Annotated in this window: 83 protein-coding genes, 1 tRNA gene, 1 pseudogene and 1 riboswitch; of the genes and pseudogenes, 47 read left to right on the top strand and 38 right to left on the bottom strand. The window is 63.7% G+C overall.

The annotated features are described in order from the left end of the window. Positions 1-572 precede the first annotated feature (572 nt). The 5 genes from AWB77_RS12775 to AWB77_RS12755 form a co-directional block, all read right to left on the bottom strand. The gene (locus AWB77_RS12775) at positions 573-3,911 is read right to left on the bottom strand and encodes an efflux RND transporter permease subunit (RefSeq protein WP_061134781.1); all 3,339 of its coding nucleotides are present in this window, start codon (positions 3,909-3,911) and stop codon (positions 573-575) included. Between the two features lie 3 nt (positions 3,912-3,914). Further along, positions 3,915-7,034: an MdtB/MuxB family multidrug efflux RND transporter permease subunit gene (locus AWB77_RS12770; RefSeq protein WP_061134780.1), complete on the bottom strand. Its 3,120-nt coding sequence runs from the start codon at positions 7,032-7,034 to the stop codon at positions 3,915-3,917. Positions 7,035-7,049: 15 nt separating this feature from the next. After that, on the bottom strand, positions 7,050-8,396 hold the full coding sequence (locus tag AWB77_RS12765; protein ID WP_061134779.1) for an MdtA/MuxA family multidrug efflux RND transporter periplasmic adaptor subunit: 1,347 nt from the start codon (positions 8,394-8,396) through the stop codon (positions 7,050-7,052). A gap of 322 nt (positions 8,397-8,718) precedes the next feature. After that, the gene (locus AWB77_RS12760) at positions 8,719-9,552 is read right to left on the bottom strand and encodes an IclR family transcriptional regulator (protein ID WP_096031123.1); all 834 of its coding nucleotides are present in this window, start codon (positions 9,550-9,552) and stop codon (positions 8,719-8,721) included. Between the two features lie 515 nt (positions 9,553-10,067). Beyond that, positions 10,068-10,376 (bottom strand): hypothetical protein, encoded by a 309-nt coding sequence (locus AWB77_RS12755; RefSeq protein WP_061134777.1) that lies wholly within the window; start codon positions 10,374-10,376, stop codon positions 10,068-10,070. Between the two features lie 243 nt (positions 10,377-10,619). Here AWB77_RS12755 and AWB77_RS12750 point away from each other — a divergent pair, with 243 nt between their 5' ends. Continuing rightward, complete coding sequence (locus AWB77_RS12750) at positions 10,620-11,093, top strand: BCAL1086 family glycoprotein (RefSeq protein WP_061134776.1); 474 nt, start codon at positions 10,620-10,622, stop codon at positions 11,091-11,093. A 143-nt stretch (positions 11,094-11,236) separates the two neighbouring features. Then, positions 11,237-13,951: a mechanosensitive ion channel family protein gene (locus AWB77_RS12745; RefSeq protein WP_061134775.1), complete on the top strand. Its 2,715-nt coding sequence runs from the start codon at positions 11,237-11,239 to the stop codon at positions 13,949-13,951. Between the two features lie 8 nt (positions 13,952-13,959). On the opposite strand, the gene AWB77_RS12740 is transcribed toward AWB77_RS12745, so the two are convergent. Further along, on the bottom strand, positions 13,960-14,529 hold the full coding sequence (locus tag AWB77_RS12740) for a cysteine dioxygenase family protein (protein WP_061134774.1): 570 nt from the start codon (positions 14,527-14,529) through the stop codon (positions 13,960-13,962). 128 nt (positions 14,530-14,657) lie between these two features. Between AWB77_RS12740 and AWB77_RS12735 the strand changes: the two genes are divergently transcribed. Both AWB77_RS12735 and AWB77_RS12730 read left to right on the top strand, forming a co-directional pair. Beyond that, positions 14,658-15,131 (top strand): Lrp/AsnC family transcriptional regulator, encoded by a 474-nt coding sequence (locus tag AWB77_RS12735; protein WP_061134773.1) that lies wholly within the window; start codon positions 14,658-14,660, stop codon positions 15,129-15,131. A 308-nt stretch (positions 15,132-15,439) separates the two neighbouring features. Continuing rightward, positions 15,440-15,661 carry a hypothetical protein gene (locus AWB77_RS12730; RefSeq protein WP_061134772.1) on the top strand — a complete coding sequence of 74 codons (222 nt, stop codon included), beginning with the start codon at positions 15,440-15,442 and terminating at the stop codon, positions 15,659-15,661. An 18-nt stretch (positions 15,662-15,679) separates the two neighbouring features. Here AWB77_RS12730 and AWB77_RS12725 read toward each other — a convergent pair whose 3' ends face one another. After that, entirely contained in the window at positions 15,680-18,208 is a 2,529-nt protein-coding gene (locus tag AWB77_RS12725; protein ID WP_061134771.1) for an FUSC family protein, read from the bottom strand. Positions 18,209-18,411: 203 nt separating this feature from the next. Here AWB77_RS12725 and recC point away from each other — a divergent pair, with 203 nt between their 5' ends. The 4 genes from recC to arfB are packed head-to-tail and all read left to right on the top strand — an operon-like array spanning position 18,412 to position 27,903. After that, on the top strand, positions 18,412-21,810 hold the full coding sequence (gene recC / locus AWB77_RS12720; protein ID WP_061134770.1) for an exodeoxyribonuclease V subunit gamma: 3,399 nt from the start codon (positions 18,412-18,414) through the stop codon (positions 21,808-21,810). Then, positions 21,807-25,526: an exodeoxyribonuclease V subunit beta gene (gene recB / locus AWB77_RS12715; RefSeq protein WP_096031122.1), complete on the top strand. Its 3,720-nt coding sequence runs from the start codon at positions 21,807-21,809 to the stop codon at positions 25,524-25,526. The genes recC and recB overlap by 4 nt, the downstream gene beginning before the upstream one ends. A gap of 2 nt (positions 25,527-25,528) precedes the next feature. Then, on the top strand, positions 25,529-27,493 hold the full coding sequence (gene recD / locus AWB77_RS12710; RefSeq protein WP_061134817.1) for an exodeoxyribonuclease V subunit alpha: 1,965 nt from the start codon (positions 25,529-25,531) through the stop codon (positions 27,491-27,493). Beyond that, positions 27,490-27,903 carry an alternative ribosome rescue aminoacyl-tRNA hydrolase ArfB gene (gene arfB / locus AWB77_RS12705; protein WP_061134769.1) on the top strand — a complete coding sequence of 138 codons (414 nt, stop codon included), beginning with the start codon at positions 27,490-27,492 and terminating at the stop codon, positions 27,901-27,903. Before recD ends, arfB begins: the two co-directional genes overlap by 4 nt. 1 nt (position 27,904) lies before the next feature. On the opposite strand, the gene AWB77_RS12700 is transcribed toward arfB, so the two are convergent. The 7 genes from AWB77_RS12700 to thiC all read right to left on the bottom strand — a co-directional run bounded on the left by AWB77_RS12700 (position 27,905) and on the right by thiC (position 34,869). Next, positions 27,905-28,432, bottom strand: coding sequence for a hypothetical protein (locus AWB77_RS12700; protein ID WP_061134768.1), 528 nt, complete (start codon positions 28,430-28,432; stop codon positions 27,905-27,907). 128 nt (positions 28,433-28,560) lie between these two features. Continuing rightward, positions 28,561-29,493 carry a DMT family transporter gene (locus AWB77_RS12695; RefSeq protein WP_061134767.1) on the bottom strand — a complete coding sequence of 311 codons (933 nt, stop codon included), beginning with the start codon at positions 29,491-29,493 and terminating at the stop codon, positions 28,561-28,563. Between the two features lie 109 nt (positions 29,494-29,602). Further along, positions 29,603-31,204: an L-lactate permease gene (locus AWB77_RS12690; RefSeq protein ID WP_061134766.1), complete on the bottom strand. Its 1,602-nt coding sequence runs from the start codon at positions 31,202-31,204 to the stop codon at positions 29,603-29,605. Between the two features lie 182 nt (positions 31,205-31,386). After that, on the bottom strand, positions 31,387-31,515 hold the full coding sequence (locus tag AWB77_RS37190) for a hypothetical protein (RefSeq protein ID WP_279616183.1): 129 nt from the start codon (positions 31,513-31,515) through the stop codon (positions 31,387-31,389). Between the two features lie 265 nt (positions 31,516-31,780). Beyond that, positions 31,781-32,293, bottom strand: coding sequence for a hypothetical protein (locus AWB77_RS36310; protein ID WP_061134765.1), 513 nt, complete (start codon positions 32,291-32,293; stop codon positions 31,781-31,783). 173 nt (positions 32,294-32,466) lie between these two features. Continuing rightward, a complete protein-coding gene (locus tag AWB77_RS12680) occupies positions 32,467-32,646 on the bottom strand; it encodes a YMGG-like glycine zipper-containing protein (RefSeq protein ID WP_374728691.1) in 180 nt (59 codons plus the stop codon). Positions 32,647-32,937: 291 nt separating this feature from the next. Then, the gene (thiC, locus tag AWB77_RS12675) at positions 32,938-34,869 is read right to left on the bottom strand and encodes a phosphomethylpyrimidine synthase ThiC (RefSeq protein ID WP_061134763.1); all 1,932 of its coding nucleotides are present in this window, start codon (positions 34,867-34,869) and stop codon (positions 32,938-32,940) included. A gap of 129 nt (positions 34,870-34,998) precedes the next feature. Further along, positions 34,999-35,140: riboswitch (TPP riboswitch) on the bottom strand. A gap of 217 nt (positions 35,141-35,357) precedes the next feature. Between thiC and AWB77_RS12670 the strand changes: the two genes are divergently transcribed. From AWB77_RS12670 to AWB77_RS12645, 5 genes are all read left to right on the top strand, one after another. Further along, positions 35,358-36,299 (top strand): EamA family transporter, encoded by a 942-nt coding sequence (locus tag AWB77_RS12670; RefSeq protein ID WP_061134762.1) that lies wholly within the window; start codon positions 35,358-35,360, stop codon positions 36,297-36,299. Between the two features lie 152 nt (positions 36,300-36,451). Further along, positions 36,452-37,789 carry a glycosyltransferase family protein gene (locus AWB77_RS12665; protein WP_061134761.1) on the top strand — a complete coding sequence of 446 codons (1,338 nt, stop codon included), beginning with the start codon at positions 36,452-36,454 and terminating at the stop codon, positions 37,787-37,789. Between the two features lie 76 nt (positions 37,790-37,865). Next, on the top strand, positions 37,866-39,014 hold the full coding sequence (locus tag AWB77_RS12660; protein WP_244158528.1) for a hypothetical protein: 1,149 nt from the start codon (positions 37,866-37,868) through the stop codon (positions 39,012-39,014). Between the two features lie 647 nt (positions 39,015-39,661). Further along, positions 39,662-41,530 carry a YadA family autotransporter adhesin gene (locus AWB77_RS35045; RefSeq protein ID WP_082852645.1) on the top strand — a complete coding sequence of 623 codons (1,869 nt, stop codon included), beginning with the start codon at positions 39,662-39,664 and terminating at the stop codon, positions 41,528-41,530. Positions 41,531-41,915: 385 nt separating this feature from the next. Beyond that, positions 41,916-42,698, top strand: coding sequence for a DUF4397 domain-containing protein (locus tag AWB77_RS12645; RefSeq protein WP_061134758.1), 783 nt, complete (start codon positions 41,916-41,918; stop codon positions 42,696-42,698). Positions 42,699-42,881: 183 nt separating this feature from the next. On the opposite strand, the gene AWB77_RS12640 is transcribed toward AWB77_RS12645, so the two are convergent. Both AWB77_RS12640 and AWB77_RS12635 read right to left on the bottom strand, forming a co-directional pair. After that, entirely contained in the window at positions 42,882-43,016 is a 135-nt protein-coding gene (locus AWB77_RS12640) for an entericidin A/B family lipoprotein (protein ID WP_016344885.1), read from the bottom strand. Between the two features lie 194 nt (positions 43,017-43,210). After that, positions 43,211-44,713, bottom strand: coding sequence for a sensor histidine kinase (locus AWB77_RS12635; protein WP_061134816.1), 1,503 nt, complete (start codon positions 44,711-44,713; stop codon positions 43,211-43,213). A gap of 149 nt (positions 44,714-44,862) precedes the next feature. Between AWB77_RS12635 and AWB77_RS34350 the strand changes: the two genes are divergently transcribed. The 5 genes from AWB77_RS34350 (at position 44,863) to AWB77_RS12620 (ending at position 47,225) form a co-directional block, all read left to right on the top strand. Continuing rightward, positions 44,863-45,039 (top strand): DUF1328 domain-containing protein, encoded by a 177-nt coding sequence (locus AWB77_RS34350; RefSeq protein ID WP_008350561.1) that lies wholly within the window; start codon positions 44,863-44,865, stop codon positions 45,037-45,039. Positions 45,040-45,092: 53 nt separating this feature from the next. Continuing rightward, complete coding sequence (locus tag AWB77_RS34075; RefSeq protein WP_064506477.1) at positions 45,093-45,254, top strand: DUF1328 domain-containing protein; 162 nt, start codon at positions 45,093-45,095, stop codon at positions 45,252-45,254. Between the two features lie 193 nt (positions 45,255-45,447). Continuing rightward, positions 45,448-46,023 (top strand): ferritin-like domain-containing protein, encoded by a 576-nt coding sequence (locus AWB77_RS12630; protein ID WP_061134757.1) that lies wholly within the window; start codon positions 45,448-45,450, stop codon positions 46,021-46,023. 94 nt (positions 46,024-46,117) lie between these two features. Continuing rightward, complete coding sequence (locus AWB77_RS12625) at positions 46,118-46,750, top strand: response regulator (RefSeq protein WP_061134756.1); 633 nt, start codon at positions 46,118-46,120, stop codon at positions 46,748-46,750. A 31-nt stretch (positions 46,751-46,781) separates the two neighbouring features. Further along, on the top strand, positions 46,782-47,225 hold the full coding sequence (locus AWB77_RS12620; protein ID WP_061134815.1) for a response regulator: 444 nt from the start codon (positions 46,782-46,784) through the stop codon (positions 47,223-47,225). On the opposite strand, the gene AWB77_RS12615 is transcribed toward AWB77_RS12620, so the two are convergent. Both AWB77_RS12615 and AWB77_RS12610 read right to left on the bottom strand, forming a co-directional pair. After that, positions 47,222-48,022: a phosphodiesterase gene (locus AWB77_RS12615; protein WP_061134755.1), complete on the bottom strand. Its 801-nt coding sequence runs from the start codon at positions 48,020-48,022 to the stop codon at positions 47,222-47,224. The genes AWB77_RS12620 and AWB77_RS12615 overlap by 4 nt on opposite strands. Before the next feature lie 34 nt (positions 48,023-48,056). Next, complete coding sequence (locus tag AWB77_RS12610) at positions 48,057-48,407, bottom strand: hypothetical protein (protein WP_061134754.1); 351 nt, start codon at positions 48,405-48,407, stop codon at positions 48,057-48,059. Positions 48,408-48,586: 179 nt separating this feature from the next. Between AWB77_RS12610 and AWB77_RS12605 the strand changes: the two genes are divergently transcribed. Together AWB77_RS12605 and AWB77_RS12600 are read left to right on the top strand one after the other, a co-directional pair. Next, a complete protein-coding gene (locus AWB77_RS12605) occupies positions 48,587-48,877 on the top strand; it encodes a hypothetical protein (RefSeq protein WP_061134753.1) in 291 nt (96 codons plus the stop codon). Positions 48,878-48,925: 48 nt separating this feature from the next. Then, positions 48,926-49,195 carry a hypothetical protein gene (locus tag AWB77_RS12600; protein WP_244158527.1) on the top strand — a complete coding sequence of 90 codons (270 nt, stop codon included), beginning with the start codon at positions 48,926-48,928 and terminating at the stop codon, positions 49,193-49,195. Positions 49,196-49,293: 98 nt separating this feature from the next. On the opposite strand, the gene AWB77_RS12595 is transcribed toward AWB77_RS12600, so the two are convergent. Continuing rightward, positions 49,294-49,378: transfer RNA gene (locus AWB77_RS12595), tRNA-Leu, on the bottom strand. Between the two features lie 159 nt (positions 49,379-49,537). Here AWB77_RS12595 and AWB77_RS12590 point away from each other — a divergent pair. After that, positions 49,538-49,990 (top strand): metallophosphoesterase family protein, encoded by a 453-nt coding sequence (locus AWB77_RS12590; protein WP_061134751.1) that lies wholly within the window; start codon positions 49,538-49,540, stop codon positions 49,988-49,990. A gap of 48 nt (positions 49,991-50,038) precedes the next feature. Here AWB77_RS12590 and proP read toward each other — a convergent pair whose 3' ends face one another. The 3 genes from proP to argA form a co-directional block, all read right to left on the bottom strand. Then, the gene (gene proP, locus AWB77_RS12585) at positions 50,039-51,514 is read right to left on the bottom strand and encodes a glycine betaine/L-proline transporter ProP (protein ID WP_061134750.1); all 1,476 of its coding nucleotides are present in this window, start codon (positions 51,512-51,514) and stop codon (positions 50,039-50,041) included. Positions 51,515-52,182: 668 nt separating this feature from the next. Next, entirely contained in the window at positions 52,183-52,455 is a 273-nt protein-coding gene (locus tag AWB77_RS12580) for an oxidative damage protection protein (RefSeq protein ID WP_061134749.1), read from the bottom strand. Positions 52,456-52,512: 57 nt separating this feature from the next. Beyond that, the gene (argA, locus tag AWB77_RS12575) at positions 52,513-53,883 is read right to left on the bottom strand and encodes an amino-acid N-acetyltransferase (RefSeq protein ID WP_061134748.1); all 1,371 of its coding nucleotides are present in this window, start codon (positions 53,881-53,883) and stop codon (positions 52,513-52,515) included. A 335-nt stretch (positions 53,884-54,218) separates the two neighbouring features. Between argA and AWB77_RS35770 the strand changes: the two genes are divergently transcribed. Then, the gene (locus AWB77_RS35770; RefSeq protein WP_157694804.1) at positions 54,219-54,593 is read left to right on the top strand and encodes a hypothetical protein; all 375 of its coding nucleotides are present in this window, start codon (positions 54,219-54,221) and stop codon (positions 54,591-54,593) included. A gap of 96 nt (positions 54,594-54,689) precedes the next feature. On the opposite strand, the gene AWB77_RS35765 is transcribed toward AWB77_RS35770, so the two are convergent. Then, positions 54,690-54,878 (bottom strand): hypothetical protein, encoded by a 189-nt coding sequence (locus AWB77_RS35765; protein ID WP_157694803.1) that lies wholly within the window; start codon positions 54,876-54,878, stop codon positions 54,690-54,692. Positions 54,879-54,952: 74 nt separating this feature from the next. Here AWB77_RS35765 and hrpA point away from each other — a divergent pair, with 74 nt between their 5' ends. From hrpA to AWB77_RS12545, 6 genes and pseudogenes are all read left to right on the top strand, one after another. Further along, positions 54,953-58,753, top strand: coding sequence for an ATP-dependent RNA helicase HrpA (gene hrpA / locus AWB77_RS12570; protein WP_096031120.1), 3,801 nt, complete (start codon positions 54,953-54,955; stop codon positions 58,751-58,753). A 116-nt stretch (positions 58,754-58,869) separates the two neighbouring features. After that, positions 58,870-59,883 carry a YVTN family beta-propeller repeat protein gene (locus AWB77_RS12565; RefSeq protein ID WP_061134746.1) on the top strand — a complete coding sequence of 338 codons (1,014 nt, stop codon included), beginning with the start codon at positions 58,870-58,872 and terminating at the stop codon, positions 59,881-59,883. Between the two features lie 81 nt (positions 59,884-59,964). Beyond that, complete coding sequence (locus tag AWB77_RS12560) at positions 59,965-60,984, top strand: sterol desaturase family protein (protein WP_061134745.1); 1,020 nt, start codon at positions 59,965-59,967, stop codon at positions 60,982-60,984. 76 nt (positions 60,985-61,060) lie between these two features. Beyond that, positions 61,061-61,912, top strand: coding sequence for an EI24 domain-containing protein (locus tag AWB77_RS12555; protein ID WP_061134744.1), 852 nt, complete (start codon positions 61,061-61,063; stop codon positions 61,910-61,912). A 16-nt stretch (positions 61,913-61,928) separates the two neighbouring features. Continuing rightward, positions 61,929-62,747, top strand: a complete 819-nt coding sequence (locus AWB77_RS12550; protein WP_061134743.1) for a competence/damage-inducible protein A — start codon at positions 61,929-61,931, stop codon at positions 62,745-62,747. Further along, positions 62,744-63,438: pseudogene (locus tag AWB77_RS12545) on the top strand (copper homeostasis protein CutC). The gene AWB77_RS12550 and the pseudogene AWB77_RS12545 overlap by 4 nt, the downstream one beginning before the upstream one ends. A gap of 9 nt (positions 63,439-63,447) precedes the next feature. Here AWB77_RS12545 and AWB77_RS12540 read toward each other — a convergent pair. Further along, positions 63,448-63,912, bottom strand: coding sequence for a rhodanese-like domain-containing protein (locus tag AWB77_RS12540; RefSeq protein WP_061134742.1), 465 nt, complete (start codon positions 63,910-63,912; stop codon positions 63,448-63,450). Positions 63,913-64,286: 374 nt separating this feature from the next. Here AWB77_RS12540 and glnA point away from each other — a divergent pair, with 374 nt between their 5' ends. The 3 genes from glnA to ntrC all read left to right on the top strand — a co-directional run bounded on the left by glnA (position 64,287) and on the right by ntrC (position 68,588). Then, entirely contained in the window at positions 64,287-65,702 is a 1,416-nt protein-coding gene (gene glnA, locus AWB77_RS12535) for a type I glutamate--ammonia ligase (RefSeq protein WP_061134741.1), read from the top strand. A gap of 164 nt (positions 65,703-65,866) precedes the next feature. Then, on the top strand, positions 65,867-67,009 hold the full coding sequence (gene glnL, locus AWB77_RS12530) for a nitrogen regulation protein NR(II) (protein WP_061134740.1): 1,143 nt from the start codon (positions 65,867-65,869) through the stop codon (positions 67,007-67,009). A 100-nt stretch (positions 67,010-67,109) separates the two neighbouring features. Beyond that, positions 67,110-68,588 (top strand): nitrogen regulation protein NR(I), encoded by a 1,479-nt coding sequence (gene ntrC, locus AWB77_RS12525; protein WP_061134739.1) that lies wholly within the window; start codon positions 67,110-67,112, stop codon positions 68,586-68,588. 16 nt (positions 68,589-68,604) lie between these two features. On the opposite strand, the gene xth is transcribed toward ntrC, so the two are convergent. Both xth and AWB77_RS12515 read right to left on the bottom strand, forming a co-directional pair. Continuing rightward, complete coding sequence (gene xth / locus AWB77_RS12520; RefSeq protein ID WP_061134738.1) at positions 68,605-69,387, bottom strand: exodeoxyribonuclease III; 783 nt, start codon at positions 69,385-69,387, stop codon at positions 68,605-68,607. Positions 69,388-69,716: 329 nt separating this feature from the next. Further along, complete coding sequence (locus AWB77_RS12515; RefSeq protein WP_061134737.1) at positions 69,717-72,257, bottom strand: hypothetical protein; 2,541 nt, start codon at positions 72,255-72,257, stop codon at positions 69,717-69,719. Positions 72,258-72,672: 415 nt separating this feature from the next. On the opposite strand from AWB77_RS12515, the gene AWB77_RS12510 reads away from it, so the two are divergent. After that, positions 72,673-73,257, top strand: a complete 585-nt coding sequence (locus AWB77_RS12510; RefSeq protein WP_061134736.1) for a GNAT family N-acetyltransferase — start codon at positions 72,673-72,675, stop codon at positions 73,255-73,257. On the opposite strand, the gene AWB77_RS12505 is transcribed toward AWB77_RS12510, so the two are convergent. Then, a complete protein-coding gene (locus tag AWB77_RS12505; protein WP_061134735.1) occupies positions 73,241-74,140 on the bottom strand; it encodes a LysR family transcriptional regulator in 900 nt (299 codons plus the stop codon). The genes AWB77_RS12510 and AWB77_RS12505 overlap by 17 nt on opposite strands. Positions 74,141-74,248: 108 nt before the next feature. Here AWB77_RS12505 and AWB77_RS12500 point away from each other — a divergent pair, with 108 nt between their 5' ends. After that, entirely contained in the window at positions 74,249-74,734 is a 486-nt protein-coding gene (locus AWB77_RS12500) for a carbon-nitrogen hydrolase family protein (protein ID WP_061134734.1), read from the top strand. 76 nt (positions 74,735-74,810) lie between these two features. Then, on the top strand, positions 74,811-76,085 hold the full coding sequence (locus AWB77_RS12495; RefSeq protein WP_061134733.1) for an amidohydrolase family protein: 1,275 nt from the start codon (positions 74,811-74,813) through the stop codon (positions 76,083-76,085). A 53-nt stretch (positions 76,086-76,138) separates the two neighbouring features. Here the strand turns inward: AWB77_RS12495 and AWB77_RS12490 are convergent, their stop codons facing one another. The 6 genes from AWB77_RS12490 to fixL all read right to left on the bottom strand — a co-directional run bounded on the left by AWB77_RS12490 (position 76,139) and on the right by fixL (position 85,217). Next, entirely contained in the window at positions 76,139-78,250 is a 2,112-nt protein-coding gene (locus tag AWB77_RS12490) for a M3 family metallopeptidase (protein WP_061134732.1), read from the bottom strand. Positions 78,251-78,395: 145 nt separating this feature from the next. Beyond that, complete coding sequence (gene folD, locus AWB77_RS12485; RefSeq protein WP_061134731.1) at positions 78,396-79,250, bottom strand: bifunctional methylenetetrahydrofolate dehydrogenase/methenyltetrahydrofolate cyclohydrolase FolD; 855 nt, start codon at positions 79,248-79,250, stop codon at positions 78,396-78,398. A 195-nt stretch (positions 79,251-79,445) separates the two neighbouring features. Continuing rightward, positions 79,446-80,348 carry a DUF2950 domain-containing protein gene (locus AWB77_RS12480; protein WP_244158526.1) on the bottom strand — a complete coding sequence of 301 codons (903 nt, stop codon included), beginning with the start codon at positions 80,346-80,348 and terminating at the stop codon, positions 79,446-79,448. 59 nt (positions 80,349-80,407) lie between these two features. Further along, positions 80,408-81,820: a DUF3300 domain-containing protein gene (locus AWB77_RS12475; protein WP_167354137.1), complete on the bottom strand. Its 1,413-nt coding sequence runs from the start codon at positions 81,818-81,820 to the stop codon at positions 80,408-80,410. Positions 81,821-82,050: 230 nt separating this feature from the next. Next, a complete protein-coding gene (gene fixJ / locus AWB77_RS12470; protein WP_008350478.1) occupies positions 82,051-82,686 on the bottom strand; it encodes an oxygen response regulator transcription factor FixJ in 636 nt (211 codons plus the stop codon). Beyond that, positions 82,683-85,217 carry an oxygen sensor histidine kinase FixL gene (fixL, locus tag AWB77_RS12465; protein WP_061134729.1) on the bottom strand — a complete coding sequence of 845 codons (2,535 nt, stop codon included), beginning with the start codon at positions 85,215-85,217 and terminating at the stop codon, positions 82,683-82,685. The genes fixJ and fixL overlap by 4 nt, the downstream gene beginning before the upstream one ends. A gap of 293 nt (positions 85,218-85,510) precedes the next feature. On the opposite strand from fixL, the gene aceE reads away from it, so the two are divergent. From aceE to lpdA, 3 genes are all read left to right on the top strand, one after another. Continuing rightward, positions 85,511-88,204 (top strand): pyruvate dehydrogenase (acetyl-transferring), homodimeric type, encoded by a 2,694-nt coding sequence (aceE, locus tag AWB77_RS12460; protein WP_061134728.1) that lies wholly within the window; start codon positions 85,511-85,513, stop codon positions 88,202-88,204. Between the two features lie 80 nt (positions 88,205-88,284). Beyond that, the gene (gene aceF / locus AWB77_RS12455; protein WP_061134727.1) at positions 88,285-89,940 is read left to right on the top strand and encodes a dihydrolipoyllysine-residue acetyltransferase; all 1,656 of its coding nucleotides are present in this window, start codon (positions 88,285-88,287) and stop codon (positions 89,938-89,940) included. 84 nt (positions 89,941-90,024) lie between these two features. Beyond that, on the top strand, positions 90,025-92,085 hold the full coding sequence (gene lpdA, locus AWB77_RS12450) for a dihydrolipoyl dehydrogenase (protein ID WP_074168880.1): 2,061 nt from the start codon (positions 90,025-90,027) through the stop codon (positions 92,083-92,085). Between the two features lie 152 nt (positions 92,086-92,237). On the opposite strand, the gene AWB77_RS12445 is transcribed toward lpdA, so the two are convergent. Beyond that, positions 92,238-92,813 (bottom strand): phasin family protein, encoded by a 576-nt coding sequence (locus AWB77_RS12445; RefSeq protein ID WP_014190976.1) that lies wholly within the window; start codon positions 92,811-92,813, stop codon positions 92,238-92,240. A gap of 770 nt (positions 92,814-93,583) precedes the next feature. Between AWB77_RS12445 and pbpG the strand changes: the two genes are divergently transcribed. Then, complete coding sequence (pbpG, locus tag AWB77_RS12440) at positions 93,584-94,768, top strand: D-alanyl-D-alanine endopeptidase (protein ID WP_061134726.1); 1,185 nt, start codon at positions 93,584-93,586, stop codon at positions 94,766-94,768. Between the two features lie 76 nt (positions 94,769-94,844). On the opposite strand, the gene AWB77_RS12435 is transcribed toward pbpG, so the two are convergent. Beyond that, positions 94,845-95,657, bottom strand: a complete 813-nt coding sequence (locus AWB77_RS12435) for an IclR family transcriptional regulator (protein ID WP_061134725.1) — start codon at positions 95,655-95,657, stop codon at positions 94,845-94,847. A 190-nt stretch (positions 95,658-95,847) separates the two neighbouring features. On the opposite strand from AWB77_RS12435, the gene AWB77_RS12430 reads away from it, so the two are divergent. Next, complete coding sequence (locus AWB77_RS12430) at positions 95,848-96,582, top strand: (Fe-S)-binding protein (RefSeq protein WP_061134724.1); 735 nt, start codon at positions 95,848-95,850, stop codon at positions 96,580-96,582. A gap of 13 nt (positions 96,583-96,595) precedes the next feature. Continuing rightward, positions 96,596-98,008 (top strand): LutB/LldF family L-lactate oxidation iron-sulfur protein, encoded by a 1,413-nt coding sequence (locus AWB77_RS12425; RefSeq protein ID WP_061134723.1) that lies wholly within the window; start codon positions 96,596-96,598, stop codon positions 98,006-98,008. Between the two features lie 58 nt (positions 98,009-98,066). On the opposite strand, the gene AWB77_RS12420 is transcribed toward AWB77_RS12425, so the two are convergent. After that, positions 98,067-98,606: a hypothetical protein gene (locus AWB77_RS12420; RefSeq protein ID WP_074168879.1), complete on the bottom strand. Its 540-nt coding sequence runs from the start codon at positions 98,604-98,606 to the stop codon at positions 98,067-98,069. Between the two features lie 272 nt (positions 98,607-98,878). Between AWB77_RS12420 and AWB77_RS12415 the strand changes: the two genes are divergently transcribed. Next, a complete protein-coding gene (locus AWB77_RS12415; RefSeq protein WP_061134721.1) occupies positions 98,879-99,097 on the top strand; it encodes a hypothetical protein in 219 nt (72 codons plus the stop codon). A gap of 73 nt (positions 99,098-99,170) precedes the next feature. On the opposite strand, the gene AWB77_RS12410 is transcribed toward AWB77_RS12415, so the two are convergent. After that, positions 99,171-100,370: an amino acid aminotransferase gene (locus AWB77_RS12410; RefSeq protein ID WP_061134720.1), complete on the bottom strand. Its 1,200-nt coding sequence runs from the start codon at positions 100,368-100,370 to the stop codon at positions 99,171-99,173. A gap of 329 nt (positions 100,371-100,699) precedes the next feature. Between AWB77_RS12410 and uvrB the strand changes: the two genes are divergently transcribed. From uvrB to AWB77_RS12380, 6 genes are all read left to right on the top strand, one after another. Further along, entirely contained in the window at positions 100,700-102,796 is a 2,097-nt protein-coding gene (uvrB, locus tag AWB77_RS12405) for an excinuclease ABC subunit UvrB (RefSeq protein ID WP_061134719.1), read from the top strand. 300 nt (positions 102,797-103,096) lie between these two features. Beyond that, entirely contained in the window at positions 103,097-103,642 is a 546-nt protein-coding gene (locus AWB77_RS12400) for an iron transporter (protein ID WP_061134812.1), read from the top strand. 92 nt (positions 103,643-103,734) lie between these two features. Continuing rightward, entirely contained in the window at positions 103,735-104,058 is a 324-nt protein-coding gene (locus AWB77_RS12395; protein ID WP_374728690.1) for a cupredoxin domain-containing protein, read from the top strand. Positions 104,059-104,122: 64 nt separating this feature from the next. Further along, entirely contained in the window at positions 104,123-104,974 is an 852-nt protein-coding gene (locus AWB77_RS12390) for an FTR1 family iron permease (RefSeq protein WP_061134717.1), read from the top strand. After that, the gene (locus AWB77_RS12385) at positions 104,971-106,374 is read left to right on the top strand and encodes a 4Fe-4S binding protein (RefSeq protein WP_208601513.1); all 1,404 of its coding nucleotides are present in this window, start codon (positions 104,971-104,973) and stop codon (positions 106,372-106,374) included. The genes AWB77_RS12390 and AWB77_RS12385 overlap by 4 nt, the downstream gene beginning before the upstream one ends. Before the next feature lie 38 nt (positions 106,375-106,412). After that, positions 106,413-106,826: a GlcG/HbpS family heme-binding protein gene (locus AWB77_RS12380; RefSeq protein WP_061134715.1), complete on the top strand. Its 414-nt coding sequence runs from the start codon at positions 106,413-106,415 to the stop codon at positions 106,824-106,826. A gap of 266 nt (positions 106,827-107,092) precedes the next feature. Here the strand turns inward: AWB77_RS12380 and hemP are convergent, their stop codons facing one another. Further along, entirely contained in the window at positions 107,093-107,341 is a 249-nt protein-coding gene (hemP, locus tag AWB77_RS12375) for a hemin uptake protein HemP (RefSeq protein WP_061134714.1), read from the bottom strand. Positions 107,342-107,387 lie beyond the last annotated feature (46 nt).

Below are 107,387 nucleotides of genomic sequence, written 5' to 3'. Positions count from 1 at the left end.
GCGCGCGCGTACCCGATTAACCCATCGGCCGCGTAGCGGGCCGGAGCTTGATCGTGCTGAACCAGCGCGCTAGTGCGGCGCGATGTGTCAGACCGTGCGCGAACCAAGTCGGGTAATTGTGATGAGGGCACTCTTTAGGCGGATGCCACCTTGGACGAGAGAACTACCCAACGTGCGTGTGACCGCGGGCTTGAAAAGCTGCTTTCTTTGGTTACTTTCTTTGCAGCAGCAAAGAAAGTGACTGCCGCCCCGCACAGGGGCAGTGCTAATAGACCACTAAGAAGCCGGGATCCGGCGAACAAAAAAGGCGAAATCCGCCCGCTGCGCAACGGAAATCAACGAGAAAAGAGCACACGCTTTCGCACACCTGATTAACTGATCGGCTGCGGAGCGGGACAAAGAACTAGCGCACCGAACGGCCTGGCGAGTCAGACCGCGGCTGATTGCGAGAAGGGCAGTCATTGGCCGAGTGCCACGGAGGACGGGAGAACTACCGAAACTGCGTGTGACCGCGGGCGTCACAGAAGCTGCTTTCTTTGCAGCAGCAAATAGAACCGGACGAACCAGAAACCTCACTCCGCCGCACCGGCAGGCCGCGCCCGATCCCGCGCTCTACGTGCCCGCCGCTCTTCTCCGCGAATCCGAAACCGATCCATATAAAGATAAACAACCGGCGTCGTATAAAGCGTCAGCATCTGACTCACGATCAACCCGCCGACAATCGCAATTCCAAGCGGCGCACGCATCTCCGAACCTTCGCCCGTGCCGAACGCAAGCGGCAATGCACCGAGCAGCGCCGCAGCGGTCGTCATCATGATCGGACGGAAGCGCAGCAGACACGCCTCGCGAATCGCATCCTGCGGCGTCTGCGCGCCATGACGCGTCGCCTCGATCGCGAAGTCGACCATCATGATCGCGTTCTTCTTCACGATGCCGATAAGCAGAATCACCGCGATCAGCGCAATGATGCTGAACTCCGTCTTGAACAGCAACAATGCGAGCAACGCGCCGATACCCGCCGACGGCAACGTCGAAAGAATCGTGATCGGATGGATATAGCTCTCGTACAAAATCCCGAGCACGATATAAACCGCCGCGAGCGCCGCCAGAATCAGAAGCGGCTGATCGTTGAGCGACTGCTGAAACGCCTGCGCCGTGCCCTGAAAGCTGCCATGAATGGTCTGCGGCACGCCGATCGTCGCCATCGTTTCGTAGATCGCGGCGGTCGCGTCGGACAGCGACTTGCCCGGCGGCAGGTTGAACGAAATGGTCGATGCGACGAACTGGCTCTGGTGATTCACCGACAACGGCGTGTTGCCCGGCCCGAACCTGGCGATAGTTGAGAGCGGCACCATCGTTTCCTTCGACGTCGATACGGCCGCGCCCGACGACGACCCGTTCTTGCCCGTCGCCGCAATCGCATTGGTCGCCGAGTTCTTCACGGCGGCAAGCGCGAGCGCGGCAGTGGTATCGGACGTGCTCGTCGACGCGCCGCCCGCGCCCGTCGATCCTGTGGCCGACGTCGATGCGGTCGACGTCGTGCTTGAAGTCGTCGTCGATTGCGTCGATGCCGAGCCGCTCGCCGTGCCGCCCGACGTGCTGATGTAGATCTGCTTGAGCATCTCCGGGTCTTGCCAGTATTTCGGCGCGAGCTCCATCACCACGTGATACTGCGACAGCGGGTTGTAGATGGTCGACACCTGCCGCTGGCCGAACGCATCGTAGAGCGTGTTGTCGATCTGTGCGGGCTTGATACCCAGGCGCGCGGCGGTCGCGCGGTCGAACGTGACCATTGCTTCCAGGCCGCCTTGCTGCTGGTCGGAATTTACGTCGGCGAGTTCGGGGCGCTTTTGCAACGCCTCGGTGAGTAGCGGTCCCCACTTGTACAGATCGGCGGTCGAATCCGACAGCAAGGTGAACTGATATTGCGCGTTCGATTGCCGCCCGCCTACGCGAATATCCTGCACCGCCTGAAGGAACGTGCGCGCGCCGGCGACATCCGCGAGCGGCTTGCGCAAGCCGTTGATGACCTGATCGGCCGAGACCTTGCGCACGCTCTTGGGCTTGAGCGAAATGAACATGAAGCCCGAGTTGGTCGAGCGCCCGCCGGTGAAACCCGCGACGCTGTCGACGGCAGGGTCCGCTTCGACGATCTTCATCATCTCCGCGAATTTGAGCTTCATCGCCTGGAAAGACGTACTCTGGTCCGCCTGAATGCCGCCGATGATGCGCCCCGTGTCCTGCTGCGGGAAAAAGCCCTTCGGCACGATGTAGTACAGGTAAACGTTCAGCCCGATGGTCGCGAACAGGAGCATCAGAAGCGTGCGCGGATGCGCGAGCGCCCAGCCGAGCGTGCGCGCATAGCCGCGCTGCATGCGGTCGAATTGGCGCTCCAGCCAGCGCGCGACGCGGCCTTCCTGCTTGCGCTCGTGCGGCTCGTCGAGCAGGCGCGAGCACATCATCGGCGTGACGGTCAGTGAAACGACGAGCGATACGCCGATAGCAAGCGACAACGTCAGCGCAAACTCGCGAAAAAGCCGCCCGACGATGCCGCCCATCAGCAGAATAGGCAGGAACACGGCGACGAGCGACACGCTGATCGACAGCACCGTGAAGCCGACTTCGCGCGCGCCGATGATCGCCGCCTGCATGCGCGGCACGCCTTTCTCCACATGCCGCGTGATGTTTTCCAGCACGACGATCGCATCGTCGACGACGAAGCCCGTCGCGATGGTCAGCGCCATCAGCGAAAGATTGTCGAGCGAGAAGCCGAGCAGATACATCGCCGCGAAAGTGCCGATGATCGATATCGGCACGGCGACGCTCGGTATCAGCGTCGCGCGCCAGTTGCGCAGGAACAGGAACACGACCATGACGACGAGCGCCACCGCAATGACCAGCGTGAGCTCGGTGTCGTGCAGCGAAGCGCGGATCGTCGTGGAGCGGTCGGCGGTCGGCGTGATCTGGACATCGGCGGGAAGGGCGGCCTGCAATTGCGGCAACATAGACTTCACGCGGTCGATCGTCTCGATGATGTTCGCGCCTGGCTGCCGATACAGAATCACGAGCACCGCGCGCTTGTTGTTGATGAGGCCGAGATTGCGCAGGTCTTCGACGGAATCGACCACTTCGCCGACATCCGAAAGCTTCACCGCCGAGCCGTTGCGGTACGCGACCACGAGGTCCTTGTACTGCGCGGCCTTGCTCGCCTGATCGTTGGTGTACAGCTGGACGCGCGTGCCCTTGAACTCGATCGCGCCCTTCGGACTGTTTGCGTTCGCTGAAGCGAGCGCGGCGCGCACGTCCTCCAGCCCGATGCCGTAGTGAAAGAGCGCGCCCGGCTCCAGCTCCACGCGCACCGCCGGGTTCGCGGAGCCGCTGACGTCGACTTCGCCGACGCCCGGCACGGTCGAGAGCGTCTGCTGCAGCACGGTCGCGGCGGAATCGTAGAGCGAGCCCGCCGTGCGCGTGGGCGAGGAGAGCGCGAGCACGAGAATCGGCGCGTCGGCGGGGTTGACCTTGTGATACGTCGGATTCTGGCGCAGCGCGGTCGGCAGGTCGGCGCGCGCGGCGTTGATCGCGGCTTGCACGTCGCGCGCGGCGCCGTCGATGTCGCGGTTCAGGCCGAATTGCAGCGTGATGCGCGTTGTGCCGACGGAACTCATCGACGTCATTTCGCTCACGTCCGCGATGGTGCCCAGATGCCTTTCGAGCGGGCTCGCGACGCTCGTCGCCACCGTTTCCGGGCTCGCGCCGGGCAAGGATGCCTGCACGGAGATCGTCGGGAAATCGACTTGCGGCAAGGGCGCGACCGGCAGGCGCACGAACGCGAACATGCCCGCGAGCGCGATGCCGATCGCGAGCAGCGTCGTGGCGACCGGCCGGGCGATGAAGATGCGCGACATGTTCATGAATCAGCGTCCTTCGCTGGCCGGCGCCGTCGGCCTGCCGCGATTGAAGCGAGCGCGCAGCTTGCGGGCGAGGGAGTCGAAGCCGAGATAGATGACGGGCGTCGTGAAGAGCGTGAGCAATTGCGACACGATCAGACCGCCGACGATCGCCACGCCGAGCGGACGCCGCAGCTCCGAGCCCGCGCCCCAGCCGAGCATCAGCGGCAGCGCGCCGAGCAACGCGGCCATCGTCGTCATGAGAATCGGGCGAAAGCGCAGCAGGCACGCCTGGAAAATCGCTTCGCGCGGCGGCTTGCCCTGGTCGCGCTCCGCTTCGAGCGCGAAGTCGATCATCATGATCGCGTTCTTCTTCACGATGCCGATCAGCAGCACGATGCCGATGATCCCGATGATGTCGAGATCGTGCCCGGTGATCATCAGCGAAAGCAGCGCGCCGACGCCCGCGGACGGCAGCGTCGAGAGAATCGTGATCGGATGGATGAAGCTCTCGTACAGCACGCCGAGCACGATATACATCGTCACGATGGCCGCGAGTATCAGGAACAGTTCGTTCGACAGCGACGCCTGGAACGCGAGCGCCGCGCCCTGATAGCGAATCTGGAACGATGCCGGCAAGCCGATGTCCTCCTTCGCCTGCTCGATCGCCTTCACCGCCGCGCCGAGCGATTCGCCCTTCGCGAGATTGAACGACACGGTCGTGGCCGGGAACTGCCCGAGGTGCGTGACGAGCAAGGGCGCGGCGCGCTCATGGAACTTCGCGATGGCCGAAAGCGGCACCTGCCCGTTGCTCGCGGTGGAAGAGGGCAGATAGATGCCGTTCAACGTTTCGCTGTAGTGCGCGTCGGACGGTTCGGCTTCGAGAATCACGCGGTACTGGTTCGACTGCGTGAAGATCGTCGAGATGATGCGCTGGCCGAATGCGTCGTAGAGCGCGTTGTCGACGGTCGCGGGCGTGATGCCGAAGCGCGCGGCCGTTTCCCGGTCGATCTCGATATACACCGACTGGCCATTCTGCTGCAAATCGGTCGCGACATCCGTCAGCACCGACGTATGTTGCAGCCGTTCGACGAGCTTCGGCACCCATTCCGCGAATTCGGCCGAGTTCGGGTCGGTCAGCATGAACTGATACTGCGTCGGGCTGACGGTCGAATCGATCGTCAAATCCTGCACCGGCTGCATGTACAGCTTGATGCCGGGAATATCGGCGACTTCGCTCTGAATCTCGCGGATGACATCGCTCGACGTATTGCTGCGGTCGTCGCGCGGCTTCAGGTTGATGAGCATGCGCCCGCTGTTCAGCGTGATGTTCGAGCCGTCCACGCCGACGAACGAGGTCAGGCTTTCGACGTCCGGGTTCTGCAGAATCTTCTTCGCGAGCGCCTGCTGCTGGTCCGCGACGGCCTGATACGACGCGGCCTGCGGCGCCTGCGTAATCGCCTGGATCACACCGGTGTCCTGCGTCGGAAAAAAGCCCTTCGGAATGTACACGTACAGCACGGCGGTAAGAATGAGCGTGAGCACGAAGACGAACAGCGTCGCGCGCTGCCGCGCCAGCACCCAGTTCAGCGCGACCGCATAACGCCCGATCACGTAATCGATGAACTGATGCGCGCGCGCCTCGAAGCGCTTGCTTTCCTTCGTCGGCGTATGACGCAGGAGCTTCGCGCACATCATCGGCACGAGCGTGAGCGAGACGATTGCCGAAATGACGATGGTCACCGCGAGCGTGATCGCGAACTCGTGAAAGAGGCGGCCGACCACATCGCCCATGAAGAGCAGTGGAATCAGCACGGCGATCAACGAAACCGTCAGCGAGATGATGGTGAAGCCGATCTGCTTCGAACCCTTCAACGCGGCTTCGAGCGGAGATTCGCCTTCCTCGACGTAACGCGCGATGTTTTCGATCATCACGATGGCGTCGTCGACGACGAAGCCCGTCGCGATGGTCAATGCCATCAGCGAGAGATTGTCGAGCGAGAAGCCGCACAGGTACATGATCGCGAGCGTGCCGACCAGCGACAGCGGCACCGACAAGCTCGGAATGATGGTTGCGTAGACATTCGCGAGGAACAGATAAATGACGAGCACGACCAGCACGACGGACAGCGCGAGCTCGAACTGCACGTCGCGCACCGATGCGCGGATGGTCGTGGTGCGGTCCGTGACGACGCGAACATCGAGCGCCGCCGGTAGCGATTGCTGCAATTGCGGCAGGATTTTCTTGATGCCGTCGACCACCGCAATCACGTTCGCGCCCGGCTGACGCTGCACGTTCAGGATGATCGCGGGCGTCGAATCGACCCATGCGCCGAGCTTCGTGTTCTCCGGCCCTTCGACGATAGTCGCGACATCCGTCAGCATCACCGGACGCCCGTTTCGATACGCGACGACCGCGCTCTTGTACGCGTTGGCATCGGTGAGCTGATCGTTCGCGTTGATCGTATAGGCGCGCGTCGGGCCGTCGAAGTTGCCCTTCGGCGTGTTGACGTTGAGGTTCGAGATCGTCGTGCGCAGATCGTCGATGTTCAGCCCGTACGAGGCGAGCGCGCGCGTGTTCGCGCGAATGCGCACGGCGGGGCGATTGCCGCCGCTCACCGACACGAGGCCCACGCCTGCCACTTGCGAGATTTTCTGGGCGAGACGCGTGTCGGCCAGATCCTGCACTTGCGTCAGCGGCAAGGTCCTGGAGCTGACAGCGAGCGTCATGATCGGCGCGTCGGCGGGGTTCACCTTTGCGTAGATCGGCGGCGCGGGCAGGTCGGACGGCAACAGATTGCCCGCCGCGTTGATCGCCGCCTGCACTTCCTGCTCGGCAATGTCGAGCGGCAAATCGAGGCTGAACTGCAGCGTGATGACCGATGCACCCGCCGAACTCTGCGAGGACATCTGATTCAGGCTCGCCATCTGCCCGAACTGCTTTTCGAGCGGCGCGGTGACGCTCGATGTCATCACGTCGGGCGATGCGCCCGGATAGAAGGTCTGGACCTGGATCGTCGGATAGTCGACGGCGGGCAGCGCGGAGAGCGGCAAAAAGCGCAGCGCGACGAGGCCGACCAGCATGATCGCCGCCATCAGGAGCGCCGTGCCGACCGGGCGCAGGATAAAAATGCGGGATGGATTCATGCTTTCGAATTGCGCTTACTGCTGCGATTGCTGACGCCGATGACCGCCGTGACGCGCACCCGATGCCGCCGAAGCGGGCGCGGCGGCCGATGCGCCCGAGGCACCCGATGCCGCTTTCGCCTTGTCGGCCGGAATCGTGATCTTCGCGCCTTCCTTCAGTCGGTCCGAACCGTCGATGACCACGCGCTCGCCCACTTGCAGACCGGACTTGATGCTCGTGCGCTCGCCATCGACCGGACCTGTTTTCACGTTGCGCACCGTGACGGTGTTGTCCGGCTTCACGACATACACGAACGCGCCCGACGAGCCGTTGAGCACCGCGGGCGTCGGCACGATGGTCGCGTTCTTGATGACGTCGACGAGCAGCTTCGTGTTCACGAACTGATTCGGGAAGAGCATGCCTTCCTTGTTGTCGAAGGTTGCGCGCAGCTTCACGGTGCCGGTAGTCGTGTCGATCTGGTTGTCGACGGTCTCGAGATGGCCCGCTTCGAGCGACGTGGTGTTCGCGCGGTCGTACGCCGTGACCGACATCTTCGTGCCCGCGCGCAGCGGCTTGAGAATCGCGGCGAGATTGTCTTCGGACGTGGTGAAGATCACGCTGATCGGCTGCAACTGCGTGATGACGACGACGCCGTTCGTGTCGCCCGTCGTCACGTAGTTGCCCGGATCGACCTGACGCAGGCCGACGCGTCCCGACACCGGCGCCGTGATGCGCGCGTAGGTCAGATCGAGCTTGTACGTATCGACGTTGGCCTGGTCCGATTTCACCGCGCCTTCGTACTGCTTCACGAGCGACGCCTGCGTATCGACCTGCTGTTTGGCGATGGAATCCTGCGACAGCAAGGTCTGATAGCGCTGCAGATCGAGGCGCGCGGTCTGCAGGAGCGCCTCGTCTTTCGCGAGCGCGCCTTGCGCGTTGCGCAGCGAGATTTCGTAGGGGCGTGGATCGATCTGCGCGAGCACGTCGCCCTTCTTGACCATCTGGCCTTCCTTGAACGCGACATCGACGAGCGTGCCGTTCAACTGCGTCTTGACGGTGACGTTCGCGAGCGGCGTGACGGTGCCGAGCGAATTGATGACGACGGGCATCTCGCCCTGCGTGACCGTCGCGACGTGTACCGGCTGCGGCTGATTCATCGCGTTCGGCGCGCCGCGCCGTCCGCCTTGACGCGCTTCCGGCGTTCCGCTCGCACCGTCGCCGCTGCCGCGATTCCACGGATGCCACCACACGAGCGCACCGGCGATGATCACGAGCGCGACGACGAGCGGCACGATCCGGCGGCGCCGTGGCGCGGGTTCGATGGCTGCAGGCGTTGGAGGCGTCGGGCGCGGCTGCGCGGGGGGATTCTTTTGGTCGTCCATCGGTTCGAAGGCTGGGTCTTTCAAATCTGTACGGAGCGCGGACGGGCGGCGGTCATGGTTCAGTCACGCAAAGGCGATGCGCCGCGCGCATGAACCGGACCGAAGCGGAAGCCGTGAAAAAGCGGGGCCGTTGAAAGCAGCTGGAAAGCTCGCCCGACACATCAGGCAAGAATCCGGCGCGGCCCCGGTGCGCGCGAAGCATGATGCTACGTCTCGCACCGGGGGCCGTCCACCGATCATTCTTTCTGTTGATTACGACTGTTACACGCGCATCGACGCATGCTTTCGATATGTTGAGAAGCGCGTTGGGCGCACGCGATGACTAGCCGGCGGCGCGCAGTGCGTTCGTCGCGTGCGTTCCGCCGATCTCGCGCGCGATCTGCCCGACGCATTCGAGCAGCGCGGGCGCGATATCGTCGATCAATATTTCTCGCGGGCACTGATGCGCCGCGCCGCCGCAGTTGACCGAGTAGCGTTCCTCGGACGGTCCGACGAAGCCCGCCGCGACAGCGTTCAGTCCGTGATGCCATTCGCCGACGGAAATCGCGAAGCCAAGCTGCAAGGCGTCGTCGATGCCGCGCTGCAAGCCGCCCGCAATGGCCGGCCAGTCGTCGCCCGATGCGGTCTGCAGACTGCCGATGAGCGCACGCCGATCCGCCTCCGACAGCACCGCGAGGTAAGCGCGGCCCACCGCCGTGCGGCTCAGGTCCATCCTGCCGCCGACTTCGAGCCGCGAGACCAGCACGGCGGACCGCGGCCGAATGGCATCGATTACAACCATCTCCAGACGATCGCGCACGGCGAGGTGAACGGACAGTCCGGTGCGTTCCGCAAGCCGGATCAGAAACGGGCGCGCGCGTGCACGAATGTCGAAATTGCGTAAGAATCCGTTGCTCAGTTCGAGCACTGACGCGGTGAGCACGAAGCGCTCGCTGTCGGGCAGACGATGCAGCAGCCCTGCGCCGACGAGCGTCGCGGTGATGCGGGACACCGTGGGTTTCGGAATCCCGGTCCAGTCGGTCAGTTCGCGATTGCTGACGGGCGCGTCTGCGGCGGCGATGCGGCGCAGCACATCGAGTCCGCGTGCGAGTGCGGTGACTTCCTCGCCGTCTTTCTCCCGGGCGCGTTCGCGGCCCGCCGACCGTTCAGTTTGCATAGGCATTTGTTTTGTGAAACATCGTTTTGTTTGATGACGTCGCGCAATTCTACAAGGCCGCGTCGAGAAACTTGCAAACGATGCAAGCCTTCGCAATAAGCTGCATCGGCGATGAACTTTTTTAACGAAAGAAGCGTGCTGAACGAAACTTGGGCAGTTGCCCGGACCGCGAGATTTTGCTTGACTTGAGCAGCGATCCCGGAAAAAATGGAATCGAATTTCGAAACCGGAAGTGATGTGCGCGTCAGCGCTTTCCGCTCCGCACTCGAAAGACTGGCTCTCAGGTTCTAGCACGGCCCTCGGAATGGCTAGAACTTTTAAGGCGCTACGGAAACGTAGCGCCTTTTTTTTCGTTCGCGCGTTCGCTAGACGCCGTGGGGCGAATATACCTGAAAGTGCCTGAGTCGCAGCCGATGGCGCGCGGCGGGGAGGTCGGAGGAAGAGCGATGGCGACGGGCACCGAAGTTATCGGCCAGTCGCGAGAAGCGGCGATAGAGCGCGCCGCATCGAAGGAATCAGTAAGCGTTCGTGAACACGCGCGGCTGACGGAGCAGGCGTTGGCCGCGGACGATCCAGTAGATGGTTGCGCCGATAAGCAAAAGGGCCACGCCGTACACGAACAGCGGAGAGACACGCTCGGGAGCGGGCGGACTCGTCGCGATGAGCAATGCTGCAAAGAACGCCGCGCCTGCCTGATAGAACGAACGGTTGGCGAGATTGCGGCGCATGCGACGGGTGGTGAAGCGGGAAACGGGGGCGCGGGCGAACGGCTCGAACAACATCAACGCTGCGACCAGAGCGACAGCGACATTCATGAAAAGCATGGTGCGAACTTTCGTGAGAGGCAGGGACGCGGCGAATATATGTCACCGCACATGCCGCTAAAACCAGAAGGCTCCGAAATGTAGAAGGAAACTTCTATTCGATCAATTTCGCGCGAAGGCGCGCGCGAGGTTCCCCTGCGATGCAAGGTTCGAATGTCCGATTCGCTCGTTCGGCGAGCGGGGAAAATAGGCGCTGCGTCGATACCGTATGATGTGCGCACGAATCAGGCACGAGGTAAGACCATGCAGATGACTCCCATGACCCGCATCGCCGTCGTAGTCGCGGCGCTCGGCGTGCTCGCCGCGTGCGAGAAGCACGACGCGACCGCAGGACAGGCCGCGAACGCATTCAACAACCTCGCGAGCCAGACAAATCAGAAGCTGGATCAGGCGGCGAGCTATGTCGGCCAGAAGGTCGATGCGGCGAAGCAGTCGGCGCAGCAGAACATCGGCAACGCCGGTTCGATGCCCGACGTATCCGCGAGCAGCGTCGCCGCCTCCGCGCGCGCGAACTTCGACGGCGCGGCGAGCGCGACGAATGCGGCGATCAACAACGCCGCGAGCGCGACCGGCGCCAGCCTGCAATCGGCGGGGCGCAAGCTGCAGGAATGGTCGGCGAAGGACGGCGGCGCGTCGAATCCGCAGGCGAGCGCGCAAGGTTCGGTCGCGGGGCCCGGCTCCGATGCGAGCGGCACGCGCACGGAGATGGACAAATAGCGCGGTAATCGCGGTAATCGCGGTAATTGCGGTGATTCGGCTCAGAAAACGATGCGAAACGACTTAACATTCGGTTACGTCCGGGTTGGACGGCGTTCGGCTCCCAGCCGCTAAACTGGCGGTCTTTCAGAATCGAGACCGTTATGAAGTCACGCAAGCTCGCGCCGGAACGCGCGGCGGCGTCTGTCGCGATGTCCTGGATGGCGGCGTTCATGCACATTCGCGCCGGCCTCGCGTATCTGCGTGCGCGGCACGCTTCACGTCACGCTTCACGCCACGCTTCGCGCGCTCGTTCGCCCGCAATGTCGTCGATGCTCGTCGCGCTGGCCGCGTCGATCGCATTCCTGGCGCCCGCCGCCGACGCCGCGCCCGCGCTCACGCTGCCGACCTTCCAGGAACTGATCGCGCCCGCCGCGCCCGCCTCCGCGCCGGATGCCGCGTCGGCACCCGCCATGTCCGACGCCGAGATGTTGCGCTCGCTCGACAACATCATTTCCACGCTCGATAGCGACAAGCAGCGCGCCGCGCTCGTCGCGCAACTCAAGCACCTGCGCGATGCGAAGCGCGCCGCCGACACAGCAGGCCCGGCGCCCGCATCCGGCGCGGCAGCCGCCGCATCGGCGACGGACGCCGCGGCGAGCGGCACGGCGGCGGGCGCGCCGCCGGCTTCGGGCGCAGGGACGTCATCGGTGGTGGCGACGATCGCGCAGAACGCGGGGCTGCTCGGCGCGATCGCGTCGGCGCTCACGAACGTCGAGGCCGACGTGAAGCGCGGCAAGACGCCGATCGCGTATTGGATCGGACGTTTCAACGCCGCCGGCAACGAACTCTTCACGATCGTCACGAGCCAGAGCCGCGAGCCGTTCGGCCGAACGCTGTTCAATTATTTCGCGACGCTCGCCGGCTGGGGCGCGTGCGCGATGGTGCTCGTCTATCTGCAGCGCCGCGTGCAGGCGCGTTATGGCATCGACACCGGCCTGCATTCGAATCCGACGACGCGCGAATTGCTGCTCTTTACACTGCGACGTGTCGCGCCGTATTTGTTCGCGTTCCTCGCGGCGCTGACGTTCACGCACTACATGCCGCTGTCGCTCGGGCGCACGCTCGCGATGGTCACCGCCTATGCGATCGTCGCGGGCGCGGTGTTTTCGGCGATCTGTCTCATCATGTTCTCGCTGTTCGGCTCGGCGCACCGGCGCGTCGCGGTGAACCTGCTCATCATCCGCGCGCGGCGGCTTCTGTTTCTGATCGGCACGCTCGGCGCGCTCGGCGATGCCGCCGCCAATTACGATGTCGCGCAGCAGCTCGGCACCAATCTCTCGGCGCTGATCTCGACGTGCGCGAACATGGGCGCGGCGGCGCTGACCGCGTATTTCGCGCTCACGTTCCAGCGGCCCGTTGCGCATCTGATCCGCAGCCGCACGTACGAACAGCGCAACACGCGCAAGGCTGCGACCGAGACGTTCGAAGTGGTCGCGTCGCTGTGGCAGTTGCCGCTTTTGCTGCTCGCGTCGGCGTCCGTGGTGGCGACGCTGATGGGCATCGGCACCTCGGAGAACGTGTTGCAGATGGCGATCGCGACCGCGGGCCTACTCGTCGTCGCGTTCTTTCTGTCGGCGGTCGTCATCCGCATCACGCGGCCGAAATCGCGCAAGCCGCGCCGGCAATCGGCGTATGTGCGCAGGCTCATCAAATTCGTCGGCACGATGATCGTGGTCGGCGTATGGCTTGCCTTTCTCGAACTGTCGTCGCGCTTCTGGGGCTTTTCGCTCGCGCACATGGCCGAAGAGAGCGTGGCCGCGCGCGGCATCACGCACGCGGTCGCGATGATCGTGCTGACGTTCTTCATCGTCTGGCTGATCTGGATTCTGATCGACACGGGCATTCAGGAAGCGCTCAAGCCCGATGCGTCGCGGCGCGGCGGACGCGGCCCGAGCATGCGCGCGCGCACCATGCTGCCGCTCGTGCGCAACGTCGTGCTCGTGTTTCTGCTGACCGTCGCGGCGATCGTCACGGCGGCGAATCTCGGCCTGAATGTGACGCCGCTGCTCGCGGGCGCGGGCGTGATCGGTCTTGCGGTTGGTTTCGGCGCGCAATCGCTCGTCGCGGATCTGATCACGGGACTCTTCATCATCATCGAAGACACGATTTCGGTCGGCGATTCGATCGAGGTGGAAGGCGGCCACGCAGGCATCGTCGAAAGTCTGACGATCCGCACCGTGCGCCTGCGCGACGGGCAGGGCGCGATCCACGCGATTCCGTTCTCGCAGATCAAGACGGTGAAGAATCTGTCGCGCGACTTCGCGTATGCGGTGTTCGAAGTGCGCGTGCCCTTCACGGCGGACGTCGACGAGGTCACGCAGATGATTCGCGAAGTCGGCGCAGACCTGATGGCCGACCTGCGTTATCGGCTGGAAATGCTCGGTCCGGTCGAAGTGTGGGGACTGGACCGCTTCGATCCGAACTGGATGGTCGTCAAAGGGCAGATCAAGACGCGGCCGTTGCAGCAATGGAGCGTCGCGCGGGCCTTCAATCTGCGCATCAAGCGCAAGATGGACGAAGCCGGCATGGAGATCCCCGTCCCGCAGATGCAGGTGCAGATGACGCGCGATGCGATGCCGGGCGCGGACGCCGAGGGACGCGAGCGCGCCCGGCGCATCTGGACGGGCGAGCCGCCCGCGCCGGTGGAAGAGGACGAGGAACTGGCGGTCGGTCCGGGATTGTCGCGCGAGGCGAAAATGGCCGCCGCCGCGGCGCGCGATGTATCGCACGAACCGCAGCCCGCGCCGCCGCCGACCGATCAATCCGTGCCGATTCCGCCGCAGATTCCGACCGCGCCCGAGCCCGGCAAGGGCTGAGCAATCCTTCAGGCGGCGAGCAGATCGTTGACGTGCGTGGCGATCTGCTCGCCCGCGACGCCGTAAATATGCAGCGACACGGCGCGCGCGGCGGCATCGGCCGGATTGCCGAGTTGATGAATCGCGCCGCGTCCCGCATCCACAAAGGACACCGCGCCCGACTCGCGCGGATGACGCCGCGTCTCGACCGCGCGATGCTCGGCCGCGTCCCAGCGGTAGAGCGTCTCTTCCAGCGTTCCTTCGATTACCGCATAGCCGCACCAGGTCCGATGACCATGCACCGGACTCGCCTGCCCCGGCTCCCAGACGAGCGCGGCGATTGCATAGCGGTCGAACGGATCGGCGGCGAGCAGATGGCGGCAATAGCGCTGCGGATTGCTCACGCGCTGATCGGGGCGCAGCATGCCCGGATCGCCGATCGCGCGTTGCAGCGCGAGGCGCACGCGTTGTCCGAACGAGGCGCGCGGAGCGCCGTGCGCGGCGGCGAGCGCGTCGTCGATCTCGCGGCATAAGCGGTCGATCGCCGGCGATGCCGATGAAAAGGGCCGTGTCGCGCGGCTGACGTGTTCGAGTCGCATAGTGGGATGAGCCGTCTTGTCGTGGTTAATCTATCGGCTCATTTATACCGGCTTGCCTCCAGAATTAGTTTCCATATAATTCCGCTCGGACATCAAGAAATAGAATAATTTCCTCTAAGGGGTGCAGCATGGGAATGGACCTCATCGACCGCAAGCTGCTCGAATTGCTGCAGAACGACGTGACGATGCCCATCGCGGAACTGGCGCAGCGCGTGAACCTTTCGCAGACGCCGTGCTGGAAGCGCGTGCAGCGCCTGAAAGAAACGGGCGTGATCCGCGCGCAGGTGGCCTTGTGCGATCCGAAGAAGCTCGGCGTCGGCACGACGGTTTTCGTCGCGGTGCGCACGAATCAGCACACGCAGATCTGGGCGGAAGACTTCACGCGCGCGGTCCGTGACATTCCGGAAGTGGTCGAGGTGTACCGGATGAGCGGCGAGACGGACTATCTGTTGCGCGTCGTGGTGTCGGACATCGACGATTACGACCGCGTGTACAAGCAACTCATCCGTGCGGTGCCGCTGTACGACGTGAGCTCGAGCTTCGCGATGGAGCAGATCAAATATTCGACGGCGCTTCCGGTGAGACCGACACTCGAGCCCTGAAAGGCGCGCACGAGAAAAAGAAAAGCCGCCCGGGCGGGCGGCTCAACGCGTCCGGTCACGAGGTATCCCGGCATGTGCCCCTTGCAGCCCTCGCCGGGATCGGACGCGCATGGAATCGCGATTAGTATCGTCATTCGGACGGGCGTCGTTCAAGCGCGGCCGTGAACCACACAATTTCGCGACGCTCGTGCGCGTTCCGAAACGATGCGTACGACCGCGCGCGATTTGCAATCGGCGTTTCGCAACCCATCTGAAAACCAGTCCGGTTACCATGTGGGACTTTCCGAAACGTCGCCACGAACCTTTTCATGACTCACGACCCCCGCGATCCCCGCCGCCCGGACGGTGCGCCCAGAAAGAATCCGACCCGCGCCGTCAGCGTGTTCATCGTCGTCGTGGTGCTGCTCGTGATCGGCACGATTCTCTTCAACGCGATCCGCGAAAAGCGCGAGTTCGACCGCGACAACGCTCAGCCTTCCGCCGCGAGCGATGTGCGGCCGGCGGTCCCGGCTGTCGGCGCATCGCAGTAACCAAGCCTCGATAGCACCTCAGACCGGCAGGCGAATCTGCGCGGCGTCCTTGCCGATGAGCGATGACGCGGTCAGCATCTGCTTGCATTGATGCGCGAGCAGCTTGAGATCGTGAAGCGCATCGGCGGGCAGCATCTGCGCGCGCTCGGCATCGACGACCATGCGGTCCAGATCGCGCCGCAGTTCCTTGAGCGCGTCGGCTTGCGCGGGTGGCGCGTCCGGTTTCGCCGGAGCAGGCAGTTCGCCCTCCGCGCCGGCGAGGTTGTCGCGCACGATGCCGAAGGTGCGCTGCACCGGCTCGAACGGCTGACCGCCCGCTTCATTGAGCGATTGCAGAAGCGGCGCGGCGGCGGTGATCTGCGACGCGAGCACATGGCTTTGCACGAGCAGATCGTTGAGTTCGGCGACATAGCGCTGCTGCGCCTTCGGTTCCAGCATCATGCGCTGGAACGCCTGCGCGAGATTGGCGAACGCGATGTGCACGTTCTTGCGCGCGAGGCGGTAGCGGAAGTCGCGGTCGAGCGCGGTGGCGGCGACGGTCGCCGCCGCGGACGCGCCCTTGCTCGCGGTGGCCGCCGTGCTCTCGCCGATACTCACCGACGACAATCGCTGCGCCGTGGCGCTCGCGGCTTTCATCGCGGAATCGGCGACGATCGCGGGTTCGGGCGGTGGCGTTTCGATGGTTGCATCATCGGCTGATTGCGCCGTGATCGCCACGCTCTGCGCCGAAGCCGCCACCGCGCCCGCATTCGCATCGGCGAAAACCGCGTGATCCACGGGCGTTTCCACGCTCGCGGACGATGCCGCCGCTGCGCGCGTCTTCTCGGTCTGACTCGCGCGCCACCACCAGCTCGCTTCGAGATAGTTGCGCGTCGCCGCGAGCAGGTCTTTCACGAGCTTGCCCATCAGCCGATATTCCCAATACGGAAACAGATGGCTCGCCGCGATGGCGATAGCGCAACCGACGACCGTATCGATCGCGCGCTCGCCGATGATCCGCATGTTGCCCGGCGCGAGCAAATGGAACATCAGCAGCACATACGACGACGTGAACACGACGCTCGCCGCGTAATTGAAGAGCAGCAGGCTGTAGCTCATCACCATCGACGCGAACATCACGACGAGCAGGATATGCGGGTCCTTGAAGAACAGGATCAGCGCGATGGTCACCGCGCAGCCGATCGCCGTGCCGATGATCCGCTGCGTGTTGCGCTGCTTGGTGAGCGAGTAGCCGGGCTTCAGGATGATGACCGTGGTCATCACGATCCAGTACGCGTTCGTGAGCGGCAAAAGACGCCCGAGCCAGAATCCGATGCCCACCGCGATGGTCACGCGCAGCGCGTGCCGGAAGCTTGGCGAGGACATCGTGAGATTCGAAAAAATCTGCATGAACGGCACGCGCCGGCTCGATATGAAACGCGACAACGCATGATCGATCTGCACTTCGGTTTCGGTCGCGCTCGCATCGTCACGGGTGCGGCGGCGCATCTTGTCGATAAGACGCGTCGCGCTCCATAAACGCCGGAACACGGCCGCCGCCGCCGCGTAGGCCTCGGGGCTCTTCTCGGGCAGGCCGTGCTTGCGCATCAGCTCCAGTTCGTATTCGATCGCGCGCAACTCGGCCTTCATGCTGATCTGCCGGTCGGCGGCGTTGTTCTGCAACACGGCAAGGCCGATTTCCTCGAGATCGGCGCTCGCCTTTCTCATCAGGTCGCGATAGAAGATCAGCACGTCCGAGCCCGCGAAGGTCTTGCGCACGAGCGGATAATCCGTATGCGCGCCGACGAAGAATTCGTGCAGATCGACCACGTTGATGAAGAGATTGAAAAGCCGCGCGCGCCGTGCATCGAGCTTGCCGGATTTCACCTTCGGCAGATTGCGCAGCACGATGTCGCGCGCCGCTTCCTGCCGCTCGACGGCCGCGATCTGCTTTTCGATCAGCACGCGATAACACTCGTCGAGATCGGCGTCGCCGTCGTAGAACTCGGCGCGCGCGAGCAGGTACTCCGCGCAACTGAAGATGCTTTCGGCCAGCGCCTGCTGCTCGATGCGATAGACGAGCAGCCGGCTGACGAGCGTTGCCCAGTACGTGTACCAGAGACCGCCCAGAAGAATCCACGATGCGTTGATGAGCGCCTGCATCGGCGTGAAATGCTCTTCGAGCGTGACGACCATCATGAAGAGCGTCGCGAAGCTGATCTGCGGCCAGCGATTGCCATACACGACGATCAGCGACAGCACGAAGGTCAACGGCACGATGGTGAGCCAGAGCGTGAGCGGATGCGCCGTCGCGATGCCCGTTGCGAGCGCCGCGAAGAAGCCGATCAGCGTGCATGCGAGCATTTCGTTGTGCTTGTGCCTGAGCGGTCCGGGCATGTCGACGACACACGCGCCGAGCGCGCCGGTCGCGATCGTGAAACCAAGCTCGCGATTGTCAAACACGATGAGCATCAGGACGGCGGGCAGCGACACGCCCAGCGCGATGCGCAGTCCGCCGAAGAAATACTGGCTGTAAATGAACTTCCTGATTTCGAACGAATAACGCATCGACTTCCTGTTTTGACGCTCTTTGATTTTGCGGGGACGAAGCGAGAATCGAGTCTAACTCAACTCCCCAAGGCTTCGGACCTCGGCCATTCGGCCAGGTTCTCGGCTGCGGGCGCGCTTTGCTATGCTGGCGCATGAACTGACAAAGCTTTTCAAATTCCGCTTCGTCGAAGCCTTCACACGCCGTCTGCAAGCTGCTTTCCATGCTCGAACTCTTTTATTCGAATCGTCACGAGACGCTCGCCGCGGCGCTCTTCGAGGACCTCGACGCATTCGCCATGCGCGAGAGCGATCCCTTCGCGCGCGAGTCCGTCATCGTGCCGAGCGCGGCGTTGCGCCGCCGGCTCGAACTCGACATGGCGGGGCGCTTCGGCATCTGCGCGAACGTCGACTTTTGCTATCTCGCGCAATGGCTTTGGGCGCAGATCGGCCGCGTGCTGCCGGTGCCCGCGCATTCGCCGTTCGCGCCCGACCGGCTCGCGTGGCGCTGCTACCGGCTTTTCGAGGATTCGTCGATCGGCGATTCGGCGCGGCTGTCGACGTATCTGAATGCCGCCGACGACTCCATGCGCTACGAACTCGCGCGCCGCATCGCGACGGTCTTCGATCACTATCTGACGTATCGCCCGGAGTGGCTCACGCACTGGCAGGCGGGCGGCTCGATCCTCGCCGGAAGCAGCGCCGAAATCGACGCGCGCGGCCCGCGTCTTTCGGGCGCGAACGACATCCAGCGCGAGGACGAGCGCTGGCAACGAGCGCTGTGGCGCGCGCTGCTCGCGGACCTTGCCCACGACGCGAACGGCGACGCGAAAGACCCGACGCCGCCCGCATACCGCTTTCTGGCCGATTCCCCAGGTTTCGATCTCGATGTCGTCATGCGCGCGCAATGGCCGCGCCGCATCAGCGTGTTCGCCTTGCCGACGATGCCGCCGCTGCACATCGCGCTCTTGCGCGAGCTGTCGCGCTGGATCGACGTGCGCGTCTATGCGCAGAATCCTTGCCGCGAGTTCTGGTTCGATATCGTGAGCGAAGCGCGCGTCGAGCAACTCGAATTGAAGGGCGAAGCGGACTATCAGGAAGTCGGTCATCCGCTGCTCGCGGAGTGGGGACGGCAGACGCAGGCGCAACTCCACATGCTGCACGAGCTCACCGAAAGCGCGGCGTCGAGCGAGCGTCAGCTTTACGAGGACAATCCCGCGCCCACCTGGCTCGCGCGCCTGCAGAACGGCATCCTCGCGCTCGATGAAGAGCGCGCCGCGCCGCAGCCGGAAGACATCGTCGATAACGGCATCGAAGTGCATGTGTGTCACAGCCTGTCGCGCCAGCTCGAAGTGCTGCACGACCGCCTGCTCGACTGGTTCGACGCTATCGAAGGGCTGGAGCCGTCGGACGTGCTCGTCGCATTTCCGGACCTCGCCGTGGCCGGGCCGCTCATCGACGGCATTTTCGGCACTGCGCCCGCTGGCGCGAGCAACGAGCGTCGGCGCATTCCATATCGGATCACGGGTTTGCCGCCGTCGCAGGCGAACCCCGTCGCGCGCGCGCTTCTCGACTGGCTCGCGCTCACCGAGCGCAGCGTCGGCGCGCCCGAGCTCGTCGAATGGCTGCGCGTCGATGCGATCGCGGCGCGTTACGGCATCGACGCCGTCGCGCTCGAAACGGCGCAGGCGTGGCTCGCGGCGGCGGGTGCGCGGCGCGGCCTGCGTCCCGATGAAGTCACGGCGGACGACGTGCCCGCCGCGCGCCACACTTTCGCCGATGCGCTCACGCGGCTCTATCTCGGCTACGCGCTGCCGGGCGGCGGCGCGCCGGTCGCGGAATGGCTGCCGATCGAAGGCGCGAACGGCTCGGACGCCGAGCTGCTCGGCCGCCTGACGCGCTTCGTCGACGATATCGACGCGTTCGCCGAACGCATCGCGAGTCCACGCACCGCGCGCGCCTGGGGCGATCTGCTGCTCGACGCGCTCGAACGTTTCTTCGATGCGGGCGTCGCGTTCACCGATGCCATCGGCGACGTGCGCCGCGCGATCGATGCGCTGATCGTCGCGATGGACGAGGGCGCGGGCGCGACTGACGTATCGGCAGCCGTGATCCGCACCGCGCTCACCGACACGCTCGACGATCCCGCGCGCGGCGGCGTGCCGTGGGGCGGCGTCACGTTCTCGTCGCTGACGAGCCTGCGCGGGCTGCCGTATCGGGTCGTGTGTCTGCTCGGCATGGACGACGGCATGCTGCCGAGCCTCACGCGTGCCGACGAGTTCGACCTGATGGCGCGTTTCGGCAAGCTCGGCGACCGGCAGCGCCGCGACGACGAGCGCAATCTCTTCCTCGACCTCGTCCTCGCGGCGCGCGACCGGCTGATGATCGCGTACACGGGCCGCAGCATCCGCGATAACGCCGTGCTGCCGCCTGCCGCGCTCATCGACGAACTGCTCGACTATCTCGCGCATTCCGTCGCGGGCAAGCATGCGGCCCCGGACGACCTCGCGCAGGCGCGCGCGCGCTTCGTGTTCGAACATCCGCTGCAGCCGTATGCGCCCGAGTATTTTCGCGACGATGGCAGGCTCTTCACTTACGAGCCCGAGCGTGCCGAACTCGCGCGCGCACTGGAGTCGGGCAAGTCGCAGTCCGTCGCGCGTTTCTTCTCTTCGCCGTTGCCGCCGGAAGACGACGTGGAAACCGTCGCATTCGATGACTTCGTGCGTTTCTGGCGGCATCCGGCGCGCGCGCTGTTGCGCGATCGTCTGGGCATCGCGCTCGTCGATGCCGAATCCGAACTCGACGACGCCGAGCCGTTCGAACTGGGCTTCGCGGGCCGCGATGCGCTCGCCGCGCGCGTGCTGCCCGCGCTGCTCGACGCCGCCGAAGACGGCGATCGCGCCGCGCGCGAACGTGCGAGACGCGTCGCGCGCGCGAGCCCCGAAATGCCGGGGGGCGCGACGGGCGGCGTGTGGCAGGCGCGCGAGCTTCATGCGTTGGGACAACTGGCCGAACGCGTGCGCGCATCGACCTCGGCGGGTGTCGAACGTCTTCCGTTCGCGCTCGATCTCGCGCCGCGCTGGCCGGGCACGGCAGACGTCGCGCTATTCGGCGCGCATGACGACGCGCTCGCCGACACGCGCCCGATGACGCTCGTCGGCACCCTGAACGCGCTGACGCCGCAAGGCCAGGTGATCTATCGCTACGACGCGCCGCGTGCGCGCGACTATCTGTCCGCGTGGCTCGCGCATCTCGCGTACTGCGCGGCGCTGCCCGACGGTCCGCGCCGCACGATCTGGCACGGGCGCGGCGCGCAATCGGCGGATTTCGAACTCACGCCCGTCGCCGATCCTCACGCGCATCTCGCCGCGCTCGCGTCGCTCTATCGCGCGGGAAGGCGCATGCCGCTGCGCTTCTTTCCGAAGAGCGCCTGGCTCAAGGTGAACGAGGGCGATTCGAAAGCGCAGGCCGCGTGGGAGTCCGATCGCACGCGCGCCGAATCCGATGATCCGGTGTTTCGCATCGCGTTTCGCGGCGCGGACCTCGCCCTCGACGATGTCTTCGCCACGGTCGCGCGCATCGTCTTCGAACCGCTCGTGCAGCACCTGCGGAGCGGCGCATGACGACTCTGAACTCAACCATGGAAAACATCGACGTGCGGGAACTCGACGTCTTCTCCTGCGCGCTCGACGGCGTAAACCAGATCGAGGCGTCGGCGGGCACGGGCAAGACCTGGAACATCTGCGCGCTCTACGTGCGTCTCCTGCTCGAAAAGCGTCTGTCGGTCGAGCAGATTCTCGTCGTGACGTTCACGAAGGCGGCGACCGCAGAATTGCACGAGCGCATCCGCTCGCGGCTCGCGGGCGTCGCGCATGCGATCGAAAACGGCGATGCGGCCGGCGATCCGTTCGTCGAGCAACTCTTCGACACGACGCTCGCCGATATCGATGCCGAAGAAGCGGCGAAGCGTCTGCGCATCGCGGTGTCGACATTCGATCAGGCCGCGATCCACACGATCCACGCGTTCTGCCAGCGCGCGCTGCAGGAAGCGCCGTTCGCCGCCGCGATGCCGTTCGCGTTCGAGATGGAAGCCGACGACAGCGCGTTGCGCTTCGAACTCGCCGCCGACTTCTGGCGCGAGCGTGTGGAGCCGGTCGCGGCGCGCACGCCGTCGTTCGCGTCGTGGCTCGTCGGGAAGGGCGCGGGGCCGGCGTCGCTCGATGCGCAGCTTGCGCGGCGTCTGAAGAAGCCGCTTGCCGCGCTGCGTTTCGGCGACACGAACGCAGCCGCCGCCGCCGACGTCCAGGCGATCTTCGACGAAGCCTGCGCGCTGTGGCATGCCGAGCGCGACGCCATTGTCAAGCTGCTGTCCGATGCGCAAGGCGCGTTGAAGGCGAACAGCTACAGCGCGAAGATCGTCGGCGAGGCCATCGAGGCGTGGAGCGCCTACTTCGCGGAAGGCGATTGCCACGCAGCGCCGCCCGAGCGGGCGCTGAAGCTCACGGCAACCGCGCTCGCAAAGGGAACCAAGGTCAAGAACACACCGCCCGCGCACGCCTTCTTCGATCAGGCCGATGCGCTCGCCGCAACCGCCGCCGCAGCGGAAGCGGCGCAGCGCGCGATGTGGCTCGGCGTCGTGCGCGAGTGGCTCGATTACGCGCCCGCCGAACTCGCCGCGCGAAAGCGCGCGCGCCGCGTGGTGTCGTTCGACGATCTGCTGTCGAACCTGCATCACGCGCTCGTGAAGCACGCGTGGCTCGCCGAGGCGTTGCGGGCGCGTTATCCGGCCGCGCTCATCGACGAATTCCAGGACACCGATCCGCTGCAGTTCGCCATCTTCGACCGCGTGTTCGCGCCGCACGGGCCGCTCTTTCTGGTTGGCGATCCGAAGCAGGCGATCTACAGTTTCCGTGCCGCCGACCTGCACACGTATCTCGCAGCGCGCGAAGGCGCGAGCGCGCGCTATACGCTCGCGGTCAATCAGCGTTCGACGCCGTCGATCATCGAAGCGTGCAATCGCGTGTTCGAGGCGAATCCGGCGGCGTTCATCCTCGACGGGCTCGACTATCAGCCGGTGCGCGCGGGTTCGCGCAAGCGCGGTCCGTTCGTCGACGCGACGCCGGCCGCCGCGTATTCCGATATCGCCGATTTCTGCGTGTGGATGCTGCCGCACGGCGAATCGGCGCTGTCCAAGGCGAATGCGCGGCGCGACGCCGCGCAAGCCTGCGCCGCCGAAATCGCGCGGTTGTTGCGCGGTGCGCAGCGAGGCGAGGTGACTATCGGGGAAACGCCGCTTTCGGCGGGCGATATCGCCGTGCTCGTGCAGACGCATCGGCAGGGCAGTCTGGTCAAGCGCGTGCTCGCGGCGTGGGGTATCGGCAGCGTGGAACTGGCGCAGGCGTCGGTGTTCGGCTCGCTCGACGCCGAGCAGATCGAGCGCGTGCTCGCCGCCATCGACACGCCGGGCGATCTGCGCCGCCTGCGTGCCGCGCTCGCGACCGACTGGTTCGGGCTCGACGCCGCGGCGCTCTGGCGGCTCGAACACGCGGACGCGGCCGATCCGCACGGCGAGCCGATCGATTCGACGAGCTGGGTCGAGCGCTTCTCGCGTTATCGGACGATCTGGCACGAGCGCGGCTTCGCGGTGATGTGGCGCACGCTCGCGCGCGAGTTGTCCATCGCGACGCGTCTCGTCGCCCGGCCCGACGGCGAGCGCCGGCTGACCAACGTGCATCATCTCGCGGAGCTGTTGCAGGCGCGCTCGGCGGAGCAGCCGGGCATCGCGCCGACGCTGCGCTGGCTCGCGGCGATGCGCGAGCAACAGGGCGGCGGCGAAGAGGCGCAGTTGCGTCTCGAATCGGATCGCAATCTCGTGCAGATCGTGACCGTCCACAAGTCGAAGGGGCTGGAATATGCGGTCGTGTTCTGTCCGTTCCTGAACGACGGCACCGCGCTCGCCGCGTCGAAATCCGGCCTGCCCGATGCACGCGAGTATCACGACGACGCCGGCGTGGCGGTACTGCATTACGGCATCGAAGGCGACGAGGACGCGCTCGTCAGCGCGGCCATCGCACGCGAACAGGCGGCCGAGCGCGCGCGCCTCGTGTATGTCGCGTTGACGCGCGCGGTGTTCCGCTGCTATGTCGTCGCGGGCGCGTATGTGTCGAACGTGTCGAACCGCTCGACGAAGGAATCGCGCCGCAGCGTGCTCAACTGGCTCGTCGCGGGCAGCGGAAAAACCTTCGACGCCTTCTGCGCCGAGCCGCCCGAGGAAGCGGACATCATCGCGGCGTGGCACGCGGTCGCGGCGCGTTCGGATGGCGCGATGGGCGTCGCGCCGCTGCCGGTCATCGACATGCGCGAGCCGCTCGCCGCCGATGCATCCCACGAACACGAGATCGCCGCGCGCACGAATCAGCGCATCCTGCGCGACCGCTGGCGCATGGCAAGCTTCAGTTCGCTGATCGCGGCCGGCGCGCGCGACGAAGCGAATCAGGCGCAGCCGCCCGAAGCGCGTCCCGATCACGACGAACTCGCCGCACTCGACGACCCCGTGCGCGCCGATGCCGCCACGCGCGACGAAGCGCAGTTCGATCCCGACGACATCCTCGCGTTTCCGCGCGGCGCGGCGGCGGGCGAATGCCTGCATCGCATGTACGAGCTGGCGGATTTCACCGAGCCGTCGGGCTGGCCCGCAGCCATCGAACGCGCGCTGCACGAGCATCCGACGCCCGCGCCCGAAGCGCTCGCGCCGCGCCTTCGTCCGATGATGCTGCGTCTTCTCGCCGATACCGTCGCGTCCGAAATCGCGCCCGGCATGCGGCTCCGAACCATCGCGCCGGCGCGCCGCATGAACGAGCTGGAGTTTCTCTTTCCCGCCGAGTCGCTCGATTTCACCGCGCTGCGGCGCGTGCTTTCGACGCACGGCTTTCCCGACGTCGCGCTGGAGTCGGGCGCGTTGCGCGGATTCATCAAGGGTTTCATCGACATGATCGTCGAGCACGACGGCCGCTTCTGGATTATCGACTGGAAGTCGAATCATCTGGGCGATGCCGCATCCGATTACGCCGCCGCGCCGCTCGCCGTCGCGATGGCGGAGCACGCGTATCACCTTCAGGCGCTGATCTACGTCGTGGCATTGCATCGCTATCTGCGCGCGCGGCTCGCCGGTTACGCGTACGAAACGCATATCGGCGGCTATCTGTATCTTTTCGTGCGCGGCGTGCGTCCCGGCTGGCGCGACGGCGAGGCCGCGAGCGGCGTGCATCGCGGCAGGCCGTCGCTGGAACTGGTCGAAGCGCTCGATCGATTGATGGCGGGAGGCGGAGGCGCGGCATGAGCATGCCCGACGCCTTCGAAACATTCGACGCGCTCGACCCCGCGCGCCCCGTGCCCGCGCCCGCCGATGAAAACGCGGCGCTCGCCGAAGGTTTCGCGCGCCGCATGAGCGCGCTCGCGTCCCGGCTCGGCGCGGACGAAGCCGGCGCGCTGTGGGCCGAACGCGCCGCGCTCGCGATGAGCCGCGCGACCGCGCAGGGCCACGTGTGTCTGCCGCTCGCCGCGCTCGCGCGCCGTCACGAAGCGCGTTTCAACGAGGCGCGCGATGCGCTGCTTGCGAGCGGCGTTGCTTGCCTCGTGCGCAGCGACGCGCGCGCGGACGCGGCGGATCTGCTGCCGCTCGTCATCGATGAGGACGGGCGGCTTTATCTCGCGCGCTATTACGACTACGAACGGCGGCTCGCGCGCGCGCTCGTCGAACGCTCGCGCGAGGCGGGCGTGCCCGTTCCGCGAGAGGACATCGCGCGGCAGGCGGAGCGCATCGCGCGTTATTTCGGGCCGCGCGCCGACGATGACATCGACTGGCAGCGCGTCGCCGCGTTCGTCGCGCTGGCGGGACGGCTGACGATCGTGAGCGGGGGGCCGGGCACCGGCAAGACGACGACCGTCGTCGGCGTGCTCGCGTGCCTTCTCGATGCCGATCCAGGCTTGCGCATCGCGCTCGCCGCGCCGACCGGCAAGGCCGCGCAGCGCATGCAGGAGGCGCTCATCGAACGCGCGGATACGCTGCCCGCCGAACTCGCCGCGCGTCTGCCGCGCACGTCGTTCACGTTGCAGCGGCTCTTGGGCGCGCAGTCGGACGGGCGGTTCCGGCATCATCGGGACAATCCTTTGCCTTACGATGTGATCGTCGTCGACGAAGCGTCGATGATCGACGTCGCGCTCGCCGCGCATCTGCTCGAAGCCGTCGCGCCGGCGAGCCGCCTCGTGATGCTCGGCGACAAGGATCAGTTGTCGGCGGTGGAAGCGGGCGCGGTGTTCGCGGAATTGAGTGCGCAGCCGTCGTTCAGCCGCGCGGGCGTGGCGCGGATCGCGGCGGCGCTTTCGGTCGATGCGAAGCGGCTCGAAGCGGCGCTGCCGAACGCCGCGTCCGCCGGCGATGCGCAAGGCTTCGGCGATCTCTTCGACACGAAGGCCGAACCCGCGCTGACCGATTGCGTCGTGTGGCTGCAGAAGAACTATCGTTTCGGGCTCGAATCGGATATCGGCCGTCTGTCGGTCGCGATCCGCGACGGCGACGAAAAAGCCGCGCTCGATGCACTCGATCCCTCCGGCGAGCGCGCGGCCGCGCTCGTCGACGATGGCGACGCGGCGCTGTCCGAGCGCACGCTCGCCCGCCTCGCCAAAGGTTTCGCGCCGTACGCCGAAGCACTGGCCGGCGCGCTCGATGGCGCGCAGACCGATCACGCGTTGCTTTTCGACGCGCTCAATCGTTTCCGCGTGCTGTGCGCGACGCGCAAAGGGCCGCGCGGCGTCGACGAAGTGAATGCGCGCGTCGCCGGAAAAGTGCGCGAGCAGGCGGGCATCGCGCTTGCGCTCGGTGCGCAATGGTTTGCCGGGCGGCCGGTGATCGTCACGCGCAACGACTACGCGCTCGGGCTTTTCAACGGCGATATCGGCATTGCGCTGCCGGGCGTGGACGGCCTGTTGCGGGTCGCGTTCCGCATGGCTGATGGCGCGCTGCGCTACGTGTCGCCCGCCGCGCTGCCGCCGCACGACACCGCGTTCGCGCTCACCGTGCACAAGTCGCAGGGCTCGGAGTTCGAGCATGCGGCGCTCGTGCTGCCGGGCGCATTCGTGCGCGTGCTGTCGCGCGAACTGGTTTATACGGCGATCACGCGGGCGAAGCGCAGAATCGAAGTAATCGGCTCGGCAGCGATCTTCGCGCAGGCGGTCAGGGAGCCGACGCGGCGCGATTCCGGACTGGCCGCGAGAATGCAGCGCTTATCGAAGGATTTCCAACGATGACCATCACCGACAGCCTCAGCGTGCCGCCGAACGAGATCGAGCTGACAGCCGTGCGCGCGCAGGGCGCGGGCGGTCAGAACGTCAACAAGGTGTCGAGCGCGATCCATCTGCGCTTCGACATCCGCGCGTCGTCGTTGCCGGAGCACATCAAGGCGCGACTGCTCGCGCTCGCCGACAGCCGCGTCACGCGCGAGGGCGTGGTCGTCATCAAGGCACAGGAGCATCGGACGCAGGACATGAACCGCGCCGCCGCGCTCGCACGTCTCGACGAGCTGATCCGCAGCGTTTCGGTGACGCGGCGCGCGCGCATCGCGACGAGGCCGACGCGCGCATCGCAGTTGCGGCGCGTCGAAGGCAAGGTGAAGCGCGGCGCGATCAAGGCCGGGCGAGGGCCGGTGCGCGGCGACTAGTTCAGTTCTTTTGCCATTGCGCGGGCAAATCGACGCGCGGTCCGAAGAAGTACGACTTCAGCGCATCGCGCCCGATCACGCGGCCCAGTTCCGAGAAGGCGCAGTAGTTGCCGATCATCAGGAACAGCAGGATCTGGATGGCCCAGAACTGCGGCCAGTTGATATGCGCGAGGAGCATGTGATTGGCCGCGGCAAGACCATGCGTCTCCTTCCAGAAATCGAAGAGGCGCTCGAGATAGTGCAGGATGCCCGCGATGACTGTGTAAATGAGCGTTTTCCATGCGGCGTTCCAGATCAGCGGATGATCCGGATAGCGGTTGATGAAGGGCAGCATATCCGCGAGCAACACGGCCTTGCCGAGAATCAGCGACGCCACGATCACCGAGATGGAAGTGGGAAGCGAGATACCGGTGCTTTTCACCATCAGCGCGCGGATGATGACGACGGCATGCAGGACCACGAAGAAAAAGAGCGTCGGTGCGACCATCTTCATCATTTCGTGCTTGATTTTGGCAAATGGATGACCCATGACGCCTCCCGGCAAAAACGCGAAGGATGACGCGGTGCGATGCAGCTCGCAACGGTCATCCAGGAAATTTCACCATCCTGAAGAAAAGGGCTACGCATAGGCGGCGAGGCGTTGCGGAAGCGTCTGCGTCACGGCGCGAGCTTGCGCCGTCCAGAAAACGGCAGGCGCTTCACGACGCCCGTCGCGAGCGCGGTGCCCGCGAGCACGATCGAGCAGCCGGCGATCATCATCAGCGAAACGTGTTCGCCGAGAAAGAGCGCGCCCCACAAGATGCCGAAGAGCGGAATCACGAAGGTGACGGTCATCGCGCGCGCGGGGCCCGCGACCGCCACCAGATGGAAATAGATGAAATAGGCGATGCCCGTGCAGCCGATGCCGAGCGCCAGCACCGCGCCCCAGGCGTGCGCGGAAACCGGCGCGGCGGGCCAGGTGAGGAACGCGATCGGTGCGAGCGTGAGGGTTGCGCCCATCATGCTGCCGGCCGCGTTGGTCATCGCGTCGACGTCCATCAGGTACTTCTTCGCGAAGTTGCCCGCGACGCCGTACAGTGCCGATGCCGCGAGCGCCGCCGCCGCGGCGAGCATGCCCTGCACCGGCAGCGCGGCGTCGTGCTGGGCGTGCTCCGGCGCGATCTGGTTCCACACGAGCACGAGCACGCCCGCGAAGCCGATCGCCATGCCGATCGTGCGCGCGGTCGTCAGGCGGTCCTTGAGCCACAGGAAGGCGACAAGCGCGCCGAAGAGCGGCGTCGTCGCGTTGATGACGGAGGTTGCGCCGGCCGACAGCGTCAGTTCGGCATAGGCAAAAAGACAGAAGGGCGCGGCCGAATTCAGAATGCCGACCACGAGCAACTGGAGCCAGCGCGCCCGGAGCGTCGCGACGGTGGCGGCAAGCGGGCGGCGCGAAAGCAGCATCGCGATCAGGAACACGGCGCCGATGCCCACGCGCAAGGCCATCAGCGGTGCGACGCCGAACTCGGCAACGCCGACGCGAATAAAGAGAAACGACGCGCCCCACAGGGCGGCGAGCACGATCAGTTGCAGCAGATTGGCGGATGACATGGCGAGGCGGACTTCGGAAGGCTTGTCGAAAGTCCGCGCATGTTAGCACCGCGCCCGTATCGAAATTCATCCGCCGAACGAAAGCGCAAGAAGCGGGAAACGGCGACGGTCAATGCGGCGGGATCATCCACGTCAGCACGTTCTGCTGCAGCCACACGAGCACGCCGAGCACGATCGTCAGCAGGATCGAATGCTTGAACGTGCGCGCGAAAACGAGGCCTTCCTTGCCTTTGAGCTCAGTCGTCGCCACGCCGGTCGAGATGTTTTGCGGCGAGATCATCTTGCCCATCACGCCGCCCGATGAATTCGTCGCCGCCATCAGCACCGGATTGAGATTGAGCTGGTTCGCCGCGACCACCTGCAGATTGCCGAAGAGCGCGTTGCCCGACGTATCGCTGCCGGAAAGGAACACCGCCACCCAGCCGAGGAACGCGGACACGAGCGGGAAGAACGGCCCGACCGACGCCACGCCGAGACCCAGCGTGTAGTTCATGCCCGAGTAGTTCATCAGGTACGCGAGTCCGACGATGGTCGCCACCGTCAGGATCGCGATGCGCGTCTGCACCCAGGTATCGACGATGGATGCGGCGTATTCGCGCGCGGGAAGCTTCACGAGCAGCGCGGTGATGATCGACGCCACCAGTATCGCGGTGCCGGTCGCGAGCGGCTGGAAGTCCCAGATCGCGCCGTAGGGCTGGTTGTAGAGCGTGATGTAGACGGCCTTGTCGAGGCCCGGCCAGGCGATTTTGACGTCGCCGATCATGAAGATCTTGAGCACCGTCCACACGATCACGACCACCGACACGACGATCCACGGCACCCAGCCCTGTCCGCCCGGAATCGACGAGCGCGTGTCGCCGAGGCGCGCGGCGTTGACCGCGAAGCGCTCGTCGGCAACGGGCTTCCACACGCGCAGGAACGCGATCGTCAGGATCAGCGAGACGAGCGACGAGAGCACGTCGGTCAGCGCGTAGCTGACGTAGTTCGACGTGACGAACTGCGTGAGCGCGAAGGCGCCGCCCGAGACGAGCAGCACGGGCCAGATGCGCATCATGTTGCGAAAGCCCGCGTAGATGCCGATCACGTAAAAGGGCAGAAGGAACGCGAAGAGCGGCAACTGACGCCCGACCATTTTTGCGAGCGCATCGGTGGGCAGGTGCGTGACGGCGCCGAGCACGGTGATCGGCACGCCGAGCGCGCCGAACGCGACCGGGGCCGTATTGAAGATCAGCGTGAAGGTGAGCGCTTCGAGCGTCGGGAAGCCGAGCAGGATCAGGAGCGAACTCGTGATCGCGATCGGCGTGCCGAAGCCGGAGATCCCTTCGAGCAAGGCGCCGAACGAAAAGCCGATCACGACGAGCACGATGCGCCGGTCGTTCGGCAGGTTATCGATCATCCAGACGCGAAACGCCTCGAACCGGCCCGAGCGCTGCGCAACGTTGTAAAGGAGGATCGCGGCGAACACGATCCACATGACGGGCCACAGCGCGAAGACGGCGCCGGCCGCGACCGAATCGAGCGCGAGCCCGACCGGAAAATGCCAGCCCGCCACGGCGATGACGAGCGCGAGAATCAGCCCGGCGAGCGACGCCTGCCACGCCGGACGGCGCGCCCAGCCGAGCAGTACGAGCACGAGGATGATCGGCAGCGCGGCGACGATGAACGATGCGAACAGGGAGTTGGCGATCGGGGTGAGTAGCTGATGAAACATCGGGTCTCCTTCGTTTTGTCATGAGCGGGAGCGGCGCATGGCGTTGCCGCGATGCGCGTGGAGTTCGATGTTCAGCAGCAGGTCGCCGCAGGCTTAAGCAACCGCATAACGCGCACACTAAGAATAGGGCGCGAACGGCCTGCGTCAAGGCGTGAATGCACGCGCCCGAGCCGTCGATGCTTTTAGCTTTCGGCGATCGCGCCCGGCGCGGGTTCGTCGCGACCGGCAGACGGCGTCTGACGGAACACCCACACGGTCAAAAGGCCGAGCGAGGCGAGCATCCACAGCAGAAAAAACACAAAGGCCATCATGTCCGATCCCCCGATACGGAAAGTGCGCGAAGACTCCGCGACGCTGGTCGCCGTCGCGGCGCGATGAATAGGGGAGCTATGTAGCCAAAATCGTGCCAAACGTCTGGCGAATAGCGCCGAAGCCTTGTCGGATAAGGAAAGTGCGCGGGCGCACAGTTACGGATTCCTGTTCGAACGCGCGGGTCGATCAGAAAATGTTGCAGTGCTGTTACGCCGCCGCGCGCAACGGGGCATCGTGTCTCAGTTTTCGTTTCGTTGCGCGCGCTCAGTGTCCGTGGCCGCCGCCGCCGCCGTGCCAGCCGCTGCCGCCGCCATGCCATCCGCCGCCGCCTCCGTGCCAGCCGCCGCCTCCGCCGTGCCATCCGCCGCCGTGCCAGCCGTGGCCCCAGCAGCAGCCGCTTCCGCCCCAGTAGCCGAAGCTGAACGAGACGGCGGGATAGCCGTAGCCGTATCCGTAGCCGTAGTAGGGGTAGCCGTAGTAGGCAGGCGGGTAGTACGGATAGGGATACGGATAGGTCTGGTAGTAGTCGGAATAGGGCGAGCCCACGGCGTATTCGTACTGCGGCGGCAAGGTTGCCGATGACGCTGTCGCGGCTGCCGTGCCGGAAGCCGGCAATGCGAATTCCCGCTGCGTATAGGCCGCGCCGACCACCGGAGCCGGCGGATACGCGGGATACGCGGGATAACCGTAAGGGTAGTAGCACCCGCTGAGTAGAAGCCCGGCGGCGAGCGCGGCGGCGGCCGTTGCGGGTCCGAAAAGACTGCGGGCGGGAATCATGATGCTGCTCCTTGCTACGGCTGCCGGACGCTTGGAAAGGTTTCGACGCACGGGGTCCGTCAAGAATCAGCTTAGCCGAACGGCGAGAAGCGGGCGCCCCGCGTCATGTGACAAAGCATTACGGGGGCTCCTTTATGTAACAGAAATGAAACGACGATGTGCCGGCGCGTCGCTTACTTGCCGACCTGATTGCCGATTACCCCGCCGACCGCCGCGCCGCCCAGGGTCGAAAGCGCGCTGCCGCCGATCACCGCACCGCCGGCGGCGCCCACGCCTGCTCCGATCGCGGTATCCCGTTGACGCGTGGTCATGTCGCCGCAAGCGGTCAGTCCTCCCAGGAACGCAACGACCATTGCAGCGGCGCCGATCTGTTTGATGTTTTTCATGTCGACTCTCCAATTCGATGATGAGATGAATCGGCTGCGGTTCGAGTCCGCCCCGTTGGAGGCGCGGACGACCGTTTCGGCGTCGGACAACCGAGCGCCACGTTTTTCGCCGGTTCGTCCTCCAACGAGCAGAAAAGATGCCCGATCTATCCGATGATCGGCCGAGCCAATCGCAGCGCGCCGTCGCGCCCGACGCGCACAAAAAAGCGGCCTGCCGCGCAGTGCGCGCGGCAGGCCGTCGTCAGCACGATACCGGCATCAGGTCGGCTGATAAATCTCCGAGCCCTTCTTCACGAATTCGATCGCCTTCGTCTGCATGCCTTTCTCGAGCGCCTCGGTTTCGCTCACGCCTTGCTTGGCCGCGAAATCGCGCACGTCCTGTGTGATCTTCATCGAGCAGAAGTGCGGGCCGCACATCGAGCAGAAATGCGCCACCTTGGCGGAATCCTTCGGCAGCGTTTCGTCGTGGAATTCGCGCGCCTTGTCCGGATCGAGACCGAGATTGAACTGGTCTTCCCAGCGGAATTCGAAGCGCGCCTTCGACAGCGCGTTGTCGCGCACCTGCGCGCCCGGATGACCCTTCGCCAGATCGGCGGCGTGCGCCGCGAGCTTGTAGGTAATGATGCCTTCCTTCACGTCGTCCTTGTTCGGCAAGCCGAGGTGCTCCTTCGGCGTGACGTAGCACAACATGGCCGTGCCGAACCAGCCGATCATCGCAGCGCCGATGCCCGACGTGATGTGGTCGTAACCCGGCGCGATGTCCGTCGTCAACGGCCCGAGCGTATAGAACGGCGCTTCGTCGCACCATTCCAGTTGCAGGTCCATGTTCTCCTTGATGAGCTGCATCGGCACGTGGCCGGGGCCTTCGATCATCACCTGCACGTCATGCTTCCACGCGATCTGCGTGAGTTCGCCGAGCGTCTTGAGTTCGCCGAGCTGCGCTTCGTCGTTGGCGTCGTAGATGGAGCCGGGGCGCAGGCCGTCGCCGAGCGAGAACGAGACATCGTATTGCTTCATGATCTCGCAGATGTCTTCGAAGTGCTCGTAGATGAAGCTTTCCTTGTGATGCGCGAGGCACCACTTCGCCATGATCGAGCCGCCGCGCGACACGATGCCCGTCATCCGGTTCGCCGTCAGCGGTACGTATTGCAGACGCACGCCCGCGTGAATCGTGAAGTAATCGACCCCTTGTTCGGCTTGCTCGATCAGAGTGTCACGGAAGATTTCCCACGTCAGGTCTTCGGCTTTGCCGTTGACCTTCTCGAGCGCCTGATAGATCGGCACCGTGCCGATCGGCACCGGCGAATTGCGGATGATCCACTCGCGCGTTTCATGGATGTGCTTGCCGGTGGAAAGATCCATCACCGTGTCGCCGCCCCAGCGGATCGCCCACGTCATCTTGTCGACTTCCTCGCCGATCGAGGAGGTCACCGCCGAATTGCCGATGTTCGCGTTGATCTTCACGAGGAAGTTGCGGCCGATGATCATCGGTTCGCTTTCCGGGTGATTGATGTTCGCGGGGATGATCGCGCGGCCGCGCGCCACTTCCTCGCGCACGAACTCGGGCGTGATCTCCTTCAGCGCGTCCTTGCCGAACGCCGCCGCGCCGAATGCTTGCCCGGCGTGCTGGCGGCCCATCATCTTCGCGAGCTTTTCGCCGTTCGGGCCGCTCGTGCGCAGGCTTTCGAGATATTCCGCGCGACGCTGATTTTCGCGGATCGCGATGTACTCCATCTCCGGCGTGATGATGCCTTGCCGCGCGTAGTGCATCTGCGAGACGTTCTTGCCGTCGAGCGCGCGGCGCGGATGACGATGCAGTCCCGGGAACCGCAACTCGGCGGTTTTCGGATCGGCGGCCCGCTCGCGGCCGAATTCGCTCGACAGACCGCTCAGTTCTTCCGTGTCGCCGCGCTTTTCGATCCATGCGCCGCGCAGCGCGGGCAGGCCGCTGCGGATGTCGATTTTCGCGTCGGGATCGGTGTACGGGCCGGACGTGTCGTACACGTAGACCGGCGGATTCTTCTCGCCGCCGAAGCCGTCGGGGGTGTCGGATTGCGAGATTTCGCGCATCGGCACGCGGATGTCGGGCGTCGAGCCTTCGACATAGACCTTGCGCGAATTCGGCAGCGGCGCGATGGCGGCGGCATCGACGACGGCGTTCTCCGACAGGAACTTGGGGTTGGCATTCATTGCTGTCTCTCCTGGGGACGATGGAAGTTTCAGCACGCGCTTCTTGGAGCTCGGCTGATTCAGGAGCTAAACAGGGAGGAACGAGATGGAAAGGTACGGGTTCGGTAGAAGCGGTGCGGATGCTGCGGACCTTGGAACCCGAACGCTTCCCTGCGCTGGCATTATCCAGATCAGGTTCAAAGGGTATTTCTCACCCACGCCGCACGAAGCGTGTCTCGCCGATAAAGCCGCCGAAACCGCGATGTGCAACGCAGGACCCCCGCGTTAGCAGCCGACACGTTACACCGGGGCGTGGCGTCTTGGCAACCATCCCGAAAATGCCCCGATGGATTCCGGCGCTTACTGCATAATGGCGGGCGCCGCGCATTTCCGGGTTTTCCCGGGCATCGCGCGGTCCGTTCCAGCGCCATTCCCCTTCGTGTTACGCCATGCCGTCCTGTCTGGTTTTGCCTGTTTTCCTCCGGCGCGCAGCTGTCGCGGAGTGATGCATGTCCGCTCTGCCTCCGCCGCGTCTGCCGTTCAGCTTCCCTGATCGTTTTCCGTTTCGCCCGCCGCGCTCGTTCAAAGGACGGGTCGCGCTCGCGCTGACGGTCGTCTATCTCGTGTGGGGATCGACGTATCTCGGCATCCATCTCGCGCTCGATTCCTTTCCGCCGCTCATGCTCGGCGGGCTGCGCAACCTGATCGCCGGCATCGGGCTATTCGCGATCGCCGTGCATCGCAAGTCGGCGTGGCCGAGTGCGCGCGAGGTGCGCAATGCGGCGATCGTCGGCACGCTGCTCGAAGGTTTGTCGAGCGGGATGATGGCCTACGGCATGCGTACGGTCGGCACCGGCACGGCGGCGGTGATGGTCGCGACCGTCCCGCTCTTCGCGACGATCTTCACCGCGCTCAGCGGACGCGGCGTCGCGAAAGGCGAGTGGTTCGCAGTGGCGCTCGGGCTGATCGGCATCGTGCTGCTCAATCACGGCGATCCTTCGCCGAGCTCGACGGTCGGCACGCTGGCGATTCTGTGCGCCGCGATCTTCTGGGCGGGCGGCGCGCATCTGGCGACGCGTCTGCCGCAGCCATCCGATCTTCTTATGTCGACGGCGCTGCAGATCGGCCTGGGCGGATTCATTGCGACTGCAATCGCGTTCGCGTCGGGCGAGCGGCTGACGCATGTGGGCATCGGCGCGGGCGTGTCGTTCGTGTATCTCGTGGTGATCGGTTCGATGGCGGCGTATGTCGCGTACAACTTCCTGATCCGCAATACGAGCACGATCGTCGCGACGAGTTGTCTTTATGTGAATCCGGTGGTGGCAGTCGGGTTAGGCGCGCTGCTGCTCGGCGAAATCATCACGCAGTGGACCGTCATCGCGACGGTCGTGATTCTGCTTTCGGTCGGGCTGTCGTTCTGGTTTGATTATCGAAGGCGCGGGTTGGCTTGAAAATTGGGAACCATCAGTGCGGAAATCAGAGCCCGCCCAATCCGAGATGAAACAAAATGTCCTTGCACTTGCTGGCGTGCCGAGTGCAGGAGAAACTGCGCGGTGAGAACGCCTGATCGCAGACGCGATATGCGGTAACACGGAGCATCGCCTTGACCACCCACGTCATCAGTTTCTTCGCGGACGATAGCGCTCGCGCTTCGTTGCAGAACCATCGCGCTTACTGCGAACGGCAGGGATATACGCACGAATACGTCGATGCGAGCGCGATAGGCTGGCCGCAACTGCGCATGATCATGAAGTATCAGGTGCTCTTGCGAACGTTGCGCGCCTGCGCGGAAGGCGATCTCGTTCTGCTGCTGACACAAGATTGCTTGCTGAAGAGCGATATTCGCTGCGAAACGTTGATGGAAGATCGCGAAACGGACTGGATTGCCGCGCAAGACTCCGATTACGTCATGGCGTCATTTCAGTTGTGGCGCAACACAATGATGTCACGTGCGCTTGTTACGCACCTTTTCGGTGGTACGAAACTCTGCTATGAAACGCCCTTGAGCGAATCGGACCTGTTGACGCTGTTGAAGCCGGAACCGTTCGACCGCGGATATAACGAGCAACTCGCCGTCTCGCCGGTTGCTTTGGATACGTCGATGTTCTGGGTCGACTTGCCGGTCTTGGCGCTTGTGCTAGTGGACTTGCCAGTGGCGCCTAGAAACTATCCAATCTGCACGAAGCTGCGCGATCTGCTCGCGGGGCATATCAACGAGTGTCAGGCAGAAGGGCGGCCTCTCTTCACATGGCCGCGGCAAAACACATCTGATCCCGTTGCGCGCTATGAAGCGATGAATTCCGATGCGCCCATTGCGCTGACCATGCTTTACACCCCAAACGTCAGCGAGTACGGCGAGATCGCGGAAGCCAATCTGCGGCGTTATTGCGCGCGTCACGGCTACGCCTTGCATGTTTATCGCGACATTCCAGATCAGGCCGGCTGGGACGCAGCCGGCAACTGGTTCAAGCCATGGGTGCTGCGCCATCATCTCCAGCAGCATCAATGGTTATTTTGGATCGATGCGGACGTGCTCGTTGTCGATCAGAAGAAGCCTTTGGAACCCCTGTTGCGAAACGTCGACCGGATATTGGCGGCAGATATCAGCTGGCATTTCAACTCGGGTGTCATGGGATTTCGTAACACGCAGGAAAACGCCCGGTTACTGGAAGAAGTCGCGCAGACGGTCAGCGAAATGTCGGACAAGTCGACTGTCTACGCGAACGGCGGCGACCAGGACGTCTTCATCAAAGTCATGAAGCGTCACGGAAAAGCCACTGATGACGAGCTGATCGACTGCACAACGCTCAACACGCCTTTCCAGCTTCAAACGCGCAATAGTTTCATGGTGCATTACATGGGTATGCAGCCGGCCTTTCGCACGCTTGCGATGCGTCATGGCGAGCGGCTCAGTCGGGAACTGGACGAGAGCGACTTCTGAACTACAGGCGCGGCGAATTCCGCGGTGACGCATGCGTGGCCTCTGACTCGGTCATGCCGAGTAATGGATAAATGTCATGGCCACCCACGTCATCAGTTTCTTCGCGGACGATAGCGCTCGCGCTTCATTGCAAAATCATCACCTCTACTGCGAACGGCAGGGATACACGCACGAATACGTCGATGCGAGCGCGATAGCTTGGCCGCAACTGCGCATGATCATGAAGTATCAGGTGCTCTTGCGCGCAGTGCGCGCATGCGCTGAGGGCGATCTCATTCTGTTGCTGACGCAAGACTGCTTGCTTCAGAGCGACATCCGCTGCCAAACCTTGATGGATGCTCGCAACGCCGACTGGATCGTCTCGCTTGACTCGGATTACGTCATGGCGTCATTCCAGCTTTGGCGTAATACTGCGGCCGCGCGCGAATGCGTGAAACGCCTCTGCGATAACTCTAAGCTCGGTCGCGGGCCGGTGAGCGAATCCGATCTGCTGCTACTTCTGAAACCGGAGCCGTTCTATCTGCAATACGAGGAGATCATTGCTGTTGCACCGGCGGGGCTGCATGCGTCGCTGGCGTGGCTCGAATGTCGAGTTTTGGCGCTTGCACTTGTCGACTTGCCCGAAGCGCCGAGAAACTATCCTGTCTGCGCGAAGCTGCGCGATCTGCTTGCGGAGCATATCAACGAGTGTCAGGTAGAAGGCCGGTCGTATCTCGCGCCGCAGGCACGCAATCCCGCCCGGTCTGCAGCGACGTACGAAGTGATGAATTCGCAAGCGCCCATTGCACTGGCAGTGCTATACACACCGAATATTCGCGAGTATGGCGAAATTTCGGAAGACAACTTGCGGCGCTATTGCGTCCGACATGGCTATGCCTTGCATGTCTATCGCGATGCGCCTGCGCAAGCGCAGCCGGGCGTCAGCGGCAACTGGCTAAACCCTTGGGTGCTGCTCCGTCATTTGCCGCAACACCAATGGTTGTTCTGGATCGATGCCGACGTGCTTGTCATTGACCAGAAAGAGCCGTTGGATCCACTATTGCAGCGAGGCGATCGCGTGCTGACGATGGACATCAGCTGGCAGCCGAACTCGGGCGTCATGGGCTTTCGCAACACTCAGGAGAATTTACGGCTGTTGACGGAGGTCGAACAAAGGGTGAAAGCAATCTCGACAAATCGTCCGTCCACTCGAGCGGTGGCGATCAGGGCGTTTTCATCGAGGTGATGCAGCGTCATGGCATGGCCTTGGACGAAGAGTTACGCGATTGCACAACGCTCAACACGCCTTATCAGCTTCAGGAAGTCGACAGCTTCATAGTACATTACATGGGTATGCCGCCGGCTCTTCGGGCGCTGTTGATGCATAACGAAGACCGGATTAGTCAGGAACGAGATGGGCGTGGTTTCTAAAGCAAACGTCTCACCTGTCCATGGTGGCGATTTTTGCTCCGGCCCAATCGCGACGCCAGTGGGTTGCGGAAAAACTGGTGTGCTCGAATCAGCGGCAGTTCTGCCAAAATTACGCAAATGTAATTTTAGAAGTATTCGTCTAACTATAATTCCGTTTGTTGTCATTTACTTGAGGTTTCTTTCCCGTATATATCAGAAGACTGATTATCGAGATAATTTTCGCCCATTGCAGTCGAAACAATTCGATATGTAGATCAATTCTGAGTGCCGCGAAGAGAACCCAGAAAATCACGGTTTTCGCTGGGACCAGTTGAGTCGGGGCGGCGATTAATCGGACATTGCTGACCATCCCACGTTAAAAAAAGTCGCAATGGCGAAAAACTGCGTTCGGCGAACCTTGGCCGGAAGCCGAACGCAGCGCAGGACGTACATCAAATCGTTTTATTTATAGAGGAATTATACATGACGCGTCATCAAATTCGGCTCAGACCGGTGGTATTGGCAGTTCTAGCGAGCGCGGCCGCGCTGGCTGCAGGTCCCTCTTCCGCTGGTACCGCAACGGGCTGGAACATCATGATGGGCGGTGTGTCGCGCGATGGTACGAACATTTATGGCGATAATGTCTTCGCTTACGAGCAGGGGGTGTTGATAGGCGATGGAACGCAGAACTCGATCGCTGATTCAGTAGTCGTTGGAAATGGCTCTTCTGCCGTTCACGCGCCCGATTGGGAGAGTGTTGATCCATCAGGAGAGGTGCCTGTCGGGCCTGCGGTTGTTGTTGGTTCTGGCTCAGTGGCGCAAGAGTTCGCCGTGGCGATCGGTAGCGAAGCCTTTGCTGCGCGTTCCAGCGTCGCCGTTGGCGCACGATCGTCGGCTGGTCTCTATGGGGTCAGCATTGGGGAAAGTGCGAGAGCAGATGAAGACGCGGCAGCGGTCGGGCATAACGCGAATGCTGATAAGTCGGCAGTCGCTATCGGCAACAGTGCTACAGCTTCCAAGAGCGCAGTGGTTCTCGGCTCGGATGCGACCGGTAGTGATGGATCAATCGTCATGGGCGAGCGAGCGTATGCTGACGGCTTAGGCGTGGCATTGGGCAACGGAAGTTCTGCCGGCTCTGAGAGCATTGCGAGCGGTGCCTTGGCGAGGGCGGATTACCAAGCCGTCGCGCTCGGTGCTTACGCACGAGCAGATTTATGGGCCACGGCGGTGGGCTTTTCGGCGTCTGCGACGTCGATTGATGCTGCAGCGTTTGGAGCTAGAGCGAGTGCCTCCACGCGAGGCACCGCTGTCGGTGCAACCAGTACCACGGGGTCGGGATACGGCAATACCGCTGTCGGCTATGACGCTGCTGCCACCGCCGATTGGTTCTCGAGCGCCTTTGGTAATGGGGCACGCGCTTCGGGCGATTCCTCCATCGCACTTGGCTTTGTGTCGCAAGCTTCAAACGGAGGAGCGATAGCCATAGGACCATATGCCGTTGCCGGAGGCAAAGATTCGATCGTGCTCGGTGCTAACAGTAACGACGACAATCAAGCGCGCGTTCTCAGCATTGGCGATGGCAGCGGTGGACAACGTCGAATCATTCACGTTGCGGACGGGATCAATGACTCTGACGCGGTGACGATGCGCCAGTTGAAGGCACTTCAGAATGGCAACTCGCCCGTTCAGAGCACCATGCTGCAATCATTCTCTGCCGCTGCGCCCATGCTCACCGCCACGCTGCTCGAAGCCAACGCGTTCTTCGCGTCGAACGGCGACGCCGGTGAAACGGCAACCGCAACCGGCGTCCACGCGACGGCCATGGGCGCGAATTCCATCGCCAGCGCCGACAACTCGGTCGCCCTTGGCGCGAACTCCGTCGCGGATCGCGCGAACACGCTGTCTGTCGGCGCGGCAGGCAGCGAGCGCCAGATCACGAACGTCGCGGCCGGCACGCAAGGCACGGATGCGGTCAACGTCAATCAGTTGAACGACAAAGTCGCACAGGCGAACTCGTACACGGATCGCGCGGTCGCAGGCGCAAACGCCTACACGGACCAAGCCGTCGCAGGCGCAAATGCCTACACCGATCAGGCCATCGCCAGCACGCGACACGACATGGAACGCTACGCTGATCGCGCAGCGGCATCGACCCTCGCAATCCCGAGCATTCCGGTGCTCAACTCGGGCGAGAAGTGGGCCGGTGTGGCGGTGGGCAACTACGGCAGCGCGACCGCAGTCGGCGTCGCCGCGGCCTATCAGGTGTCCATGAACTTGAATCTGGGCGTCGGCGTTTCGTCGGCGAATGGTGGTTCGACTGCCGTCAAGGCTCAGGCAGGCTATCGCTGGTAAGTACATGTTGATGGAACTGGCGGCGCTCCGCTAGTTCAGTCCGTCGACACTCGAACCCGGGCACATCGATAACGGTGCGGCCCGGGTTCGTCGTTTGCAAGAATCGTCTGTCGATGACGGTTTCTCCTGTCTCCGTCTCCTCTCCCGAAGCAATCCTCTAACGAAAGCAAAGCGCTATTCCATAAGGCTTTGCGGGATACTCGCGCGACAAAGCACCGATCAAGGGCACATCGCTTGCTCGATGCCGACAGCCGTCCCGGCGCCGTCATCGAATGAGACGTCGCCCCAGACGGCCAAGGAAGGTCAATACGGGAAAGCCACGGCGCCGACACGCACACTCGCCGCGGACTCAAAAAAACGATCAAGAACAAAGGAAGGTGAAACCATGAAGCTCATCCGCACCGCTGCCGCGCTTGCCGCCGTCGCCACGATGCTCTCCGCCTGCGGCGGAAGCTCCGATGACGTCGGCAAGGAAATCGGGGTTACGCAGCCGCAGGTTCATTTCGTTCACGCGATTCCGAGCGGCCCGAACGTCGACTTCTACGACAACGGCAAGATCCTCCAGCCGAATCTCGCCTACAAGACCGTGACGAACTTCGCGAACATCGACACGGGCCAGCACAACTTCTCTTACGCCGCCGTCAACACGACGACGCAGCTCGCCACCGACACGAGCATCTCCAACGCGGCGAAAGGGCACGAGTACACGGTGATCGCGTTGCCGGACGCGGGCCTGGTTCCGTCGATCGCGGTCATCGACGATCCGTTCGACAAGGGGCTGCTCTCGGGCAGCGCGCGCGTGCGGGCGTTCAACGCATCGACGAATGCGCCGAACCTCGATATCTATCTCGTCGCGCCGAATACGAACATCTCGGGCGTCAGTCCGACGATGGCGGGCGTCGCCTACAAGAACGCCGTCCCCGCGACGACGCAGGACTCCATCTATGTCTCGGGCGGCACGTATCAGCTGATCGCGACGTTGCCGGGCTCGAAGACGCCGGTCTACAAGTCGGCGTCGTTCGATCTCGTCAACAACGCTGACTGGCTCGTGACGACGCTGCCCTCGGGCAATGCGGTATCGCAACTGGTGCCGGAGAAGATTCGGGTGCTCGTCGCGCAAGGCGGCAACACGCAACAGCCGGCGCTGGAATTGCCCGATACGCAATAACCCAATGCAGCTCGAATGAGAAGCCCGGCCGGTCTGCATCGGCCGGGCTTTTTATTCGACGCGTCAAAACCAATGGCGCAAAAAAATCCCGCCACGCGAAGGTGGCGGGAAGACAGGGAACTACATCAACGCTAAGGAACGCCTGAACGAAACGCGCCGCAAGGAAACGACGCGTCTCGCGTATTACTTGTGCTCCTCGGCGGAATTCGAGATGGCCTGGCCGCCCTTCGAGATGTCCTGGCCGGCGCCGGAAACCGTATTGCAACCAGCGAGAGCCGCCGTGCCCGCGATGAGCAGTAGAGCGATGAGTCGAGTCATGTTTATCCCCTTGGAGTTGAAATGCGTGACAGGAATCGGAATCGCGCATCATGTGTGGTTAGCGGGCGCCGACTCTACGATTCGACGTCCTGCCTTACCGGTGCGATCAATCATAAAAAACACGCGCGCCGGAAACTGTAGGCACGCCTGCGATTTTCGTGTCGGTGGCCTCTGCAAGTCGTGTCGGCGCCGTCCTACGCGATGCGCTCACCGATACGCGTATCGCCGCTGCGCTCGCGCGGCATCGATACGCTGATCGCCGTGCCGCGCGGCGATGCGCGCTCGATCTCGAAGCGTCCGCCGCGCGCCGACACGCGCTGCCGCATGCCGACGAGCCCGTGCGTCTGCGTGCGTTTCAGATCCTGCGGCCGGATGCCGATGCCGTCGTCGGTGATCGAGAGCGACACGTTCTCTTCATCGACCGTGAGCGCCACGCGGATGCGCCTCGCGTGCGCATACTTCGCCGCATTCGTGAGCGTCTCCTGCGCGACGCGGAACAGTGCGATTTCGATCGCCTCGCCGAGCTTCATGTCCTCGCCCGGCAGATCGAACTCGACGCTCCAGCCGTTGCGCTGCGCAGCTTCCTCGGCAAGCGAGCGCAGCGCCGTGACGAGACCGAAATTGGCGAGCACCGTCGGGCGCATGTCTTCGATGATGCGGCGCTTGAGCGCGATGCCCTGATCGAGATTGCCGAGCGCGCGCGCGAGTTTCTCGGCCATCGCGGGTTCGGTGTCCTTCAGTTTGCCGCGCACCCACGCGACATCCATCTTGCTCGCCGTAAGGATCGATCCGAGCTCGTCGTGAAGTTCGCGCGCAAGCTCTGTCTTCTCGTTCTCGCTGACCGATTGCAAGTGCCACGCGAGCGCTTCGAGCTGACGCGTGCGCGCGAACACCAGTTGATCCAGTTCTTCCTGCTGCGTGATGAGGGCTTTCTGCACGCGCGCCTGCTTGTCGAGTTGAATGCCGAGATTGCGAAAGAGCAGGATGAACAACACGATGTTGAGCGCGCACAAGGCGCCGACGCACAGCGTCGAAATACGCTGATCGGCGCGGCTCGCATCGAGCGCGTGCTGCGCGCGCTGTTCTTCGTTCAGGCGCAGGAGCGACAGCGCCGCGTCGAGCGTCGCGCCCGCATCGGGCGGCGGCAGCGCGAGAGCGCTCGCGCGCGCGGCGGCGTCGGCGGGCGGATCGGTGAGACGCACGGCGCCTTGCGCGATCTCATCGTCGGCGGCGGCGCGGATCTGCGCGAAGCTCGCGAGCGCGGTGTCGTCGCCGATGCGCCGGTAATATCCATCCAGCGATGCCAGCGTGCGCCGCACCCGCTCGGCCGTCTCCCTGAAATGCGCGCGATATGCGCCGTCCGCCTTCAGCGCGAAGCCGCGTTCGTCGGCGGTGAGCGTGGCGATGTCGGCGGCGAGCAGCGAAAGTTGCGCGGTCGCGCCTTTCGCATCGAGCGCGACCTCGTACTCCGATGCGATCCGCATCCGCCCCGATTCCAGGATGATGAGCCCGCCCACGGTAATGACGATGGCGACCGTCATCGCGACCGCCCAGCTATAGCGGCGCATCCATTCGTTCAGGCGCGTCGCGCGGCGCGCGATGCCTTCGGGCGCGCGCGGCGGCGGCGATTCGTCCGCGAAGGGCGGCACGTCCTCGGGCAGGATCGTCGGTATCGCGGCGGGCGGTACGTGGCTCATGGTGTCGGTCGTGCGGCGTTTCACTTCGAGCAGCCGTTCTGAAAGCGAGTGTCGGTGGATTCCCACAGCAAAAAAGGAGCCAGCCCGAATGCGCGCCGGCGAGTGCATCGCTACGATGGTTCCGTCATCCACTCATACGGGGAACGATCATGCTGAAGTGGGCACTGTTTTTCGCGATCGTGGCCGTGATCGCAGGCGTGCTGGGCTTTACCGGCGTCGCCGCCGGCGCGGCCGCCATCGCCAAATTCCTGTTCGTGCTGTTCCTGATCCTGTGCGTCGTGTTTCTCGTGCTCGGCTTCGTCGTCACGAAGAAAGCGATCGATTAGCGACGCCCGCGCGCATCGACGAAACATCTTCAACTACATAGGAAGGAGGTCACATGCTTCATTACGCTGCTGTCTTCTTCGTCATCGCCATCATCGCGGCCGTGTTCGGCTTCACGGGTATCGCGGCTGGCGCGGCGGAAATCGCGAAGATTCTTTTCTTTATTTTCCTCGTCGCGTTCGTGGTCACCTTGCTGCTCGGTGTGTTCCGAACTTAACGGCCGGCCGCCGCAGACCACGAGCCAGCAAGCCGCGCGCGGGTTTTACGACCGGCGCGCGATTTTTTTGGCGGGTCAGGCATGCTACATGCATCGAGCTTTCTGAATGGATAGCAGCGCTCTATGCCGCCGCGAGCCGCGAGCGCCAGCACCAGCGAAACGTCATCCCACTCATCACAGAGGAGCGAACCAAATGTCCAATTCGTCTGCTGTAAAGTCTGCGCCGGGTCAATCCACGGATGCTTTCGTTCTCGATGTCGAGAAGATTCGCGCCGACGCGCGTCAGCATATGGACGACGGCGCGGTGACGACCGGCTACGGCGCCGATCGCGAGACCGTGCTGAAGCTGCTCAACGACTCGCTCGCCACGGAGATCGTCTGCACGCTGCGCTACAAGCGCCACTATTTCATGGCGAAGGGCATCCACTCGGAAGCCGTCGCGCAAGAGTTTCTCGAGCACGCGACCGAGGAACAGCAGCACGCCGATACGCTCGCCGAGCGCATCGTGCAACTCGGCGGCGCGCCGAACTTCGCGCCGGACGGCCTCGCGTCGCGCTCGCATTCGCAGTACAGCGAAGGCAAGGATCTGATCGACATGATCCGCGAGAACCTGATCGCCGAGCGTATCGCCATCGATACGTATCGTGAGATCATCCGCTATCTCGGCGACAAGGACGTCACGACGCGCCGCATCTTCGAGGAAATTCTGGCCGTCGAGGAAGAGCACGCCGACGACATGGCGGACCTGCTGGAAGGCCGCAACGGCTAAGGACGGCGCGCCGGGCACGCGCCGCGCGCCCGGCGTATCACATAGAATGGCCGACCAACTACTACAAGAGCCGCCGGCCGTGCGGACGACGCGAATGATCCGAGTCCTGATAGCCGACGACCACGCCATCGTACGCAGCGGGTTCCGGCAGTTCGTCGCCGACGAGCCCGACATGGAAGTCGCCGCCGAAGCCGCGACCGGCGACGAAGCCATCGCGCTCGTGCGCGCGCAGGCGTTCGATGTCGTGCTGCTCGACATCGCGATGCCCGACAAGAACGGCATCGACACCTTGCGCGTGGTCAAGCAGATCCGGCCGGAGCAGGGCGTGCTGATGCTGTCGGGTTTTCCGGAGAGCCAGTACGCGATCAACCTGCTCAAAGCGGGCGCGAACGGCTATCTGAACAAGGACGCCGCACCCGATGAAATCGTGCGCGCGATACGCACGGTGGCACGCGGGCATCGCTATCTGTCGGAGTTCATTGCCGATGCGCTCGCCGACAAGCTCGAGAAGCCCGCCGCCGAACGGCCGCACGAGCTGTTGTCGGAGCGCGAATTCCAGATCTTCTGCAAGCTCGCGGGCGGCCAGATTCCGACGGAGATCGCGCAGGAGCTGCATTTGTCTGTGAAGACGGTGAGCACGTATCGCGCGCGCGTGCTCGAGAAGATGCGGCTCGCCAATAACGCCGATCTCACGTATTACGCGATCAAGAACGGCCTGATCGAATAGCGGCGCGCAGCACTTCCGGAGGTTGCCCGACGTGGGCCATCACAACGTCACCGATGATCGAAAAAGCGCACCGCGCGCATCGCTCGCGGTGCTGCTGATCGAGGATTCGCCGCTGATTCGCCGCAGCCTGACCGAGGCGATCGAGGCGCTCGGACCGTGGCGCGTGAGCGCGTTCGCCGATGCGCCGGAGGAGGCCATCGCGCTGTTATCGTCGCAGTCTTTCGATGCGGTGATCGTCGATCTGCAACTGAAGCGCGGCTCGGGCATCGATGTGCTTGCGTGGCTCAAGGAGTGCGGCGCCGCGCGCTCACCGGGCGCGTTCGTCGCGGTGCTCACCAATCACGCGCTGCCGACCTATCGCGAGCGTTGCCTGCAATACGGCGTGCGCCATTTCTTCGATAAATCGCTCGAATTCGATCGCGTGCTCGACGCGCTCCACGACTACGCACGCGAGCGCAACGAAAGCCGATCCTAAAAAGGCTGCGGTCCGCCGCCCTGTTCGACGCTCATGCAATGCGTCACCAGCCCGAGACCGGCGCGCCACAGATGCAGCCCGAACGCGGGCGGTTCCATGACGAACGCTTCCGGCCCGCCCGGATTCAGTTGCAGCGCGACCTGATGCGCCGTCGACGGCGCGCACCATACGATCGTGCCGCCGAAGCGCGCGCTGATCGCACGATGCACGTGACCACATACGATACGTTCGACATTCGGATGCGCCCGCACGAGCGCGTCGAGCGCGCGGCTGTCGCCGGGCGCGAGGCGGATGTCGTCCATGAAGCCGATCCCGCACGCGATCGGCGGATGATGCATCGCTATCATCACGGGCCGGTCACGGCTCGCGGCGAGTTGCGCTTCGAGCCAGTCGAGCCGGGTCGCGCAGAGACGGCCCGCGCCGAAGCCGGGATCGAGCGTATCGAGCGCGATCACGCGGACATCGCCTGTATCGAACGCGTATTGCAGAAAGCCGTCGTGGCCCGCGAGTTCGGGACGATCGCCGAACACGGTGCGCAGATTCGCGCGGTCGTCGTGATTGCCGGCGATCACGCGCCACGGCATCGCGAGCGTATCGAGCAGCGTGCGCAGATGCCGGTATTCGTCGATGCCGCCCGCATCGACAAGATCGCCGGTTACGAGCACGGCGTCGGGGCGGGGAACGAGCGCGTTAAGCACGCCGATCGCACGGGCGAGGTACGCGGCCGTATCGACGCGGCCGTAAGCGAGCGTGCCCGGCGCGGTGACGTGCAGATCGCTGATCTGGGCGAGCAACATGCGCGTGAATCTCCTCGTCGCGGATGGTTTGCGCCTAGTCGTCGGAGGCGGCGGCCCGCGGCTTCGGCGCGAGCTGCGCGGGGACGAGCCACTGGAAGCCGGTCATCGACGTTTCGCTGAAGGTGCATTCGGCGGCGGCGGGCGTCGTTGCCGTCGCAGGCTTCGCGCCGTTTGCCGTCGGCGGATTCTGGATCGTGCCGTGCACGACCACTCGCGAGCCATGATAACTCGCGCCGGAACCCGTGATTTTGAGGGGCGCGCGGGCGGCGTCGGGATACTCGGCGCGCGCCTTGTCCTTGCACGCATCGACGTTCTTGTAGTACGACGTGCAGCCGGCGAGCGCGGCGGTGAGCACGGCGAGCAACAGAGGGAGGCGAGGGTTCATCGATGAATCCTGTAGAGGAGCGTGATGATGATCAGGGCGAGCTTTATAACACGCGTGCCGCAACGCATCACACTGTAGTGCATCGTGGCGCGCGGGCGGCTTGTTTTGTCCGGCGATGCGGTAGCACAATCGGCACTGTCATTCGATTCGCGCGTGCCTCATCGACGGAGACGACCGCCATGGAGAAGGACATCGAAGTAGGCGATTACCTGCTTGCGCTGAAGGTCGTGCCAAAGCCGCTCGAAGCCGATGTCGGCGTCGATGCCGACGCCGCGCCGTCCGATGGATACGCGGTCCGCGTGCGTGTGACGCGGCTCGACCGTAAGCCGGTGCACGGATCGGCGCTCGCCGACGACTCCAGCGAGATGACGGGCGACCACGGCCCGTTTGAAACCGTCGCCGAGGCGATCGCGCACGGCGAGGCGTGGGGACGGCATTACGTGGCGCGCGTGCTCGGGCACGCCGTCTGACGGGCGGGGCCGCAAGAGGGGATGCGTTCCCCGCGTAGGGCGGGTGTCGTGTACGGTCAGGCCTGGCTAGACTGGGTGCATCGACCGGACAATGCCGAGACCGCCATGACGCCCGTTGCCCTTTACATCACGCCGAACTACATCGCTTCGGTGAAGACCGGCAAGGCGCGCGACTGCTTCGGCGGAACGGTGCGCTTCGTCGGCGTGGATGCGCTGCCGTTCGAAATCGAGCATGTATGCCTGCTGGAACGCGATACGGCGATCGAGGCGCTGTTCGATGCGGTGAGGGACGCGGAGCGGTTGTTGAATGCGGTTTGAGGTGTGACGGGCTCAAGGTTCCGGGACGATCGACACATTCGGTGTCCTGCTCGCACCCTCGATCCGCAGCGCGATGATGTGTGCACTCATCTCGGACCTGGTGCCGGGGACCGGACTCGAACCGGCAAGCCGTGAGGCGGCGGATTTTAAGTCCGCTATGTTTACCAATTTCATCACCCCGGCAGGGCGGACGCGATTCTACCATTGCGCGCCATCGTGCCAAATCCGCGTGTACCGCGAGGACATCATGAGCAAGACCCGGCTCGGCTTCACCCGCTGCAGCATCGACCGAAGCGATCACCTGTGTTACGACGCGACGCCTGTCGCCGCAAGGAAAGCGTGATGCGCATCGGCATCATCTCCGATACCCACAACCTCGTGCGCCCCGAAGCGCTCGATGCACTGCGCGGCTGCGCGCACATCGTCCACGCGGGCGATATCTGCCGGAACGACGTCCTCACAACACTCGCGTCCGTTGCGCCGCTCACCGCCGTGCGCGGCAACAACGATATCGCCGATGAGGTCGCGCGCTTGCCCGAACACGCACGCGTCGAACTGAACGGCGCGACGATTCACGTCGTCCACGATATCGCCGATGTGCCGGAGCAGCTCGACGGCATCGACGTCGTCGTGACCGGTCATTCGCACAAGCCGCTCATCGAGTATCGAAAGAATGTGCTCTTCGTGAATCCCGGCAGCGCGGGGCCGCGCCGCTTCAGATTGCCGATCTCGCTCGCGCTGCTCGATATCGTCGACCGCAGGCCGCAAGCGCGCATCGTGCAGCTCATCACGTAAAAAAGGCCGGCGCTTTCGCACCGGCCTCGGCATCAAAAGGCCGAACGCTTACGCGCGCACCGTGCCTTCCGGGAAGGTATCGTCCATCTCGGCGGCTTCGCGATGGCCCCGCAGGATCGCATGCGCTTCCGCATTCGACGCCACAGCCGGCGGCGAGCCCTTCAGCGGCTTCTTCGCCGTCTCGTGCAGCGCCAGCACCGATACGATGCCGATCAGCGACGCGCCCATCAGATAGTAGGCGGGCATCATCAGATTGCCGGTCTTGTCGACGAGCCATGCCGTGACGAGCGGCGTCGTGCCGCCGAAGAGCGACACCGACACGTTGAAGCCGATCGCCAGCGCGCCGTAACGGATCTTCGTCGGGAAGAGGGCCGGCAGCGAAGACGGCATCACGCCCGTGAACGTCGAAAGCAGCGCGCCGAGGATCATCATGCCCGCGAAAATCGACGGCACCGTGCCCATGCGGATCAGCGAAAGCGCGGGAATCGACAGCACCAGCAGACCGACGCAACCCGCGAGCATCACCGGCTTGCGGCCGATCGTGTCCGACAGACGGCCGGCGAAGAGCGTGAGCGGCATCATCAGCACCATCACGACGAGCACGATGAAGAGGCCATGCGTCTCGTTGAACTTGAGCGTCGCCGACAGATAGCTCGGCAGATACGACAGGGCCATGTAGTCGGTCACGTTGAAAATCAGCACGAGGCCCACGCATTGCAAGAGCGGCTTCCATTGCTGCAGCAGCGTCTCGCGGAACTGCGCCTTGGTCGTTTCGTGCGAGACGGCTTCGGCCTTCTCGGCTTCACGCTGAAACGCAGGCGTTTCCTCGAGCTTCATCCGGATGTACAGACCGATCAGACCGAGCGGGCCCGCGATCATGAACGGAATACGCCAGCCCCAGGAAAGCAGGTCTTTCTCCGACATCGCCGCCGTCAGCACCGCGACCACGCCCGCGCCGAGCACATAGCCGACGAGCGTGCCGAATTCGAGAAAGCTCGACATGAAGCCGCGCTTCTTGTCCGGCGAGAATTCCGCGATGAAGGTCGCCGCGCCGCCATACTCGCCGCCCGTGGAAAAGCCCTGCACGAGACGCGCGACGAGCAGCAGCACCGGCGCCATCACGCCGATCGACTCGTAGCTCGGAATGATGCCGATACAGAACGTGCCGACGGCCATCATGATCATCGTCATCGCGAGCACGCGCTTGCGGCCGATGCGGTCGCCGAGCGGGCCGAACACCATGCCGCCGATCGGACGCACGAGAAACGCGGCCGCGAACGTGCCGAAGGTCGCGAGCAACTGCGCGGCAGGGCTGGACGACGGGAAGAACACCTTACCGAGCGTCACGGCGATGTAGCTGTACACGCCGAAGTCGAACCATTCCATCGCATTACCGATGGCCATCGCGCCGACTGCGCGCTTGAGCAGAGATTGATCGACGACCGTGATGTCGTCGAGCGTGAGATCGGACTTCTGACTGGATGAATCGCGTGTGCGCCAAAGGCCCTCGTGAAGAGAAGACATAGTTCTAAAAGCTCCGTATTCGATCCCGGACGCTCGAAAGGAACGCCGGGTGCGTCGCCGCGGAGGACGGACGCGAATTGCCTGAACAGTGCAGTTTCGTGACGGCTCCGCGAACGCTTGAAGACGAAAGCAAAGGCTTCCCTCAGCCTCGTGCCGATTGGCCGACGCTGAAAAGCGAAAAGAAACGCGGTGCCGGTGCCTCGCGCGGGTGGGTCGCGAAATTGCACTCGGGATGAAACAAACGAGTTTGACGTGCGGACGGCGAACGCAGCGCTGAATGGCTGAGTTGCCGCGGGTGGGCCGCGACGTCGGCGAAAAAACAACTTGAGACGAAAAAGGCCGGCGTGAGTCTGGTAGAACCAGCTAGAAAACCGACGCGCCTCTTTGTATGAAAACTGTCACTACCGCGCAGCCCCCGAATGTTGCATTCGGAAAGAACTTCGCGTAAATGATGGTGAATTGCTGTTGTAACGAGCAAGATAATAACACGATGACAGACGATGTGCAAACTGCTTACTTAACCGCAGCTTGTCCGGATCGCCCGATCCCTTACCGGACATGGGATTACGCCTGTTTGCGCCGTGTACCAGCCGGACCATTTCCGGCCGGCGCGTGCATTAAAAAACCGGCCGCGGGCCGGTTCTTCGCAGTGCAATCCGCGTGTGACTTCAGCTTTGCGGTGGCACGTAGCCCGAAGCCGTATCGGCGCCTTCGCCGAAGAAATACTTCTCGGTCTGCTTGATGAGGTACTGGCGCGCGCGCGGATCGGCCATGTTCAGGCGATTCTCGTTGATGAGCATCGTCTGCTGCTTGAGCCAGCCTTGCCAGGCTTCCTTCGACACCGTTTCATAGATGCGCTTGCCGAGTTCGCCCGGCAGCGGCGGGAAATCCAGTCCCTCGGCTTCCTTGCCGAGCTTCGCGCATTGAACCATTCGGGCCATTGTGAGTTTCTCCTCTGTATCGGGGGCGAAGCGCAATTCGCGCTCCTCAAATCGTGTTCAAAGCTGTTTCATCAAAACGAGCGACTTTCGCTGCCAGTTGTAGAGACGCCGGCGATCTTCCGGCAGATCGTCCACCGTGACCTTCACGAAGCCGCGCTTCAGGAACCAGTGCTCGGTGCGCGTCGTCAGCACGAAGATGCGCGTGAGGCCGCGCGCGCGGGCGCGCTGCTCGATGCGTTTCAGCAGGCGCTCGCCGTCGCCCGAACCTTGCGCTTCCGGCGCGACGGTCAGGCACGCCATCTCGCCGATGCGCTCCTGCGTGTACGGATAGAGCGCCGCGCAGCCGAAGAGCACGCCATCGTGCTCGATGACCGAGAAATGGTCGATGTCGCGCTCGATCTGATGACGTCCGCGCCGAACGAGCGTGCCGTCGGTTTCGAGCGGCTCGATCAGCGTGAGAATGCCGCCGACATCGTCCGGCGTCGCCTCGCGCAGGCTTTCGAGGTTCTCATACGAGATCATCGTGCCGACGCCGTCGTGCAGGAACAGTTCGAGCAGCACGCTGCCATCGAGCGAATACGGAATGATGTGGCCGCGAGCGACGCCGCCGCGGCACGCGCGCACCGTGTGTTTCAGGTAGAACGCCGTGTCGCCCTGCAATTCGCCGCTTTCCTGCAGGCGGTAGGCGTCGTCGAGCGACAGTTCGCGGATCAGTTCGCTTTCTGTGTCGACGAGGCCCGGAATTTCGGTCACGAAGATGATCTTGTCGGCGCGCAGCGCGATGGCGGCGGCGGACGCGACGTCTTCCATCGACAGATTGAACGCTTCCCCCGTCGGCGAAAAGCCGAGCGAGGACAGCAGCACGAGCTTGTTCGACGCGAGCGACTGGCGGATGGAGTCGCCGTCGATCTTGCGCACGACGCCCGTGTGCTGAAAATCGACGCCGTCCAGAATGCCGACCGGCCGCGCCGTCACGAAGTTGCCCGACACGACGCTGATGTGCGCGTGCGCCATCGGCGTATTGGGCAAGCCCTGGCTGATCGCGGCCTCGATATCGAGGCGCACTTCGCCGGCGGCCTCTTTCGCGGATTCGAGCGCGCGGGCATCCGTGATGCGCAGACCATGCGAAAACGACGATTCGACGCCGTGCAGGCTCAGTTGCTCGTCGAGCTGCGGACGCGAGCCGTGCACGAGCACGACGTGGATGCCCATTGCGTGCAGCAGACCGACATCCTGCACGAGCGCGTTCAGGCGTCCTTCCTGCACGAGTTCCCCGCCGAACGCGACGACGAACGTCTTGTTTCGAAACGCGTGAATATACGGCGCAACGGAGCGCATCCAGTCGACGAACTGGGCGTGAGGATTCGGCGCTTCGGGCTCGGCTGCCAGCGGCGTCGCGGTCATCGTGAGGTCGGTTTGGGAATTCATCCCGGGATTATAATGCGACGCTATGCCGAATGTTTCCCGTCCCTCACGTCCCGATCAGGCGGGCAAGTCCCAGTCCGCCGATACAACCCCCGATACTCAGGAGCAGTTGCGACAACTGCGCGAAAATCTGCTGCGCGAGGCGCGGGCGGGTGCGGGTGCGTCCGGGTCGGACGAAGCGGCGGGGTTAAGCAAGAAGGAACTCGCCGCGCGGCGATTCGCGGGCGGAACAGCGGCGGTCGCAGCCGCGACGCAACCGGAAAAGTCCGAAGGGGCGCCGAAGGCCGTGCAGACGAACGAGCGGCCCGCGAAAGCCCAGGCTGTCGCGCAGCCGCCGCGTGAAGCAGCGCAAGCGGCTCAAAATCCGCGCCCTCCGGCGCAGCGCGCGCCGCAGGCACGACCGAAACGCGATGACGCATTGGGTGATGAGGGGCCGGGTCGCGCGCCGGGCGTTAAAGCGCGCGAGCCGCGTGAATCACGGGAAGCGCCGCATTCCCCGCGACACGGCGAGCGCTCAGTCGATGCAGGCGGAACGCGTGCACCGCGCCCGCCACGCGAGCCGCGCGAATCCCGCGACGCGCCGCACTCCGCGCGACATGGCGAGCGCCCGGCCAACGCGAACGTCACGCTCCAACCTCGCCCGCCACGCGAGCCGCGCGAATCGAGGGAAGAGCCGCAATCCGCGCGACCCGGCGCGCGCCCGGCTGACGTAAGCGGAACGCGCGAAGCGCGCAAGCCGCAGGAGCCGCGTGAGGGCCGCGAAGCGTCACGCTCCCCGCGACGCGGCGAGCAACCGGCCGACGCGGGCGTCACGCACGAAGCACGTACGCCACGCGAATCACGCGAATCACGCGAATCACGCGAATCACGCGAATCACGCGAATCACGCGAATCACGCGAATCACGCGGATCACGCGGATCACGCGGATCACGCGGATCACGCGAAGCGCCGCAAGCCGCTCGACGCGCAGAACGCCCATCCGAAACGAGCGGAACACGCGAACCGCGCCCGCCACGCCCCCCGCGCGCCATCACGCCGAACCCCGTACCCCCGATCACCTTCCCCGAAGCGTTGCCCGTCTCCGGCCGGCGCGAGGAGATTGCGCGCGCCATCGCATCGAATCAGGTCGTGATCGTGAGCGGCGAAACCGGCTCGGGCAAGACGACGCAGTTGCCGAAAATCTGCCTCGCGCTCGGACGCGGGCTCGGCGCGGGCGGAAGCGGCCTGATCGGGCATACGCAGCCGCGGCGCATCGCGGCGTCGGCGACCGGCAGACGCATCGCGGAGGAACTCGGCACGCCGTTCGGCGAAGTCGTCGGCTACAAGGTGCGCTTCACGGACAATCTCGCGCCGGGCGCGTCCGTCAAGCTCATGACCGACGGCATTCTGCTCGCGGAAACGCAGACCGATCCGCTGCTGAAGGCGTACGACACGATCATCATCGACGAGGCGCACGAACGCAGCCTCAACATCGACTTTCTGCTCGGCTATCTGAAGGAGATCCTGCCGAAGCGCCCCGATCTGAAGCTGATCGTCACGTCCGCGACCATCGACGCCGACCGTTTCGCGCGCCATTTCGGCAGCGACGACAAACCCGCGCCGGTGATCGAAGTGAGCGGACGGCTGTATCCAGTCGAGATCCGTTATCGCCCGATCGAGGAAGAGAGCGAGGCGATCAAAAACGCGCAAGGCACCGCGCCGAAGCGCAACGACCGCAAGACGGACCGCGATCTGATGGAAGGCATCGTCGATGCCGTCGACGAACTGTGCCGCGTCGGTCCCGGCGATGTCCTCGTGTTCCTGCCCGGCGAGCGCGAAATCCGCGACGCGGCCGAAGCGCTCAGAAAGCATCATCCGCCGCACACGGAAATCTTGCCGCTCTTCGCGCGTCTTTCGGCGCAGGAGCAGGAGCGCGTGTTCAAGCCGTCGAACGCGCGGCGCATCGTGCTCGCGACCAACGTCGCGGAAACGTCGCTGACGGTGCCGGGCATCCGCTATGTCGTCGATACGGGCAGCGCGCGCGTGAAGCGCTATTCGTATCGCAACAAGGTCGAGCAGTTGCAGATCGAGCCGGTGTCCCAGGCGGCGGCGAATCAGCGCGCGGGGCGCTGCGGGCGCGTCGCGGACGGCGTGTGCATCCGTCTCTACGACGAAGCCGATTTCCAGTCCCGGCCGCGTTTCACCGATCCGGAGATTCTGCTCTCCTCGCTCGCGGCGGTGATTCTGCGCATGAAGTCGCTGCATCTGACGGCGATCGAAACGTTTCCGTTTATCGAGCCGCCGCCGGGCCGCGCGATCGCGGACGGCTATCAGTTGCTGAACGAACTCGGCGCCGTCGACGACGACAACGCGCTCACGCCGCTCGGCCGCGAACTCGCGCGCCTGCCGCTCGATCCGCGCGTCGGCCGCATGATCCTCGCCGCGCGCGATCATCACGCGCTGACCGAAGTGCTGATCATCGCGTCGGCGGTGTCGGTGCAGGACCCGCGCGACCGGCCGATCGAGGCGCAGCAGCAGGCGGATCAGGCGCATCGGCAATTCGTCGACGAGCGCTCGGAATTCCTGCAATGGACGCGCATCTGGAAGTGGTTCGAGGACGCCGTCGCGCACAAGAAATCGAACAAGCAGCTCGCCGACGCGTGCCGCGCGAACTTCCTGTCGCACCTGCGTTTGCGCGAATGGCGCGACGTGCACTCGCAATTGCTGACGGTCGTGCGCGAGCACGGCTGGCGGCTTAACGAGACAGAGGCGACGTTCGAGCAGGTGCATCTGTCGCTGTTGACGGGTTTGCTCGGCAACGTCGGAATGAAGGCCGACGACGAGCCGCATTATCTCGGCGCGCGCGGCATCAAGTTCCATCTGTGGCCGGGTTCGGCGCTGCTGAAGAAGGCGGGGCGCTGGGTGATGGCGGGCGAACTCGTCGAGACGAGCCGTCTTTATGCGCGCACGATCGCGAAAATCGAGCCGGAATGGCTGGAGACGGTCGGCGCGCATCTGCTGAAGACTTCGCTCTCGGATGCGCATTGGGAGAAGAAGGCCGCGCAGGTCGTCGCCTTCGAGCGCGCGACGCTGTACGGTCTGACCGTCTACGCGCGCCGCCGCGTGAGCTACGGCAAGCAGGATCCGAAATACGCGCGCGAGCTGTTCATACGCGGCGCGCTCGTCGAAGGCGAATTCGACACGCGCCTGCCGTTTTTTGCGCACAACCGCAAGCTCGTCGCGGATATCGAGCAACTGGAGCATAAGTCCCGCCGCCAGGACGTGCTCGTCGACGACGAACTGATCTACGGCTTCTACGATGCGCTGATTCCCGAGAACATGTGGACGGGCGCGGCGTTCGAACGCTGGTATCGCGAAGAGCAGAAGAAAGCGGGCAACGACAAGCTGCTGTTCCTCTCGCGCGACGACCTGATGCGCCATGAAGCCGCCGGCGTCACGACCGACCTCTTCCCGAAGCGCATGACGATGTCCGGCATCGAGATGTCGCTCACGTATCACTTCGAGCCGGGTTCGCCGCGCGACGGCGTGACGCTGCAAGTGCCGCTCTATGGCCTGAATCAGGTCGATGCGCGCCGTGTCGAATGGCTCGTGCCGGGGATGATGAAGGAGAAGGCGCAACTGCTGCTCAAATCGCTGCCGCAGAAGCTGCGCCGTCATGTCGTGCCGCTGCCGGAATACGCGGCGGGTTTTGCCGGGCGTCACACCGGGCCGAAGTTCGGTGCGGGCGCGCTCGTCGATTCGCTCATCGCCGATATCCGCGAAGAGACGCAAGTCGCCGTGAAAGGCGCGGATTTCAAGCTCGAAACGCTGCCCGCGCACCTCTTCATGAACTTCAAGGTGATCGACGAGCACGGCCGCCAGCTCGCGATGGGCCGCAATCTCGCGCAGTTGCGCGCGGAGCTCGGCGGGCAGGCGCAGCAGCAGTTTCAGAAACTGACATCGGCGGCGGCCTTCGATGCGCTTTCCGGCGAATCCGAATCGTCGCCGCCCGCGCAGCAGGCGACGGGCGTTGGCACCGCGCTCTACGAAAACCTGACGACCTGGAACTTCGGCAAGCTGCCCGAGCTGCTCGAAATCCGCCGGCGCGGACAGACGCTGTTCGGTTATCCGGCGCTCGTCGATCGGGGCACGCATTGCGACGTCGAAGTGTTCGATTCGCCCGAGGAAGCCGCGCGCATCCATCGCGCGGGGCTGCGGCGGCTGTTCGCGCTGCAGCTGCGCGAGCCGATCCGCTATCTGGAGAAGAACCTGCCGGGCTTGCGCGAGATGTCGATGCAGTTCATGGCGCTCGGCACGGCCGACGAGCTGCGCGATCAGATCGTCGAAACGGCGCTGGATCGCGCGTGCCTGCAAGACCCGCTTCCCGACGACGACGCGAGCTTCCACGCCCGCCGCGACGCCGCAAAAGGGCGCCTCACGCTGCTTGCGAATGAAATCGCGCGGCTCGTCGGCACGATCCTCGCGGAATATGCGGCGCTCGTCAAAAAGCTGGCGCAGGCGAAACCGTTCGGGGCGGCGTATGCGGACATGCAGGCGCAACTGAGCGGGCTGATCGGCAAGCGCTTCGTCATCGACACGCCGTATGCGCAGCTCGCGCATTTCCCGCGCTATCTGAAGGGAATCGGCCTGCGAATCGACAAGCTCAAGGCCGATCCGGCCCGCGACGCGCGTCTCTTTACCGACCTGCAGCCGCTCGCGATGCAATATCAGCGCGCGCTGTCGCAGCGCGGCGGCGTTGCGGATGCGCGTTTGACCGAGTATCGCTGGCTGCTCGAGGAGTTGCGCGTGTCGCTTTTCGCGCAGGAACTGCGCACGCCGATGCCGGTCTCGGTCAAACGTCTCCACAAGGTCTGGGAATCGATGCAGCGGTAAGTTTTCGCTGAAAGCGTGCGCTGAATCAGCGTATTGCGCAAAAAGCCGCAGCCCGTCAACCCGCCGGGCGAAGCAAACGTTCTACAATGACGCCTGCCCTCCGAAGCCTAATCTTCATGCGCAATATTTTCCGTTCCGGCCGTTTGCGTGCGATCGCCACGCGCGCGGCCATCGCAACCGGCGCTGCTCTGGTTGCCACCGCGGCATTCGCCAACAATGTCATCGTGCTCAACTCGGCGGAAGCCACGCTGAGCCTCATCGACGAAAACACGCGCCAGGTCGTCGGCACCGTGCCGACCGGCAAGGAACCGCACCATCTGATGCCAACGCCGGACGCATCGTCGCTGATCGTCGCGAATTCGGTGTCGAACAATCTGATGTTCGTCGATCCGAAAACCGGCGCGTTCCAGCGCTGGGTGCAGGACATCGAGGATCCGTATCAGATCGGCTTTTCGCCGGACAAGAAGTGGTTCGTGTCCACCGGCCTGCGGCTCGACCGCCTCGACATCTATCATTTCGACGGCAAGAATCTTTCCGTCGCGAAGCGCCTGCCGCTCGCGACGATGCCGAGCCACATCGCGTTCACCAACGACAGCTCGACCGCGTTCATTTCGCTGCAGGTGTCGGGCGAAATCGCCGCCATCGACCTGCCGACGCAGACCGTGAAATGGAAGATGAAGGTCGGCAAGGTGCCGGCGGGCGTGTGGCTCACGCCGGGCGACAAATATCTGCTCGTCGGCATGACGGGCGCGGATTACGTGGCGGTCGTCGACTGGCGCAACCAGAAGATCGTGAAGACCATCACGACGGGCAAGGGCGCGCACAACTTCCGCTCGATGGTCGACGGCAAGCACGTGCTCGTGTCGAACCGCGTGGCGAACACGATCAGCATCATCGACGAGGATTCGCTGACGAACGTCGGCGACATCACCGGCCTTTTGCCCGGCCCCGACGACATGGAACTTTCCGCCGACAAGAAGTATCTGTGGGTTACGTTCCGCTTCGCGAAGCACGTCGGCGTGATCGACCTGGCGAACCGTAAGCTGATCGAAACCATCAAGGTCGGCCGCTCGCCGCACGGCATCTACTTCTTCAATCGCGCGCCGGTGACGGCGCCGAACGGGGCGTAAGCAGACGGGGCGCGTATTCGCGCCCTGTACTACGATTGAGGTACGGCCGGACCCGAACGGCCCCAAGCACCACGGAGCACCATGTTTCATTCGATTCTTTCGTCGCTCGACGGTCTCGTGTCCTGGCTGCAGACGCTGCTCTATGTCGACGTCGTGCAGCCGGTGCTGTTCAAGATCGGCATGATGGACTACGACGAGGACACGTACGACGCGCTCTACTGGGTCATCGTCGGCGTGCTGGAAGTGCTTGCGATGTACGCGATCCTGCGTCCGCTCGAAGCGTTCCGGCCGGCGGAGACGTGGAAGGACCGCAAGGGCGTGCGCGTGGACGTTCTTTACACGTGGATCGTCAAGCTCGGCATCCTCAATCTGTTTTTCTTCTTCACGTTCCAGCCGCTTTTCGACTCGATGCAAAGCTGGCTGCGCCTGCATAACGTGCCGAATCTCGAGATCGACAACCTGTGGCCCGGCGTGACGACGCAGCCGCTCGTCACGTTCGTCATCTACCTGCTGATTCTCGACCTGGCGGGCTACTGGTATCACCGGCTGGAGCATCGCTTCGGCATCTGGTGGGAACTGCATGCCGTGCATCACAGCCAGCAGAAAATGTCGCTCTGGACGGACGACCGTAACCATCTGCTCGACGACGTTCTCCAGGCGAGCTTTTTCGCGTGCGTCGCGCTCGTGATCGGCGTGGAGCCGTCGCAATTCGTCGTGCTCGTCGCCATCACCAATTTCATGCAGAGCGTGCAGCATGCGAACATCCGCATGCACTTCGGCTGGCTCGGCGAGCGCATCGTCGTGAGTCCGGCGTTTCATCGGCGTCATCACGCGATCGGCTTCGGCCACGAAGGCACGACGTATGGCTGCAACTTCGGCGTGCTGTTCTCGTTCTGGGACATTCTCTTTCGCTCGGCCTCGTTCGACCGCACCGTCGAGCCGACCGGAATCCGCGACCAGCTCGGCGCGCCGGGTGTGACGCCCGTCCATTACGGCGACGGCTTCCTCGAACAGCACTGGCTCGCGTTCAAGCGTATCGCCGCGCGTCTTTCCGCCCGTCGCGCGGGCGCGTCCGCATCGGACAACTCGGCGGCCGTCTGAGCTTTCCTCACGAGACCGGCGCCCGCGTGCGGCGCTGGTTTATCCTGTCGGTTCCTCTTTCTTCCTCGAATTACGCATGAGTGACTTGCTGCGTTCGTTCGTGCGCGCGACGGCGAACGTCTTTCATCCGCGCATGCTCTGGCTGACGCTGATGCCGTTCGGCGTCGCGACCGTCCTTTGGGGCGCGGTGCTGTGGTTCTTCTGGCAGACGCTCACCGGCGCGGCCAATAGCTGGCTCAGCGCGTGGACGCTGACGTCGTGGATGTATCGTCTCTTCGACGCCGTCGGCTTTTCGTCGCTGCACGCGGTAATTGCGCCGTTTCTCGTCGTGATCATGACGGTGCCGCTGATCGTCGTGACGGTGCTGCTGCTGATCGCGACGCTGTCGATGCCCGGCGTCATCAAGCTGCTCACGCGCCGGCCGAAAGGTCACTACGCGTCGCTGGAAGCTCGGCGCGGCGGCTCGTGGTACGGCAGCCTCGGACATTCGGTCGTGACGACGCTCGTCTGTCTCGTGTTGCTGGTCGTCACGCTGCCTTTGTGGCTGATTCCGCCGTTCTTCGCGCTGATTCCGCCGCTGCTGTGGGGCTGGCTCACGTATCGCGTGATGACTTACGACGCGCTGGCGGTCCACGCCAGCGTCGAGGAGCGCCGCGCGATCGTGCGCGACGCGCGCTGGCCGCTCTTTGCGATCGGCATCGTGAGCGGCCTGCTCAGTTCCGTCCCGACCATGCTCTGGGCATGGTCCGTCTGGCTCCTGCCGCTCTTTCCGGTGGTCGCCGCCGTGACGATCTGGGCGTATGCGTTCATCCTCGTGTTTTCGGCGCTCTGGTTCGCGCATTACTGCTTGCACGCGCTCGAACGTCTGCGCGCGAGCGAGCCGCAATATCCGGCGATCACCGTCGAGACCCGCGACGTTTCACTCTAAGGACGAAGGGGCATTCATGGGCATTGGCGTCATCATCATCGGCGACGAGATCTTGTCCGGCCGCCGCACCGACAAGCATCTGCCGAAAATCATCGAACTGCTCGGCGCGCGCGGCCTGTCGCTCGACTGGGCCGAATACGTCGGCGACGATCCGGCGCGCATCACCGCGACGCTCGCGCGTACGTTCGCCTCTGGCGATATCGTCTTCTCGACAGGCGGCATCGGCGCAACGCCCGACGATCACACGCGGCAATGCGCGGCGAAGGCGCTCGGCGTGCCGCTCGAGCTGCATCCGGAAGCGGCCGAACTGATCCGCGCGCGCATCCGCGACACGGCGGCTCAGGCGGGCAAGCCCGTGGAGCTCGAATCGCCCGAAAACCTGCATCGGCTGAACATGGGCACGTTCCCGCGCGGCGCCGAGATCATTCCGAACAGCTACAACAAGATTCCGGGCTTTTCCGTCGGCGATCATCACTTCGTGCCGGGCTTTCCGGTGATGGCGTGGCCGATGATCGAATGGGTGCTCGACACGAAGTACGCGGATCTGCATCACGCGACGCCGTACGTCGAGCGGTCGCTGCTCGTGTTCGGCCTGCCGGAATCGCGCATCACGCCGTTGATGGTAGCGATCGAGCGCGATTTCGACGGCGTGCGCGCGTTCAGCCTGCCGAGCGTCGGCGACGCGGCGCGCGGGGCGCTTTACGCGCGCGCGCACATCGACCTTGGCGTGAAGGGCGATCCCGAAAAGGCGAACGCGGCGTTCGACGTGTTGCGTGAAGGCGTGATCGCGCTGGGCGGCGAAGTCGTGGAAGTGCCGCCGGAGGACGTGCAGTGACGCTGCTGGAAGTCATCGCGACGACCGTCGCCGATGCCCGCGCGGCGCAACGCGGCGGCGCGAACCGGCTCGAACTCGTCACCGCGATGGGCGAGGGCGGGCTGACGCCGAGCATCGGACTGATCGAGGCGGTGACCGAGGCGGTCGACATTCCGGTGAACGTGATCGTGCGGCCGCATAGCCGCTCGTTCGTCTACGATGCCGACGACTACGCGGTCATGCTGCGCGACGTGCGCGCGATCGCGAAGACGCGGGCGAACGCGATCGTCGTGGGCATGTTGACCGCGAACGGCGACATCGACACGGACGGGCTCGCGCGCGTGATCGATGCGGCGGATGGTTTGCCGCTCACGTTCCACCGCGCCTTCGACGACACACGCGACCTGCACGCCGCGTTCGATACGCTGCTGCAATTCGACGCCGTGACGAACGTGCTGACCTCAGGCGGCAAGCCGTCGGTGCTGGAGGCCGAGAAGACGATCGCGAAGCTCGTGGAGCGGGCGAAGGACTCGCACTGCACGGTGCTGGCGGGCGCCGGTCTGACTGTCGATGCCGTTGCGCCATTCGTCGCGTCGACGCGCGCGCGGGCGGTGCATTTCGGCTCGGGTGTGCGCGTCGACGGAAATGGGCTCGCGCCGGGAATGAAGCGCGAGTCAGGCGCGTGCGGGCGTCGCTCGACGCGCTGGGCTGAAGCGGGCGCCTACGCGCCGATCCACGGGAGCTTGCGGAAGCACCATCCCGCGACCGTTTTCCGATGCCCCTCGCCATCCTTGTCGCCTTCGAATCCTTCGAGCAGGTCGTACGCCTGCCCATAGCCGGCCTTCTGCGCCGCGACGGCCGCGAGCTTCGATCGCGCGGCGCTGCGGCACAGGAACACGACAGGCGTATCCGGAGTGGCGACCTGTCGCAATTGTTCGATAAACTCGGCGTTCGGCACCGAGCCGGGATAGCGAATCCATTCGATGTGCGCATACTGCGCGCCGTCGACGGCGGGGCGGCCGACCCAGTCGAGCTCCGCGCGCGTGCGTACGTCGACCAGGCGGGCGCGCGGATCGAGCTGAAGAAGCTCGAACGCTTCGGCCGGCGAGAACGCGCCTGCATAGGTGAGATTGTTCTGGGCCGCGCGGCTGGCGGCTTGACTATAAAGCTGTTCGAGCGTGCTCATGGCGCATCGGTCTCCGTTTGAAGCGCAAAGAATCATTCTAGCGCGGCGGGCGAAGCCGGCTGCCTCGGCCAAACGGACGAGTATTCAACGCCTCGATTTGGTGCAGAATCCATGTCACGCACTCAAAAGGTGCTTTAGTCAGATTGGAAATAGACACGCGCACCGATCTGGTGCTCGAACGACGAACACAGGACGGTCAGACGCCTTTCATCGCGGTGTCCGTTCACTAGAAACGCGCGCTGCTTCAAACGCTTAGCGCAAAGATGGTGCGCTTGGCACGGAAGCTGCTTTTCCATCCTCGATTGAATCGATTTCACAGGATTGGTCGGGGCGGCGAAGCGATTCGCCGACTTTTGTTAATCAGGAGATAGGTAATGAGTAAATCCGTGGCCGACGTCATGCAACTCGTCAAGGACGAGGACGTCAAGTTCGTCGACTTCCGTTTCACCGACACGCGCGGCAAAGAACAACACGTTTCCGTGCCGGTCTCGGCATTCGACGAAGACAAATTTGAAAGCGGCCACGCTTTCGACGGTTCGTCCATCGCCGGCTGGAAGGGCATCGAGGCGTCGGACATGCTGCTCGTGCCGGACGCGAACACCGCCTTCATCGACCCGTTCTTCGAAGAGTCGACGCTCGTTCTTTCCTGCGACGTGGTCGAGCCGGCAGACGGCAAGGGCTACGAGCGCGATCCGCGTTCGCTTGCGAAGCGCGCGGAAGCCTATCTCAAGAGCTCGGGCCTGGGCGACACCGCCTACTTCGGTCCGGAGCCGGAATTCTTCATTTTCGACTCGGTACAGTGGAACACGGACCAGTCGGGCACGTTCGTGAAGATCGGCTCGGAAGAAGCACCGTGGTCGTCGGCGAAGGAATTCGAAGGCGGCAACACCGGCCATCGTCCGGGCACGAAGGGCGGCTACTTCCCGGTCGCACCGGTCGACACGTTCCAGGACATCCGCTCGGAAATGTGTCTGCTGCTCGAACAGATCGGCATTCCGGTCGAAGTGCACCACCACGAAGTGGCGGGCCAGGGCCAGAACGAAATCGGCACCAAGTTCTCGACGCTGGTTCAGCGCGCGGACTGGCTGCAGCAGATGAAGTACATCATCCATAACGTGGCGCACACGTACGGCAAGACGGCGACGTTCATGCCGAAGCCGGTCGTCGGCGACAACGGTTCGGGCATGCACGTTCACCAGTCGATCTGGAAGGACGGTCAGAACCTGTTCGCGGGCAACGGCTACGCGGGTCTGTCGGAATTCGCGCTGTTCTACATCGGCGGCATCATCAAGCATGCACGCGCGCTGAACGCGATCACGAATCCGGGTACGAACTCGTACAAGCGCCTCGTGCCGCACTTCGAAGCGCCGGTGAAGCTGGCTTACTCGGCTCGCAACCGTTCGGCATCGATCCGCATTCCGCACGTCTCGAATCCGAAGGGCCGCCGTATCGAAACGCGCTTCCCGGATCCGCTCGCGAACCCGTACCTGTGCTTCTCCGCGCTGATGATGGCGGGTCTCGACGGCGTGCAGAACAAGATTCATCCGGGCGAAGCCGCGGACAAGAATCTGTACGACCTGCCGCCGGAAGAAGACGCGAAGATCCCGACCGTATGCGCGGGCCTCGACCAGGCACTCGACGCGCTCGACGCGGATCGCGAGTTCCTGACGCGCGGCGGCGTGTTCACGGATTCGATGCTCGACGCGTACATCGAACTGAAGACGAACGAGTTGCAGCGTTATCGTCAGGCGGTGCATCCGATCGAGTTCGAGATGTACTACTCGCTGTAAGCCGCATGTCGCACACGCGTTTTATCCGATGCAGTTCGATGAGACGCGCGACGCATGTCATGCAGTGAACAAAAGGGACGGCGCGCCGTCCCTTTTTTAATCGCTGCTGAGTGTCATGAAACCAGAAGAAGATCGGTGTCACGAACGACCTCAATGACTGCACGATGGTGCTAAAGAATCTGATCAAGGCACGCAAAGGCCACGCCGATGCGCTCTCCGACGACTCCCAACTGGCGGCAAGCGGTCTGCTGCCGGGCTTCGAAGCGCTGCCCACGAACGTGCTCGTCCTGGATATGCGCAACCTTCGCATCGCGTATGCGAACCCTTCGGCCGAAGCCATGCTCGAGATGTCGCGCAAGCAGTTGACGCAGACGAACTGGCCGGAGCTTTTCGCGAACGCGGACGAACTCGCGGCCACGATCGCATCGATCGCGGAAAACCGCTTCAACGCGACGCGGCTCGACGCGGTGCTCGACCGGCAGAATCGCGAGCCGGTGCACGTGCATGCGATCGTCGGCTATCTCGAAGCCGCGCCCGATTACGTGCTGCTCGAACTCTTCGAGAACGAACGTCACTTGCGCACGGATCGCGAGGAGCGCATCCACGATCTCACCGCGGTGAACAAGCAGCTGATCCGCAATCTCGCGCACGAGATCAAGAATCCGCTCGGCGGCATCCGCGGCGCGGCGCAGTTGCTTGAATTCGAACTCGGCGCGCGCGAACGCGACGAGCTGCGCGAATACACGCAGGTCATCATCAAGGAATCGGACCGGTTGCAGACGCTCGTCGATCGCTTGCTGGAGCCGCACCGGCATCCGCATATCGTCGGCGATGTGAACATCCACGAAGTCTGCGAGCGCGTGCGCGCGGTGATTCTCGCGGAGTTTCCGCGCGGCCTCACGATCGAGCGCGACTACGACGTGAGCGTGCCCGACTTGCGCGGCGACAAGGAGCAACTGATTCAGGCGTTGCTCAACGTCGTGCGCAACGCGGCGGAGGCGCTGAGGGAACGCATTTCACAAGGCGATGCGAAGATCGAGCTGCGCACGCGCATCGCGCGCAAGGTGACGATCGGCAAGAAGCTGCACAAACTGGCACTGGACTTGCATATCACTGACAACGGTCCCGGCATCCCCAGCGAAATCCGCGACCGGATCTTCTTTCCGCTCGTATCGGGCAGGGAAGACGGCAGCGGTCTCGGTCTCACGCTCGCGCAATCGTTCGTGCATCAGCACGATGGCTTGATCGAAGTGGAGAGCCGGCCCGGCTGCACCGAATTTGCCATCCTGTTGCCGTTCGAGAGTTGACCAGCGACTTCACGCCAAGGAACTTAGTGCATCCTGCTTTGACGCCTGACCGTTTCGACGGGCTCACACCGAACCATACGAAGACTTCTCGCCGAACGATATGAAGCCGATCTGGATAGTAGACGACGACCAATCCATCCGCTGGGTGCTGGAAAAGGCGCTCGCACGAGAAAACTTCACGACGCGCAGTTTCTCCGGCGTGCGCGATGCGCTCGCCGCGCTCGAAGGAGAGAGCCCGCAAGTGCTCGTCTCCGACATCCGCATGCCGGGCGGCTCCGGGCTCGAATTGCTGCAGACGGTGCGCGACCGCTTGCCGGGCTTGCCGGTCATCATCATGACGGCGTTCTCGGATCTGGACAGCGCCGTGGCCGCGTTTCAGGGCGGCGCGTTCGAATACCTCGCGAAGCCGTTCGATGTCGACAAGGCGGTCGAGCTGATCCGCCGCGCCGTCGACGAGAGCATGCGCGGCGAAGCGGCCTACGACGAACGCGTGACCGAGACGCCCGAGATGCTCGGCCAGGCGCCCGCGATGCAGGACATGTTTCGCGCGATCGGCCGCTTGTCGCATTCGGCGGCGACCGTGCTCATCACGGGCGAATCAGGCACCGGAAAGGAGCTTGTCGCGCGCGCCTTGCACCGACATAGCCCACGCGCGAACGGACCGTTCATCGCGCTCAATACTGCGGCAATTCCGAAGGATCTGCTGGAGTCCGAACTGTTCGGACACGAGCGTGGCGCGTTCACGGGCGCGCAGGCGATGCGTCAGGGCCGCTTCGAGCAGGCGGAGAACGGCACGCTCTTTCTCGATGAAATCGGCGACATGCCGTTCGATCTCCAGACACGCCTGCTGCGTGTGCTGTCGGACGGGCAGTTCTATCGCGTGGGCGGGCACAATCCGTTGAAGGCCAATGTCCGCGTGATCGCGGCAACGCATCAGAATCTCGAATCGCGCGTGCGGCAAGGCTTGTTCCGCGAGGACTTGTATCACCGGCTGAATGTGATTCGCCTGCGTCTGCCGGCGTTGCGCGAACGCAGCGAGGACATTCCGCTGCTCACGCGGCACTTCCTGCAAAAGAGCGCGCGCGATCTGGGCGTCGAGCCCAAGCGCGTGTCCGACGATGCGCTCGCGTACCTTGCGTCGCTGCCGTTTCCCGGCAACGTGCGTCAGTTGGAGAACTTGTGCAACTGGCTCACGGTGATGGCGCCCGCGCAAGTCATCGAGCAGAAGGATCTGCCGCCCGATCTCACGGCGCGTCAGGAGGTGAGCGCGGAGAGTCTCGCCGTATCGACGGATGGCGCGGTCGCGCCGGTTCCGAGCGCGGTGAACGGCGCAGCGTCCGCGCCGATTGCGGCAGCGCCGGCGGGCGTGTGGGAGAACGGCTTGCGCACGGAAGTGGCGCGTCTGCTACGCGAGAATTCGGCCGATGTGATGGACGAACTCGCGCGCCGTTTCGAAGCCGCGGTGATTCGCGAGGCGCTCGATTTCACGCGCGGCCGGAAGGTGGAAGCGGCGGAGCGCCTGGGTATCGGCCGCAATACGATCACGCGAAAAATTCAGGAACTGCATCTCGACGCGTGATCGCGTTTCAACGGAATCAGCCGATCGTCGCGATCACGGGCGCGTGATCCGACGGCTGGTCCCACTTGCGCGGCACCTTGTCGACTTCGCATGAGGTGCAGCGCGCCGCCAGCTCCTTCGATAACAAAATGTGGTCGATGCGCAGCCCCGCGTTGCGGCGAAACGCCATCATCCGGTAATCCCACCACGTGAAGAGCTTCTCGGGCTGCTCGAACTTGCGGAAGGCATCGGTCAATCCGAGTTCGACGAGTTGGGCGAAGTGCGCGCGTTCTTCGGGCGATACGAGGTTCTGTCCTTCCCAGGCTTTCGGATCGTGCACGTCGCGATCTTCCGGCGCGATGTTGTAGTCGCCCAGCAGCGCGAGCTGCGGATGACGCGCCATGTCCTCGCGCAGCCACACACGGAGCGCGTCGAGCCAGCGCATCTTGTAGGCGAACTTCTCGGAGCCGGGCGCCTGTCCGTTCGGGAAGTAGGCGGAGATGATGCGCACGCCGTCGATCGTCGCGGCGATCACGCGTTGCTGCAAGTCCTCGAAACCGGGGATGTTGCGCACGACGCTGATTTCATCGACTTCGAAGCCCGCATCGGCACGCACCAGAATGCCGACGCCGTTATACGTCTTCTGCCCGGCGAACCAGCTCTTGTAGCCCGCGGCTTCGAGTTCGGCGCGCGGGAATTTCTCGTCGGGAAGCTTGAGTTCCTGAAGGCACAGCACGTCGATGCCCGAGAGAGCGAGCCAGTCGATGACGTGCTGCTGGCGGACTTTGAGGGAATTGACGTTCCAGGTGGCGATTTTCATCAAATTTCGAAGACCTTGATTGATCGGAGCATGAGGTGAGGCGATTTGCGTTCGCCTATCGGCGACGCCAGGCGTGCGGAGACGTTTTCTGTCGGAATTTCGCTGGAGCGGCTCTTCGCTTCACGATGGCCAGTCTATCAGCGCATCATGCGGACGTGGCCCTCGCGGAACTGCAACATCTTTGCAGTTCGGTTCTGCCGATTCGCGCGACGCAATCAGCGCCGGCCGCTAGTGCCGCACCGATCTGGGGATCTGTGCGGCAAGGCCGGCGCGCCGCGCATGGGCGGCGCGGATACCCGCTAGCAAATTTGGATCAAGCGGATGCATCGTCAACCCGTGGGTTGCTCGGCGCTCTGGCTTTGAGCCGGCGTCTCAGACGTGGTCGTGCCGGCGTTGTTGCTCGCGCTTGGCTGGTTCTCAGATTGCGCCGAGTCGGATTGGAATTGACTCGCAGCATCGCCGTTTGCGTTGGACGCGGAGGACATTTGCAATTGACCTGCTACGGATGAGTTTGCGTCCGACTGTCCAGAGTTTGAGGCATCGGCTTGCGGAGCGCTGCTTGCCGACGCGGGTTGCTGTGTGTCGGGTGCCGAATCAGGCAACTGCGCGTTGCCTGCCGAAGCCGAAGCGGGCTGCTGGCCATCGCTTGCAGCATTCGCCTGCCCGGATGAACCGGCCGCCGCGGAATTGCCGGAACCCTGTGTTTTCCAGGCGTCCAGCTGCCTTGACGCAGGTTGACCGATCGGCGTGGTCTGCTTGTCGTGCAGACTGCCGTTGCTGTCGGCTGTGTAACTGGTGACATTGCCTCCCTCATACTTGTCGACCTGCCGACTGCCGTCCGAATTGTAGTTCACATTGGTGAGCGTTCCCGATCCTTCCTTGGAATCGTAAACGGTAGATCTCGTGCGATCGCCGTTCGCGTCAAACTCGGTACGCGAGCCAACGTTGCCCTGGTCATTCATCGAGTAGAGCTGACGACTGCCATCGGCGTTCAGTACATTCTTGTTGGTCACTCGCCCGGTCGACGGGTCATAAACCTCCGTCACCGACCCGTCGCCACCGGTATCCTTGCGCTGCGTCAACTGGTTCTGCGCGTTGTAGGTCAACTCCTGACTCTTATCCGAGTCCGTCGTGCGTACGACTCGGCCACCGTCCTTGCCATAGTCGATTTCGGTGGATGGAGCGCCGCGTTGATCGAAGTACGTCGTTTTGATTGGACGTCCGTCAGGCCCGTAATGAGACTGCAGCGCGGGCATGTTGTCCATGTTGTACGAAAAGAGCGTGCGACTGCCATCCGGATTCGTGACGACCTGATTGGTGCGCCGGTTATTGGCCGGATCGAAATAGTTCTTTTGTCCTCCGAGCGTGATGTCTGAACCGACCGGCTGGGGCGGTCCGATCTTCGATGCGTCGTCGGCCAATTGCTTGAACGACGTCATTTCGTCAGGCGTGAAGGAAATGTTCTGCGGCGCGCCTCGCTCGCCGTCCTTGCCGACGTCGACGCGCGTACCCTGGTTATTCGCCCCCACCGTTGTGAATGTGCGGCTACCGTCCGCGTTATAGCGGGTGTCGAAATTCAGGCGTCCCGTGTCGGAGTCGTAGGCGTGCATCGCCGTCTTCTGCCCATTGGCGTCGTACTCGTCCTGAATGCCGACTTTGCCGTTATCGTTGAAGGAGTAGAGCGTTCGGCTTCCGTCCGGATGATTCACGATCTGATTCGTGTTGCGGGAGACCGCGGGAAGGTCGTCCATCATCTCGGGGGTGACGTTTGGGGGAAGGTTGTCATACACCAATTTTGGATCCACGCGCGAGAAATAGTCCTTCTGGGTTTCGCGTCCCTGCGGGTCGAAGGACGTCATGTTCGTGGTCTGGTTTTTCTTGTCGAACTGCGTTTCCAGGCGTGAACCGTCCGCGTTGAAACCGCGCTCGATACCGGAGCCGTCGGGATTGAATTCGCTCTGTTGGATCTTTCGCCCGCTGCCGTCCGTCACGTTCATGTTGTAGCTGCCGTCCGCATTGTGCTGGTAGTTGGCGGTGCGCAGCGGATTGCCTTGAGGATCAACGGTCTGCGATGATTGCAGCTTGCCGTCCTTGTAGGTCTGCGTGGAGGTGTCGCCGGAATTCCATTGCTGGCGCGCGGATGCGACGTTCCCATCCTTGTCGATCCCGAATGTGACTGAGGCCGGATTGCCGGGCTCTGTTGGGGCCGCGCCTTGGGAATTATTGTGACCGGCATGCTCGTACTGACTGAAGTTGTATCCGTTACCTCCGGTGAAAAAAGACGACGAGCCTTCTCCGATGATGCGATCATCCATCTGCTGGGGTGTCAAATTCGCATTCGCGTATTTTTTTGCCACGTTGTCGAATCCAGCAAAGGTTGGGTCCCGGTGATCGACGATCGAGGTGCCGGGATGGCCCGGTGCTGTCGTGTTCTGCTGTATCTCGTTGCTGACCTTCCACTTGTTCAATTCCGCTTCGGTTTGACCAATGCCCTTGGGCGTGGCGGCTGAGTTGAACGCTTCTGGATCACGCGGGTGAGTCGCGAATTGTTGTTCAAACTTCGCGTCTTTCTGCACATTCAATGTATGGCCTAGTTCGTGCGCGAGAACACCTACGAAGTTCGCGTCGCTACCGGTGGTATAGCTCGGATTGAGCGCGATCTGGGTCCCGTCGTGAGACGTGAAGGCAGTGCCTACCTCGTCTGACACGTTGAGTGGCTGGATTTCCCCCGACTTGACCTGATCGCTCGCGTTCTGAATCTGCCCGACGAGCAGCGGACTCTTGTTCATCAGACTCAGTTGGGAGTCCGTAGGCTTGTAGTTGCCCCAAAAGGCTTCCTGACCGGTGAGGCGTTGCGGTTTGACGTCCATGTTCTCATCCTATTCAATAGGTTGACGCGGGCCTTCGGCGTGAGTCCTCGTCTGCGAACGAGGCATCCCTTGCATCGCCAGGCGAAACCCGGCATGAATAGTGTGCTGAATCGGCAAATGGGCGATGTGGTACTCCGTCATTGGTTCCCGTCGGCGACGCGTTGCGGACGTGATGCACTTGCGTTCAGGTGACGCATACGAGCACTCAATCGCTCTATGGGAATTTGGACGAGATATCGAGTCACCTGTGACGGGTAGGCCGGGGGCCATTGTGGCAACGGCTCGAACACGATCCCGCGGAGCCCGTGCATATCGTGGCGGAGACGGGCGTTGGATATCGGCTCGCGGGCCCCGTAGGCGTCGGATACCGCGTCGAATTAAGATGTCGTCTCACGACAAACCCTGCCGACAACCAATGAGCCAGCCAACTTTGAAAGGCGAGCACGTAACGCTTCGCCCGCTGCAACGCGATTACCGCGCTGCCTTGCTCGACGCCGCCGCCGATGGCGAGCTCTGGAACCTCAGCGTGACGGTCGTCCCGAACGAAGACACGATCGACCGTTATATCGACACCGCGCTCGCCGGCCGCGATGCAGGCACGGTGATGCCGTTCGTGATCGTCCGAACCGGCGATGATCGTGTCGTCGGAAGCACGCGCTACTGGAAGATCGATCGCGCAAACCGCAAGCTCGAAATCGGCCATACGTGGCTAGCCGCATCGACGCAGCGCACGGGCATCAACACGGAAGCGAAGGTTCTGCTGCTGACACACGCGTTCGAAGCGATGCACTGCGTGCGCGTGCAATTCACCACCGACGAACTCAACGAGAAATCGCGCGCGGCGATCCTCGGCATCGGCGCGAAACAGGAGGGCATCGTGCGGCACGAGCGCATCATGCCCGATGGCCGCAAACGCAACTCGGTGCGCTTTTCGATCATCGACGACGAATGGCCCGCCGTCAAAGCGATGCTGCTCGCGAAGCTCAACCGTCGAGCGTAGTGCGCGCCTTCAGTTCCTTCACGCGCGCTTTCATGAACGCGACGAAGCGGTGCGTCACGGTATCGTCGCGTTCGGCTTGCCACGCAAGCCCGACTCGCCATCGCGCGGCCTGATCGCGCAGGGTCAGCACGCGCGCATCGCGCAGCAGATATTGCGCGCGCGAAGGCAGAAACGCCGCGCCCACGCCGCCCGCCACCGATGCGAGCACGGACTGGATATCGTCCGCTTCCTGAATCACGCGCGGCACGAAGCCGTGCCCGGCGCACCAGCGATCGATCTGCGCGGCCAGACCCGGCCCGCGCGCGCGCGCCAGCGCGATGAATCCCGGTTCGTTCAGTTCGCTCAAGTCCGCGGGCAGACGCTTGTAGCGCGTGTGTTCGGGTACGGCGAGCGCGAGCGTTTCATCGAGCACGGTGAAACCCGCAAGCCCGGCGCCGGCGGGCATGCGCATGAATCCCACGTCGAGCTTGTTTGCGAGGATGCGGCGCGTCTGCTCATGCGACGAAAGATCGTGCAGCGTGATGCTCACGCCCGGATTGAGCGCGCGGAACTCGGCGATCAACTTGGGCACATGCGTGAGCGTCGACAGACACAGGCCGATGCGCAGAAACCCGCGCGTGCCGTTCGCGGCCTCGCGCGCGCGGGCAAGCACGGCGTCGGCGTCGCGCACGAGCGTCTGCGCGTCGGCGAGAAAGCTCGCGCCGAACGTCGTCAGGTCCGCGCCGTGACGGCCGCGTTCAAAAAGGCGCGCGCCGAGGCTTTCCTCGAGCGAGGCGATCTGCTTGCTGAGCGCGGGCTGACTCAGATGCAGCGCTTCGGAAGCGCGGCCGAAATGGCGCAGATCGGCGATCGTCAGGAAGGCGCGCAGAAGTCGAAGTTCCATCGGATATTCGATTCCATTTAGCGATCGAATCGATCGAAACATTCATTTTACTTATCAATGCGCGGGCGTTTCAATGAGGCTATCCCTCAGTTCTTGCCGGAGCCTCGCATGGATGCCACTTCGTTTCGTATCGCCGTGATTGCGCCTGCATCGCAGTCTGGCGACGTCGCGTGCAATCGCACACGCATTATCGGCAAGCTCGCCGAAGCGGCGCGAGAAGGCGTGCAACTGGCGTTGTTTCCGCAATCGGGCGTCGGTGCGCCGGAGGACGACGCCATCGCCGCCGCCGTCGAACAGACCGGCGTTGCGGCAGGCGTCGGCTGGATCGGGCGCACGGACGACGGCCGCCGCTACGAGAGCTACGCGATCTGCTCGCCCGGTGGCGCGCGCGTGCACATTCTGATCGGCGAGGACAACGACGTGGTCGAGAGCGTACGGATGATGGCGCTCACGGGTGCGACGCTGCTCGTGGCGCCGAAGCGCGGTGACCGTTCTCATCGCGCGCCGCTTGCGCCAACAACCGAACGCGCGATGCCGCGCGGTTCGCTGCCGCTCAGTTTCGCGATCATCGGTCGCAATCGCGTGACGGGGTGAATCGAACGCCGCACGGCTTTTATGTCCCGATACAATCGAAAAAACGAACGGACAGCCGGGCACGGAGGATTCGCACATGGATTTGATCATTCGCCGAGCGGCGCTCGCGGATTCGCGCGAACGCGTCGATATCGGCATGGAAGCCGGGCGCATCGCCGCGATCGAGCCGCATCTTTCAGCGACGGCGCGCGAGGAACTCGATGCCGACGGCGCGCTCGTCACCGCGCCTTTCGTCGACGCGCATTTCCACATGGACGCGACGCTCTCCTACGGCCTGCCGCGCGTGAACGCTTCGGGCACGCTGCTCGAAGGCATCGCGCTGTGGGGCGAGTTGAAGCCCGAACTCACGCAGGAAGCGCTCGTCGAGCGCGCGCTGCAGTATTGCGACTGGGCCGTCGCGCGCGGCCTGCTCGCGATCCGTTCTCACGTCGATGTCTGCGATCCGCGCCTTCTCGCCGTCGAAGCGCTCGTCGAAGTGAAGCGGCGCGTGAAGCCGTATCTCGATCTGCAACTCGTCGCGTTTCCGCAGGACGGCGTGTTGCGCAGCGCGGGCGCGTTCGAGAACCTGAAGCGCGCGATCGGCATGGGTGTCGATGTCGTCGGCGGCATCCCGCATTTCGAGCGGACGATGGCCGACGGCGCCGCATCGGTGAAGCTCTTGTGCGAATACGCGGCGGAGCAGGGCTTGCGCGTGGACATGCATTGCGACGAATCCGACGATCCGATGTCGCGTCACATCGAAACGCTCGCCGCCGAAACGCATCGGCTCGGCCTGCACGGACGCGTGACCGGCTCGCATCTCACGTCGATGCATTCGATGGACAACTACTACGTCAGCAAGCTCATTCCGCTGATGCGCGAGGCGGGCGTGAATGCGATCGCGAATCCGCTCATCAACATCACGCTGCAAGGGCGCTCGGATACGTATCCGAAGCGGCGCGGCATGACGCGCGTGCCGGAACTGATGGCGGCGGGTATCACGGTCGCGTTCGGCCACGATTGCGTGATGGACCCGTGGTACAGCCTGGGCTCCGGCGACATGCTGGAAGTCGCGCACATGGGTCTGCACGTCGCGCAGATGACGGGCGTCGACGCGATGCGCGCGTGCTTTGACGCCGTCACGAAAAATCCGGCCCGCATTCTCGGGCTGGAGGGGTATGGCATCGAAGTGGGTTGCAACGCCGATTGCGTCGTGCTCGATGCGCGCGATCCGGTCGAGGCGATTCGTCTGCGCGCGGCGCGCACCGCGGTCGTCCGGCGCGGCAAGGTGGTCAGCCGAAGCCCCGCCGTGCGCGCGACATTGGCGCTGGAAGGGCGGCCAGCGGAAGTGGACTTCCGGATCAGCCGATAAAAAACGCCGGCGCAAGGCCGGCGTTCCATATCGCTCATCGTTCAGTCGAAGCGTCAGTGCAACGTCTGCCCTGACATGCCGTTATGACGCAGCAACGCGTCGATGTCCGGCTCGCGTCCGCGGAATGCCTTGAACGAGTCCATCGCCGGGCGGCTTCCACCTACTTCGAGAATCTCGCGGCGATAACGCGTGCCCGTGGCCGCGTCGAGCACCGAGCCGTTGCCGGCCTTCGCGGCTTCTTCGAACGCGGCGTACGCATCGGCGGACAGGACTTCGGCCCATTTGTAGCTGTAGTAGCCCGCCGCATAACCGCCCGCGAAGATATGGCTGAACGTGTTCGGCCAGCGCGAGAACGGCGCCTGCGGAATCACATGGAACTTCTCGTTGATCGATCGTGCGAGATCGTTGACGTTCTGCGACGCGTTGGCAGGATCGTAGGACGTGTGCAGCACCATGTCGAACATCGAAAAAACGATCTGGCGCAGCGTGCCCAGACCGCTCTGGAAGTTCTTCGCGGCGAGCATCTTGTCGAAGAGTTCGCGCGGCAGCGGCGCGCCGGTTTCGACGTGCGCGGACATGTCGGTCAGCACGTCCCACTCCCAGCAGAAGTTCTCCATGAATTGCGACGGCAACTCGACCGCATCCCATTCGACGCCGTTGATGCCCGACACGCCCAGTTCGTCGATGCGCGTCAGCATGTGATGCAGACCGTGCCCGAACTCGTGGAACAGCGTGATGACTTCATCGTGCGTGAAGCAGGCGGGCTTGCCGCCGACGGGCGCCGAAAAGTTGCAGGTGAGATACGCGACCGGCGTCTGCACGCCACCTTCGCCGCGTTTGTGGCGCGAACGGGCGTCGTCCATCCACGCGCCGCCGCGCTTGCCTTCGCGCGCGTAAAGGTCCAGGTAGAACTGCGCGACGAGCGTACCGTCCTTGTGCTCGACGCGGAAAAAGCGGACGTCGGGATTCCACACGGCGGCTTCGTCGCGGCGGATCGACACGTTGAAGAGCGTCTCGGTGACCTTGAAGAGGCCCTTCAGCACGGCTTCCTGCGGAAAATACTGCTTCACTTCGTTTTCCGAAAACGAATAGCGCTTCTGACGCAGCTTCTCCGCCGCATACGCGATATCCCACGGCTGCAACTCCGGCATGCCGAGTTCCGTCGCGGCGAAGGCGCGCAGTTCCATCCAGTCGTTTTCGGCGTAGGGCCGGGCGCGCTTCGCGAGGTCTTCGAGAAACGCGATGACCTGCGCGGGCGATTCGGCCATCTTCGGCGCAAGCGATACTTCCGCGAAGTTCTGATAGCCCAGCGTCTTCGCTTCTTCCTCGCGCAGCTTCAGATGCTCGACGACGTTCGCCGTGTTGTCCCATTCGGCCTTGCCGTCGCCATAAGTCGCGCCGAGTTCGGACGCGCGCGTGACGTACGCGCGATACATCGCCTCGCGCATCGGACGATGTTCCGAATACTGCAGCACCGGGAAATACGACGGGAAATGCAGCGTGAACTTCCAGCCGTCCTTGCCGTCGCGTTGCGCGGCTTCGCGGGCCGCTTCGATCACGTCATCGGGCAGGCCGGCGAGCTCGCGCTCCTGCGTGACGAGGTACGCGTAGGCGTTGGTCGAATCGAGCACGTGATCGGAGAATGCCTTCGAAAGCGCCGCCTGTTCTTCCTGCAATTGTGCGAAGCGCGGCTTGCGGTCTTCCGGCAATTCCGCGCCCGAGAGACGGAAATCGCGCAATGAGTTTTCGAGGATTTTCTTGCGCTCGGCCGACAAACCGGCGAATTCGGTGCCGGCGGCGATCGCCTTGTATTTTTCGTAGAGCGCGAGATTCTGGCCGACGCTCGCGGAGAATTCGGTGACGCGCGGCAGGTTTTCCGCATGGGCGGCGCGCAGTTCGGGCGTATCGGCGACGGCGTTCAGATGGCCGACGATGCCCCACGCGCGCGACAGTTTCTCCGATTCCTGCTCGACCGCCTCCACGACGTCTTTCCATGTCGCGGGCGTTTCCGGCGCGCTCGCGCGGTCGACGGCGGCTTTTGCGTTCGCGAGCAGCACATCGAGCGCCGGCGTAACGTGCGCGGGTTGAATCTCGCCGAAACGCGGCAGATCGGAGAAATCGAGCAGCGGATTGGCCGCTTTCGTGTTGGACGTGGTATCGCTCATGGCTCTCCCGTTCTGGTGTTGGATAACGCCGCACGGGTGTCGCGCCCCGCGCCGGCTCGTTCTGGAGATTATTGGGGCGGGCGCGGCAAATTCCAATCGATTGTTTTTAAGGGGCCGATTAGTACCGGACCGGCGCCCTTGCGGATCAAGCCTGCGCCGCGCGCTCGGCTGCCTCGATCGTGTTGACGAGCAGCATCGTGATGGTCATCGGACCGACGCCGCCCGGCACCGGCGTAATGTAGCCGGCCACCTCTTTCACGCCCGCGAAATCGACGTCGCCGCACAGCTTGCCTTCGTCGTTGCGATTCATGCCGACGTCGATGACCGTCGCGCCCGGCTTCACCATGCCGGCAGTGAGAATGTCGCGGCGGCCGACCGCGGCAACGATCACGTCGGCGTCGCGCGTGTGCTTCGCGAGATCGCGCGTCTTGCTGTGGCAGATGGTGACGGTCGCGCCCGCTTCGAGCAGCAGCAGCGCCATCGGCTTGCCGACGATGTTCGAGCGGCCGATCACCACGGCGTTCGCGCCCTTCAGGTCGATATCGTGCGCTTCGAACATCTTCATCACGCCATAGGGCGTGCACGGACGAAAGAGCGGCTTGCCGGTCAGCAGCGCGCCCGCGTTGGCGACGTGAAAGCCATCGACGTCCTTTTCCGGCGCAATCGCCTCGATGACCTTATGGCTGTCGATATGCGCCGGCAGCGGCAGTTGCACGAGGATGCCGTGAATCGACGGATCGGCGTTGAGTTTCGCGATGTGCGCGAGCAGTTCGCTCTCGGAGAGCGTCGCGGGGAAGCGGTCCATCACCGAATGCAGGCCGTTGTCCTGGCACGCCTTCACCTTGTTGCGCACGTAGACCTCGCTCGCGGGATTGTCGCCGACGAGCACGACGGCGAGTCCCGGCTTGTGGCCACGGGCGGTGAGGGCGGCGGCGCGTTGGGCGACATCGGCGCGAAGGGTCTTGGAAAGGGCGTTGCCGTCGATGATTTGGGCGGTCATGGCGAATCGATTCGAGGATGGGCGAGGGCGCGCGAGGGCATGAAGCCGACGCCGTGCCCGCCGCTTTCGTACGGCGGCGGTGCGCGGCGCTCGCGCATGGTGCGGGGCGCTTCGTTCGGCGAATGCGCCCTGGGGAAGGGCGAAATTATACCGCCGGGTAGTATTGCAGGCTTCGTCCGGCTCTTCCTTGCGCGCTCAGGGCGTCACTACCTTCCACGATGAATCCGGGTTGAACGACCTGATCGCCGCCGCCGCGCTCGTCGACGCCGGTCCGAGATCCTTCTCGTAGACCTGTCCGTCCTGATTGACCATGAACGTCATCACGCCGGTCTGACCGTAGCGCGCGGGCGTCGCGATCAGGCCGAATCCCTGCGTCAAGCGCCCGTCCTGCAAATAGTTTTTCGCGCCGCCCGGTGCGTTCGAGCCTTGCGACGTCAGGATGCGGTAGTGATAGCCGTAGTAGCCGTCCTTGTCGGTCGGCTTGTTCGGCATCGTCGCGGCGAGCGGCCCGAGCGGGCTTTCCGGCTCACCCGGCGCCGTATCCCAGTAGAGGCCATCGTGCTTGCCGGGCGTGCTCACGAAGCGGTCGGCGTAACGGTCGGCCGTCCTGTGATAGTCGTTCTGCGCGGCAACGTACGCGAGCGCGACCTGCATCGCCGATCGCTCGTTGCGCCCGATGCGCCGCGTCAGCACTTCGTCGCGCGCGGCGCGCATGTCGAAGCGCCAGCCCTTGCCGACCTTCACGAGCGGAATCGGCAGCGTCCAGCCGTCCGGTCCGGCTTCGATGTGCGCGGCCGGATGGCCATCGACCGGCTGCTCATCTTCGACGATGCGATGCTGCTGCGCCCACGCGCCCAGATATGCGTAAATATCCTCCTGACCGACGCTGCCTTCCGGCACGTATCGGCGATGATCCTTACCGAGTACCCGGGCGAGCGCGGTTTCGTCGTTGGTCGCGATGGCGTCGGTGAATGCCTGCGCCGCCGCTTCGGCGGTCGGATACACGGCCTGCGCGTGCGCGAGCGACGCGCCGAATACGAGCGACGCAGCCGCGAAAGCGCACAGGACAGGCTTCTTCGATGAGGCGAGTGTTTTCATGTCGGGCTCCTGGATCTGGCGTTCGCCGCGTCCGCGGCGTTTGACGTTGGACTCGATCATCAACGGCGAAAGCCTCCACCGCCGCCTCGATGAAACCCGCCGCCGCCACCACCGCCGTGGAATCCGCCGCCTCCCTGGAATCCGCCGCCACCGCCGCCGCGTTGCACGCCGCCGCCGCCCGCGCCCAAGCCGCCGCCGCCGCCACCGCCACCCGCCTGACGCTGCACGCCGCCGCCACCCGCGCCGACGCGTTCGTTCGACTGATTCGCGAACGACTGCCGGCTCGCCTGGCCGCGCTGCATGTCCTGCCGCGCGCCGTTGCCGTCGCCGGCGCCGCGCAGGGCGTTATCGCGATTCACGCTCTCGGAACGCTGGCGCAGGTCGTTCGTGGTCCGCGCGTTCGGGCCGCCGCCCTCGCGGATGCTCTGCGCGCGCTGACTCGCCGATCCGTTGAGATTCTGGCCGGTGCGCTGCTGCAAGGTCTGCGCGGCTTGCGCGCGCGCATCCTCGCGGCCGCGAAACTGGTTGCCGTTCGCGCCGAGATTCGTGTTGTTCAGGTTCTGCCGGTTCGCCGCGACATTGGTCCGGTTGAACTGGGGATCGTTGCGATTCCAGCGCACGTTGTTGCTGTTCGCGTTGATGCGGTTGCTCGTGTTGATGTTGTTATAGCGGTTCACGTTCACGTTGACGTCGCCGTGACCCCAGTTGCAATTGCCCCACAGCGAATTCACGACGGCGACGCCCGTGGCGAACGCCATGCCGCCCACGAACGCCGACGCCATCGCATAGCCGGGCGGCGGCGGCACGTAGACCGGCGGATACGCGGGATAAGGCCACGTCCCGTACACGACCGTCGGGTTGTAAGTTGGCACGTAGACCACTTGCGGATTGGCCGGCTCGATCTGGATCACCGTGGTGCTGGTCGTCGTGCTGCCCGCCGGCGCCGGCGCGCTCGTCACCTTCTGCTGCTCGTTCGACTTCAGATTGCCCGCGGTTTGCGCCGCGCGCCGCAGACGCTGCACGGAGTCCATCACGTCGCTCGGCTGCGCGATGAACGCGTTGCCGAGCTGCGTCACCCAGTCGATTTTCGAGGCCATCGTCGCGAGCGCCTGCGGGAACGCGACGAGCGACTGCACGCTCGGATCCCACGGCTCGGTTTGCACGGCCTTCACGGCGTCGTCGCCCTTGACGTTCGGATTCGCCTTCGACCACGCGGCGGCGTCGGTGATCTGCGACGGATACGTCGACGCCATCAGCACCTGCGCGAGCAGCGCATCGGGATAAAGCGCGACCGGCGCGGTCAGGGCGTCGAGCTGCTGATTCGTGAGTTTCTGGCCGGCGGGCGCGGCGTTCTGCGCTGCTGCATCGGCTGGATACGCGGCGAAGATCGGCATCGCGGCGAGCGTGACGGCGAACGCGATCGCTCTTACCGTGCCGATATGCGAACCAATGACACGAATTCGTTTCGACATCGAATCCCCCGTGCGAGACGTTACGAGATCGTTGCGAGATCGTTCTGCTCAGCCGCGATCGAAGCGACGAAGTCGGCTGGTGATCCGGCGTGATTCAGCCAATATCACTTTTCAGTTCGGCGTTCAACGAACTTCGGAGGGAAGGAAAGCCGGGCGCAATCGCTCGCGAGCGCGCCGATAAAGGCGCGGCCGGCATGACGATGCCGGCCGCGAAGGGGAGAGCCGAAGCCTTACTGCTGCGGCTTATTCGACAATGCGAGGCGCAGGAGATCGGCGACGGTGTTCACGGAGAGCTTCTCCATGATGTTCGCGCGATGCGCTTCCACCGTCTTGATGCTGATGCCGAGGTCGTCGGCGATCTGCTTGTTCAGGCGCCCCGCGATGATGCGCTCGAGCACCTGATGCTCGCGCGCCGTGAGCTTGCCGAGGCGTTCGGCGGCCGCGCGCTGCTGCTGCACGCTGGTGCTTTCGCTGCGCGCCTTCTCGAGCATGCGCTCGACGAGCTTGCGCAGTTCGGCTTCGTCAAACGGCTTTTCGATGAAGTCCATCGCGCCCTTCTTCATGGTCGAAACGGCCATCGGCACGTCGCCGTGACCCGTCACGAAGATGATCGGCAGAAGCGAGTTCTCCGCGATGAGCTTCTCCTGCAATTCGAGGCCCGTCATGCCGGCCATGCGCACGTCGAGAATCAGGCAGGAGATCGCGCCGGAATGGGCGATCGGCAGATAGACATCGAGGAACGATTCCGCGCTGGAAAAACACTGCACGCGATAGCCGTTTGCTTCGAGCAGCCAGCGCAAGGAATCACGCACGGCCTCGTCATCGTCGACGACGAAGACGGTTTCCTGAGTGGTGACTGTGCTCATAGTTCTCCCGTAACTGTTTGTTGTCTCGTATGTTCGTCCTGCGCATCCGTGCCGCCCGGGCCGCCGCTGCCGTCCACTGCGCCGATCGGCAGGCTGCAGTGGAAGGTCGCGCCGGTCACGTGGCCGTCCGCTTCGACGTTGTTGACCACCCAAAGGCGTCCGCGATGCGACTCGATGATCGATCGGCAGATATTCAGCCCCATGCCCATGCCGTCGGACTTGGTGCTGTAAAACGGTTCGAAGAGGCGCTCGGCGGTTGCCTCGTCGACGCCCGGACCCTGGTCGACCACGCTGATGCACACGAAGCCGCCGTCCATGCGCTGCACGACCACGCGTATCACCGGATCGACGGCGTTCGGTTTCGCATCATGCATCGCCTCGGCCGCGTTTTTCAACAGGTTGACCAACACTTGTTCGATCAAAACCGGGTCGACGTAGATCACCGGCATCCGCGAGCGAATTTCAGTGATGATGCGGATCTTGCGTTTGCGCGCCTCGATCTCCGCGAGACCGACCGCGTCAGCGACGATATCCGCGACGCGCGTGGCCTGCCGCTTGGGTTCGCTGCGCTTCACGAACTCGCGGATGCGCTTGATGATCATGCCCGCGCGCACCGCCTGCTGCGCGGTCTTTTCGAGCACCGGAAGCAGCGTTTCCTGCGTCATGCGCCCGGACTTCACGAGGGCGACGCAGCCCGAGCAATAGTTGTTGATCGCGGCGAGCGGCTGATTCAGCTCGTGCGCGAGCGACGACGCCATTTCGCCCATCGTCATCAGGCGGCTCGTGAACTGCAGCTTTTCTTCCTGCTGATGCGCGAGCTCCTGCGCCTGCTTTCTCTGCGTGATGTCGGTCGCGATCTGCATCTGCGCAAGATGGCCGTCGACCCACTGGATGTACTGGCGGCGCACCTCGAACCACTTCTGGATGCCTTCGACATAGACCTCCTGCGCATCCGCCGAGCTTTCGGTGAGCGCGGTGGCGGGGAGGCCCGCGTAGGTATCGACCATGTCGATGGTGTCGGACGACGAACTCTGCGAGCCGTCGAAGCCCGCGCCCGCGAGCTCCAGATGCCCGTCCGGACGGATGCCGAACAGATGCCGGTAATAGCGGTTTGCGAACAGCAGCTCGGCTTCGTCGGCGGCGAGCACGGAGACGGCGGCGTCGAGGCTTTCGAGGACTGTCGTGAAGCGTTCGTGCGCGGCGGCGAGTTCTTCGCGCGCGCGCTTCGGTTCCGTGATGTCCGTCATCGACGACATCCAGCCCGTCTGACGGCCGGAACTGTCGATCAGCGGCGACACGTACAGTCGCGCGTGGAAGAACGAACCGTCCTTGCGGCGCACGCGCAATTCGAAACCGGAAGAGGGCGCCTTGCCGCGCAAGGTCATGTCGAGCTGGCGCTGCATTTCCGGGTACGCGTCGCGCGGCCAGTACGGAAACGGCGCGTTCTTCCCGACGAGATCGCTCTCGTCCCAGCCCGTCATGCGGCAGAACGCCGGATTCACGTGCGTGATGCGGCCGTGCATGTCGAGCACGCGCATCCCGATCAGCACGGAGTTTTCCATCGCGCGGCGGAAGAAGGCTTCGGCGTAGAGCGCCTGCTGCGCCTCGAAGCGCTGGCGCGTGTGCTTCCACAGGCTCCACAGGCTCCACAGCACAAAGCACGACAAACCGGCGACGAGCCAGACGAGCGTGTTGTTGGTGAAGTTCGTGAGCTGCGGATACGAATACACGCGCACCGACAGGCCTTGCCCGGGCGGATCGAGCGGCAGGTCGTAGAACATGTCGCGCGGCAGGCGCGGACGGCTCGACGTGGTCGCGAGTTCGCGATTGTTTAGATCGGTGATCGAAATCTTGTACTTCGCCGACAGTTCGCTCGGAATGTCGTGCTTGAGAATGCCTTCGATCGAAAACACGGCCGCGATCGAGCCGAGAAACTCGCGGTCGCGGAAAACCGGCGTTTGCAGCGTGATATAGCCGTTGCCCAGGTCGTCGTAGAGCAACGGCGAGTAGACTTGGCGGCGGGTGGTGCGCGCTTCGTCGAAGGCGGCCTGCACGGCCTCGTCCATCTGCGTGTCGTTCGGCTTGGCGAGACGCGATCCGAGCACGGGCAGCGGCGTGTTCGGCCAGCGCGGCTTATGCTCGCTCGTGTACCAGTTCATGTAGAGGATCTCTGGATGCCCCTGCATGATGTCGGTGGACGAAGTCTGGAAGGTCTGCGGATCGCCGTGGCCGGTCGCGATGTCGCGCGCAAGCGCCTGAATCTGCTCCTGCGCGCCGGTCATCGACAGGCGAATTTGCTGCTGAGCCCACGCGACGTTGCGATAAAGCGTGTCTTCCTGCTGCTGTTGCTCGCGTCGGTTGAGGCTCCACAGGATGAGACTCATCACGACCAGAAATACGAGGATCGAAATGAGCGGCGTGAGTAAATAGGAGTTCGACCACCACGGTCCGTGGTGCCAGCGGGAGGGCGAGGCGTCGGCCGGCTTGCGCGCGGACCTCGCCGAGCGTTTGATCAGCCGTTCGGTCAACATGGAAGCGATTGTAACGCAGCACCTGATTGTTAATTGGCGTAAAAAGACGGTAAAGATGGCTTGTTTGCGGGAAAAGGAGGAGAAACATCTGAACAGAAAAGCCTTACCGGACGGTGCGTTGCAGCAATTTTTCGCATGGTGAGATTAGCTCTCATGATTTGAAAAATTCCTTGCGTCATGGTCTGGACCCTCTTTAGAATTGCCGGCACGCGGCCAGTGCCCGCCTTTCCGTGTCTGTTCGCGGGCGTGCGCCGACGGTTCTCATCGAGTGTTCCTCACATCAGGAGACGAGCATGTCCGCTGTACCCGACGAAGTTCTCAAATATGTCGCCAACGCCAAGGACGACGATCCTCAGGAAACCGCCGAGTGGCTCGATGCGCTCGACGGCGTGATTTCCGCGGTCGGTCCTGATCGCGCGCATTACCTGATCGAGAAACAGATCGAATTCGCTCGCGTACATGGCGAGCACCTGCCGTTCTCGGCGAACACGCCGTACATCAACACGATCCCCGTCGCGTCGCAGGCCAAAATCCCGGGCGACCAGGACATCGAACACCGCATCCGCTCGTACACGCGCTGGAACGCCATCGCGATGGTGCTGCGCGCGGGCAAGGACACCAACGTCGGCGGCCACATCGCATCGTTCGCATCGGCGGCGACGCTCTATGACGTCGGCTTCAATCACTTCTGGCATGCGCCGTCGAAAGATCACGGCGGCGATCTCGTGTTCGTGCAGGGACACTCGTCGCCGGGCGTCTATTCGCGCGCGTTCCTGCTCGGCCGTCTGACCGAAAAGCAACTAAACAACTTCCGCCAGGAAGTGGGCGGCGAGGGCATCTCTTCGTATCCGCATCCGTGGCTGATGCCGGATTTCTGGCAGTTCCCGACCGTGTCGATGGGCCTCGGCCCGATCATGGCGATCTACCAGGCGCGCTTCATGAAGTACATGGCCGCGCGCGGCATGGCGAAGACCGAAGGCCGCAAGGTCTGGGCATTCCTCGGCGACGGCGAGACGGACGAGCCGGAATCGCTCGGCGCGATCGGCATGGCCGGCCGCGAGCGTCTTGACAACCTCGTGTTCGTCATCAACTGCAATCTGCAGCGCCTGGACGGCCCGGTGCGCGGCAACGGCAAGATCATCCAGGAACTCGAAAGCGAATTCCGTGGCGCGGGCTGGAACGTCATCAAGGTCATCTGGGGCAGCCGCTGGGACGCGCTTTTCGCGCGCGACAAGACCGGCGCGCTGATGCGCCGCATGATGGAAGTCGTCGACGGCGAATACCAGACGTACAAGTCGGAGTCGGGCGCGTTCGTGCGCGAGCACTTCTTCAACACGCCGGAACTGAAGGCGCTCGTCGCCGACTGGTCCGATGACGACATCTGGAACCTGAACCGCGGCGGGCACGATCCGCACAAGATCTACGCAGCCTTCGACGCCGCGACCAAGACGAAGGGCGCGCCTACCGTCATCCTCGCCAAGACCATCAAGGGCTATGGCATGGGCGAGCATGGTCAGGCGATGAACATCACGCACCAGCAGAAGAAGCTGCCGATCGACACGCTGAAGAAATTCCGCGACCAGTTCCGTCTGCCGCTTACCGACGAGCAGATCGCCGACGTGCCGTATCTCACGTTCGAGGAAGGCTCGAAGGAACTCGAGTACATGCGCCAGAAGCGCATGGATCTCGGCGGCTATCTGCCGACGCGCCGCGAGAAGGCGGAATCGCTGCCGGTGCCGGCGCTCGCCGCGTTCGAGCCGCTCCTGAAGGGCACGGGCGAAGGGCGCGAAATCTCCACGACGATGGCCTTCGTGCGGATCCTCAACATCCTCCTGAAGGACAAGGCGCTCGGCAAGCGCATCGTGCCGATCGTCCCGGACGAGTCGCGCACGTTCGGCATGGAAGGTCTGTTCCGCCAGATCGGCATCTGGAATCAGGAAGGCCAGAAGTACGTGCCGGAAGACTCCGACCAGCTCATGTTCTACAAGGAATCGGAGACGGGTCAGATCCTGCAGGAAGGCATCAACGAAGCCGGTGGCATGTGTGACTGGATCGCGGCCGCAACGTCGTATTCGACGCACGGCGAGATCATGATCCCGTTCTACATCTTCTATTCGATGTTCGGCTTCCAGCGCATCGGCGATCTGGCGTGGGCCGCGGGCGACATGCGCTCGCGCGGCTTCCTGCTGGGCGGCACCGCGGGCCGCACGACGCTCAACGGCGAAGGCCTGCAGCACGAAGACGGCCACTCGCTGCTGTGGGCGGCGTCGATCCCCAACTGCGTGAGCTACGACCCGACGTTCGGCTACGAACTCGCCGTCATCATGCAGGACGGCCTGCGCCGCATGGTCGCGGATCAGGAGGACGTGTACTACTACATCACCGTGATGAACGAGAACTACGAGCATCCGGCGATCCCGCAAGGCGATGCCGTTGCCGCGGACATCATCAAGGGCATGTACTCGTTCCGCAAGTCCGACGCGCCCGCCAAGGCGCACGTTCAACTGATGGGCGCGGGCACGATCTTCAACGAAGTGATCGCCGCCGCTCAACTGCTAAAGGACGACTGGGGCGTTTCATCGGACCTCTGGAGCGTGCCGAGCTTCACCGAACTGGCGCGCGAAGGTCAGGCGGTCGAGCGTTACAACCTGCTGCATCCGACGGAAGAAAAGCGCGTGGCGCACGTCACGAAGCTGCTCACGGGCGCGAAGGGTCCGGTGATCGCATCGACGGACTACATCCGCGCGCTGACCGATCAGATCCGCGCGTTCGTGCCGCAGAAGTTCGTGGTGCTCGGCACTGACGGCTATGGCCGCTCGGATACGCGTGAAGCGCTGCGCCACTTCTTCGAAGTCGACCGCTACTGGGTGACGCTGGCCGCGCTGAACGCGCTGGCCGACGAAGGCACGATCGAGCGCAAGGTCGTCGCCGAGGCGATCAAGAAGTACAACCTCGACCCGTCCAAACCCAACCCGATGACCGTCTAAAGGCATCGCCCCCGTGCGTTGTGACGCGGCCTCTTTCCGAAGCGGAAGGAGGCCCGCGTGCGACCCAGGAGACACTAATAATGAGTCAAGCGATCGAAGTCAAAGTGCCGGACATCGGCGATTTCAAGGACATCCCCGTGATCGAGGTGCTGGTCAAGGTGGGTGATACGGTCGAACCCGAGCAGTCGCTCGTCACGCTCGAATCCGACAAGGCGACGATGGACGTGCCGAGCTCGTCGGCAGGCGTCGTGAAGGAAGTGAAGGTCAAGGTCGGCGATAACGTGTCGGAAGGCACGCTGATCGTCGTGCTGGAAGGCGGCGGCGCGGCGGCTGCGCCGGCTCCGGCGGCTGCGCCCGCTCAGGCCGCTGCGCCCGCGCCGGCATCCGCTGCTGCGCCCGCGCCCGCAGCTTCGGGTGGCGGCTCGACCGAAGTGAAGGTGCCGGACATCGGTGACTTCAAGGATATTCCGGTCATCGAGATCGCGGTGAAGGTCGGCGACAAGGTCGAGAAGGAGCAGTCGCTCGTCACGCTCGAATCCGACAAGGCCACGATGGACGTGCCGTCACCCGCGTCGGGCACGGTCAAGGAACTGAAGGTCAAGATCGGCGATACCGTTTCGGAAGGCACGCTGATCCTCGTGCTCGAAGGCGGTGCCGCCGCGCCGGCGCCCTCGGCCGCGCCCGCGCCCGCGCCCGCGCCCGCCAAGGCCGAAGTGCCGTCGGATGCGCCCGCGAAACCCGCGCCCGCGCCGAAGGAAGCGCCGTCCGCGCTCGCGCAGGCGCCCGTCATGCCCGCCGGCGACGGCACGCGCACGTCGAGCCACGCATCGCCGTCGGTGCGCAAGTTCGCGCGCGAGCTCGGCGTCGACGTGTCGCGCGTGAAGGGCACGGGTCCGAAGAACCGCGTCACGCAGCAGGACATCACCGCATTCGTGAAGGGCGTGATGTCGGGTCAGGGCGCAGCGCCCGCGGCGGCGGCACCGGCTGGCGGTGGCGGCGGCGAACTGGGCTTGCTGCCGTGGCCGAAGATCGATTTCACGAAGTTCGGCCCGGTCGATCCGAAGCCGCTCTCGCGCATCAAGAAGATCTCGGGCGCGAACCTGCATCGCAACTGGGTGATGATCCCGCACGTCACGAACAACGACGAAGCGGACATCACCGAGCTCGAAGAACTGCGCGTGAAGCTCAACAAGGAGCACGAGAAAGCGGGCGTGAAGTTCACGATGCTCGCGTTCGTCATCAAGGCGGTGGTCTCGGCGCTCAAGAAGTTTCCGGACTTCAACGCGAGCCTCGACGGCGACACGCTCGTCTTCAAGCAGTACTACAACATCGGTTTTGCGGCCGATACGCCGAACGGCCTCGTCGTTCCGGTGATCCGCGACGCGGACAAAAAGGGTCTCGTCGATATCGCCAAGGAGATGGCGGAGCTGTCGAAGCTCGCGCGCGACGGCAAGTTGAAGCCCGATCAGATGCAGGGCGGCTGCTTCTCGATCTCGTCGCTGGGCGGCATCGGCGGAACGCACTTCACGCCGATCATCAACGCGCCCGAAGTCGCGATCCTCGGCTTGTCGCGCGGCTATCAGAAGCCGGTGTGGGACGGCAAGCAGTTCGTGCCGCGCCTTACGCTGCCGATGTCGCTGTCGTATGACCATCGCGTCATCGACGGTGCGGCTGCCGCGCGCTTCAACGCTTATCTGTCGGCGATTCTGGGCGATTTCCGTCGCGTCATTCTCTGATCTTCGGATCCGGCCGACGGCGGGACCTCGGGCTTTCGTGCAAGTGAGCCCGAGGTTCCATCCGCACATCTCTTAGGGGACAACATGAGTCTCGTCGAACTAAAAGTACCCGACATCGGCGACTTCACCGATGTCGATGTCATCGAAGTCAATATCAAAGCCGGCGACGTCATCGAAAAGGAACAGGGCGTCATCACGCTCGAAACCGACAAGGCCACGATGGAAGTGCCCGCCGATGTCGCGGGCACGATCAAGGAACTGAAGGTCAAGCAGGGCGACAAGGTCAGCCAGGGCTCGGTCATCGCGATGATCGAAACCGAAGGCGCTGCTTCCGCGCCTTCGCCGGCTCCCGCTCCGGCCGCGGCGCCCGCACCGGCGTCTGCCGCTCCCGCTTCGGGCGGCGGCGTGCAGGAAGTGAAGGTGCCGGACATCGGCGACTTCAAGGACATTCCGGTCATCGAAGTGCACGTGAAGCCAGGCGACACGGTCGAGAAGGAGCAGTCGCTCATCACGCTCGAATCCGACAAGGCCACGATGGACGTGCCGTCGCCCGCATCGGGCACGGTGAAGGAAGTGAAGGTGAAGGTCGGCGACAACGTGTCGGAAGGCACGCTGGTTCTGACGCTCGAAGGCGGCGCATCCGCGCCTGCCGCCGCGCCTCAGAAAGCCGCTCCGGCGCCCGCAGCCGCAACCCCGACGCCCGCGCCGCAAGCAGGCAGCTATTCGGGCGCAGCCGATGTCGAATGCGACATGCTCGTGCTCGGCGCCGGACCCGGCGGTTATTCGGCGGCGTTCCGCGCAGCGGATCTCGGCATGAAGACCGTACTTGTCGAGCGTTATTCGACGCTGGGCGGCGTGTGTCTGAACGTCGGCTGCATTCCGTCGAAGGCGCTGCTCCACACGGCGCTCGTCATCGACGAAGCGGCCGAACTTGCGGCGCACGGCATCAGTTTCGGCGAGCCGAAGGTTGATCTCGATAAGCTGCGCGGCTTCAAGGAAGGCGTCGTCAAGAAGCTGACCGGCGGTCTCGCGGGCATGGCGAAAGCGCGCAAGGTGACAGTGGTGACGGGCGTCGGCGGATTCGTCGATCCGAATCACATGGAAGTGAACGGTCCCGACGGCAAGAAGGTCGTCAAGTTCAAGCAGGCGATCATCGCAGCTGGCTCGCAGGCGGTGAAACTGCCGTTCTTCCCGGACGATCCGCGCGTCGTCAATTCGACCGGTGCGCTGGAATTGCGTCAGATTCCGAAGCGCATGCTGGTCGTGGGCGGCGGCATCATCGGGCTGGAAATGGCGACTGTCTATTCGACGCTCGGCGCGGATATCGACGTCGTAGAAATGCTCGACGGCTTGATGCAGGGCGCGGATCGCGATCTCGTGAAGGTCTGGGAGAAGTTCAACGCCAAGCGCTTCACGAACGTGATGCTCAAGACCAAGACGACCAAGGCGGAAGCCAGGGAAGACGGCATCTACGTCACGTTCGAAGGCGAGAAGGCGCCGAGCGAGCCGCAACGCTACGACCTCGTGCTGCTCGCGGTGGGCCGCAGCCCGAACGGCGGCAAGATCGGCGCGGACAAGGCGGGCGTCGCGGTGACGGATCGCGGTTTCATCAATGTCGACAAGCAGATGCGCACCAATGTGCCGCACATCTTTGCGATCGGCGATCTCGTCGGCCAGCCGATGCTCGCGCACAAGGCCGTGCACGAAGGCCACGTCGCGGCGGAAGCGGCGCACGGCGAGAAGGCGTATTTCGACGCGATGCAGATTCCGTCTGTCGCTTACACGGATCCGGAAGTGGCGTGGGCCGGCAAGACGGAAGAGCAGTGCAAGGCCGAAGGCATCAAGTTCGGCAAGGCGGTGTTCCCGTGGGCCGCGTCGGGCCGCGCGATCGCCAACGGTCGCGACGAAGGTTTCACCAAGCTCATCTTCGATGAGGAGACGCATCGCGTGATCGGCGGCGGCATCGTCGGCCTGAATGCGGGCGATCTGATCAGCGAAGTGTGTCTCGCAATCGAGATGGGCGCGGATGCGACCGACATCGGCAAGACGATCCATCCGCACCCGACGCTCGGCGAATCGGTCGGCATGGCCGCCGAGTTGTACGAAGGCGTCTGCACGGACTTGCCGCCGCAGCGCAAGAAGTAAGCGTTCGCGCTTGAAAAGCGAAAAGGCGCGCTCCTTCACGGGAGCGCGCCTTTTTTATCGGCTGCGCACAGACGACAAAAAACCCGGCACGATGGCCGGGTTTCTCGTGATGCGTGCTGCGTCAGCCGGGCAGAAGCCCGAAAGCAGAAGACTTAGGCAACCGACTTCTTGGCGACGCGCGAAGCTTGTTCCGTCGCTTGCGTAGCGGCCTTCGTCGCAGCCGTGGCGGCGGCGTTGAAGTTGCTTTCAGCGATTTCGACGGCTTGCTTCGTTGCCTTGTGAACCGTTTCGTACGTCGTGTTGGCGGCGGTGATGGCCGACTTCATCACGGCGACAGCGGTTTCCGAACCGGCCGGCGCGTTCTTCGCGACGTTGTCGACGAGCGTTTGCACCTTGCGGTTCTGCTCTTCGTACTGCGCTTCCGCGACGCGGGCGAATTCGGCTTGCGTGGCCGATGCGATTTCATACAGGTGACGGCCGTACGACAGCACCTTTTCGGCGACCGGCTGCGTCAGGCTGGCTTGCAGCGCGAGGAGTTCTTGTGCGTCCTTGACCGACAGCGCGCGCTGTGCGTTTTCCTGGCTTTCGGCCAGCGTGGACTTCACGACTTGCAGATTCAGTTCGACAAGCTTCTCGACGCCTTCGAACGCCTTGTTCGTGAGGCCGAACAGCGTGTCGAAGTTGGCTTTCTGTGCAGCGGCGATTTGCTCGGGGGTCAACAGCGTCATCTCAGGCTCCTGATGGCCGACCCATCAAACGCGGGTCGTGGTTTGGGTAGATCCGGCGCGATAAACCTGGCCGGCTAGGTTTAACTGCGATTGGTGCGTCGCAACATGAGACCCATTTTAGAGATATTCCGATGGATGTCAAGCACTTTTTGTGCGCCGCACAATCAGTCAATTCGTAGATTAAACAAGGATTTACTTGTGTTCTGCGGCGACAAACTACCGGTTGGTAAATACCCTATGCACCCAATACGGGCACGGTTGAAGGCTGGTTCCGGTGCATGTCTGAACAGAATCAAACCATGGAAGGGTGAAGTTTTGATGTTGCCGCGAGCCGCGCCTCAGGTCTGCTGCAATGACGCAGCGATTCGGATTCTTCCAAGGTTCGTCTTATTTTTAGGATGTCGCCGTACACCAAATTGTTGAAGAAACGTTAACATTTCGGCTGTCCGGTCAACCGTATGTCTTCCGCGGCCGGCCGGCCTCGGCGGGCCTTCGAGTCGAACCTGTTTTGTCTTCTGATTTTCCTGTCTGGCTAAAGTCGTGGAAAGTTTTGCCGATAGTGCGTTGGTCGTCGCGTAGAAAAGCGCGCTTTAGGCAGCACTGTTTCACCGGCATGATCGTTTTTTCCGATCGAAGCGCGCCGTTGTTCGGCAATATGCAATCGCGGCTTACAACTCGGTTTAACGAGTGCCGATAAGTGCTTAATATTGCTTAAATTTCGTAGCTTCACTACACTTGGCGGTACCCTCCAGCCGCCCAACAGAACACTAATGAAAACCGAAATGTTTTCGTCGTTGAAGGTGGTGCATGGCGTGGCAGTGCGCTCGGCATTGTCCATTGCTATCTCCATCGCAGTAGCGACGTCCTTCGCAGCGGCTCCGGCTGAAGCCCTCGCAAAGACCGCCACCCCGTCCAAGACCGTCAAGAAGTCCACCGCCAAGGCCGAGAAGCCCGCGCGCGTGGCGAAATCCACGCTCAAGGCGCCGAAGTCCGCGAAAGCAGCCAAGGTTGCCGCCACCGATGACGACGACGACGCGCCGCGCGCATCGCGCAAGCGTCGCGTGTCGTATCGCATGGAACCGCACGCGCGCCGCGCCTCAGTGCACGCGGTGGCGTTCCAGCCGCGCGCGACGTCGGTGGGGCAGGCGTTCGGGCTGCATGACACGCCCGACAGCCTCGCGCTGCGTTCGAGCGTCGCTTATGTGGTCGATCAGAATACGTCCGAGACGCTCTTCGACAAGAACTCGCGCGCCGTCGTGCCGATCGCGTCGATCACCAAGCTCATGACGGCGATGGTCGTGCTCGACTCGCACATGCCGCTCACGGACGAAATCAGCGTCACCGACGAAGACCGCGATTACGAGAAGTTCACCGGCTCGCGCCTCGCGGTCGGCTCGGTGCTGAATCGCGAAGACATGCTGCACATCGCGCTGATGGCGTCGGAAAATCGCGCGGCGGCGGCGTTGTCGCGGTTCTATCCGGGCGGGCGTCCGGCGTTCATCGCCGCGATGAACGCAAAGGCGAAGTCGCTCGGCATGGTCGACACGCATTTCGAAAACTCGACGGGCCTGACGAGTCAGAACGTATCGAGCGCGCGCGACCTCGTGAAGATGGTCAACGCGGCGTATCAATATCCGTTGATTCGCAAGTTCTCGACCGACCGCAGCTACGACGTCTTCACGGGCAAGCGCAATCTCGCCTACAACAGCACGAACGCACTGATCCGCAATGCGTCGTGGGACATCGGCTTGCAGAAGACAGGCTTCATCAACGAAGCGGGTGAGTGCCTCGTGATGCAGGCGAACGTGAATGGCCGTCCGGTCGTGATCGTGCTGCTCGATTCCTACGGCAAATATTCGCGGTTCGCCGATGCCGGCCGTCTGCGCTCGTTTCTCGACACGCTTGGCGAGCCGCACATCATGAGTGCGGACATGGGCAGCGGTGCAAACCCCTGAACGCCGGTTTTTCCGCCCATACAAAAGCAAACGGGATTCGTCGAAAGACGAATCCCGTTTTTTCATGGGTGGCGCATCAGCGTTGCGCGTGCCGGGTGTGCTGCGCGTCGGCGACCTGTTCCGGGTGATAGCCGAGCGATTGCGAAATTTCGAGCGCGGTATGGCTCAACTGCTTGAGCCACGCGTCCTGCAGACGATCCGCCGGCGCCGATAGCGACAGACCGGCGACGAGCCGCCCGGTGTCGTCGTAGATGCCGGCCGCGATACAGCGCACGCCCAGTTCGAGTTCCTCGTTGTCGCGCGCGCAAGCCTGCTGACGCACCAGCGACAACTCGCGTTCGAGCTTCGAAAGATCAGTGATGCTGTTTTGCGTATGGCCGGAGAGGCCGGTTCGCATTGCATAGGCGCGCACGCGGGTGGCTTCGTCGGCGGCGAGAAAGAGCTTGCCGACCGATGTCAGATGCAGCGGCGCGCGGCCGCCGATCGCACGCACCACCTGCATGCCCGAGCGCTCCGAATACGCGCGCTCGATATAGACGATCTCGTCGCCCTGGCGCACGGAGAGATTGACGGTCTGTCCGGTTTGCCGATGCAGCTCGCGCATCGGCGGCATCGCGGCCTCGCGCACCGAAAGACGCGCCTTCACGAGATTGCCGAGTTCGAGCAGCCGCATGCCGAGCCGATACGTGCCGGGATCGGAACGATCGACGAGCCGGCACAGCACCATGTCGTTCAGAATGCGGTGCGCGGTGGACGGATGCAGACTAGTGCTTTGCGCCAGTTCTTTGAGACTGACGGGATCCGTATGGTCGGCCAGGGCGTCGAGAAGACGCATCATGCGCTCGATCACCTGAATGGAGGTCTTGGATTCCGGGTTCGTATCGCTCATCGTGAAAAATCGGTTGATGCGTCAAACAGCGGAACTGCGATTGTATCTCATAATGTGAAAACACGAACGCTGCTCGGAAACAATCGGTCCGCGCAAGAATGGAAGTGTGGCGCAAGCCGCGTGGAACGGCGCTTTTCGCGGATAATCGGCGCTGCGTTCACAACATTTCTACAAGACAGGAAACGCCCCCATGCGAGTCGGATTGTTCGTCACGTGTCTTATCGACATGATGCGCCCCGAGATCGGCTTCTCGGTCATCAAGCTGATCGAGCGCGCGGGCTTCGAAGTCGTCGTGCCGCCGTCGCAGACGTGCTGCGGCCAGCCTGCCTACAACTCGGGCGATCGGCCGCTCGCGCGCGATCTCGCCGAAAAGACGCTGCTGGAATTCGAGCAGTTCGATTACGTCGTCGTGCCTTCCGGTTCCTGCGGCGGCATGATCCGCGCGCACTACGGCGATCTATTCCGTGACGATCCGCAACTGATGAACCGCTTCGCGCGCATGCAGCCGCGCGTCTTCGAACTCACCGATTTTCTCGTCAATGTGGCGAAAGCGCGCATGGAGCCGGGCGCGTTCGACGGCCCGGTGACGTATCACGATTCATGCTCCGGCCTGCGCGAACTCGGCGTGAAGTCGCAGCCGCGCGAATTGCTCGCCCAGGCGGGCGTGCCGGTGACCGAGATGGCCGGCTGTGAGCATTGCTGCGGCTTCGGCGGCACGTTCGCGGTGAAGTACGGCGATATCTCGACGGCGATCGTCGACGAGAAATGCGCGAACATCAAGGCGAGCGGCGCGGATACCGTCGTGCTCGGCGACCTCGGCTGCATGTTGAACATCGAAGGGCGCCTGCGCCGCACCGGCGATACGTCGACGCGCGTGCTGCATATCGCGCAGGTGCTGGCCGGCGACGCCGCCACGCGCGCCTGAAGGAGAACCCCGGATGCAAGTCCAGACGATGCACTTCAAGGCGCGCGCGGGAAGCAAGCTGGCGGACGAACGCCTGCAGCAGAATCTCACGAAGCTCTCCACCAAGTTCGTCAGCGCGCGTGCGAGCGCGGTGCGCGACATCGACTTCGAGGCGACGCGCGCCGCATTGAAGGAGCGCCGCAATCGCGCGCTCGAAAATCTCGACGTGTGGCTCGAAACCTTCGAGCGCGAAGCGACGCGGCGCGGCGCGACCGTGCTCTACGCCGAATCGACGCAGGACGCGGCGAAGCTCGTCGCGGACATCGCACGCAAGCACGACGTCAAGAAGGTCATCAAGACCAAGTCGATGGTCTCCGAGGAGATGCAGCTGAATCGTGTGCTCGGCGAGATGGGCGTGCAGTCGATCGAGACCGATCTCGGCGAGTACATCCTGCAGATCAACGACAACGAGCCGCCGAGCCACATCATCGCGCCGGTCGTTCACAAGGATAAGGAGCAGATCGCCGATCTCTTCGCGAAGACGCACAACAAGCCGCGCCTCACCGACATTCCCGAGATGACGCGGGAGGCGCGCGAGGTCTTGCGCCCGCACTTCATGTCGGCGGACATGGGCGTCACGGGCGGCAACTTCTTGATCGCGGAAACGGGATCGGTCGCGGTCGTCACGAACGAGGGCAACGAAGGCATGTGCACGGTGATGCCGCGCGTGCATGTGGCGGTGACCGGCATCGAAAAGGTGCTGCCGACACTCGAAGATCTCGCGACCGCCATGCGTCTCCTGCCGCGCTCGGCAACCGGGCAGACGATCTCCAATTACTTCTCGCTGCTCACCGGTCCGCGCGCGGCCGGCGAGACGGACGGACCGGAGCACATGTATTTCGTGCTCGTCGATGGCGGGCGCACGGGGCTCATCGGCGGTGAGTTTCAGGAGATGCTGCGCTGTATCCGCTGTGGCGCGTGCATGAACCATTGCCCGGTCTATCAGAAGATCGGCGGGCATGCGTATGGCTGGGTGTATCCGGGACCGATGGGATCCGTGTTGACGCCGGCGTATGTCGGCATCGACAAGGCGCTCGATCTGCCGCAGGCCGCGACGCTTTGCGGCGAGTGCAACAGCGTCTGTCCGGTCGGCATTCCGCTATCGGATCTGCTGCGCAAGCTGCGCGAAAAGCAGATGGAGCGCCGGTTGCGCCCGTTGAACGAGCGCGTGGCGCTTGCTGTGTGGGGCTATCTCGCGAAGCGGCCCGTCACGTATGCGCTTTTCACGAAACTGGCAGTGCGTGTGCTCGAGCGCATGGGCGGCAATAACAAGGCGATCTCGCGATTGCCGCTCGGCGCAGGATGGACCGCGACGCGCGATATGCCCGCGCCAGTCGGCCGCACGTTTCGTGAGCTGTACAAGGCGCAGCATTCGCACATCGGATAAAAAACGCGCCGGATCGCTCGATCCGGCGCGGCTTTGTTAGATAAAGCGACGCGCTGATTTATCCGCCGTAGCGGCCGAGAAACCCGCGTGAATTACCGCCATTTGCCGATGGCTGCGGCGCGCGATTCGGCCCAGGTGGCTGACCGCCGACGGCCTTTGGCATCGGTGCGCCACCGCCGCCCGCCTGCGGAGGCGGCGCGGCAGGCGGACGACCGCCACCACCGCCACCCGCTTGCGGCGGAGGACCATTCTGATGTCCGCCGCCGCCTGCTTGGGGAGGCGGCCCGCCGTTACCGCGATCGCGCTGTGGCGGCCTTCCGTGCCAGCCGCCCGGTGGCGGACGCCGCCAGCCAGGGCCGTCGTCCCAATAGCCTCGCGGCCCCGGACCGTAATACGCCGGGCCCGGCCCGGAGTAATACCCGCCGCCGATGACCACGCCCGGCTGCGCGACCGGCGGACCGCCGTAGTAACCGTAACCGGGATCGTCGTAGACGGCTGGATAGCCGCCGCCGTAAGCCGACGCATCCGGATACGCCGCGCAACCGCCCAGTAGCGCGGCGGACGATACGAGCAAGAGACTTGCAACTGCGGATTTCATGATCTTGATAGAACCTGTGGAGCCATTACTCCATGAGACAACATCGACGGCCTGTTGTCCCAACAACTTTGTAAGCCTTTATGACGGCCTGCTGTCAAGTAGGCGCGATCGGGAAGTATCGTCCGACACGAGGTCTCGTTGTCGCGAGCGCAACAATCCTTTGCTTTTCAACGGCTTTTTCAGTTCGGGACGATTGCGTAACATTCGAATTGTCCGTCAGTGGGTCATCGAAATTTGTTACCCGCTGCGGCATATCGACCAAAGGCAGTCCCATGAAAAAGACAATATCGACGTACTGGCCGGTCGCGATCCTCCTTCCGATCGCGCTGGCGTTTTGCATGCATGCCGGTGACGGCAGCGACGCGGCGACGCGTCACGAAGAAACCAGCGTGGCCGGCGTAAGCGCCGAACTGGCTCGCGCGATCTCGCTCGGCTTCGTCGAGGACGACGAGGCGGCGCCCGCCGTCGTCTCCGTGCAAAAGACGCTCTGAGCAGCCGCGCTCCGCGCATAAAAAATGGCGCCCCGCGAAGGGCGCCATTTTCATTTTGAGCCTGGAAGCGGCTTTACTTCAGCACGGCGGCGACGGCGTTCGCGACGGCGTCGAGGTTGCGCGTATTCAGCGCGGCCACGCAGATGCGGCCGGTGCTCACGGCGTAAATGCCGAACTCTTCACGCAGGCGATCGACCTGCGCCGCCGTCAGACCCGAGTACGAGAACATGCCGCGCTGCTTGCTGACGAACGAAAAGTCGCGATCGACGCCGCTCGCTTTCAGGCGCTCGACGAGACCGTTGCGCATCGCGCGGATGCGGTCGCGCATTTCGCCCAGTTCCTGCTCCCACGTCGCGCGCAGTTCCGGCGACGCCAGCACGGCCGCGACGATCGAGCCGCCGTGCGTCGGCGGGTTCGAATAGTTGGTGCGGATCACGCGCTTCAGTTGCGACAGCACGCGTGCGGATTCTTCCTTGCTCGTCGTGATGATCGACAATGCGCCGACGCGCTCGCCATACAGCGAGAACGACTTCGAGAACGACGACGAGACAAACACGTTCAGCTCGGCTGCCGCGAAAAGACGCACGGCGGCGGAGTCCGCGTCGATGTTTTCCGCGAAGCCCTGATACGCCATGTCGAGGAACGGTACGAGGTTCTTCGCCTTCACGACTTCCACGATCTGCTTCCACTGATCGTCCGACAGGTCGACGCCCGTCGGGTTGTGGCAGCACGCGTGCAGCACGACGACGGTGCCCGCCGCGTACCCGTTCAGCGCCGCGAGCATGCCGTCGAAGTTCACGCCGTGCGTGGCGGCTTCGTAATACGGATAGTTGACGACCTCGAAACCGGCGCCTTCGAAGAGCGCGCGATGGTTTTCCCAGCTCGGATCGCTGATCGCGACGATCGCGTTCGGATTCAGGCGCTTCAGGAAGTCCGCGCCGATCTTGAGCGCGCCCGTGCCGCCGAGTGCCTGCGCCGTCACGACGCGGCCTGCGGCGATCAGCGGCGAATCGTTGCCGAGCAGCAGCTTCTGCACGGCCGAGTCGTACGCCGCGATGCCGTCGATCGGCAGATAGCCGCGCGGCAGCGCGGCATCGACGCGTGCCTTTTCGGCTTCGCGCACGGCGCGCAGGAGCGGAATCTTGCCTTCTTCGTTCGTGTACACGCCGACGCCCAGGTTGACTTTGGTCGTGCGCGTATCGGCGTTGAAGGCTTCGTTGAGGCCCAGAATCGGGTCGCGGGGAGCGAGTTCGACGGCAGAGAAAAGAGACATGATCTATCGGCAGTGAAGGAAAGACGTGCGGCGGGAAGGCGTGGCGCGGACGGCGCGAAGCGGTCGAGCCTAGTCGCACATTGTAGCGAATCCGGCGCGGCTTTTCGGGCGAATATGGTGCGAATGCGCGTGCTTTTTGGCCCCTTTTCGCGCGAATACATTAAGCGCGGGTAATAAAAAAGGGCGCGACTGCGTGCGCTTGAGATCGCCAGATGACGCCCAATCTGCCTGTGACCCATCCCGATTTCCCGTCACGTCACGGCGAGCGCGCGCATCGCGTACGACGCTAGAATGATCGATTGCCACGGCGCTGACTCTCTCGATTTCTCATGTCCGACACTCTCATCGAATCTGCCGAAGAACTGGACGAATCGAAGTTCGTCACGTTCGAAGGCTCGCCGTTTCAGCTTTATCAGCCGTATCCGCCCGCGGGCGATCAGCCCGACGCCATTGCCAAGCTCGTCGAAGGTGTCGAGGACGGTCTGTCGTTCCAGACGCTGCTCGGCGTGACCGGCTCGGGCAAGACGTTCACGATGGCGAACGTCATCGCGCGCATGGGCCGTCCGGCGATCGTTTTCGCGCCGAACAAGACGCTCGCCGCGCAACTCTATGCCGAATTTCGCGAGTTTTTTCCGCGCAATGCGGTCGAGTACTTCGTCTCGTACTACGACTACTACCAGCCGGAAGCGTACGTGCCGCAGCGCGATCTCTTCATCGAAAAGGATTCGTCGATCAACGAGCACATTGAGCAGATGCGGCTCTCGGCAACGAAGAGCCTGCTCGAGCGGCGCGATGTGGTGATCGTCGCGACCGTCTCCGCGATCTACGGCATCGGCAATCCTTCCGAGTATCACAAGATGATTCTCACGCTGCGCACGGGCGACAAGCTCGGCCAGCGCGACGTCATCGCGCGCCTGATCGCGATGCAGTACACGCGCAACGAAGCCGATTTCCAGCGCGGCTCGTTCCGCGTGCGCGGCGACACGATCGACATCTTTCCGGCGGAGCACGCGGAAATGGCGGTGCGCGTCGAGCTGTTCGACGACGAGATCGAAACCATGCAGCTCTTCGATCCGCTCACCGGCCGCGTGCGCAACAAGATTCCGCGTTTTACCGTGTATCCGTCGTCGCATTACGTAACGCCGCGCGACACCGTCATGCGCGCGATCGAAACCATCAAGCTCGAATTGCGCGAGCGGCTCGAATTCTTCCACGCCGACGGCAAACTCGTCGAAGCGCAGCGGCTCGAACAGCGCACGCGCTTCGATCTCGAAATGCTGCAGGAGCTTGGGTTCTGCAAGGGCATCGAGAACTACTCGCGGCACTTTTCGGGCGCGGCGCCGGGCGAACCGCCGCCGACGCTCGTCGACTATCTGCCGCCCGACGCGCTGATGCTGCTCGATGAATCGCACGTGCTGATCGGCCAGTTGAACGGCATGTACAACGGCGACCGCGCGCGCAAGGAAAATCTCGTCGACTACGGTTTCCGGATGCCGTCCGCGCTCGACAACCGCCCGCTCAAGTTCAACGAGTTCGAGCGCAAGATGCGCCAGGCGATCTTCGTTTCCGCGACGCCTGCGGACTACGAGCAGCAGAAGGCGGGGCAGGTGGCCGAGCAGCTCGTGCGGCCGACCGGTCTCGTCGATCCGGAGATCGAGGTGCGTCCGGCGCGCTCGCAGGTGGACGACGTGCTCTCCGAGATCAACGCGCGCGTTGCGGTTCACGAGCGCGTGCTCGTGACCACGCTCACCAAGCGCATGGCCGAGCAGTTGACCGAGTTCCTCGCCGATCACGGTGTGAAGGTGCGCTATCTGCATAGCGATATCGACACGGTCGAGCGCGTGGAAATCATCCGCGACCTGCGGCTCGGCACGTTCGACGTGCTCGTCGGCATCAACCTGTTGCGCGAGGGTCTCGACATCCCGGAAGTGTCGCTCGTCGCGATTCTCGACGCCGACAAGGAAGGTTTCCTGCGCGCGGAGCGCTCGCTGATCCAGACCATCGGGCGCGCGGCGCGTAACGTGAACGGCAAGGCGATTCTCTACGCCGACAACATGACCGACTCGATGAAGCGCGCCATCGGCGAAACCGAGCGGCGGCGCGCGAAGCAGATCGCGCACAACGAGAAAATGGGCATCACGCCGCGCGGGGTGGAAAAGCGCATCAAGGACATCATCGATGGCGTCTACAGCGCCGACGACGCCCGCGCCGAGCTCAAGGAAGCGCAGGCGCGCGCGAAGTTCGAAGACATGTCCGAAAAGCAGATCGCGAAGGAAATCAAGCGCCTCGAAAAGCAGATGATGGATCACGCCAAGAATCTGGAATTCGAAAAGGCCGCGCAGACCCGCGACCAATTGGCGCTGCTGCGACAGCGCGTGTTCGGCGCGAACGTGGGCGATCACGTGAGCGGCATCAGCGGAAAGTAAGCGTTTTGTAATTGATTTCCAAGGCTTAACTTCGAAAGCGCGGCGGATCGGACGGTTCGCCGCGCTTTTTTATCGGTCCCAAAGAACGGGCGTTGGCGCGAAAAGCCTTACTCCGTCTAGGTTTGTAAGCTTGCCCAAATTGTTGCGCGAATCGAACGATGCTAAACTGACGAACATTGAGAATGGTTCGTATTAACGTTCACAGAGTTGTACGAGCGCCGCGGCTTTGAACGGCGTCGGGTTTTCAGTAGCAAGGTTCGCGTGGCACGCGTGCCAGTCGATAACAACAAGGAGCATTTGATGGGTTCAACGTTGATGCGCGGCCTCGTCGCCGCCGCAGGTCTCACGGCGATGATGGCAGCGTCGGCCGCCGAATATCCGATCGGCAAGCAGCACATCGAGGGCGGCATGGAAACGGGCGCCGTGTACCTTCAGCCGATCACGATGTCGCCGGAAGGCATGATGCGCAAGGCGTCGGACTCGGATATCCACCTCGAGGCGGATATCCACGCAGTCAAGAACAACCCGACCGGTTTCGCCGAAGGCGACTGGATGCCGTACCTGAACGTGACGTACGAACTTTCGAAAGTCGGCACGACGCAAACCATCAAGGGCGACCTGATGCCGATGGTCGCGAGCGACGGTCCGCACTACGGCGACAACGTCAAGCTCTTCGGCCCGGGCAAGTATCACCTGAAGCTGCACGTTTCGCCGCCGACGCAGGAAGGTCATATGGCGTTCGGCCGTCACACGGACAAGGAGACGGGCGTCGGCCCGTGGTTCAAGCCGTTCACGATCGAATACGACTTCCCGTTTGCGGGCATCGGCAAGAAGGGCGGTTACTAAGCACCAAGCGGCCGCGTGAGCGTCCGTAGCGCCCGGCATCCCGGACCGGGCGCGTTCATTCTCAGGAAGTACGCATGAAACTGAAGAGTCAGATGGCCGCGCTCGCGATGTCCGCGTTCGCCGTTGCCGGGATCGACATGGCGCACGCCGCCGACCTGCCGACGTTCAAGCTCGAAATGAACGACGGCAAGCTCAACCCGGCGCGCATCGAAGTGCCGGCGGGGCAGCGCATCAAGATCGAAGTGCACAACATCGGCAAGGGCGCGGCCGAGTTCGAAAGCGTGCAGTTGCGCAAGGAAAAAGTGCTTGCGCCGGGCGCGGATTCGTTCGTCGTGATCGCGCCGCTCGATCCGGGCGAATACAAGTTCTTCGATGACTTCCATCAGAGCGCGCAAGGCGTGATCGTCGCGAAGTAACGGAACGCGCCGCGCATCTTCATCGCAGCGCGGCCGGTTGAAGTGGAATTGCTGGAGGTTCGGAATGGGGCAGGTACTTTTCATCGTGTGGCGGGAGAGCGTCGAGGCGTTGCTCGTCGTCGGCATTCTCTACGCGTGGCTCAAGAACGGCGACCATCAGGCGCGCCGGGGCCTGCCTTATCTGTGGGCCGGCGTCGTGATCGGTCTGCTCGCGGCCGTGGCGCTGGGCGCGGCGCTGATCGGTTTCACCGAAGTGCTGTCGGGCAATGCGCAGGATTACTTCCAGACCGCGATGGTGCTGGTCGCGTGCGTGCTGATCGTGCAGATGGTCCTGTGGATGAAGCGGCACGGCCGCACTTTGAAGCGCGACATGGAGTCGTCGCTGCAAAAGAGCACGCAGGACGGACACTGGTGGGGCATTGCGCTGCTGGTCGCGCTGGCGATCGCGCGCGAGGGCAGCGAGACCGCAGTGTTCCTTTATGGCGTCGGCTTCGGCCAGTCCGGACACGTCGGTGCATCGCAGTACATCGCCATCATTCTCGGCTTCGGTCTCGCGCTGCTGACGTTCTACATCCTGCAACTGGGCGGCAAGATCTTCTCGTGGCGCTCGTTCTTCCGCGTCACCGAGATCATGCTGCTGTTCCTCGCGGCCGGTCTCTTCGAAACGGGCGTCGACAAACTGATCGACATGGAAGTGCTGCCGGTCATCGTCAATCAGGTGTGGAACACGTCGTGGCTGCTCGATGATTCGAGTACCTTCGGTTCGCTCGTTGCGACACTCACCGGCTATCGTGCGCATCCGGCGGGCATGAACCTCGTCGCGTATGCGGTGTACTGGATCGTCATCTATCTTCTGATGCGCCATTCGAAACATCAGATGGGGCAAAAACAAAAGGCGGCGAGCCGTCCAGCATGAGTTCCGTAATGCGTAGACCGGGCCGGCTGCAACAAGCCGGCCAATGGATGCAACGTCACGGCAGCGCGATCCGCATGATTCAGTGGGTCGTCGTTGCCGTGTATGCATTTCTGATCATCGTTCCCGCCGTGATGCCGCTGCCGGATGGTTCCGCGCATCTGTGGAACAACCTGACGCTCGCGGCGCAGTTCGTGTTCTGGGGCATCTGGTGGCCGTTCGTGCTGCTGTCGATGGTCATGCTCGGCCGCGTCTGGTGCGGCGTGCTGTGTCCCGAAGGCGCGCTGTCCGAGTTCGCAAGCAAGTTCGGACGGGGCTGGGCGATTCCGCGCTGGATGCGCTGGGGCGGCTGGCCGTTCGTCGCGTTCGGGCTCACGACGATCTACGGTCAGATGGTCAGCGTCTATCAGTATCCGAAGGCGGTGCTGCTCGTGCTCGGCGGCTCCACCGTCGGCGCGATGATCATCGGCGTGTTGTACGGCCGCGAAAAGCGCGTGTGGTGCAAGTATCTGTGTCCGGTCAACGGCGTGTTCTCGCTGCTCGCGCGCCTCGCGCCGTTTCACTACAAGGTCGACGAAGACGCCTGGCGCCGCTCGTACACGAAGGGCGAGCACGGGCATCGCGTCATTCCGATCAACTGCGCGCCGCTCGTGCCCTTGCGCAACATGAAGGGCGCGCAGGATTGCCACATGTGCGGCCGATGCAGCGGCCATCGCGACGCCATCGCGCTCACGTGGCGCTCGCCGTCCGACGAAGTCGTGAAGCTCGGCGACAAGGCCGCTAATCCGTGGGACACGGCGCTCATTCTGTACGGCCTGCTCGGCATCGCGATCGGCGCGTTCCACTGGACCGTGAGCACGTGGTTCGTCGACCTTAAGCAATATCTCGCCGCGTGGCTGATCGATCACAACATCCTCTGGCCGCTCGACACGACCGCGCCGTGGTTCCTCTTCACGCACTATCCCGAGCAGAACGACGTCTTCTCGTGGCTCGACGGCACGATGGTCATCGGCTATATCGTCGCGACGGGGCTCGTCTACGGCACCGCGCTGCTCGCGCTGCTCGCGATCGGCACGCGCATGCTCGGCAAGATGAGCGCGACGCGCCTGCATCACCTGACGCTCGCGCTGATTCCGCTCGCGGGCGTTGGCGTGTTCCTGGGGCTGTCGGCGACGACGGTCTCGCTGCTGCGCGCCGAGCATCTGCCGTTGTGGTGGGTGCCGGGGCTGCGGCTCGGCTTGCTCGCCGCCGCGAATCTCTGGAGCGCGTGGCTCGCGTGGCGCGTGACGGCGCGCCATGCATCGGCACTTGTTCCTCGCGCTCTCACGATGGTATGGTTTGTCGCTGCGCTGGCCGTTGCAGACAGCGCGTGGTACCTGATGTTCTGGGGCTTCACCCGATAAACCGTCCACGCCGCGGCGCGCGGCAACGAGAGCGAGAAGTGAGAACCAAACCCGTACTGACCGACGAAGACGTCAAGGCGATGGCCACGGCCGCCGAGGCGCACGCGAAAGAACACAACTGGAACGTGACGATTGCGATCGTCGACGATGGCGGGCATCTGCTGCATCTGCATCGTCTGGAAGGGGCGGGCGCAAGTACCGCCGAAATGGCGACGGGCAAGGCGCGCACCGCCGTGCTCGGCCGGCGCGAGACCAAGGTCTACGAAGACACGATCAAACAGGGCCGCACGGCGTTTCTCTCCGCTCCGATGACCGCGATGCTCGAGGGCGGCGTGCCGATCTTCGTGGGCACGGATATCGTCGGCGCGGTAGGTGTGTCGGGCGTGAAGTCGGATCAGGATGCGCAGATCGCGAAGGCGGGCATTGCGGCGCTGGGTATCGAGAACGTCTGACGCATTCCAGCAATAAAAATGGCACGTCTTCATAACGAAGGCGTGCCATTTTCTTTTCGAATGCGGCGTTCGTCGCGCGCATCGCATATCCCTAGCAGGAACCAAAAAAAGCGGCTTCGCTTGCTATCGACGACTGGCTGGTGTTTGCACGAAGGGGTCTGAATTCTCGCGTGCAAGTCGTCCTCGCTGGCTAAGGCCAAACACCTCTTGGCGAGGTGGTCCCCACAATACCCTGTACCTACTGCTGTTCTTGCCTATCGCGTGATTTACTTCGTCAGGATCAGCTTGCCCAGACGCGTCGCGCGCAACTGATAAACCTCCCCGTTATGCACGATGCTCACGTGGCTGCGTCCCTGCAGCAGCGCGTCGCTTTTCAACGAGCGCTCGCCGGTGCTTTCCGCCGCGTGCGCGACATCAACCGTCGTGACGGTGGTCGCCTTCGGGCGGGTGATCGCGGCGTCGCGGACAGCCGGGCGGCGCAGCCTGAGCGTGGAGGATCGCGGCGTATCGGTCATGTCGGAAAGTGTGCGTTCGTTGATTCGATGAATCTATAGTAAATGA

Origin of the sequence: Caballeronia fortuita, assembly GCF_001544835.2 — a bacterium.
Classification (GTDB): Bacteria; Pseudomonadota; Gammaproteobacteria; order Burkholderiales; family Burkholderiaceae; genus Caballeronia; species Caballeronia fortuita.
Note: the sequence above shows the minus strand (reverse complement) of the source record. Positions and strands in the feature narration are given on the sequence as shown.

Bases quoted from the DNA above. Each gene is read 5' to 3' on its own strand.
- AWB77_RS12775 (WP_061134781.1), bottom strand. From the start codon at position 3,911: ATGAACATGTCGCGCATCTTCATCGCCCGGCCGGTCGCCACGACGCTG.
- AWB77_RS12770 (WP_061134780.1), bottom strand. From the start codon at position 7,034: ATGAATCCATCCCGCATTTTTATCCTGCGCCCGGTCGGCACGGCGCTC.
- AWB77_RS12765 (WP_061134779.1), bottom strand. From the start codon at position 8,396: ATGGACGACCAAAAGAATCCCCCCGCGCAGCCGCGCCCGACGCCTCCA.
- AWB77_RS12760 (WP_096031123.1), bottom strand. From the start codon at position 9,552: ATGCAAACTGAACGGTCGGCGGGCCGCGAACGCGCCCGGGAGAAAGAC.
- AWB77_RS12755 (WP_061134777.1), bottom strand. From the start codon at position 10,376: ATGCTTTTCATGAATGTCGCTGTCGCTCTGGTCGCAGCGTTGATGTTG.
- AWB77_RS12750 (WP_061134776.1), top strand. From the start codon at position 10,620: ATGCAGATGACTCCCATGACCCGCATCGCCGTCGTAGTCGCGGCGCTC.
- AWB77_RS12745 (WP_061134775.1), top strand. From the start codon at position 11,237: ATGAAGTCACGCAAGCTCGCGCCGGAACGCGCGGCGGCGTCTGTCGCG.
- AWB77_RS12740 (WP_061134774.1), bottom strand. From the start codon at position 14,529: ATGCGACTCGAACACGTCAGCCGCGCGACACGGCCCTTTTCATCGGCA.
- AWB77_RS12735 (WP_061134773.1), top strand. From the start codon at position 14,658: ATGGGAATGGACCTCATCGACCGCAAGCTGCTCGAATTGCTGCAGAAC.
- AWB77_RS12730 (WP_061134772.1), top strand. From the start codon at position 15,440: ATGACTCACGACCCCCGCGATCCCCGCCGCCCGGACGGTGCGCCCAGA.
- AWB77_RS12725 (WP_061134771.1), bottom strand. From the start codon at position 18,208: ATGCGTTATTCGTTCGAAATCAGGAAGTTCATTTACAGCCAGTATTTC.
- recC (WP_061134770.1), top strand. From the start codon at position 18,412: ATGCTCGAACTCTTTTATTCGAATCGTCACGAGACGCTCGCCGCGGCG.
- recB (WP_096031122.1), top strand. From the start codon at position 21,807: ATGACGACTCTGAACTCAACCATGGAAAACATCGACGTGCGGGAACTC.
- recD (WP_061134817.1), top strand. From the start codon at position 25,529: ATGCCCGACGCCTTCGAAACATTCGACGCGCTCGACCCCGCGCGCCCC.
- arfB (WP_061134769.1), top strand. From the start codon at position 27,490: ATGACCATCACCGACAGCCTCAGCGTGCCGCCGAACGAGATCGAGCTG.
- AWB77_RS12700 (WP_061134768.1), bottom strand. From the start codon at position 28,432: ATGGGTCATCCATTTGCCAAAATCAAGCACGAAATGATGAAGATGGTC.
- AWB77_RS12695 (WP_061134767.1), bottom strand. From the start codon at position 29,493: ATGTCATCCGCCAATCTGCTGCAACTGATCGTGCTCGCCGCCCTGTGG.
- AWB77_RS12690 (WP_061134766.1), bottom strand. From the start codon at position 31,204: ATGTTTCATCAGCTACTCACCCCGATCGCCAACTCCCTGTTCGCATCG.
- AWB77_RS37190 (WP_279616183.1), bottom strand. From the start codon at position 31,515: ATGATGGCCTTTGTGTTTTTTCTGCTGTGGATGCTCGCCTCGCTCGGC.
- AWB77_RS36310 (WP_061134765.1), bottom strand. From the start codon at position 32,293: ATGATTCCCGCCCGCAGTCTTTTCGGACCCGCAACGGCCGCCGCCGCG.
- AWB77_RS12680 (WP_374728691.1), bottom strand. From the start codon at position 32,646: ATGGTCGTTGCGTTCCTGGGAGGACTGACCGCTTGCGGCGACATGACC.
- thiC (WP_061134763.1), bottom strand. From the start codon at position 34,869: ATGAATGCCAACCCCAAGTTCCTGTCGGAGAACGCCGTCGTCGATGCC.
- AWB77_RS12670 (WP_061134762.1), top strand. From the start codon at position 35,358: ATGTCCGCTCTGCCTCCGCCGCGTCTGCCGTTCAGCTTCCCTGATCGT.
- AWB77_RS12660 (WP_244158528.1), top strand. From the start codon at position 37,866: ATGGCCACCCACGTCATCAGTTTCTTCGCGGACGATAGCGCTCGCGCT.
- AWB77_RS35045 (WP_082852645.1), top strand. From the start codon at position 39,662: ATGACGCGTCATCAAATTCGGCTCAGACCGGTGGTATTGGCAGTTCTA.
- AWB77_RS12645 (WP_061134758.1), top strand. From the start codon at position 41,916: ATGAAGCTCATCCGCACCGCTGCCGCGCTTGCCGCCGTCGCCACGATG.
- AWB77_RS12640 (WP_016344885.1), bottom strand. From the start codon at position 43,016: ATGACTCGACTCATCGCTCTACTGCTCATCGCGGGCACGGCGGCTCTC.
- AWB77_RS12635 (WP_061134816.1), bottom strand. From the start codon at position 44,713: ATGAGCCACGTACCGCCCGCCGCGATACCGACGATCCTGCCCGAGGAC.
- AWB77_RS34350 (WP_008350561.1), top strand. From the start codon at position 44,863: ATGCTGAAGTGGGCACTGTTTTTCGCGATCGTGGCCGTGATCGCAGGC.
- AWB77_RS34075 (WP_064506477.1), top strand. From the start codon at position 45,093: ATGCTTCATTACGCTGCTGTCTTCTTCGTCATCGCCATCATCGCGGCC.
- AWB77_RS12630 (WP_061134757.1), top strand. From the start codon at position 45,448: ATGTCCAATTCGTCTGCTGTAAAGTCTGCGCCGGGTCAATCCACGGAT.
- AWB77_RS12625 (WP_061134756.1), top strand. From the start codon at position 46,118: ATGATCCGAGTCCTGATAGCCGACGACCACGCCATCGTACGCAGCGGG.
- AWB77_RS12615 (WP_061134755.1), bottom strand. From the start codon at position 48,022: ATGTTGCTCGCCCAGATCAGCGATCTGCACGTCACCGCGCCGGGCACG.
- AWB77_RS12610 (WP_061134754.1), bottom strand. From the start codon at position 48,407: ATGAACCCTCGCCTCCCTCTGTTGCTCGCCGTGCTCACCGCCGCGCTC.
- AWB77_RS12605 (WP_061134753.1), top strand. From the start codon at position 48,587: ATGGAGAAGGACATCGAAGTAGGCGATTACCTGCTTGCGCTGAAGGTC.
- AWB77_RS12590 (WP_061134751.1), top strand. From the start codon at position 49,538: ATGCGCATCGGCATCATCTCCGATACCCACAACCTCGTGCGCCCCGAA.
- proP (WP_061134750.1), bottom strand. From the start codon at position 51,514: ATGTCTTCTCTTCACGAGGGCCTTTGGCGCACACGCGATTCATCCAGT.
- AWB77_RS12580 (WP_061134749.1), bottom strand. From the start codon at position 52,455: ATGGCCCGAATGGTTCAATGCGCGAAGCTCGGCAAGGAAGCCGAGGGA.
- argA (WP_061134748.1), bottom strand. From the start codon at position 53,883: ATGAATTCCCAAACCGACCTCACGATGACCGCGACGCCGCTGGCAGCC.
- AWB77_RS12565 (WP_061134746.1), top strand. From the start codon at position 58,870: ATGCGCAATATTTTCCGTTCCGGCCGTTTGCGTGCGATCGCCACGCGC.
- AWB77_RS12560 (WP_061134745.1), top strand. From the start codon at position 59,965: ATGTTTCATTCGATTCTTTCGTCGCTCGACGGTCTCGTGTCCTGGCTG.
- AWB77_RS12555 (WP_061134744.1), top strand. From the start codon at position 61,061: ATGAGTGACTTGCTGCGTTCGTTCGTGCGCGCGACGGCGAACGTCTTT.
- AWB77_RS12550 (WP_061134743.1), top strand. From the start codon at position 61,929: ATGGGCATTGGCGTCATCATCATCGGCGACGAGATCTTGTCCGGCCGC.
- AWB77_RS12540 (WP_061134742.1), bottom strand. From the start codon at position 63,912: ATGAGCACGCTCGAACAGCTTTATAGTCAAGCCGCCAGCCGCGCGGCC.
- glnA (WP_061134741.1), top strand. From the start codon at position 64,287: ATGAGTAAATCCGTGGCCGACGTCATGCAACTCGTCAAGGACGAGGAC.
- glnL (WP_061134740.1), top strand. From the start codon at position 65,867: ATGGTGCTAAAGAATCTGATCAAGGCACGCAAAGGCCACGCCGATGCG.
- ntrC (WP_061134739.1), top strand. From the start codon at position 67,110: ATGAAGCCGATCTGGATAGTAGACGACGACCAATCCATCCGCTGGGTG.
- xth (WP_061134738.1), bottom strand. From the start codon at position 69,387: ATGAAAATCGCCACCTGGAACGTCAATTCCCTCAAAGTCCGCCAGCAG.
- AWB77_RS12515 (WP_061134737.1), bottom strand. From the start codon at position 72,257: ATGGACGTCAAACCGCAACGCCTCACCGGTCAGGAAGCCTTTTGGGGC.
- AWB77_RS12510 (WP_061134736.1), top strand. From the start codon at position 72,673: ATGAGCCAGCCAACTTTGAAAGGCGAGCACGTAACGCTTCGCCCGCTG.
- AWB77_RS12505 (WP_061134735.1), bottom strand. From the start codon at position 74,140: ATGGAACTTCGACTTCTGCGCGCCTTCCTGACGATCGCCGATCTGCGC.
- AWB77_RS12500 (WP_061134734.1), top strand. From the start codon at position 74,249: ATGGATGCCACTTCGTTTCGTATCGCCGTGATTGCGCCTGCATCGCAG.
- AWB77_RS12495 (WP_061134733.1), top strand. From the start codon at position 74,811: ATGGATTTGATCATTCGCCGAGCGGCGCTCGCGGATTCGCGCGAACGC.
- AWB77_RS12490 (WP_061134732.1), bottom strand. From the start codon at position 78,250: ATGAGCGATACCACGTCCAACACGAAAGCGGCCAATCCGCTGCTCGAT.
- folD (WP_061134731.1), bottom strand. From the start codon at position 79,250: ATGACCGCCCAAATCATCGACGGCAACGCCCTTTCCAAGACCCTTCGC.
- AWB77_RS12480 (WP_244158526.1), bottom strand. From the start codon at position 80,348: ATGAAAACACTCGCCTCATCGAAGAAGCCTGTCCTGTGCGCTTTCGCG.
- AWB77_RS12475 (WP_167354137.1), bottom strand. From the start codon at position 81,820: ATGTCGAAACGAATTCGTGTCATTGGTTCGCATATCGGCACGGTAAGA.
- fixJ (WP_008350478.1), bottom strand. From the start codon at position 82,686: ATGAGCACAGTCACCACTCAGGAAACCGTCTTCGTCGTCGACGATGAC.
- fixL (WP_061134729.1), bottom strand. From the start codon at position 85,217: ATGTTGACCGAACGGCTGATCAAACGCTCGGCGAGGTCCGCGCGCAAG.
- aceE (WP_061134728.1), top strand. From the start codon at position 85,511: ATGTCCGCTGTACCCGACGAAGTTCTCAAATATGTCGCCAACGCCAAG.
- aceF (WP_061134727.1), top strand. From the start codon at position 88,285: ATGAGTCAAGCGATCGAAGTCAAAGTGCCGGACATCGGCGATTTCAAG.
- lpdA (WP_074168880.1), top strand. From the start codon at position 90,025: ATGAGTCTCGTCGAACTAAAAGTACCCGACATCGGCGACTTCACCGAT.
- AWB77_RS12445 (WP_014190976.1), bottom strand. From the start codon at position 92,813: ATGACGCTGTTGACCCCCGAGCAAATCGCCGCTGCACAGAAAGCCAAC.
- pbpG (WP_061134726.1), top strand. From the start codon at position 93,584: ATGAAAACCGAAATGTTTTCGTCGTTGAAGGTGGTGCATGGCGTGGCA.
- AWB77_RS12435 (WP_061134725.1), bottom strand. From the start codon at position 95,657: ATGAGCGATACGAACCCGGAATCCAAGACCTCCATTCAGGTGATCGAG.
- AWB77_RS12430 (WP_061134724.1), top strand. From the start codon at position 95,848: ATGCGAGTCGGATTGTTCGTCACGTGTCTTATCGACATGATGCGCCCC.
- AWB77_RS12425 (WP_061134723.1), top strand. From the start codon at position 96,596: ATGCAAGTCCAGACGATGCACTTCAAGGCGCGCGCGGGAAGCAAGCTG.
- AWB77_RS12420 (WP_074168879.1), bottom strand. From the start codon at position 98,606: ATGAAATCCGCAGTTGCAAGTCTCTTGCTCGTATCGTCCGCCGCGCTA.
- AWB77_RS12415 (WP_061134721.1), top strand. From the start codon at position 98,879: ATGAAAAAGACAATATCGACGTACTGGCCGGTCGCGATCCTCCTTCCG.
- AWB77_RS12410 (WP_061134720.1), bottom strand. From the start codon at position 100,370: ATGTCTCTTTTCTCTGCCGTCGAACTCGCTCCCCGCGACCCGATTCTG.
- uvrB (WP_061134719.1), top strand. From the start codon at position 100,700: ATGTCCGACACTCTCATCGAATCTGCCGAAGAACTGGACGAATCGAAG.
- AWB77_RS12400 (WP_061134812.1), top strand. From the start codon at position 103,097: ATGGGTTCAACGTTGATGCGCGGCCTCGTCGCCGCCGCAGGTCTCACG.
- AWB77_RS12395 (WP_374728690.1), top strand. From the start codon at position 103,735: ATGGCCGCGCTCGCGATGTCCGCGTTCGCCGTTGCCGGGATCGACATG.
- AWB77_RS12390 (WP_061134717.1), top strand. From the start codon at position 104,123: ATGGGGCAGGTACTTTTCATCGTGTGGCGGGAGAGCGTCGAGGCGTTG.
- AWB77_RS12385 (WP_208601513.1), top strand. From the start codon at position 104,971: ATGAGTTCCGTAATGCGTAGACCGGGCCGGCTGCAACAAGCCGGCCAA.
- hemP (WP_061134714.1), bottom strand. From the start codon at position 107,341: ATGACCGATACGCCGCGATCCTCCACGCTCAGGCTGCGCCGCCCGGCT.